We start from the raw sequence: 114,743 nt of genomic DNA, 5'->3' as shown, positions 1-114,743 counted from the left end.
ACTGCGCTGGGCGCCCTAGGAGATTCAAGTGCGGTGTCGGTACTTTGCACCGCATTGCAGGATGAAGCGCCGGGTGTGCGCGGCTCGGCGGCCACTGCGCTGGGCGCCCTAGGAAATTCAAGTGCGGTTTCGGTGCTTTGCGCCGCTTTGCAGGATGAGGCCACGAATGTGCGGGGCTCGGCGGCCACTGCGCTAGGCGCCCTGGGGGATCGAAGTGCGGTGTCGGTGCTTTGTACCGCATTGCAGGATGAAGCGTCGAATGTGCGCGGCTCAGCTGCTACTGCGTTAGGCGCCCTCGGGGACCGAAGTGCGGTGTCGGTGCTTTGCGCCGCGTTGCAAGACGACGCCCTGAATGTCCGCGGCTCAGCGGCGACCGCGCTAGGCGCTTTGGGGGATCGCGGTGCGGTGACAGCCCTTTGTGCGACATTAGCGGATGGCGACGCCGGAGTTCGGGGATCGGCCGCCACTGCGCTAGGCGCGCTGGGAGATCGAAGTGCGGTGTCGGAGCTTTGCGCCGCATTAACGGACGGCGACGCCGGTGTTCGGGGCTCGGCGGCCACTGCGCTGGGCGCCTTGGGTGATCGAAGTGCGGTGTCGGCACTTTGCGCCGTATTAACGGATGGCGACGCCAGTGTTCGGGGCTCGGCGACCACCGCGCTGGGCGCCCTCGGAGATCGAAGTGCGGTGTCGGCACTTTGCTCGGTACTAACGGATGGCGACGCTGGCGTTAGGGGCGCGGCGGCCAAGGCGCTTGGCACGCTCGGAGATCGAAGAGCTCTGCCGCCGCTCTATGTACGACTCGGAGATGATGATGCTCACGTACGGAGCTCGACGTGCTTGGCCCTTGGCGCGTTGGCTGATCGAGGTGCAGTTCAGCCGCTTTGTGCTGCTTTGATGGATAGCGACCCGTTCGTGCGAGGTTCGGCGGCCAGCGCACTTGGCACATTGGGTGATAGCGAAGCCGTCGAGGCGCTGAGCGCGCTTCTCGCTGATTCAGAGGGGCAGGTGAGGCTGTCAGCCGTAAATGCGCTCGGGGTATTGATCAGCCATCAAACAATCGAAGGGGCCATATCGCGGTTGATAGTTGACGCTAAGCATAACTCCGAGTCGTCGGTGCGTACATCGGCAGTCATAACTTTGGCGCGAAACGGGCGCATCGATCTGCCCTTGGTGCGCTATCTGCTGGATCCAGATTTTAAGCGTCGGGACGGACGTCTGCGAGACACAGAGTGGGGCGTTCAGGGGCAAACAGCCGCGGCAGTATTGCACGCGTATGAAAAGTCGGTTCCGGACGGCGAGCAATTGATGATCGTTGCTCGCTTATTGAACGAACCGGACGCGCGGCGCGAGGTGGTGAGCGCTGCGCTCGCGCCCCTCGGCGATCTTCCCGCTCCAGCTCTGAGACGGGCGCTCCCTCATCTCGCAATGTATCTGCCGAATCCGCCGAGTCAGGTAGCCGCTCGCATTAGCCAATTGCAGGACAAGCTCGCAAAATATAAGCAAGCAGAGCGCAGCCTCGCTGAACTCCGCTCCGCCCCAGTGAAAGCTTTGCGGGTCGCATTTCCGCCAACGCCGCGCCCGTGGTTCGAAACGACGACGGAGCCCTTGTACTTAGCAAAAAAGGAGTCATCAACCTTGCCCAGAACCGCGGTGATATTGACGGCGGCCCCGATCGAAGCGAAGGCCGTGTATCAGAGTCTGATGGATCGTGAGGTTCATCTCGGAGAAGCGCGGGTCGCGGGCCATGTGGTCGACGAAGGAATGCTCAATGTCGCCGGAAATTCGTGGCGAGTGGTCTTGGCTCAGCCACTATTGAAGGGGCCACATTCAATGCAGAGCCTCGTGAAGGATGTCCTTTCCGAGTTGCGGCCGGAAATTATTCTGATGGTCGGCATGTGCGGTGGAATTAGGGAAAATCGTGCGACCGAAGGCGCTGTCATCGTCGCCAAGCAGGTGCTGAACTACGAGCCGCAGCGGCTGCGTCAGAATGACAGAACTCTGAATCCTTCAAACTATCGTTGCGATCCGCGCATACTCGGCTGTGTCAATGCGCTGTCTCGGCGGGGAGTTTTGGATCGAATCGGCGGAGACGGCGAGCCTGCGATTGAGGTCTTAACCAAAGACATCGGTTCGGGCGAAAAATTAATCGATGATCTAAATTCGGCAGAGCGGGCAAGTATTGTAGCATTGTCGGGTGACATGGTCGGTGTAGAGCAGGAAGCGCATGGGCTTTATCATCCACTATGGGAGGAGCCGTTGCGGGGGGCTCCGCCACCCTACGCCATGATCAAGGGCATTAGTGACCTTGCAGATGGCAGTATGCTGGAAGACAAACTGGCGCGCCAAACGAGGGCGACGAAACGTGCACTCGCAGTTGCCCTGGCAATCATCCAGAACTTCGAGCCGCCTCTATCGTCCGGCTGAATCTAGTTGCAGATCATATCTGGAATAGCAGTGAACGTATTGCTGCGGCCCGATACCGTCGGGCTGCTAGGTTCTATTCGACGGGCACTTCCCGCATCCCCGCCAAGCACCAACTGCCCGTCGAGCCAGTTTGCCGCATGCCCGCCGCTTGCGCCGTCGGGCAAATCAGATCGATGCTCTCGCCCATCCCGTTTGCGATGAAGAGGGACGTTTCGGCCGATCGTCACGGAGCGTAGCAGCGGGGAGCGGTGGACGTGTCGGGCTCGGGGCTTTCGCGCAAGCGGGCCGGCGAATGAGCCTGGGACGTACGGTCAAGTCGCGTGGTCCTGGCCTCCCGACGCTGAGGTCAAGCCGGTCGATGAAGCGGAGACGCGTCGCGCCGGTGATGGGGGCAAACAAGCCCGGTCCCCAGGGAGATCGCGAAGCAGCCGTTAAAACCAGCGCGCGGGGAAGGCCGGGTCGTCCGGCTGGACTCGTGGTACCTGCCGCCTGCATTTTTTTCTGCAGGCGGGCCACGGGCCTCAGTCGAGGTCCGGTCTTCCCCGCGCCCTCTCATTGTCGAGGGCGATGTCGGCAGCATCACCTGGGCGCGGATGGCGTCGCGGGAGTGCGGTGGGCTGTTCGGAAAAATCGTGGAGTGGATGTGGTGGCGGGAACGGGGGTGGATGCGTCACAGACGCCGGCGCTTCCGGTGCGCATGCGTTGGCGAGATGCCGGGACGACAGCGGAGAACGAGGCGGGTGCGTGCCCATGCCATCAAGCTTGGCGCGCGCTCGACAACTACTTCCTGATCTTCACGCCCTTGGTCGTGAAGCGCTGCGGCCGCTGTTCGGGTCGCACAGGCCGCCGCGTGACGGCAGCCTTTCCCGTCCCCGGCGGCTGATGTGCGGGCACCAGCTGATCCGGGCGCGAGCCGATCAAATCGGCGCGGCCCATGGCGCGCAGCGCGTCCCGCAGCACCGGCCAGTTGTCCGGGTCGTGATAGCGCAGGAACGCCTTGTGCAGCCTGCGCTGCTTGAGGCCCTTGATGGCCTCGACCTTGTCGCTGCCGCCATGACGGACGCCGCGCAGCGGGTTGACGCCGGTGTGGTACATCGCGGTCGCCGTCGCCATCGGCGACGGCAGGAAGGTCTGGACCTGATCGGCGCGGTAGCGGTTCTTCTTCAGCCACAGCGCGAGGTTCATCATGTCCTCATCGCTGGTGCCGGGATGGGCGGCGATGAAATACGGGATCAAATAGTACTTCTTGCCAGCCTGCGCCGCGGCGGCGTCGAACATCTGCTTGAAGCGGTGATAGGTGCCGATGCCCGGCTTCATCATCTTGTCGAGCGGACCACGCTCGGTATGCTCCGGCGCGATCTTCAGGTAGCCGCCGACGTGATGCGTCACGAGCTCCTTGATATAGGCCGGGCTCTCGACCGCGAGGTCGTAGCGCACGCCCGAGGCGACCATCACGCGCTTGACGCCCTTGACCTCGCGGACCTTGCGATAGAGCCGGATGAGATCGTCATGCGAGGTGTTGAGGTTCGGGCAGATCTCCGGGAAGACGCAGGACGGCCGGCGGCACGCGGCCTCGACCTTGGGGTCCTTGCAGGCCATCCGGTACATGTTGGCGGTCGGGCCGCCGATGTCGGAGATCACGCCGGTGAAGCCCGGCGTCTTGTCCCGGATGCGCTCGATCTCCTGCAGGATCGAGCCTTCCGAGCGGCTCTGGATGATGCGGCCCTCATGCTCGGTGATCGAGCAGAAGGTGCAGCCGCCGAAGCAGCCGCGCATGATCGTCACCGAGAACTTGATCATGTCCCACGCCGGGATCTTGGCATCGCCATAGGACGGATGCGGCGCGCGGGCGTAGGGCAGATCGTAGACGCTATCCATCTCCGCCATGGTCAGCGGGATCGGCGGCGGGTTGAGCCAGAGGTCGCGGTCGCCATGACGCTGCACCAGGGGACGTGCATTGCCCGGATTGCTTTCCCGGTGCAGCACGCGCGAGGCGCGCGCATAGGCCTCCTTGTCGGCCTCGACCTGCTCGCAGGACGGCAGCCGGACCACGACACAGCCCTTCTCGCGCGCCGCGCCTTCATCGGCGGAGTCGAGATCGTCGGCGTGCAGTTCGATGTAGGTCTCGGGCACTTTCCGGAACAGCGCGGTGCCGCGCACCGACTGGATGTCCTTCGGCGCTTCGCCGCTGGCGATGCGGTGCGCGACCTCGATCACGGCGCGCTCGGCATTGCCGTAGATCAGGATGTCGGCCTTGGCGTCGGCCAGCACCGAGCGGCGCACCTTGTCGGACCAGTAGTCGTAATGCGCGATGCGGCGCAGCGAGGCCTCGATGCCGCCGAGCACGACCGGCACGTCCTTGAACGCCTCGCGGCAGCGCTGCGCATAGACCAGCGTGCAGCGGTCCGGCCGCCTGCCGCCTTCGCCGTTCGGCGTGTAGGCGTCGTCGCTGCGGATGCGGCGGTCGGCGGTGTAGCGGTTGACCATGGAGTCCATGTTGCCGCCGGTGACGCCGAAGAACACGCGCGGGCGTCCCAGCGCCTTGAACGGCTCGGCCGAATGCCAGTCGGGCTGGGAGATGATGCCGACGCGAAACCCCTGGGCCTCGAGCAGCCGGCCGATGATTGCCATGCCGAACGAGGGATGGTCGACATAGGCGTCGCCGGTCACCAGCACGATGTCGCAGACGTCCCAGCCGAGCGCGTCCATCTCCTTGCGGCTCATCGGCAGGAACGGCGCAGGCTTGAGGTCGGCGCGGTGGCGCGGCCAGGAACTCAACGGGGGGGCGGTGAGGGCGATGTTCATCGCCCACGCATAGAGCCGCGGCGCTGCGAGTTCAACCAAAGCCCCGGTCGCAGACGAGGGCCGGTGGTCAAATTGTCCGGAATGGTTCCCGCGGCTTTGCGCGGCCGACCAGCCGTCTCAGTTGAGGTGATGCGACGCGCCGTTGCGGCGCTTGAGCCAGCCATGGCCGAAATAGGCCAGCAGCGCGGCTGCGGCGAGCATGATCCAGATCGAGGGCATCTTCGAGCGCGGGCTGCCGCCGGCCTCGCCGACCGTGACCGGCCCGGTGCCGGGCTCGGTCATCGATACCAGCCGCAGGCCGGCAGCGTCGGTCGCGCGCCGCATGTCGGCGATGGCGGAATGGGGCAGCGGGTCGGCGGCGAACGGCCGACCAGTCGCCGGCGCGGGCTCGTCGGACGCGGCGAGGTCGCCCGGCGGCGGCTCCATCGCGGATTGCGCGGCGTGGCTGCCGGCGGGCAGCTGGGCGAAGGAGTTCAGGTTCGCCGGCCGATGCGGCTTCGGCCCATGCTGCGCCATCCGGTCCGGCTTCTCGGCCTTGTCCATCTTTTTCGGCGTCATGCTCTGCGGCACCGCGACCCGCACCTGCGGCCGCGAATAGGACGCGGGCTGGGTGACGGCCAGCATGCGGTCGGACCAGGCCATATAGGCCTTGCAGAGATCGTTGCAGTATTGGCCGTTGACCATGTCGGCGGATCCGGCCTGCGCGGCGCCGGGCGCGGCAACACAGATGATCGAGACCAGCGCGGCGGCCGCTCCGAGCCTCGACGATGTCAAAACAGGCAATGCGCTCAACTGGCCGATCATCGCAATTTCCCCCGTCGCGGTTTCACGCCGTTTGAGGAATAACGACAGCCGGTCTGGTCGAGAGTTGGATCAGATCGCGTCAACATCCGGATGAGTTGAGGTCAATTTGCTGATGCGAGGCGTTATCAATAAGCGGCGGGCTTTGCTGTTCGACATCGACGGCACGCTCGCCGATACCGACGCGCTGCACCTGCAGGCCTTCAACGCGGTGTTCGGGCCGTATGGCCATGTGTTCGACCGCGCGCGGGCGGCACGCGAACTGCTCGGCCGATCCAATTTGTCGATCTCCGCCCAATTTCTGCCCGATGAGCCGCCCGAGCGGCGCGCGGCGGTCATGGCGCAGAAGGAGGAGGTGTTTCGCAGCCTCGCCGCCGGCGCGGTGCAGCCGCTGCCGGGCCTGATGGCGTTGCTCGATCGGGCCGCGGCGGCGGCGATTCCGGTGGCGGCCGTCACCAACGCGCCGCGCGCCAATGCCGAGCTGATCCTGCACGGGCTCGGGCTGATGGACCGGTTTCGCGCCGTGATCATCGGCGACGAACTGCCGCACGGCAAGCCGCACCCGCTGCCCTATCTGGAAGGCCTGCGCGCGATCGACGCCGTGCCGGAATGGTCGGTCGCCTTCGAGGATTCCCGCGCCGGCATCGCGGCGGCGACGGCGGCTGGCATCGCCACCGTCGGCATGCGCACCAATCTCGCTCATGACGAGCTGATCGCGGCGGGCGCGGCGCTGACCGCGGCGGCGTTCGATGACGCCGACGTGCTCGATCTGGTGATGGCGCGGCTGGGAGAGCGACTGTGAGCGACGCCGCGGAGCTGACATGTCGCTGACATCAGGCAACAGCTTGCGGTCACCGCGCTTGCGCGATGGTCTCGACCAACGCGGCCGCTCGCTTGGCCGTCACGAGATCAAGGTGAGACGCATGCGCAAGTTGTTGATCGCGGCCGGCCCCTCGGAACAGCCGTTCCGGCTGATGTTGCAGGTCGATGACGAAGGATCAGCATCCAATCAGCGCGGCCGTCGCGGCAGTGGAGCCGGGCGAGCCAAGCGCGGCCGCGCCAAGCGTTCGGCCCGGCCGTTTCGCTGGGCGCAGCCGTCGCGCGCAATGGCCGCCATCCTTCGCGGCTTGCGGGCGACGCTGCTGGCTCTCTCTCCCGTGGAGATCCGGAACGATGTGAGCGTACGGCAGGAGGCCTTGCGGGACACGTCGCCGGTCTTGCCACGGCTTCGCGCCGTCAGCGGCTGCGGAGGAGCGCGCGAGGCCGCCGCCGTGCCGGCCGGCGCGCCCAACGCGGTCTTCTGCGCTGCGGCCACGCCGCGCCATCACGTCCGGTCGATGGAATCGCCGCGCGCCCAGCGCCGGCGGCTGCGGGCGCGCTGATCGCATCACCGCATGGGTGCCCTGCATGCTCCGTCCGTCGCCCCTTGCTTGTCCGCAGCCCGATGCCGTGATTGAAACGGACGGTGCGCGCCAGGCTCGCTGGGCTCGCCTCGCAGGAGGACGGATCGATCATGTTCGTGGCGCGTGTCGTGCCGATCGCCGTCGCCTTTTTCTGCGCGACCGCCGCCCTCGCGGCCGACAAGCCCGGCGAGACCAAAGGCACGGTGCTGGAGCCGTCGCCCGCCAATCTGGCGCTGACGTGGAGCGGGGCCAACCTGGTGTTGCCGGCGACGCTCGCCGGCGGACGGCGCTGGGAGGGCCGCGCGGAGGACGCGCCCGACGTGATCGGGATCGCGCCGCTCGCGATCGTGATGCACGGGTCAAGCGGCGTGGCGCCGGCCGTGAAGGAGTTCCAGGCCTGGCTCGCCGACGAGCTCGGCGTGGCGTCGGTGGCGCCCGACAGCCTCGCGATTCCCGACCGGCTGACCTACACCTCGCCGGTCGACGTCGCGACCTATGAGCGTGTCCACGCCCTGCGGCTGGCCGAGCTCGAGAACGCGCTGAAGGCGTCGCGCGACTGGAGCTGGGTCGACCGGCTGCGGATCGTGCTGGCGGGCACCAGCGAGGGTGCGGTGGCGGTCGGCCGCTACGCCGGCAAGGACGTGGCGGCGCGGCTGATCTATTCGTGGTCGTGCGAGGACAACTACTTCGTCAGCGCGCCCCGGCTCGGCATCGGTCCGAACGAGCCGGTGCTGAACGCGATTTCCGCGCGCGATCCGTATTTCACGGCCGCCAATACCTGGAACAAGGACCGCGCCGTCACCGGCTCCTGCGCCGCCGCGCTCAAGGACGACGCCAAGGCGGAGGTGATGGTGATCGATGCCGACGTCCATACGATCCTGAACCGGCCGGAGGTGCACGAGCGGAGCGCGCGATTCCTGCGCGGCGTGTTGGAGCCATGATCGGCCGGGCGGAGGATTGACGACGTGCTGAGACTGCTCGTGCTCGAAGGCAATTCGCTGGACGGAAGGCGCCGCTGGGCCGAGATCGCAGGTGCCACGCCGTCGGAGAGCTACGCCGACGTGCTCCGCGCGCTCGCGCCAGAGGCGGCGATCGACATCGCCACGCCCGCCGATGCCGATGCGCGCCTGCCGCAGCCGATCGAGGCCTATCAGGGCATCGTCATCACGGGATCGGCGCTCAACATCTATCAGCGCGAGCCGGAATCGCTGCGCCAGATCGAGCTGGTGCGCACGGTCTTCGCGCGGGGCGTGCCGATGTTCGGCTCATGCTGGGGACTTCAGCTCGCCAGCGTTGCGGCCGGCGGCGAGGTGTCGCTCAATCCGGCCGGCCGCGAGGTCGGCTTCGCGCGCAAGATCGCGCTGACGGAGGCGGGCCGCGATCATCCGATGCATGCAGCGCGGGGCGCCGTGTTCGATGCACCGGCGATCCACAGCGACATCGTCACCAGGCTGCCGCCGGATGCGACGGTCACCGCGCGCAATGCAATGAGCGAGGTGCAGGCCGCGGAGATCCGCAGCGGCCGCGGCCGGTTCTGGGGCGTGCAGTATCATCCCGAATTCAGCCTGCAGGACGTCGCCTGGGTGATCCGCCGCATCGGCCGGCCGCTGGTCGAGGAGGGCTTCTTCGCCGATCCGGCGGAGCTCGAGCGCTACGCCGCCGATCTCGCGACCCTGCATCATGACCGCGCCCGGCGCGACATTCTGTGGCGGCTCGGGCTCGACCAGGACGTCGCGAATGACGGGCTGCGGCAGGCCGAGATCAGCAACTGGATCGTCTCGCTCGGGCGGGGCTGAGCGCTCTACCGCATGAACTGAATGATGAGCGGCGCCAGCGCCACGTTCATCAGCCCGACCAGCACCATCACGAGGCCGGCGACCGCGCCTTCCTCGCGGCCGATCTGGTGGGCGCGTGCGGTGCCCGCGCCATGCGCGCCGACCCCGAACAGGGCGCCCTTGGCCAGCGTCGAGCGCAGCGGCAGCCGTGCGAGCACGACGTCGCCGACGGCCGCGCCGATGATGCCGGTGAGCACGACGAACACGGCGGTGAGATCGGGGATGCCGCCGATCTCGCCGGAGACTTCCATCGCAAACGGCGTGCTCATCGAGCGCGGCAGCAGGCTGAGGCGCAACTCGCCGTCGATGCCGAGCACGTAGGCCAGCGCCCAGCTGGTCGCCACCGCGGTGAGGCTGCCCGCGACCATGCCGGCCAGCAGCAGCGGCCAGCGGCGGCGGATCAGAGCCCGCTGCTCGTAGATCGGCACGGCGAAGGCGACGGTGGCCGGCCCGAGCAGCGCCACCAGCCAATGCGTGCCGCGGATGTAATCGCGGTAGGAGACGTTGAGCGCGAGCGCCGCGATCATCAGCAGGGCCGGCGCCACCGCGAGCGGCATCAGCCACCAGCGCGGCCAGCGCCGGTGCACGCGCTTGGCGAGCAGATAGAGCAGGATCGTCGCGAGCGACCAGACCGCCGCCTGGATCAGCGGCTCACGCCACAGCGCGGCGAGGGTCATGACGCTCGGTCCAACGGTAGCAGAGGTCGATTGTGAGCGCGGTCACGCACATCACGGCGGTGGTGCTGACGACGATCAAGGCAAAGATCTTCAGGCCGAGCAGGCCAAACAGCTCACGATGGTCGAGCAGCGCCAGCACCGCCGGCACGAAGAACAGCAGCATCTCCGCCAGCATCCAGTTCGCGCCGCGCTTGATGCTCGCGACCTTCAGTCCGCCGGCCAGGATCAGGACGAGCGCCAGCGCCATGCCGATGATGCCGCCGGGCAATGGCAGGCCAGTCGTCCGGACCAGCGCCTCGCCGACGGCCCAGAACAGGCCGAGCAGACCGATCTGCGCCAGCCGGTTGCGGCGGATCAGGCGATGAACCCCAATGGAAATGCTGCGATGCATCATGCGGTGGCGTCCGAAAAGTGATTGCGCTTGCAATGTATGCCGCATCGCAGCATGTAGAAAGCGAATTGAATGAATGATAATAAGTCGAATATGGAATATTTGGCCTGATTATGGAACTTCGTACCCTCAGGACCTTCGTCGAGGTCGTCCGCCAAGGCGGCTTCTCCCAGGCCGCCAAGGTGGTGTTCGCGACCCAGTCGACCGTGAGCAAGGCCGTCAAGCAGCTCGAGGACGAGCTGGGATTGCCGCTCTTGGACCGGCTCGGCCACAAGAGCCGCATGACCGCCGCCGGCGAGATCGTCTATCGCCGTGCCATTCGTCTGCTGGCGGAGCGCGATGATCTGCAGGCGGAGCTCGCCGAGCTGCGCGGCTTGAAGCGCGGCGTGCTGCGTCTCGGCCTGCCGCCGATCGGATCGAGCACGCTGTTCGCGCCGTTGTTCGCGCTCTACCGCCAGCTCTATCCGGAGATCGAGATCCGGCTGGTCGAGCACGGCAGCGACCGGCTCAGCGAATTGCTGGCTGCAGGCGACATCGATTTCGCCGGCCTGCTGCCGCCGATCGCCGATGAGTTTGCCGCGCAGATCGTGCGCCGCGAGCCGCTGATGGCTCTGGTCGCGGTCGATCATCCGCTGGCCCGCCGCGAGACGATCACGCTCGCGGAGCTGCGCGAGACGCCGTTCGTGCTGTTCGAGGCCGGCTTCGCGCTCAACCGAATCCTTCGCGAGGCGTGCCGCCGCAACGGCTTCGAACCTGTCGTGGCTGCGCGCAGCACCCAGATCGATTTCATCGCCGAGCTCGCCGGCGCCGGTCTCGGCGTCGCCTTCCTGCCGCGCATGATCGCGACCCAGCGCACGCAGGTGCCGATCAGTCTCGTCCTGCTTGATGAGCCCGGCACCGAATGGACATTGGCGATGGCCTGGCGCCGCGGCGCCTATCTGTCGCCTGCGGCTGCGGCGTGGTTGAGGCTGGTACGCGAGCGCGGCGAGGCTTGAGCAATCACTGCGACGATGTCGCTTCAACGGTGAGAGACGTGCGGCAAGGGATCCCAGTCCTACGGCCTGACTCACAGCGCGCGACTCGCAGCGCGGAACCAGCTCTGCTCCGAAGGCGTTTCCGCATGATCCGAAAAGAACGTGACACGTTTTTGCGTGCCTCGAGCTCATTCATTGAACCGGAGGGCAAGGATGTGCCGTTGGATCGCCTATCGCGGAGAAACGACCGCCTTCGAGCATTATGTGACCGAGCCGGAACATTCCCTGGTGACGCAGAGCATCCGCGCGCTGGAATCGACCGCGGGCACCAATGGTGACGGCTTCGGTCTCGGTTGGTACGGCGATCATCCAGAGCCGGGGCTTTATCGCGAGACGCGGCCGGCCTGGTCGGATGAGAATCTCCGCTATCTCAGCCGGCATCTGCGCTCGCATCTGTTCTTCGCTCATGTCCGCGCCGCGACCGGCACGGCGGTCACTCGCCAGAACTGCCATCCCTTCGCCTGCGGCCGCTGGCTGTTCATGCACAACGGCTTCGTCGGCAGCTGGAACAGGCTGCGGCGCAAGGTCGAGGCGCTGATCCCGGACGCGCTGTATCCGTCACGGCTCGGCACGACCGACTCCGAAGCCGTGTTCCTCGCCATTGTCGGTGCCGGCATTGATCCGGACCCGATCGGCGCGACGCGCAAGGTGCTGCGATCACTCTGTGAGCTCGTCAATGAGGATGGTCTGCGTGAGCATCTGCGCTTCACCTCGGCGCTGTCCAACGGCCACGATCTCTATGCGTTTCGCTTCGCCGAGAATGACCGCGCCAATTCGCTGTATTTCCGCGAAGACGGCAATCAGGTGATCGCGGTCTCCGAGCCGTATGACAAGGAGCCTGACTGGATCGAGGTGCCGCCGGACCACGTGCTGGTCGCGCGCGCGGCAAAGCCCGCCGAAATTGTTCCGCTATTCGCCGCAGGGACTGCTGATTTTGCCGCGGAACGCAAGCGATCACAACGGGTTGTCGGAGGTACTTAGAACAGCAGGAACTGAAAGATCCCGCGATGTGCGGCATTTGTGGCGAAATCAGCTTTTCCGGAAGGCCCTCATTGTCCACGCTCGGCCGCATCAACGATGCGATGCAGGCGCGTGGTCCTGATGCGGCCGGCCTCTACGTGCAGGGCGGGCTTGCGCTCGGCCATCGCCGCCTGAGCATTCTCGATCTCTCGGCTGCGGCACAGCAGCCGATGATCGACGCGGCGCTAGGTCTCGGCCTGGCATTCAACGGCTGCATCTACAATTTCCGTGAACTTCGCGACGAGCTGAAGGCGAAGGGCTATCGCTTCTTTTCCGACGGCGACACCGAGGTCATCCTTAAGGCCTACCATGCCTGGGGCAAATCCTGCGTGCAGCGCTTCAAGGGGATGTTCGCCTTTGCGCTGTGGGAACGCGACAGCGGGCGCATTCTGCTGGCGCGCGACCGTCTCGGCATCAAGCCGCTCTACTACACCGATGGTCCTCACGGATTTCGCTTTGCGTCGTCATTGCCGGCGCTGCTGGCGGGCGGCGAGGTCGATACGGCGCTCGATCCGATCGCCTTGCATCACTTCTTCAGCTTCCACGCCGCCGTTCCGGCGCCGCGCACGATATTGCGCGGCGTGAAGAAGCTCGAGCCTGCCACTCTGCTCACGATCGAGCCCGACGGCACGCAGCATCGCGAGCGCTACTGGCATTTCTCGGTCGGCGAGCAGCGTCCGACCGATCGCGCCATGAGCCAGCAGGAGTGGTCGGAGGCGCTGCTCGAGGCGATGACGACAGCGGTCGACCGCCGGCGCGTGGCCGACGTGCCGGTGGGCGTGCTGCTGTCCGGCGGCCTCGATTCGTCGCTGCTGGTCGCGCTGCTGTCGAAGCTCGGACACGAGGACATCCGCACCTTTTCGATCGGGTTCGATGCGGTGGGCGCGCATTCCGGCGACGAGTTTCGCTACTCGGATATCATCGCGCGGACGTTCGGGACCAATCACGAGCAGATCAGGATCGGCGGCGACCGCGCGCTGCAGGCGCTGCCCGGCGCCATTGCTGCCATGTCGGAGCCGATGGTCAGCCATGACGCCGTCGCGTTCTATCTGCTGTCATCTGAGGTCGCCAAGCGCGTCAAGGTGGTGCAGAGCGGACAGGGAGCCGACGAAATATTCGGCGGCTACAGCTGGTATCCGGGCTTCCTCTCGGCTAATGATCCCGTTCAGCAATATCAGAACGCCTATTTCGACTGGACGCATTCCGACCTGCAGCGGCTGCTGGCACCGGAGATGCTTGGCGACGACGTCAGCCTAGCCTTCGTGGAGCGCTTCTTCGTCGACCACGCGGGCGCCTCCGCGATCGACAAGGTTCTGCAGATCGACACCGAGATCATGCTGGTCGACGACCCCGTGAAGCGGGTGGACAACATGACGATGGCGTTCGGGCTGGAAGCGCGGGTACCGTTCCTGGATCACGAGGTCGTCGAGCTGGCCGCGCGCATGCCCGCCGAGCTGAAGGTGAAGAACGGCGGCAAGCACATTCTCAAGGAGGCGGCGCGCCGCTGCGTGCCGGCGGAGGTGATCGACCGCCCCAAGGGATACTTTCCGGTGCCTTCGCTGCGCTATCTGCGCGGCCCGTTTCTCGACTACGTCCGCCACCTGCTCAATGACGAGAAGGCGCGTGCACGCGGTCTCTACCGACGCGATTTCATCGACCACATGTTGCAGCACCCCGAGGCCGAGATGAGCCCGAAGGGACATTCGCGGCTGTGGCAGGCGGCCCTGCTGGAGGCATGGCTGCAGACTCACGGCATTTGACGTCTGACAGGATTGATCACATGGGATTGGATCCACGCATCCTGGAGAAGCTGCGGCTCGGCCTGAGCGATGACGAGCGGCGTCTGGTGATCCGCTCGGCCACCGGCAGCGAGGAGGTCACGGAATATTCGTTCGGCATCGAGGAGGAATACTTTCTCGTCGACGCGCAGACGCGCGATGTCGCGATCCGGACGCCGGACGACCTGTTCGAGGCCGCCAACTGGTCGACCGGCGGACAGGCGATGCGCGAGATGCTGCAGGCCCAGCTCGAGGTCGCCACCAACGTCCATGTCGATGTCGGCGATGCGCGCGAGGAGCTGAAATTCCTGCGGCGCGAGGTTGCCAGCGTGGCGAGCCAGTATGGCCTGACCATCCTGGCCTGCTCCACGCATCCGACCGCGACGTGGCGCAGCTCACTGCCGAGTCCCAAGCCGCGCTACGCGGAGATGATGGAAGACCTGCGGATCGTCGGCCAGCGCAACATGCTGTGCGGCATGCATGTGCATGTGCAGTTGCCGGACCCGGACCTGCGCTTCGCGGTGATGCGGGCGATGCTCCCCTACATCCCGGTGTTCATCGCGCTCTCGGCGTCCTCGCCGTTCTGGAATTCGCGCGAGACGGGCCTGAAGGGCTATCGGCTCGCCGCCTACGACGAGCTGCCGCGCAGCGGTCTGCCCGAGCTGTTCACATCGAAGCAGCAATATGATCGCTATGTGGCGGCGCTGACGAAGTCCGGCGTGATGCCGGACGAGAGCCATGTCTGGTGGGCGATGCGGCCGTCGCTGCGGCATCCGACGCTGGAGCTGCGTGCCCCCGACGTCTGCACCGCGGTCGACGACGCCGTCGCGATTGCCTCGCTCTATCGCGCCTTGGCGCGCCATCTGTACCTGAATCCCGATCTTGCCGAGGCCGTCGGCAACGTCGAGCGTGCGATCGCGGTCGAAAACAAGTGGCGGGCGCAGCGCTATGGCACCGACTGTCTGTTCGTGACCGAGGACGGTCCGGTGACGGGCCAGGAGATCCTGAACCGCATGATCGCGGACGTCGCGCCGCATGCGGAGGCGCTGGGATGTCTCGCCGAGGTCGAGCACTGCCGCATCATCATGCAGTTCGGCAGCTCGGCCGACTATCAGCTGCAGGCCTATCGCGAGTCCGGCGGGCAGTTGTCGGCGGTGACGCGCTGGATCGAGGCCGCCACCGTGTCGCGCGCCGAGCCACCGCGCCGGCAGGCACCGGTCGAGCCAGCCCAATGACGCCGGCCTAGATCGGTTGCCTGATCACACGGCCGTCGCGCGCCACGAGGCGGCCGTCCTTGTAGACCGAGCGGCCCTTTGGCACGGCGACGACGGCCTGCGGAACGTGCTCGGCATCGAGGGTGACAAAGTCGGCCCGCGCGCCAGCGCGCAGGCCGTAATCGGCAAGCCTCAAGACCTTGGCGCCGGCCTCGGTGACGAGGTCGAAGGCCATCCGCAACTCGTCATCGACATAGAACCCGGAGCGGTAGCCGACCATCATGGCGCGGTTCAACAGATCGCCGTCGCCATAGGGCCACCAGGAGTCACGGATGTTGTCGTTGCCGCTGAACACGGTGACGCCGGCCGCGCGCAGCAGCGCCACCGGCGGGAAGGGCCGCGCACCCGGTGCATTGGTCATGATGGCAACGCCAGACGCCGCCAGGACATCGGCAATCTTCTTCAGCGGGTCAGCAGGCAGGTCGCCGAGCGCATAGGCGTGGCTGACCGCGACGTGGCCCTTCATGCCGAGGGCGCGCGTGCGCGCCGCGATCTGCTCCAGCTCGAACAGCCCGAGCATGCCCGGATCGTGCAGATGAATATCGACGTCGACGCCGTGCTTGTGCGCTGTGCCGAACACGACGTCGAGATGCTTTTCGACGTCGCGGTCGAAGCTCGCGGGGTCGAGCCCGCCGACGAGGTCGGCGCCGAGCCGGATGGCCTCGTCGAGCAGCTCGGGCGTGCCCGGGCTCTTGAGGATGCCGCTCTGGGGAAAGGCGACGAGCTGGATCTCGATCAGCTCGCGATACTCCTCGCGCACGCGCAGGATCGTTTCCAGCGATGTCAGGCCGACCGAGCCGTCGACCATGACGTGGCTGCGCATCCGCGTGGTGCCGTGGCCGATGCAGAGATCGAGCTGGTTGCGGGCGCGCACGTCCATCGGCGCGGCCGCGGCCATGTTCTGGGCCTGGAACGTGACGCGCTCATGCACGTCGAAGCCGTTGGTGCAGGGCTTGTGCGGCTTCCAGGCATCGCCGTAGAAGCTGGTGTCGAGATGGATGTGGCCCTCGACGAAGCCGGGCACGACCAGCGCGTCGCCGAGATCGACCACCTCGCGCGCCTCGGGGCGCTCGGTCTCGGCGAGAAGGCCGCTGATGCAGCCGCCGTCGACCGTGATCGTATGGCGCGCGCCGCGGTCGAGCCGCGCATTGATGAACAGCTTGTCGACGGCCATGCCCAAGATCCTTCCCAGCCATCCGCCAGCATCGGAGCCGCGCGAGGGCGGTCCGATGCGCGATGAGACGATATTCTTGGTCAGGAGCGGCCGGAGCCGCAAGCATCTTCAGGCGGCAATCGCCTGCGGCAGTCCGGCGATCCAGTCGCGCGCCAGCGCGATGTCCGCCTGCGACAGCTGGTGCCCCGCCGGCAGCGTCGTATGGGTCACGTCAGCGCCGGCCTCGGTGAGCTCGGTGCACAGCTTCGCCGAATTGCTGGCGGGCACGATCGGATCGGCCAGCCCCGACAGCATCAGCACCGGCTGACGCGTCAGCTTGACCGCCGGCGGCTGGCTCAGTGGCACCATGGCTCGGAACAGCACCGCGCCGGCCAACGCCTCCGGTTGCAACAGCAGCAAGGCAGCGGCGATGTTGGCGCCGTTGGAGTAGCCGACCGCGACCGGCGCTCCGATCCCGTAATGCCGACGCGCCTCGCCGACGAACGCGCCGAGCTCCCGCGCGCGGCGGCGGACGTCGTCCTCGTCGAATATACCTTCCGCCAGGCGGCGGAAGAAGCGCGGCATGCCGTGCTCGAGCACCTGCCCGCGTGGCGAGAGGAGAGCCGCGCCGGGCGAGAGCGTGGCGCCGAGCGGCAAGAGATCGTTCTCGTCGCCGCCGGTGCCGTGCAGGAGCAGCAGCGGCGCTGCGCCGGCCGCGCTTGCGGGCTGGAAGCGGTGGGTGAAGGACAATGTGGCGGTCATGATGCGGCCTCCTCGAGGTTGGGCAGCACGCCCTCGATCTGCTTGCGATGCGATTCGAGGAAAGCGGGCAGCTTCAGGTTTTGTCCGAGCTCGGCGACCGGCTCGTCGACCGCGAAGCCCGGGATGTCGGTCGCGATCTCGAACAGCACGCCGCCCGGCTCGCGGAAGTAGATCGAGCGGAAGTAGTTGCGGTCCTTCTGCTCGGTCGGATGCAGGCCGTGGCGATCGACCAGCCGCTGCGCCATCACGCCCTGTTCGGCGTCGTCGGCGGCGCGGAAGGCGATGTGGTGGACGGAGCCCGCGCCCTGCGCGCCGCGCAGGAAGCCCTTGGCCTCGTAGATGTCGACCACGCTGCCTTGCGCATCGCCCGGCGCCTTGAACCGGATCACCGAGCCTTCGCGGCCCGTCTCGGCAAAGCCGAACACGTCGGTCAGCACGGCTGCGGTCTTCTCGGCGGAGTCGAGCAGCAGCGTGACGCCGTGGAAGCCGCGGATGGCGTGCTCGGCCGGGATGTCGCCGTTGCTGTATCCGGGCTCGTTCTCCGCGCCGGGGATGCCGACCAGCGCGAGCGCCATGCCGTCGGGATCGGTGAACGGCAGCACCGACTCGCCGAAGCGCTTCTCGAGCGCCTCATAGGCGATGCCCTTCTCGGTCAGGCGCTGCGTCCAGTAGCCGAGCGAGCGCTGCGGCACGCGGAACGCGGTCTGGTGGGTCTCGCCGACGCCGCGACGGCCCGGCCGCACGCCGGCCCAGGGGAAGAAGGTCAGGATGGTGCCGGGGCGGCCGGTCTCGTCGCCGTAATAGAAGTGATAGGTGCCGGGATCGTCGAAATTGACCGTCTTCTTGACGAAGCGCAGCCCGAGGTCGCGGGTGTAGAAGCCGAAATTGCGGATCGGGTCGCCGGCGATGGCGGTGACGTGGTGAAGTCCGGGCATGTGAATCTCCTGTCGGTAGGCCCAAAAGGGCCGCTTGAATTCCTGGACGCCATATTGGTCTGCTTTGATTTGGAGACAATCCGTGCTCTTGTGACGTCTCTGTCTACGATCTGGCGACAATGACGGCCCGGAGATCCCATGGACAAGCTGAGCAGCCTGCGGGCCTTCGTGAAGGTGGTCGAGAGCGGCAGCTTCGCCGAAGCCGGCCGGCAGTTGCGGCTGTCGCGCTCGGCGATCTCGAAATATATCGGCGAGCTCGAGCAGAGCCTCGGCGTGCAGCTGATCGTCCGCACCACGCGCCATGCCAGCCCGACCGAGACCGGCCAGCGCTATTTCGAGCGCGCCGTCGCGATCCTCGCCGAGCTCGACGCCGCCGATCAGGCCGTCAGCCAGTCGCAGGCCGCGCCGCGTGGGCTGTTGCGCGTCAATGCGCCGATGTCGTTCGGCACCATGCGGCTCGGGCCGGTCGTGGCCGATTTCATGGCCCGCTATCCCGAGCTGCAGTTGCAGATCGTGCTCAGCGACGACCTGCTCGATCCGGTGCAGGACGGGTTCGACGTGACCTTGCGGATCGCCGAGCTGGAATCGTCGAGCCTGGTGGCGCGGCGGATCATGCCGGTCGAGCGCGTCATCTGCGCCGCGCCGGCCTATCTGGCGCGGCACGGCACGCCAGAGAGCCCGGAGGAGCTCCGCCGCCACACCGCGCTGACCTACGGCTTCCTGCTGACCGGCAATCAGTGGAAGCTCACCGGCAGTGACGGCGACCACTGGATCCAGCCGGCATGGTCGTTGTGCGTCAACAATGCCGAGGTGCTGCGCGATGTCGCCATCAAGGGGCAGGGCGTTGCGCTGATCCCGCGCTTCATCGCGGCGGACGCGCTCGAGAGCGGGGCGCTGACCGCGATCCTCGCCGACTACGCCGCGCCGCCGCTCGCGCTCTATGCGATCTATCCGCCGACGCGGCACCTCTCGGTCAAGGTGCGGCTGTTCATCGACTTCCTGGTTGAGCGCTTCGGCAGGGAGCGCGACGTGACCAGCCCATAGGCTGCAACTGAACGGCAAATCGCCTCGAACCTTTAACCGGGCGCTGATAGGGTTCCGAGCCGGCAGCAGAGAGGAAACGATGCATGGGGCGGCTGAGCACGCATATTCTGGATACGGTCAGGGGCAAGCCCGCGGCCGGTGTCGCGATCGATCTCGATGTCCTCGAACCGGACGGCTCCTGGCGCCGCGTCAAGCAGGTGCGGAGCAATGCGGACGGGCGGACCGATCAGCCGATGCTGGCGGACGATGACTTCGCCACCGGCACCTACATGCTGACCTTCCATATGGGAGCTTATTTCAAGACCCATGGCCTCGCCTTGGGCGACCCGCTGTTTCTCGATCTGATCCCGCTCCGCTTCTCCGTCGCCGATGCCGGCGCGCACTACCATGTGCCGCTGCTGGCGACGCCCTGGAGCTACCAGACCTATCGCGGGAGCTGAGCCGGATGAGTGCTGACGTCTATCCGCGCGACATGGTCGGCTACGGCCGCACGCCGCCGCATCCGCGCTGGCCCGGCGATGCCCGCATCGCGGTGCAGTTCGTGATCAACTACGAGGAGGGCGGCGAGAACAACATCCTCCACGGTGACGCTGCCTCCGAAGCCTTCCTGTCCGAGATCGTGGGCGCCCAGCCGTGGCCGGGCCAGCGCCACATGAACATGGAGTCCATCTACGAGTTCGGCTCGCGCGCCGGCTTCTGGCGGCTGTGGCGGATGTTCACCGCGCGCAAGCTGCCGGTCACGGTATTCGCGATCGCGAGCGCGATGGCGCGCAATCCTGATGCTGTCGCCGCGATGAAGGAAGCCGGCTGGGAGATTGCCTCCCACGGCCTGAAATGGATCGACTACCGCGATGTCCCCGAAGCCGACGAGCGCGCCGATATCGAGCAGGCGATCCGCCTCCATGCCGAGCTGACGGGCGAGCGGCCGCTCGGCTTCTACCAGGGCCGCACGTCGGAGCGCACGCTCGACATCGTCCTCAACCAGCAGGGCTTCGTCTACAGCGCCGATTCCTATGCCGACGAATTGCCGTACTGGATCGCGGGGCCGCACGGCCCGCAACTGATCGTGCCCTATACGCTCGATGCCAACGACATGCGCTTCGCCACCCCGCAGGGCTTCAACTCCGGCGACCAGTTCTTCGCCTATCTGAAGGACAGCTTTGATACGCTCTACGCAGAGGGCGCGGAGAGCCCGCGCATGATGTCGGTCGGACTGCACTGCCGGCTGGTCGGCCGCCCCGGGCGCGCGGCCGCGCTGGCGCGCTTCCTCGACTACATCACGGGTCATGACAAGGTCTGGGTCGCGACCCGGCTGGACATCGCCCGGCACTGGATCCGGACGCATCCGCCGGCTGGCGTATGGCGGCCGTCGCAGATGTCGCGCGTGCTGTTCGTCGAGCGCTATGGCGACATCTTCGAGCACTCCCCGGAGATTGCCGACCGCGCCTATCGTGCCGGCCTGTCCGCCTTCGACGACGCCGCGGACGCGCTGCATACGACGCTCATGAACGTCGTCCGCGCCATGAGCCGCGACGAGAAGCTGAAGCTGATCCGCGCCCATCCGGAGCTCGCCGGCCGCGAGGCGCTGGCGGGTGAGATGACGAACGACTCGATCGGCGAGCAGGGTCGGCTCGGATTCACTTCGCTGTCGCGCGCCGAGTTCGAGCGCGTCGCCGACATCAACCGCCGCTATCGCGACAAGTTCGGCATTCCGCTGATCGTCGCGCTCGCGCTGCACGCCGACCGCCCCTCGGTCATCGCCGAGATGGAACGCCGCATCGGCAACGATATGGATACCGAGATCGCCAACGCGATCGACCAGATCGGCCACATCACGCGGGCGAGATTGGCGAAGAAGTTCGAGCAGGGGTGAGCAGGCGGGCTGGTGTCGTCGCCTGTTAGTTGGTTCGGTGCGCGCGCCTCGCAGCCGGTGGGCTCCCTCTCCCCGTTCTTACGGGGAGAGGGTTGGGGTGAGGGGCAGCCGCACGAGTGGTGTTCGTTGTTGGACCTGTACCCCCTCACCCGGATTGCATCTGGCGATGCAATCCGACCTCTCCCCGCAAGCGGGGCGAGGTTAAGACCGCCGTGAGCTCATTCAAACGAACCAAGCAACACTCTCTCCGCCCGCGCCGCCACGTCCAGCAGCATCCGATCGCGCCCGCGTGCGGCGATCAGTTGCAGGCCGAAGGGCAGGCCCTGCGAATTGGTCCCGCACGGAATCGAGATCGCCGGCACGCCGGCGTGGTTGGCGTAAGGCGTGAACACCGCGTGCGCCCGCGGCATGGCGGGTTTGCCACCAATCTCCGCTGGGCCGAGCTGCGTGAACGGCCAGGCGACGCAGGGCACGGTCGGCGCGAGCAGCACGTCGACCTCGGTGAAGAACGCCGCAAACGCGCGCGCGATCTGCGTGCTCGCTTCCATCGCGCGCGCCACGTCTGCGCCGCTCAGGCCGAGGCCGCGCTCGATCTGTTTGGCGATGTCCGGGTCGAACTGCGTGGGATCGCTGCGAAAGCCTTCGCCGTAGAGTGCGGCCAGCCCGGCGTGCTGCAGCGGCATCACCGCATCTTCGGCAAGCCCTGCCGGCCAGATCGGATTCTTGTCCTCGATTGTCATGCCACTGGCGCGGAGCCGGGCGACGGCCTGCTGCAAGCCGGCACTCACCTCGTGATCGACGGCGACATCCAAGCCGAGCCGCGGCGAGAATGTCACGCGAAGCGGCTTCTCCTGATCGGCCGCGGCCACATCGAACGCATCGGGATCGCGCGGATCGGCACCGGCCATGACCTCGAACGCAAGCCTGGCATCGGCGACATCGGCGGCGATCGGCGCGATCACCGAGATGCGCCAGAACGGCTCGGCAAAGCCAGGCCCATAGGGGATCGCGCCGTAGGACGGCTTGAATCCGACCACGCCGACATGGGCCGGCGGCCGGCGGCTCGAGCCGCCGGCATCGGTGCCGATCGCGAGCGGCACGAGCCCGGCCGCCACCGCCGCAGCCGGCCCGCCGGACGAGCCGCCGGGCGTGAGCTGCTGATCCAGCGGATGGCGGGTCGGCCCGTACAGGAGCGAGGTCGTCACGCCCTTGCAAGCGAATTCGGAGGTCGCGCCGATGCCGACAATGACGGCGCCAGCGCGCCGCACCCGCGCGATGGCGATCGCATCCTCTGGCGCAATGAAATCGGTGAACAGCCGCGAGCCCTGCGTGATGCGCCAACCCTCGACCCAGATGTTGTCCTTGACCACGATCGGCACGCCAGCCAGCGGGAGCTGCTCTCCGACTGCAACACGCGCGTCGACGGCATCGGCCTCAGCGTACGTACGTTCGGGATCGATCGTGACGACGGCGTTGAGGTCGCGCGCCGCGGCAATGCGCGCAAGCGCCTGCTCGGCCGTCTCTCTGGCCGACGCCTGCCGTTCCAGGACAGCGCTTGCGATCTGGGATGCCGTCACGGACATGATGTCTCAGTCCATTGCGTGGCTGGCGCGACGACCGATTTCGCGTCTATCATCGCAGCAAAGACAGGATGAGGTGGGTGATGGCCGGCGGGATCTCGGTTCATGCGGTTGACGTGGCGAACGGGCGCCCCGCGCGTGGCCTGCGCGTCGCGATTTGGCGCCTGACGCCGGATCGCACGCTGCTCGCGGAGGGACAGCTCGGCGCCGACGGCACGCTGCAGGCGCCTGTCGTCAAGGGCGAGGGCGTCACGGCTGGCGAGTATGAGGTGCTGTTCCATGTCGGCGAGTTCTTCGGGGCAAACGCTCAAACGAAATTCCTCACCACTGTGCCGTTTCGCTTCGCGATCGACAAGGTCGAGGAGCATTTTCACCTGCCGCTGAAATTCACGCCCTGGGGCTATTCGATCTTTCGTGGGGCCTAGTGCGTCGCGCGCGGCCGTCCTTCGAGACGCCCGCCTGCGGCGGGCTCCTCAGGATGAGGGCTGATTTCGCGGCGAGATATTCACCCTCTCCATGAACACACGGCTCATAGTTCACGTGTAGCTCCAGCTTCGGCGCCGGACTCTCTTCTCGCTTCCCGATCTCTGGTCTTTTGATGCAACCTCCGCAACGCTGCGCGATGCAGTGCCCTCGCCCCTTGTGGGAGAGGGCATCGCCGGCTGATCCTCAGGCTCGGTCGGGTGAGGGGTCCTCTCCGCGAGCGCAACTCGTTGAGACAGACCCCTCACCCGACCGAGATCGTTGCGCTATTGTACATGCCCTCTCCCATAAGGGGCGAGGGCGCAGTCACGGCCGTCCCGCCCGCGGCAAGGTCGATCGGTTTCTCGCTTCTCCATGAGGTTGCTCTCCATGAACACGCTGACAGCATGTTCATGGTCCTCTGTGCAGCGGCCGCTCCGCCGCTTGACCCTCATGGTAAGGAGCGCCGCCTCGCGGCGCGTCTCGATCCATGAGGCCCCCGACCTCGCGCCACTAACCCGTCAGCCGCTTCGACAGTCCCGTCGTCCTCTCCATGATCGCCATCAGCGCGATCGTGGCGATGATCAGCACGCTCGACAGTGCAGCGATGGTGACGTCGAGCTTGCCTTCGAGGTCCTGCCACATCCGGATCGGCAGCATGTCGGTGGCGGCATCGCGCAGGAACAGCGACACCGGCACGTTGTCGAACGACGACATGAAGGCGATGAACGCGCCGGAGATGATGCCGGGGCGGATCAGCGGCAGCACGATGCGGCGGAACGTGTAGAGCCTGCTGGCACCGAGGATCGCCGAGCTTTCCAGCAAGGTCGGCTCGAGCTGGGCCAGGGCGGCGACGGTGTTGCGGACGACGTAGGGCACGCAGACGATGGTGTGGCCGATGACGAGTGTCAGCAGCGACACCGGCAGGCCGACCAGCGAGAAGAACATCAGCGCCGCAAGCCCGAAGGCGAGCGCGGGCAGCACCAGCGGCGACATGAACAAGGAGTCCAGGAGCTTTGCGGTCAGCGTCTTGGAGCGCGAGATCGCCAGCGCCGCGGCGACCCCGAGCACGATCGAGAGCCCGGTCGACCACAGCGCGACGACGACGCTGTTGCGCGCGGCGAATTGCAGTTGCCAGGCGTTCCACAATTCGACGTACCAGCGCGTCGAATAACCGGGCGGCGGGAATTTCAGCGAGAAGCCGGACGTGAAGGAGACGATGACCACGACCAGCGACGGCGAGACGATCAGGATCAGCGCCATGATGGCAATGACCGTCATCACGATCTGGAAGCTCAGCGCTTCCAAGTTTTTTCGCCGCCTGCTCATCGCGCCTCTCCATAGCCGCGGGCGCGCCGCCCGAGCATCGAGAACAGCGCGACGATGGCGAGCACCGCGAACAGGAAGATGATCGAGATCGCCGCCGCGAACGGCCAGTTCTGCAGGGTCGAAGCCTGCTGGTACAGATACATCGGCATGAACAGCATCTGGCCGCCGCCAACCAGCGACTGGGTGATGAAGGCGGTGATCGCCGCAGCATAGGTCAATGTGCAGCCGGCGATGATGCCGGGCATCGACAGCGGCAGCATCACCTTGAGGAAGGTGCGCCAGCTGCCGGCGCCGAGCGAGGCCGAGGCGTCGGAGAGGTTGGGATCGATGCGGCCGATCGCCGTGATCAGGGGCAGCACCATCAGCGGCATCTGCACCTGCGCAAGCGCGGCGATGAGCCCGCCTTGCGTGTAGATCATGCGCAGCGGCGTGCCGATCAACCCGAGTGATTGCAGAACGGAGTTGATGATGCCCTGCCGTCCCAGAATGACGATCCAGGCGAAGGTCCTGACCACGACGCTGGTGAGCAGCGGCAGCAGCACGATCATGATGATCAAGGTCTGCAGCCGGCTGCCGGAGCGCTGGTACAGCCAGGCGATGGGATAGCCGAGCACGAGGCAGGCGAGCGTCACCTCGGCGCCGAGCAGCAAGGTCGAGCCGAGCACGGCGAGGCTGAAGGGGTCGGTCAGGAACTTGATGTACTGGCCGAGCCCCCACACCGTCGCCGCGGTGTCGTTGTGCAGCGAGAGAAAAAGAAGTTGCGCCAGCGGCAGCACGAAGAAGATGGCGAATGCCAGGCTCAGGGGCAGCGCAAGCCCCAGGCTGAAGCTGGTCACGTCTCCAGGCGCTGCCGTCGCGCTCTTCATCGCGTCAGATCTTGATGTCGCGGTTGAACTTCTCGATCCAGGACGCGCGCTGCTCGTTGATCTTCTTCCAGTCCTGGAACACGAACTTCTTCTTCAGCTCCGCGGTGTCCTTGGCCAGCACCTTGGCGATCTCGCCGGTCATCGCGACCTTGGTGTTGGTCGGCACGATCAGGTAGGGCGGGTTCATCAGCGCCGTCTGCACCTCCGGCGACAGCGCCGCCTCGATCAGCTTGAAGGCGAGCTCCTTGTTCGGCGAGTTCTTGACGATGTGGATGGTGGTCTTGAAGGCGATGGCGCCTTCCTTCGGCGCCACGAACTCGACCGGCACGCCGCGCGCTTTGAGGATCTGGATGGCGTTGAAATTGCCGGGCGAGATGTCGATCTGGCCCTGCTGGAACAGGGTCGCCAGCGCGCCCGGATTGGCGGCGACGGCGGCGAGGTTCGGCTTCAGCTCCTCCAGCGCCTTGAAGCCCTCATCGACATTGGCCTCCGAGCCGCCGCGCATGCGCGCGATCTCGACCAGCCAGCCGGTGCCGAGCGTGGAGTTCAGATTGGTGATGCCGACCTTGCCCTTGAATTCGGGCTTCCACAGATCGGCCCACGACGTCGGCGGCGTCTTCACCGTCTCGGGATTGTAGGTGAGGCCGACGACCTGGAAGAACGGCGCCGGGCCCATGGCGTCCTGCGCTTCGGGAATCAGGTCCTTGAAATAGGTGCTCTTGTCGGCCGGGTAGGGCTCGACGAGATCCTGTCCGATCGCGACCAGCGCCGGACCGGGATCGTGCAGCATGACGTCGATCGGCGGATTGGCCTTGGCGGCGTTGACCTTGGCGATCTGGTCGACCGACAGCATCGGATCGAGCACGATCGCGGCATCAGCGTTGGCCTTGCGGAAGGCAGGGACGAGCACGGCTTTATGTGCTTCTTCCCAGCTTCCGGTGAAGGTCGCGAACACCAGCGGTCGCGCCTGCGCGAGGCTGAGACCGGGGAAGGCGTGCATGGCTCCCAGCGTCAACGCGCTGGTCAGGAGCCGGCGGCGGTCAAGCATCATGTTTCACTCCGATGTGTCGGTTGGTTCATTGGGGGAAGACGGTGGCGAGGCCCGGCGCGAGCGGCGCGACGCGCACCGGCGAGCCCGCCTCGCGCAGCGGCGTGCCGCCGGTGCGGGCCTGCGAAATCTTGATGCTCGATCCGTCCTTGGCCTTGATCTCATGGACGACGGTCGCGCCGAGCGGCAGCGCCATGCCGATCTCGCCGGCAAAGCCGGTGGCGTCGCCGACGAAGGTGAGATGCTCGGGACGCAGGCAGACGGTGACCTTGTCTGAGGCACGGACCGGATGCGGCGCGCGGGCGATGATCTCGCCGCCGGCCTCAAGCGCCACCTTGACGCCGTCAGCATCGGTCGCCAGCACTACGCCGTTCATCCTGTTTGCGGTGCCGACGAAGGTATTCACGAACAGCGTCTGCGGCTGATCGTAGATGTCGCTAGGCGTGCCGAACTGTTCGAGATGGCCATGGCTGAGCACCGCGACGCGATCGGCCATCGACAGCGCCTCCTCCTGGTCGTGGGTCACGATCAGCGTGGTCGTGCCGGCCATGCGCTGCAGCCGCTTGACCTCGATCTGCATGTCCAGCCGCAGATTCTTGTCGAGCGCGGCGAACGGCTCATCGAGCAGCAGGATCGACGGCTTGATCGCGAGCGCGCGCGCCAGCGCCACGCGCTGCTGCTGGCCGCCGGACAATTGTCGCGGCAGCCGCTCGCCGAACGGGCCGAGCTGCACCATGTCGAGCAGCCGCTGCGCCTCCTTGTTGCGCGTCGCCTTGTCAACGCCGCGCGCGGCGAGGCCGTAGCCGACATTCTCGGTGATCGAGAGATGCGGAAACAGCGCGTAGTTCTGGAACACGATGCCGACCGCGCGGCGATTGGGCGGCAGCGCGTCGACGACGTCGTTGCCGATGATGACGCGCCCCTCGCTCTGGCCGATGAAGCCGGCGATGATGCGCAAAAGCGTGGTCTTGCCGCAGCCCGAGGGCCCGAGCAGGGCAATGATCTCGCCGCCTTTCACGTCGAGATTGATGTCGGAGACGGCGATCGTTCCGCTGGCGAAGCGGTGCGTGATCCGATCCAGAACGAGCGACTTGGCGTCCGATACGCTGGCCATGGGCTTCCTGCTCTATTCGTTTGAAAAAGCAAGAAGCGTGCCGCCTTTTCAGGCAGCGGCGGCGGCTTGTGTACAGAAGTGGAAGTGGGGGTAGGGGAGTAGGACGAGTTTCGCCCCGAGCGCCAGCTAACAAGATTGGCTCGGCCCACCTATCCGTCGCGATGCTCCAGCCGCGCGGCCAGCGCCTCGGGCAAGCCCGTCGTCGGCTTCGCGGCCGGGCGGCGGAAGGTGCCGGCGGTGGCTTTGCGCATCTTCAAGGCGAGCAGTGCCTCGGCCTGCTTCACCGCCGCGATCACCTGGTCGACCACCGGCACCGGAATGCGATGCGCGACGCGCGCGGCAAGGCCCGACAGCGGCGCGCCGGCAAAGATCAGCACGTCGGCGTCGTTCTCCTCGACCGCGCGCAGCGCCAACTCGACCAGCAGCTCTTCCTTCTCGTGCTGCACGTCGGAGATCTGCTTGAAGCTGCCGTCGAGCATGCGGATGCCGGCGCAGCGCTCCATCAGCCCGTGCATGCGCACGCACTCCTCGTACCAGGGGCCGAGCGCCTGCGCGAAAGTGACGATGGCAAAGCGCCGACCGGCCATGCAGGCCGTCAGCATGGCCGCTTCCGCAAGCCCGATCACCGGCACGTCGAACAGCTCGCGGGCCGCGAACAGGCCGGGATCGCCGAACGCGGCGATGATCGCGGCATCGAACGTGCCGTTGCGTTCCGCCAGCATCTCAAGCGCCCCCGCGCCGCCGATCTGCGCTTCGGCGCGGGTGGCGATATAGGGTACGCCGCGCGGCGCGGTGCAGGGGATCAGCGTCGTGCCCGGCGCGGCGGCGTCGCGGCCGACCTGCAGCATCAGCTCGGTGATGTCGGTGCGGATGTTGGGATTGAGCAGCAGGATGTTCATGGCGCCTCGCGAGGGAATATCCGAGCTTGCCCGAGGGATTGCTGCGTTGTCCAGAGCGGTCGGCTCTAAGGCGCGCCTTCGACCACGATGCCTATCAGCGTGGCAAGCAGCGACAGGATCGCACCGATGCTGAGCAGCCGCCGCAGCTTCAGGAACCAGGCCCGCGAGTCGTCGCCGCCGAAGCTGTACTCATCGGAGACCAGCGCCGTCAGCAGCGCGGCTGTGAGCAGCACCAGAGCGGGCAGCGGCGGCAGCAGCAGCGCGACCCAGCCGAGCAAAGACGGTGTCACCCCCCAGCTGATGCGCGGCCAGCCGGCCAGGGCCGGCGTCTGCACGGCGACGCCCCAATGGATCGCGCCGAGAAAGCTCACGATGACCGCGCCATAGCCGATCTGCGCGCGCAGCGCGGCCTGCCGGATCGGATCGTCACCTGCGATCACCAATGCCGCGAGGCTCGCGAATGGAATCAGCCCGGCAAGGCCGAGAATGCGCATCGGAGCGGGGACGCCGGACATCATGATGCTAGCCTCCTCGGCTCCTGGGCATCGCAGCGGCCGTCCGGCCGCGGTCGGATCGGCAGCGGTCCGAGCAGTATTTCAGCTCGTCCCAATCGCGTGCCCATTTGCGCCGCCACGCAAATGGGCGGCCGCACGCAGCGCATAGTTTGGTCGGCAAGTCCGCCTTGCGCCGCATCTTCGGCATGGCGTCACCACGAGACGGGCGTGCCGCGCCGGGCCAGGGCCGCTTTTGCCGCCGCCGTGCCGGAACGGGTCGCGATCCGTTCGCCCATCATGTTCGTCCTCGCCGACCGGTGCGCGGCGCCGGCTCCGGCCGACACCGTCCACACTAAAGAACGATCGGCGAGCAACGACGGATCAGTGGCCCGTGGTCGCGGCTCAGGCTTTGGTCACATGCACGGCGGGTGTCGCACCGCCGTTCCACTTGCCGTCGATCGCGCGCTCGATCTGGGCTGCGAGCTGCAGCAGCAGGCCGTCGTCGGCCTGCTTGCCGATCGCCTGGATGCCGAGCGGCAGGCCGTGCTCGTTGGTCGCGAGCGGCAGCGAGATCGCGGGGATGCCGCAGAGATTGGCGAGCGGCGTGAACGCGAAGTTGCGCCACAGGTTCTCGAACCAGTCGAGCACGGACGGATTGTCGCTGATGGTCAGATATTCGGTGGTGCCGATCTTCGGCGTCGGCAGCGCGGTGATCGGGGTCAGGATGATGTCCCAGTCCTCGAAGAAGGCACCGAAGGCGCGCGACGTCGTGTTGAACACCGCCTGCATCGCCGCGCGCTCGGCGAAGCTCGTATCGCGACCCGCTTCCCAGATGCGGATGTTGATCGGCTCGATCAGCTCGGCCGGCGGCCGCTCGAGCTTGCGCTGCGCCAGCAGGTTGTTGATGACGATCGCGAAGTTGGAGATGTAGCAGGTCGTCTGCGCGGCGAACGCGGCGCGATAATCGACGTCCGGCAGCGCGTAGCCGACGTGATGGCCGAGGCCTTCCAGGAACTTGCCGACACGCGCCAGCTCTGAAGCGATATGCGGCGTAGCGCGATAGTCGCCCCATTGATGCGACAGCGCGATCCTGAGCTTGCCCGGATCGCGCTTGATCAGCTCGACATACGGCTCCGGCGTGGTCCAGTACGGCATGAACTCGCCGGGCGCGCCGCCGCGGCAATGGTCGACGAACGCCGCGGTGTCGCGCACGCTACGCGACTGGCAGCCCTGGATCGAGACCAGCCCGGTGAGATCCGACAGATGCGGCGCGATCGAGAACACGCCGCGCGAGACCTTCAGCCCGATATTGCCGTTGACGCCGGCGGGAATCCGGATCGAGCCGCCGCCATCGGTCGCATGCGCGATCGGCACCACGCCGGCGGCGACCATCGCCGCGCTGCCGGCCGAGGAGCCGCAGGTCGTGTAGTCGGTATTCCACGGATTGCGCGTGACGTAGACGGCGGGGTTCTCCGCCGAGCTGCAGACACCGAACTCCGGCGTCGTGGTGCGCCCCATCAGGTTGAGGCCGGCCTTGCGCATCTTCGCCGTCAGGTGCGTGTCGGCGGCGGCGCGGTTGCCGCGCATGTAGAGCGAGCCCTGCTCCTGCAGCCGCCCGGCCATGGTCGGTCCGAGATCCTTCATCAGGAACGGCAGGCCGGCGAAGGCGCCGTCGGCATTGGCGCCCGCCTTGATGGGATCTTCGACGGCGTCGGCAAAGACCTCGACCACGCCCGACAGCGCGGGATCGACCTTGGCAATGCCTTCAGCCGCCTGCCGCGCCAGCTCCGCCGCCGTCAGTTCGCCATTGCGAACGCGCGCCGCCAGCGCCATGCCATCATGCCGGGCCCACTCGTCCCAGCTCATCGCCAACGTCATCTGTCTTCCGATCTTTCGCGCGGCGCATCGCGTGTTCGATGAGTTCGCGCCTTGCATGTTCCGCGACGCGAACCTTAGTTTGCGAAGGCGGCGAGTCAATCAAGCACGCTGCATGCCGCCAATACGGCGCGCTCATGCGCCGCGGCTTACCGGTGATTGCGGGGTGCCAAGCGCGTTCCGGAAATCGGCACTCGGGCGCTCCTTCGGCCGGACGCGCGCATTGCACGCATGGGTCTCCCAAGCGCCGTGTTCGCCCGCGCGTTCCTTGACTCCTTAGGCTTGCGATGCCGTTCCCGGTTCCTCTTGTTACATTGTTGCTGATCGACAACCGCGCCGGCCGCGTGCTATCCGCTGGCCGAACAGGGGGCGCGGTGCGCAGCATTGGCAAACGAGACATCACGAGCCGTCCGCGCATGCTGCGCCGGACCGTGGCTGCCTGCCTGATGCTCGCCTATGTTCTCGCCGGCGCGCTGCACGGCGCCTGTGACATCGACGTCGCCCATCCCTTCGCCGGCAAGCCGGAGATCGCGTCGCTGCTCGACCGGGCGGGCCACACCGATCAGCGCGGCGTCGCCGACCATCATTGCCATGGCTGCTTCTCGGTGGCCGTGCCGCAGCCGCAGTTTGCCGCCGTCCCGGCCGAGGTCGTGGCCGCGACCGGCTGGGCCGTTCCCCTGCTCAGTGCAGGCATCCTTCCCGAGTCCGAGTCTCCGCCGCCAAGACACCTGAGCTGACGCAACGTGCCGGACGGCCGACGCCGTCCATCCTTGCCCGTCCAGACAGGTTCATCTCATGCCATTCCCCGGGATGGCTGCGCGCGCCATCGGCGCCGCAGCCCTGCTCGCTCTGTCCGTGCACGCGTCAGCGGCGCAGACGCTGACCCTCCGCGCGGCGCTGACGCGCGCGCTCGCCGCCAATCCGCGGCTGTCCGCCGCCGACCGCGACATCGGCATCGCCTCCGGCCAGCGGCTGCAGGCCGGCGCGCTGCTCAATCCCGAGCTGTCCTACGAGCAGGACAATTCGCTTGGCTCGGGTCAATATCGCGGCACGCGGTCGGCCGAGACCACCTTGCAGATCAGCCAGGCGTTCGAATGGTTCGGCAAGCGTGACGCGCGCATCGCCGCCGGCCAGGCCGGCGTACGGGTCGCCGAGATCCAGCGCCAGGCGGTGCGGCTGGAAGTGCTGTCGGAGACCGCGATCGCCTTCGTGACGGTGCTCGCCACGCAGCGGCGCATCCAGATCCTCGACGATCAGGTCGCAGCGCTCGATCGCCTGACGCCGCTGCTGCGCCGTCGCGTCGAGGCCGGCGCGTCGTCGCCGGCGGAGACCGGCCGCGCCGAGGTCGCCTCGGCGCTGGTGCGGGCCGATCGCGAGCGCGTCAAGGCGACGCTGGCGAGCGCGCGCCGCGAGCTCGCCGTGCTGATCGGCGATGGCTCGGCGAAGCTGCCGGCCGTCACCGGCCGGTTCGACGCGACCGGCCAGCCGCCATCATTCCAGAGCGTGGTCGCGGCCATCGATGCCAATCCGCAGCTCGTCCGCTGGACCGCGGTCTACGCCCAGCGCAATGCCGAGCTGCTGCTGGCCCGGCTCAAGCCCTATCCCGACGTCCGTGTCGGCGCCGGCTGGCGGCACTTCAACGACACCCAGGATGATGCCGTCAGGCTCAGCGTCTCCGTGCCCATCCCGGTGTTCGACCAGAACCAGGGCAACATCCTCTCGGCGCAGGAAAGCGTCGCCAAGACCGAGGCCGAGCGCAAGGCCAACCGCAACGCGCTGCTGGTGATCGCCGGCCGCGCCTACGACTCGCTGCAAGGCTCGCTGCGGGAATTGTCGGTGTTGCGCGAGATCGCGATCCCGAAGGCGCAGGAGGCCGCCGACGAGATCGCGCAGGGCTACAGCGCCGGCCGCTTCTCCCTGCTCGAAGTGCTGGACGCGCAGGCGAGCGTGGCGCAGGCGCGGCTGCGCGAGCAGGAGGCGCTGCAGAACATCCATGTCGCCGTGGCGACGATCGAAGGCCTGGTCGGCCGTCCCTTCACCCTGGCACGGGAGAGCGCGCGATGAGACCGTTCACCATCATCCTGATTGCCGTCCTCGCTGCCGCGGCTGGCGCCGGCGCATCGCGCCTGCTGCTCGAGGCGGAGCCGCATGCCGACGCAACGGTCGGCCATGCCGATCATGCCGAGAAGGCGGCGCCGAAGGATCATGTCGAGCAGGACGAACATGGCGCCGACCGCATCCGCATCAGCGACGTGAAGCTCGCCGCCGCCGGCGTCGCGCTCGCCGAAGCGGGACCAGCGACCTTGTCCGATACGCTGTCGTTCAACGGCGTGCTGCGCGCCAACCAGGAAGCATTGGTGCAGGTGACGCCGCGCTTTCCCGGCATCGTCCGTGCCATCAGGAAGCGCATCGGCGACACCGTCGCCAAGGACGAGCTGCTCGCCGCGATCGAGAGCAATCAGAGCCTGACGGCGTATGACCTCAAGGCCCCGATCGGCGGCACCATCATCGACCGCCAGATCTCGCTCGGCGAATACGCCTCCGAGCAGAAGCCGGCCTTCGTGGTCGCCGATCTCTCCACGATCTGGGTCGACCTGTCGATCTACCGCCAGGATCTCCGGCGCGTCCGCCTCGACGACGAGGTGCTGATCGACCCCGATGACGGCCGCGGCGCGATCCGCGGCCACGTCTCCTACATCGCGCCGGTCGGCGCCAGCGAAACGCAGACCGCGCTCGCCCGCGTCGTGCTGGCCAATCCCGACGGCCGGCTGCGTCCGGGCCTGTTCGTCACCGCGCAGCTGGTTCTCGCCAAGCGCAGCGTCGCCGTGGCGGTCCGCGCCAGCGCGATCCAGACCCTGGAGAACAAGACCGTCGTGTTCGTGCGCGAGGAGGGCGACAAGATCGAGGCGCGCCCGGTGGTCACCGGCGAATCCGACCCGACCCATGTCGAGATCCGCGACGGCCTCGCCGCCGGTGAACACTACGTCGCCGAGAACAGTTTTGTGGTGAAAGCGGAGATGGGCAAGGGGGAGGCCGAGCATGATTGACGCGCTCCTCGCCTTCGCCGTGCGCCAGCGCTGGCTGGTGCTGCTCGTCGCGCTCGCCGCGGCCGGCTTCGGCGCCTGGAATTTCACCCGGCTGCCGATCGACGCCGTGCCAGATATCACCAACGTGCAGGTGCAGATCAACACCAAGGCGCCCGGCTACTCGCCGCTCGAGACCGAGCAGCGCATCACCTTCCCGGTCGAGACCGCGATGGGCGGCCTGCCGAAGTTGGACTACACCCGCTCGCTGTCGCGCTATGGGCTGAGCCAGGTCACCGTCGTGTTCCAGGACGGCACCGACATCTATTTCGCCCGCCAACTCGTCAACGAGCGCATCCAGCAGATCAAGGATCAACTGCCGCCGGGCGTCGAGGTGGCGATGGGACCGCTCTCGACCGGGCTCGGCGAGATCTTCATGTATGCGGTCGAAGCCAGGCCCGGCGCCAAGACGCCTGACGGCGCGGACTACTCGCCGACCGATCTGCGCACCATTCAGGACTGGATCATCCGGCCACAGCTGCGCGGCGTGCCGGGCGTGATCGAGGTCAACACCATCGGCGGCTTCGAGCGCCAGTTCCACGTGCTGCCCGATCCCGGCCGCCTGATGGCCTACAAGATCAGCTTCCGCGACGTCATCGCCGCGCTGGCGTCCAACAACGCCAATGTCGGCGCCGGCTATATCGAGCGCAATGGCGAGCAATATCTGGTGCGTGCGCCGGGCCAGGTCGGCAGCGCCGCCGAGCTCAAGGACATCGTGATCGGCGCCCGCGGCGGCACGCCGGTGCGCATCGGCGACGTCGCCGAGGTCAGCGAAGGGCGCGACCTGCGCACGGGCGCCGCGACGCTCAACGGCGAGGAGACGATCCTGGGTACGGCGATGCTCCTGATCGGCGAGAACAGCCGCGCCGTGGCGCGTCGCGTCGCGGCCCGGCTTGACGACATCGCCAAATCGCTGCCCGAGGGCGTGGTCACGCGCACGCTCTACGACCGCACCCATCTGGTCGAAGCGACGATCCGCACCGTGGAGAAGAACCTGCTCGAAGGCGCCGCGCTGGTCGTCGTGGTGCTGTTCCTGCTGCTCGGCAACATCCGGGCCGCGCTGGTCACCGCCTGCATCATCCCGCTGTCGATGGCGATGACCATCACCGGCATGGTCGAGAGCAAGGTCAGCGCCAACCTGATGAGTCTTGGCGCGATCGATTTCGGCATCATCGTCGATGGCGCCGTCATCATCGTCGAGAACTGCCTGCGGCTGCTGGCCCAGGCGCAGCATCGCAAGGGCGGACTGCTCACGACCGCCGAGCGGTTGCAGACCATCGTCAGCGGCGCGCGCGAGGTGATCGGCCCGAGCCTGTTCGGCACCGGCATCATCGCCGTGGTCTATCTGCCGGTGCTGACGCTGACCGGCGTCGAGGGCAAGATGTTCACGCCGATGGCGCTGACGGTGCTGATGGCGCTCGGCGCCGCCGTGCTGTTCTCCATCACCTTCGTGCCGGCAGCGGTCGCGATCTTCGTCACCGGCAAGGTCTCCGAACAGGAGAATTTCGTCATGCGCGGCGCGCGGCGGATCTACGCGCCGCTGCTGCGCGGCGTGATCGCGCACCGCCTGATGGTCGCGGCCATAGCCGTGGTGATCGTCGCGGCGAGCGGCTTTGCCGCGACGCGCATGGGCGGCGAGTTCATCCCGAGCCTCGACGAGGGCGATGTCGCGCTCGCGGCGTTGCGCATCCCGGGAACGAGCCTGACCCTCTCGGTCGACCTGCAGAAGGCGCTGGAGGCGCGGCTGCGGCTGATACCCGAAGTGAAGGACGCCTTCACCCGCATCGGCACGGCGGAGGTGGCGACCGATCCAATGGCGCCGTCGCAGGGCGACGGCTACATCATGCTGAAGCCGCGCCAGGAATGGCCCGACCCGGCGAAGCCGAAGGCGCAGCTCGTCGCCGAGATCGAGGCGGCGGCCGACGAGATCCCCGGCAGCAACTACGAGATTTCGCAGCCGATCCAGTTGCGTTTCAACGAGCTGATCTCCGGCGTGCGCAGCGACGTCGGCATCAAGATCTTCGGCGACGACCTCGACATCCTGCAGGGTGCCGCGCGCCAGGTCGAAGCCGCGATCCGCGGCGTCAATGGCGCCACCGACGTCAAGACCGAGCAGGTCGCGGGCCTGCCGATCCTGACCGTCAGGATCGACCGTCAGGCGCTGTCGCGTTACGGCCTCAGCGTGGCCGAGGTGCAGAGCGTGGTGGAGATCGCGATCGGCGGCAAGGCCGCTGGGAAGCTGTTCGACGGCGACCGCCGCTTCGACATCGTCGTCCGGCTCCCCGAGCGTCTGCGCGGCAATCTCGATGCGATCCGCGCGATCCCGATTCCGCTGCCGGCGGGTGAGGAGGCGAATGCCGCGCCGCTGCGCACCGCGTTCTCCTCGGTCACACAGCCGCGCTATGTGCCGCTGTCGTCGGTGGCCGCGGTCGCCTCGGCGCCGGGGCCGAACCAGGTCAGTCGCGAGAACGGCAAGCGGCGGATCGTCGTGTCAGCCAATGTTCGCGCCCGCGACCTCGGCTCGTTCGTGACCGACGCGCAGGCCGCGGTCGCCGAGAAGGTCAAGCTGCCGCCGGGCTATTGGATCGGCTGGGGCGGCCAGTTCGAGCAACTGGTGTCGGCGACCAAGCGTCTCACGATCGTGGTGCCGATCGCGCTGGCGCTGGTGTTCCTGCTGCTGTTCATGAGCATGGGCTCGTTTGCCGACGCCGCGCTGGTGTTCTCCGGCGTGCCATTGGCGCTGACCGGCGGCATCGCCGCGCTGCTGCTGCGCGGCCTGCCGCTGTCGATCTCGGCCGGCGTCGGATTCATCGCGCTGTCCGGCGTCGCCGTGCTCAACGGCCTGGTCATCATCGCCTTCATCGAGCGGCTACGCCGGGAGGGACGCTCCGTCCGCGCGGCGGTGGAGGAGGGCGCGCTGGCGCGATTGCGGCCGGTGCTGATGACGGCGCTCGTCGCCTCGCTCGGCTTCGTGCCGATGGCGATCGCGACCGGCGCCGGCGCCGAGGTCCAGCGCCCGCTCGCCACCGTCGTCATCGGCGGCATCATCTCGTCGACGATGCTGACGCTGCTGGTGCTGCCGGCGCTCTACGTGCTGTTCAGACGCGAGGCGCGGAGCGTGTAGGCGGAAGCGGCATGCAGCTCGCGACTTCGTCGCTGCATGCCGCGCGCGCTGGCGTCGAGACCTAGTTGAACGCCATCGGCGCCGCGCTGGCCATCCAGCCGTCGGTCCGTGCATTGCGGGCGAACCGCTGATATCTCGGCGCACGGGCTTCGCGCGTGACACGCGCCGCTGCGCCGAACATCGTGGAACCGCCAGTCGGGTTCACGATCGTGTAGCCGGCAATCGAGCGCGGATGCTCGCGGGTGACGTGACCGCCGGAATTGCCGTCATGCACATACCAGATGTTGCCCGCAACCTGCTGCTGCAGGATCATGACGTGGCCGGAGCGGACCGCAGCCATGCCCGGTGCGGGAGCCGCGCGTGGAAAGCGACGCCAGTTGGATGCGAGATTCAACTCGGGAATGACCCGGCCGAACGTATAGAGCGACGCTTCGCAGCCGCAGAAGGCATGCGGGCATCCCGACGGCCGGCCACCGACAACGCGGCCCTCGCCGGGGATCGAGGCCATGGCGTCCATGACGGAGTGATGGTGACGGTACGAGTAGTGATGATGATGATGGTGACGAGGACGCGCCTCGGCTTGAACGACGCGCCTCGGCTTGAACGGAGAGAGCCAGCAATGCGGCGACGACAATAACAACGCGGTACATTTGGAGGACTCCTGTACGCTGTGAAATCCCCCTGCCGCGCGCCAATCAACCTCTAAACATGTCCTCAAAGTGACCGAATCCCCTGTGAGCCATGCATTTGCGCGACAGCGCTGTCCGGTCATCCCGGTTCCAATTCATCAGGAGTGATTGACTCTCGATGTCGAGGATGACTCACAAACAGTCGAATGTTCCGCGTGGGAAGACCATGCTACCTACTAACAATGCGGCGACCGAGGCGGGCCTTCAGTCGTCCTGATAGCTGCAAAGATGCAGTCAGCATAAGTAACATCCTCCACGCGTGTGGCGCTCTTGGACATTCCAGCGCACTCATAGGAGATCGTCATGACCACGTTCCGCGGCAGTTGCCTGTGCGGCCGCGTCGGCTTCGAGGTCGAGGGGCCGTTCGACAAATTCCTCAATTGCCATTGCTCGCGCTGTCGCAAGGCCAGCGGCACGGCGCACTCCTGTGAGGTCGTCGTCAAGGCGGCGGCGCTGCGCTGGCTGCGCGGCGAGGCGAGCGTCACGCGGTTCGACCTGCCGCAGGCGCGCAGCTTCGCCACGGCCTTCTGCAGCACGTGCGGCAGCCCTATGCCGCATCTGACGCGCAGCGGCCACGAGGCGATCATTCCTGCCGGCGGCTTCGATGAGCCGCTCGGCGCCGTACCCGATCGCCACGTGCACTGGGCGTCACGTGCCGACTGGTACGTCGATGGTGGTGGGCTGCATGTCGACGACTGACTCGATCGAGAATGCCGCCCGTCGGGCGACTCATGTCGTTGGGCTGTGATGAACAGGCCTGTTCCTGCTCCTGATCTGCTCGATCGCCGCTGCGTCTGGAGACTGATTTCCTGAGCAGGTTCAGGCCGATTTGGGCTGTCCAGTCCCGGCAGAAAAAATATCCTGCTTGGCGGTTTCGGAAAATCATGATTGTTTGTCGCTGTCCCGCCTCATCGACGAGGGGCGTATCGCGGTCGTCACGACACGTGGAGGCGGGATGTGATGGGCGGGCCGGTTTGCAGCGTGGTCATTCGCGCGGACGAACAACATCGGCTCGCACGGTCAAGTCGCGTGGTCCTGATACTCCGATGCCAGTATCAAGCCTGCGTTGGCGCCAATGGCGCCGCGTGGGTGACGGTGACCAAAAAGCCCGGCGCACCGGGGAGAACGCGAAGCAGCCGTAAAGCCATCGCGCAGGGAGGGCCGGATCATCCGGCTGGACCTGTGGTACCTGCCGCCTGCATTTTTTGAGCAGGCGGGCCACGGGCCTCAGTCGAGGTCCGGCCTTCCCTGCACCCTTTCGTTTGAAGAGGGTGAGACCACTGTATCACTCGGACGCCTGGGGCGCCGCGAGGCCATGGACGCACATCCCCATATGCCGCTCAAAATTGTTGATCACGACGCGCCACTGGCTCAGTGCCGACCCTCCCCCTCCAGGGCAGGGCTATCGCATATGGAGATACAGGGCCATCGCGATGAACGATTCTGCAGGTTAGTTACTCCGTCATGCCCGCCTTGCCCGGGCATCCACGTCGTTCTCAGCATGATGACCGACGTGGATGGCCGGGACAAGCCCGGCCATGACGACGCGGAGAGAGGTAAGCGCAAAACCTCGATCGCCATATGTGATAGCCCTGCCCTCCGAGGGAGAGCGGCACCGAACTCGCGGCTCAGCTTTGGAAAGCGACGGGTGCGGACCCACAGGGCCGTTTTGAGGTGTCAGCCATGTCTCCGAACGCCTTCACGGCAGTTGTCAGCGCCATGCTCGGCGGCGACAAGGGCGGAGAGGCGATGCCGGAGTCGCCCCCGTTCGCCATTGACCGCCCGACCGTTTGGCCTATCTCTTCAACACCGCAAAGAAACGGAACTGGACCCTCCTGATGACCGCACATGTCAGCAACTTCGATGCCGCCATCGATCCCGTGAAGCTCGACCGCCTGGCCGAGGTCGCGGTGAAGGTCGGCTTGCAGCTTCGGCCCGGTCAGGATCTGCTGCTGACCGCGCCGTCGGTGGCGCTGCCGCTGGTGCGCAAGGTCGCCGAGCACGCCTACAAGGCCGGCGCGGGGATCGTGACGTCGTTCTTCTCCGACGAGGAGCTGACCTTGGCGCGCTATCGTTTCGGCCATGACAACAGCTTCGATCGCGCCGCCGACTGGCTCTATCAGGGCATGGCCAAGGCGTTCTCGGAGAACACCGCGCGGCTCGCCATCGTCGGCGACAATCCGATGCTGCTGTCCGGCCAGGATCCGGCCAAGGTGGCGCGCGCCAGCAAGGCCAACTCCAAGGCCTATCAGCCGGCGCTGGAGAAGATCACGAATTTCGAGACCAACTGGAACATCATCGCCTATCCGAGCCTCTCCTGGGCCAAGCTGGTCTTCCCGGATGTCCCGGAAGAGGTCGCGGTGGCGAAGCTCGCGGACGCGATCTTCGCGGCGTCGCGCGTCGATCGCGAGGATGCGGTGTCGGCCTGGGAGCGCCACAACGCGGTGCTGCGCGAGCGCACCGAATGGCTCAACGGCCAGCGCTTCAGTGCGCTGCATTACACCGGACCCGGCGTGGACCTGACGATCGGTCTCGCCGACGGCCATGAATGGGAGGGCGGCGCCTCGACCGCCAAGAACGGCATCACCTGCAATGCCAACATCCCGACCGAGGAAGTGTTCACGACGCCGCATTGCCGTCGCGTGTCGGGTCACGTCGTCAGCTCCAAGCCGCTGTCCTATCAGGGCACGCTGATCGACAACATCCAGGTGAAGTTCGAGGAGGGCCGCATCGTCGAGGCCAAGGCCTCGAAGGGCGAGGAAGTGCTGAACAAGGTGCTCGACACCGACGAGGGCGCGCGTCGGCTCGGCGAAGTCGCGCTGGTGCCGCACTCCTCGCCGATCTCCAAGAGCGGCCTGTTGTTCTACAACACGCTGTTCGACGAGAACGCCGCCTCGCACATCGCGCTCGGCCAGTGCTACTCGAAGTGCTTCGTCAACGGAACGTCGCTGTCGCCGCAGCAGATCGCCGCCCAGGGCGGCAACCAGAGCCTGATCCACATCGACTGGATGATCGGCGCGGCCGACACCGACATCGACGGCCTCCATGAAGACGGCCGCCGCGTGCCGGTGTTCCGCAAGGGCGAGTGGGCTTGAAGGACGAGTGGGCCTGACGCATGACGGGCCGGCGCCACGCGTGCACCGGCCCGAAGCGGGCCGCGAGCGATGCTCGCGGCGGGGTCGTCGTCGGTCGAACGGTCCTACTGCTTGGCGCTGCCGGTGGTGGCCTGCACGTCGATCGTGATCCGTTCCGACATGACCGGCTTGTTGTGCGGGATATGGCTCCAGTCGCCGAGCACGAGCTGCAAGGTGTGCTTGCCCGGCGTGAGATTGACCGAGGCTTCGGTCTGGCCCTTCCCGAAATGCACGTGGCCGGCATCGACCGGGATCGCCTCGTTGAGCGCATCGCCCTCGAGCGCGGGCGCGTCGATCAGCAGATGGTGGTGGCCGGTGTTGGGAGCCTCGGTGCCGGACGGCGCGACGCCCATGCCGGACAGGCCGAAGCGGATCAGCACCGGCGAGGAGACGGTGTCGCCGTCCTTGAGGTTGATGAAGTAGGCCTTGGCATTCTCGGGGGCGGGCGTTTCGCCCGCCATGACGACGCCGGTGGTTGCAAGGGTGGCGGCAGACAGCGTGAGGGCGAAGGCGAGGCTCAGTCGGCGCATCCTGGGAAATCCTTATCTCTGCGAAGGCGGCAAATCTCTAAAGGTGACGGCACAACTCAGGATGGGCAGGGCGACCGGAGGGGCGCCTGTCCGCATCTTGCAGTGCGGCTAAACAGTAGATCAGCAGGTTTGGCGAGGCCGCGAACAAATTGCGGCGTTCGCGTGAAGTTTATAGCGCTGGCGTGGTTGTGATGCGACGGCTGGTCGCGGCGATTGGTTCAAATTTTAACGACTGCGGAAAGCAGCCATTAGGTGCAACCGGCTACGGTCGCAGGCTCATGCCGGCGTTCGCCCGGTCATTTCAGTCCCATGCATTTGAGGTCCACGATGTCGCCGTCCTTGATCGAAACCGCCAATCTCACCGTCGACCTGGCGCCCGCTCCGATCGAGCCGTCCTGGATCATCGAGGGCAATCCGACCGCGACCTCCTGCACCATCGCGCGCAGCAGCGATGGCCTCGGCTCGACCATCGTCTGGCATTGCACCGAGGGCAAGTTCAATTGGTACTACGATTTCGACGAGACCATCCTGATCCTCGAAGGCGCGATCACGCTGGAGAGCGATGGGCTCCCGGCGAAGCGCTACGGGCCGGGCGACGTGATCTTCTTCCGCGACGGCGCGCATGCCAAATGGCATGTCGAGGGCCACGTCAAGAAGCTCGCCTTCTGCCTGAAGACGCAGCCCTATGTGCTCGGCCTCGCGGTGCGCGTGATCAACAAGCTCAAGCGCATGTTCCTGACGCCGGAAGGCCGCCGCGGCACCAGCCTCGCGGGCGCCTAGACGCCGTCGAGAATGATCACCGTCGGCGTCGAGGGCAGCAGCTCGCGCGACATCTTCAACGTCCGCTCGCCGCGCCGGTCGATCTCGAACTGCTGGCCGATCTTGCGCATGAACTCGTCGAGCGGCGTCGCGAAGCGGTGCATCGGCAGCACCACCGAGGCGCGCAGGCGCTTGGTGATCTCGGAGATGCCGTCGAGCGACATCGTGTAGGTGCCGTCGATCGGCACCATCACCACGTCGAGCCGGCCGATCGCGGCGAAATGCGTCTCGTCCAGCTTGACGTGCAGATGGCCGAGATGGCCGATGCACAGGCCGGCAACCTCGAAGATGAAGATCGAGTTGCCGTCCTTGATCATGTCGGCGCCGATCGAATCGCTGAAATAGCGCCGGATGTCGGTGGTGATGTTGCGGATCAGCACGTCGCCGATCCGCTCGTAGATCTGGGCCGGCTTGCCGTCGTCGCCCCAGCCATGCAGCACGTGCGGGATGCGCGGATCGGGCGCCAGCGTGTAGTGCGTCGAATGCGCCCGGTTCATGGTGATGACGTCGGGCAGCCGCCCGACCTGATAGGCGCCGCTGTAGTCGGTCGCGATGCGGATGCCCATCGGCGTGTCGATGAAGTAGGTCGAGTGGCCGGCATAGGTGATCGTCACCTCATTGCCGGCAGCCGCCGTCCGGCGCAGGCTGACCGGCATGGCGCGCGGCGGGTTGCCGGCCATCGCCAGGCACTCGCTGGTGCGCGGCCCCGATTGCGCCACCGCGGGCGATGCGAATGCGACCAGGACGGCAAGCAGCGAGACCAGCGAGCGCAGCATGGCAGTTCCCCTTCAACAGCGCGTGCGAGTGTAGCGAGGAATTGCGATCAGAACTATCCTCGGCGCAACGCTCGGCTTGAGAGCGCGGCGCGATGCGGGAGGATGGCATGACGGATCAGGTGTTGCAGCCGCTGCGCGAGATCGACGCAGGCGTGCTCCGCATTGCCTATTTCGAGGGCGGGCCGGCCGACGGTCCCGTCGTCATCCTGCTGCACGGCTATCCCTACGATATCCACGCCTATGTCGAGGTCGCGCCGCGGCTCGCGGCACAAGGCTGCCGCGTCGTCGTGCCCTATCTGCGCGGCTATGGACCCACTCGTTTCCGCGACGCATCGACGCCGCGCTCGGGCCAGCAGGCCGCGGTCGGCGCCGACCTGATCGCGCTGATGGATGCGCTGGCGATCCCGCGCGCGGTGTTCGCCGGCTATGATTGGGGTGGCCGCGCGGCTTGCGTCGGCGCGGCGCTGTGGCCCGAGCGCTGCACGGGCCTGGTCTCCGTGAACGGCTATCTGATCCAGGACATCGCGCGGGCGCTGGAGCCGGCGCCGGTGCCGCGCGAGTTCGCGTTCTGGTATCAATGGTACTTCCAGACCGAGCGCGGACGGGCCGGGCTCGCGGCCCACCGCGCCGAAATTGCACGGCTGCTGTGGCAGCAATGGTCACCGCACTGGCGCTTCGACGATGCGACCTTCGCGCGCGCGGCGGAGGCGTTCGACAATCCCGATCACGTCGATGTCGTGATCCACAGCTATCGGCATCGCTACGGGCTGGCCGAGGGGGACCCGCGCTATCAGGACATCGAGCAGCGGCTGGCGAGCCTGCCTGTCATCGCGGTGCCCACGATCACGCTCGATGGCGACGCCGACGGCGTGATCCCGGCGACGGACGGCCAGGCGCATGCTGCGAAGTTCAGCAACCGGATCGGCCATCGCGTGATCCCTCGGGCCGGCCACAATTTGCCGCAGGAAGAGCCGGCGGCGTTCGCCGCCGCCGTGATGGAGGTGCTGCGCTGAACGCTTCAGGTCCGTGCCGGGCTCAGCTTCCAGGCCGCGAGCAAGAGGCCCGCGGTCATCAGGCCGCAGACGATCGCAGCCTCGGGCAGCGCGAGCGCCAGCGCCGCGGTCGCCGCCCAGCCGATCGAGGAGAAGGCCTCGGCAAAGGTCGCCAGCCGCGACGAGGTCTGGCGGCGCCGGAACTGGCTGCGCCGCGCCTGGATCCGGAACCAGAGCTGGATGGCCGTGGAGGAGACGGTCGCAACCAGCACGGCCACCGCTGTGACCACCGCCTGCGCCGGCGCGACCCAGCCGAGCGCGAGCACGAGAGGCGCAAAGATCATCGCGATCGTGATCAGCACGACCTCGACCTTGGCGCGCACGATGCGCGTCCCCGGCAGCGGCGCCGTCGCCACCAGTTCGGGCGCGTCCTCGCCGGAGATGGTGAGCCAAGCGAGGCCGCCCGCGAGCTGGCCCGCCGCCATCACGACGACCGGCGTGATCAGGAACACCGCCTGCGAGCTGTCGGAGTAGCTGCGCCACAGCAGCAGCGCCGGAGGCACCAGATAGAGCAGTTGCATCAGCGTCTGCGAGATCAGCCAGGGATCGCGCCGCAGCAGCATGAACTCCTTGCGCCGCAGCGCCTGCTGCCGCGAGCCGCCGCGAAACGACCTGACGCGTGCGCCGGCGCGGCTGGAGACGCCCTGGGCCGCGGCGCTGATCGCGGTGTCGGCGAAACGCGGCGAGAACATGATCATGACGACGCCGAGCAGCAGCAGTCCGGTGGCCAGCAGAATCAGCAGCGCCTGGCCGTCGCCGAGCGCCGCTCGGGCCGGCAGCCAGACAAGACTGTCGGGATCGGGCGCGATGGCGGCCGCGGCATCCGAGGTGAGGACGGCGAAGCGCGACAGCGTGCCATAGGAGACGATCGCAGCGATCTGCAGCACGATGACGAAGCCGGCGCCGATCACGGCCGCCAGGATCTGGGCGACCAGCCGCGTTCGCGCCGGGCCGATCAGGCGGAACAGGACGATCGTGATGGCGATGGCGATAGCCGCCGCCGACAGGCCGACGGCTGCGACCACGACGAACGCCGCGAGCCAGCGCGCGCCACCCTCGATCAGCAGCACGTCGACGAAGGGGGTCGCGAGCAGCAGCGCCATGCTGGTCACGGAGAGCGCGATCGCCGCGATCCGGACGGAGAAGATCTCGGCCAGCCGCACCGGCGACGACATGATGAGATCGAGGTCGGCTCGGGCGTAGAACACGCGGGTGACGGATTCGATCGCCTGCGACAGCATCAAGGCCCAGGACAGCATGATGGTCGCGGTGATGACGATCAGCGCGGTCTTGTCGAGCGGCGGCGCGAGATCGGCGTAGCGGCCGACCACGACCCAGGCCGGCAGATGCATGAGGGCGCCGAACAGCACGAGACCGATGATGGCGGCCCGCGTGCGGCGCCGCCGGCCGGCCGTGATCATGCCGAGCCATTCCCGCCAGGCGAGCCGGAGCTCGTGACGGGCGAACCAGGCGAGCGTCGCCGCCCGCGTCATGCCGCGGACTCGACGTCGACCAGCGCGATGAACAGCTCCTCCAGGCTGGTGTCGGTGCGCCCGTTCTGCTGGCGGAGCTCGGCGAGCGTGCCCTCGGCGACGACGCGTCCGGCGGCGATGACGCCAATCCGGTCGGCCATGCGCTCGGCGACTTCGAGAATGTGCGTGGTCATGATCACCGTGCCGCCGCGGCGGACGCGCTCGGCCAGCAGGCCCTTGACGTGCCGCGCCGACACCGCGTCCAGGCCGGTCAGCGGCTCGTCCAGGATGATCAGCCGCGGGTCGTGGATCAGCGCGCCGGCGAGCGCCACCTTCTGGCGCATACCCTTGGAAAAGCCTTCGCAGCGCTCGTGCAGATGCGGCTCCAGCCCGAGCGAGACCAGAAGCTCGGTTGCCGCCTCACCTGATCTCGCGGGATCGATGCCCCACAGTCCGGCGACGAATTCGAGATATTCGAGCGGCGTGAGCTTGTCGTAGATCATGGGCTCGTCGGAGACCCAGGCCATCACCTGCTTGGCCGCGATCGGGTCGCGCAGCGCGTCGATGCCGAAGATCTCGATCCGCCCGGCATCCGGCCGCAGCAGGCCCGCGACCATGCGCAGCGTGGTCGTCTTGCCGGCGCCGTTCGGGCCGACCAGTGCGTAGAACTCACCCGAGCGCACCACGAGGTCGAGTGCATCGACCGCCGGCCGATCGAAACATTTCGTCAGTCCTCGCACGGCGAGGGCGGGGCTGCCTGGGATCATGACGGCACTATCGCCTCGTTGGGGTGGCGTCTGCAATGTGGATGCAACTCGTTGCGGCGTGGTGAACGGACCAGCGGTGATGACCGGTTCCGCGCTGCCGCCGTGGTCCTGCGCCATTGGGCAGCTGTACCGATGCGGGCGATGGTCAATGGTTCACGGAACCCGCGCTTTCAGGCGACAGCACCCGGGCCTCTGCCATCAGCGGCAAGGCCTGATACCGGGAGATGCCGGTCTCGTCGATCACGAACAGCGGCCGTACCTGCCGCGCATCGCTGTCCTGGATCATCGCCATGCGCTGATTGTCGAGCATCAGCCAATGTCCGTCGAGGCGCGCCGCCGCGACGGCATGATCCTCGCCCCGAACGGCATCGTGCAGGATCACGATCCGCAGATCGTCGGCGGCAATGCCGGCCATCTGAAGCGCGACGAACTTGGCGATCGCGTAGTCCTCACAGTCGCCGGCCCGGTGCTCGAACGTCACAAGAGGAGAGGCCCAGACATCCATCTGGCCATATTGAGCGAGGTCGCTGGCGGGGCGGATGGCCAGGTTGATCGCGCGATTGATCTGGCCGAGCCGTGCCCGCCCCTCGCGGAGACGGCCCTGATCGATGATCGTGAGCAGGCTGAGGGCGGCAGGGGAAACGCAGCGTTCGCGGTCGCCATCGCACAGCGCAAGCTGCACGCGCTCGTCATCGAGCTTGCGCGCGAGCGCCACCCACTTGTCGCGCAACGCGCCGGCGTCGAGGATGACCCGCGGCAGGGCGAAAGGCTCCGCATCCTCGATGGCTGCGAGCCCCAGTGGGCGCACGGCAGGACCGGCGCTCGCCGGACTGCCGAGCCATATGGCGGCGCTGGCGGCCGCGGCCGCCAGCAATGCGCGCATCAGCGCGAGAAAATTCATGTGACGCCCCGTGCCCGGATCTCGGTCGGCGCGATGCAGCGCCTGACGGAACCGGATGCTTGTTGGCGGTCAGCATGGATGTGGAGGCTTGGCCTCTGCTTAAAACCGGCACGCGGGCGATCAAATCGCAGGATTTACGCTGAACGTTGTGTTGCTCCGATGCGACAAATCCTAGCGAAAGCTGAGCGATGGTCGCGAAGGTCGGAAGGGTTCGCGGTGAAGTTGTGCTTTGAACTCAGCCGCCGCTCCCGCCAAATTGATGCAATTCGTCGATTCTTGTTCTCCCACCCACAGTCCTGCACTTGAAATCCGTTGTCAGGGGTAAGCCGGTGCGGATGTCGATGTCGGCAAAGGTATTGGCTGGTCTATGAATACTTGGAATTACTTCTATTTTCTGGAGAGACGTGAATTTTGACTTGGCCGGTTCCGCCCGGAGCCAGCTGTAAAGAGGGCAGAAACTCGCCAACATCGTAGCGATCCCGCGGAAGCCGCCGTTTTTGGCCACCTGAAGCACAAGCTGAAGGTGGTTCCGCCAGACACTTGCCAGTGATATGCACGCCTTGAACACTCATTCTTATGTATTCATTAACCATAGTCGGTGGCCCCGTGAATTACGCTGGCAATTCTGACGCCGCGCTTTTCTCCGACGGCCGGGGCGCCTCCTCGCACGGTCACGTGCGGCTGGAGGCGCCGCACGCCCATGCGCCGACGGACGCGATCGTCGTTCCGGACGCGCATTTTCTGTTCAACGCCGATTTCAAGCGGTCCGGCCTCGACCTGATCCTCTCGTCCGATGGGCGCGAGATGGTGCTGCCGGACTATTTCAAGGGCGAGAAACGGGCGCCCCTGGCGTCACCCGATGGTGCGCATCTAACCGGCGACCTCGTCAATGCGCTCTCCGGCGCGGTGCAGGTCAGCCAGGCCGGGGCGGCTGCGAGCGTGAGCAAGGTCATCGGCCATGTGACCAAGCTGCAGGGCACCGCGACGGTCATCCGCAACGGCGTTTCGATTCTCCTGCACAACGGCGACAACGTCGAGAAGGGCGACGTCGTCCAGTCCGGATCGGATTCGACGCTCGGCATCACCTTCATCGACGGCACCGTGTTCGGCCTGTCGTCCAATGCGCGGATGGTGCTGAATGAGATGGTGTACGACCCCAACGGGTCGAACAATTCCTCGCTGATCAGCCTCGTCGCCGGCACGATCTCGTTCGTGGCCGGCGAGACCGCCAAGCACGGCGACATGAAGGTCGACACGCCCGTGGCGACCATGGGCATTCGCGGCACGGCGGTGCTGGTCGAGATCGATTTCACAGTGCCGGGGCAGGGCAGTCTGCCCGATGCCAAGTTCCAGGTGCTGGTCGAGCCGGACGGCCACACCGGCTCCTACGTCCTGTTCGACAAGACGACGCTGCAGCCGATCGCTGTGGTGAATCAGGCCGGACAGCAGATCCAGATCAGCAACGGAATCGTGAATCAGAGCGCTGTCCCGCTCACGCCGGACATCCAGAAGCTCATCAACGACGTCTTCTCGATCAAGTTCACCGACAACACCAATCCGAAGTCGAACACCCACTTCACCGATATCGGGGTGCCGCAGACGCTGACGCCGCTGACCTTGCCCAACGGCACCAGCGCAACGCCGGTGGTTCGCGTGGTCGACGACTCCGGCCCGACGACCGGGACTGGCCAGACCGGCGAGCAGCCGTCGCACATCCCAGGTCCGCCGGACGTCAGGATTCTCGATGCTGGCGGCCGGCTGACGACGGCCTTCGGATTGATGGAGCGTGCCGGTCAGACCGGGAACGGCACCGATCTCGACACCGTTCTCAGCCGCATCAATTTCGTCGACATCAACGGCATCGACCGGCCGACGGTGTCGGTGAGCTTCAAGTCCTATGCCTACAAGAGCGCGCAGCAGACTGATGTCACGGGCTCGTTGAACGCCCTGCAACTGCAGGACGTCATGGCGACGGCCGTGAAGATCGCGGTCACGCCCGATCCGAACAACAAGAACTATGGCACGGCGACGCTGACCTATAGCGTTCCCGACAACTACTTCGACTTTCTCGCGGCAGGCGAGACGCTCACGCTGACCTACCTCGTACGCGTCGACAACAATTTCGCGCCGTCCAATGAATTCACCGTGGTGCCGATCACGATCACGGTGACGGGCACCAATGACAAGCCCGAGATCGTCGCAACCGTGCAGACGATCGCGTTCGAGGGCGGCACCAGCGTGCCCGGCGGGCCGCTGACCTCGGACGATCCGACCTCGGGCACGCTGACCTTCAAGGATGTCGACCTCACCGACAGCCATACCGTCTCGGCCAAGCTGACCGGCGCGGTTCTGGAAGGCGGCGGCAGCATTCCGCCGGCCCCACTGGCGCTGTTCGAACAGGCGCTGACGGCATCACTGGCCTCCGACAGCACCGGGAGCGGCACCGGCAAGATCAATTGGAGCTTCGCCAACCTGCCGGTCTATGTCGCGGATTTCATCCCCGCAGGCCAGACGCTGACGCTCACCTACACGGTGACCGTGACGGACTCGCAAGGCGCGACATCGACGCAGACGGTCACGGTCACGATCACCGGCACCGACGATCCGGCGGTGGTCTGGATTGCCACGACGCAGCCTGGCGAGAGCAGCGGCGGGCAGGTTCATCTGTGGAGCGACGGCGCGAACTGGGCAACCGGTCTGGCTCCGACCGCCGATGATGACGTCATCATCATCACCGATCAGCTGCACGGCCTGACGCCGGCCTTCCCGGTGAGGATCGATGACGGCGCCTACGCCTCCGCCAAATCGGTCACGCTGAATGACTTTGGCGGCGGCGCCGTCCCCGAACTCGACAATCACGGCTTGCTGACGATCGGCGGCGCGCTGACGGCCAAGGCCGACTCTCGCATCGTTAACTTCTCGGGCGCCACGATTACGGTGAATGGTTCGGCGCAGATGCTGGACCAGAGCGAGCTGCACAATGCCGGCGCTGTGGTGCTGGATGGCGGCGGCGTATTCGGGGCTGCGGCCAGCATCATCAACACCGGGACGGTCGAGCTGTCGGCTGGCACGCTGACCGTGCATGGCAACGTCGCGAATGCCGATCAGGACAGCTCCGGCTTGATCAGGGTCGACCTGGGCGCCACCCTGACACTCGACGGCGGCAGCATCGACGGCGGCACCATCCTGATCGATGGCGTGCCGATCGTTCAGAATATCGGCACGCTGGACGAAGGTGGGCAGACGCCACCGCAAGCCAACGGCCTGCTCGCCCTGAAAGACGGGGCCGAGATCAGCAATGGCGAACTGACCAATTTCGGCACGATCGATGTGTCTGGTGCCGGAAATGCCATCTCGAATGAGATCGTCACGAACGCCGGCGTGATCGACATCAAGCCGGATGGCGCGCTCGCGCTCGACGACGACACCAGCGTCGACAATACCGACGGTACGATCACGGTCGAAGACGGCGCGACGCTGACCCTCTCGCAGGCGCGCATCAGCGGCGGCACGCTGACCAATGAGTCCGGTGGAACCGTCGCCCTGACCGGCGCAGCCGCGCTGATCGGCGGCACGCTCGACAATTCCGGCATCGTCGCCGTGTCCGGCAGCGGCAATACGTTCGAAGACGAGACGATCACGAATGCGAGCGCCGCCGCGATCACTATTGCGGTGAGCAGCGCGTTGTCTCTGTCCGGCACGAGCATCGCCGGTGGCGCTATCAGCAACGACGGGACGGTCTCCGTCGATGGCGGCAGCACGATCGACGGCAGCGCCGTCGCGGGCGGCGCGCTATTGATCGGCGAGACCGGTCCGCTCGCGGAGATGACGGCCATCCTCACCGTCCAGGGTGGCGCGTCGTTGACCGGCGTCGACGTCACGATCGGCGACGGGTCGAGGCTCGAGGTCGCCGCAGAGGAGAGCGCCACCCTGGTCGGCGTCACCGTCGACAATTTCGGCACGGTCCAGGTGGACGAAGCCGCGCTGCTGCTGATCGAGCACAGCACGATCACCGGCGGCGATCTCATCAACCACGGCATCGTGCATGTCGAGACCGAGGCGGCGACCACCTTCGACAATGTCACCATCGATAACACCAATGGTCAGATCATCATCGATGAGGATGGTACGGTCCCGGTGGAATCGACCCTGGTGCTCGATGGGAGCACGACTCTCACCGGCGGCACGTTGGAAATCCGGATCGCCGGCACGCTGGAGATCGCCGGCCATGACGTGGTGACCTTGGCGGGCATGGAGGTCGCCAACGTCGGCAAAATGACCGTCGATCTCGGCGCGATCCTCGATCTCGCCGGCACCACGGTGAGCGGTGATGGCAAGCTCTATATCTATGGGGCGATCACGGCGAGCGGCACGAGTGGACTCAGCGGAACGATCTACAACGACGGCACGATCGAGATCACGGCCGGGACGTTCGAGATCAACGGCGATGTCACCGGCTCGGGACTGATCAAGGTCGATGCCGGCGCGACGCTGACCGTCGATGGTCACGTCGATCAGGTCGTCGACTTCAGCAGCAAAGGGAGCAGCGAGATTGTCATCGACGACGCCAGCTTCTCTGCCAAACTCGCCGGCCTCGGAGCAGACGACAAGATCGATCTGCAGACAATCAAATGGAGTGACGCGACGACGGCGTCCTATGATGCTGACACGGGCGTGCTCACCGTCATCGACGGCGAAGGGCACAGCATCGCTCTGACCCTCGTCGGCGATTTCAGCGACTTGCATTTCGCCGGCAGCAAAGACGCCAATGGCGGGACGTTGATCACGGTGACGGCCAAGGACGACGTGCCGGTGGTTACAGATCCCGGCAAGCCGGGTGCGTTGACCGAAACGGGGGCTCAGACGGGCTCGTCTGATCTGCAAAGCGTCACCGGGACCATTCATTTCAGCGACGTTGACCTTACCGATCGCCCGACAGCGTCGATCCTGCCTCATGCGCAGAGCGTGACATGGGTCGCGGCCGATGGGCACACCGACTTGTCCAGCCAGCTCACGCCGGAGCAGATCGCCGCGTTCGAGCAGGCGCTGCAACTGAGCCAGGGCGGCAATGCCAACAATGGCAAGGTCGGCTGGACCTATGCCATCGCCGACGGCAAGCTCGATTTTCTTGGCGCCGGGCAGACCATCAAGGTCACCACCACGGTGACGCTCGACGATCATCATGAAGGCGGGACCGCGACGTCGACGATCGTCGTCACCATCACGGGCGCCAACGATCTGCCGGTCGTGACGAGCGATGCGCAGGCGGCCGTCATCGCGGAGCGCACGGCCAAGTCAGGATCGGACCTGCCCGACACCGCGAGCGGCACCATCACTTTCACGGACGCTGATATCACCGACACGCATGTCCTGAAGGTGATCGGCGACGTCGCGACCTCGGGTAACGACGGCGGCCTGCCGTCGGACATGTCCGTGCTCAAGAGCTGGCTGTCGCTCGGCGCGCTCACCGAATCCGGCAAGGGTGCGGGGTCGCAGGCCTGGAGCTTCGCTGCCGGCGACAAGGCGTTCGACTACCTCGGCGTCGGCCAGCATGTGACGCTGACCTACATGGTTGCCATCGATGACGGCCATGGCGGCGTGGCCGAGGTGCCCGTCACCATCACCGTCAATGGTGCCGAGGATGCGCCCGTCATCACCGGTGAGACGAACCCGCCGGTCCAGACTGTCATCTTGGCAGAGCAGGCGAGGGTGCTGGCGAGCTCCGCCAAAACGAATACGGAGGGCATGCCCACCGAGACGTTCGATCACGTGTCGGAAGGCGCGATCTCCGACAATGGACGCGGCCACGGCAGCTTCTACAGCCAGGCGCTGCACGCGACGTTCACGGCCTCCGGCAATGCGGGAATCGTGCACGGCTCGTCGCCGGTATCCGCGGCGCCCTACATGGTCGACGGGGCGGACAAGACCAACTATCTCAGCATCGGCAGCCAAGCCCAGGAGACGATCACCTTCGACAGCGTCAAGAACAGCTTCGGGCTGTATTGGGGGTCGGTCGACAGCTACAACAGCATCTCGTTCTACAACGGCAACAAGCTGGTGGCGTCCTACTCGGGCAGCGACGTCGCGCCGCTGCTCGCCAATGGCGGGCAGGCGTCGCTGGCCTCGAACGGCTATGTCGAGTTTCTCGGGCTGTCGCCGTTCAACAAGGTGGTGCTCGCCAGCAGCCAGAATGCGTTCGAGCTCGACAACGTCTCGGCGGGCACCATCGCCGATCAGCCGGTGAAATTGGCGAGCGACATGTCCGGCACCTTGACGGTGCTCGACAAGGATGTCGGCGACACGCTGACCGCTTCGGTGCACGACAATGGCGTGATCAAATACAATGGCTCTCTCAGCCTGCCCTCGAATGCCCATGTCCAGGCGCTGGCCGATGCCCACGCGATCACCTTCGACAGCGCGACATCCGATGGCGGTGCCGATGTCCTGCACTGGACGTATCATCCGGCCGACGTGAACCTGGATTTCCTCAATCCCGGCGACACGCTGACCGTGACCTATCAGGCGGAGGTCAGCGACGGCCACGGCGGCACTGCGAGCAAGGCACTGACCGTCACGTTGGCCGGCAACAGCGCCTCGACGATCAACGGCACCGATCAGAACGACGATTTCGTCAATGTCGGCGGCGGTGTCACGATCTTCGGCAAGGGCGGTAACGACACCTTCGTCTTCAATCCGCATTTCGGCAGCGCCACGATCGGCGATTTCGATCTCAACAAGGACATCGTCGAGCTCGATCATTCGCTGTTCGCCAGCGTGGACGCGATGGTGGCCGCCGCGCAGTCGGCTAACAACGGCCACGACACCGTCATCACCGATGCGGCGCATGATACGCTCACGCTCAAGGGCGTGACGCTGGATCAATTCAAGGCGCATCACGACGGCTTTCACCTGGTCTGAGTCCGCGGCGTTCGGGCTGCAGGCCACGGTGTGATATCGGTTGCTGCATGAAGCGATTGAGAGCAGTTCCCCGGTGGTTTGCACGCAGGTTTGGCTATGCGCGCCTGATCTGCCTGCTGCTGCTGGTCGCGTTCGCGGCGCTGCGCGTCGCTGATCCGGCCCTGGTGCAGGAGTTGCGTCTTCGCACCTTCGATAATTTCCAGGCGCTCAGTCCGCGGCCCAAGACGGTTCGCCCGGTCACCATTGTCGACATCGACGAGAAGAGCCTCGCTGATCCCAAGCTCGGCCAGTGGCCATGGCCGCGGACGCGCATCGCCGAGATCATCGAGAAACTGACCCAGCTCGGCGCCCTTGTCATCGCCTTCGACGTCGTGTTTGCCGAGCCCGACCGGCTCAATCCGGCTATCGCGGCGGATACCTTCCCCGGTCTGGATGAGGTGACACGTGAGAAGCTGAAGGCGTTGCCGTCAAACGATCAGGTGTTCGCCGAGACCTTGCGAAGATCGCGCATCGTGCTCGGTGAGACGGCCAGCCTCGAGAAGCGCACCGATCTGGACAAGACACTGCCCGTGACCGGCTTTGCGATGCTGGGTGACCCGATCCCGTTCATGGAGCCGTTTCCTGGGCTGCTGCGCAACGTGCCGGTGATCGAGCATGCGGCGGCGGGGCGTGGCCTGTTCACGATCCCGCCCGAGCGCGACGGCATCATCCGCCGGGTGCCGATGATCATGCGGGCACAGGACGTCACGATGCTGGCGCTGAGCTTCGAGATGCTGCGGGTTCTGACTGCCACGGACACGGTGTTCGTCAAGGCTGAGGAGGGCGGCATCACCAGCCTTGGCCTGCGTGGGTTTCAGATTCCGACCGACGGCAACGGCAAGATCTGGGTGCACTACGCCAATCATGATCCATCCATCTATGTCTCTGCCATCGACGTGCTCGAGGGCCGCGTGTCACCGGAGAAGATTGCGCGGAAGCTGATCCTGATCGGCCCGTCCGCCATCGGGTTGAACGACATCAAGACCACTCCGGTGTACTCGGCCATGCCGGGCGTCGAGGTACACGCCCAGGTGCTGGAGTCGGTGCTGACAGGCTCAATTCTGACACGGCCTTATTGGGGCGTTGTGGTCGAGTTCCTTGGGGCCGTCCTGCTCGGTTTTCTCGTCATTGTGTTCGCGCCGCAGCTCGGCGCCATCACCCTGGTGATGGTTGGGGGACTGTTCGCGAGCGCGCTGCTCGGCCTCTCCTGGTACTTCTACACCCAGCACCGGCTGATGATCGACTTCACCTATCCGATGCTGTCGACAACCGCGGTCTACCTGACGCTGATCTTCGCCAATTTCGTCCGCGAGCAGGAGCAGCGCCGGCAGATGCGCTCCGTGTTCGGGCAATATCTATCGCCCGTTCTGGTCGAGCAGTTGGCGGACTCGCCGCCCAAGCTCGGCGGCGAGGAGCGCGAGATCACGGTCATGTTCTCGGACGTGCGCGGTTTCACCACGATCTCGGAGAGCTACAAGCACGATCCGCAAGGCTTGACCCAGCTCATGAACCGGTTCCTGACGCCGCTCACCGACGCCATCATCGCCCGCAAGGGCTATGTCGACAAATATATGGGCGACGCCATCATGGCGTTCTGGAACGCGCCGCTCGCCGACAAGGACCATCAGATCAACGCCTGCGAAGCCGCGCTCGACATGCTCGACCGGATCGACCGGGTGAACGGCGAGCGCGAGCAGGAGGCCGCGCATGGCGGCCACGTCTACATTCCGCTCAAGGTCGGCATCGGCCTCAACACCGGCATCGGCGTGGTCGGCAACATGGGCTCCGATCTGAAGTTCAACTATTCGGCGCTCGGCGACAGCGTCAACCTCGCCTCCCGCCTCGAAGGACAATCCAAGGAATACGGCTTCCCGATCATCGTCGGCTCGGCGACGGCCATGGCAGTCAAGGACAGGCTCGCCATCCTCGAGCTCGACTTCATCATGGTGAAGGGCAAGACCGAGCCGGAGGTGATCTATGCCATCACCGGCCGCGAGGACGTGATGCATTCCGAGCGCTTCCAGCTGCTGCGCAACCTCACCATCGAGATGCTGGCCGCCTATCGCAACTGCGACTGGGACGAGGCGCTGGCTGCAATCGAACGAGGGCGGAGGAAGGACGAGGCGAAGGAGCTGGCTAAGCTCTACGATCTCTACGAGGCGCGCATCCGCCACTATCGGGTCGATCCGCCGCCCGAGGATTGGAACGGCGCCTACGCGCTGTTGACGAAGTAGCAATCCGTCGAAGGATGGACCCGGCCGCGCTGACGGGCATGGCGCGGCGACGATGGTAATCAATTGCAGATCACATAGGCCGAATAGGGCGGGCAACGCGTGCTGCGTTTCTCCGTGCCGGGAGCGTGGCGGGCGGGACGCGACGGCGGAAGGCTCCGTTTGATACGCGGTGGCTTGCCTCCCTCGTGCGCCAGCGGCGATGGCGCGACGACGTTGCCAGGCTTCGTGGAGGATGTCTGCGCGTCCACCACCGCGATGTTGCCGGCAAGCGCGAGCGTGACGACAACGAGTTTGACTGAACGAAAGCGCCTCCGGCGCTGCAGGATCGGCACGGCGTCGGCGCGATCCAGCAGATGTCGAGCGCTTGGCGTTTGTTGCGCGGCTGCAACAGCGGGATAGGAAAGATTCGGGAGCATGTGCGTCGGATTGTACTCGTTATAGACGTGCAATACCATAATGAACCACTTAAGGTGGTAAAATGCTGCAAATGGGGGGCATTGATGCAGTCTTTCGAGGATACAAGTGCGGCTGCTCCAATGAAGGAGAAACCGGCATGGGGGCCAGTCAAGCGTTTCGCTCCGCCATATCGTTTCACTCGGCCACACTGGGGCAGCCTCATCGCGGCGGCAGCGTGTGTGCTTGGGGCCAGCGGGGTGTCCGCTGCGGATCTTCCGGTCAAGGCGCCGCCGGCGCCGGTTTCGCTGTGGGAGTTCGAGGTCGGCGCTCGCTATTTCTACAGTTCGGGCCGTACCCGTTACACGCTGGGTGATCCTTTCGTCGCAGGCCAGATCAATTCCCAGCTGACCTACAAGAATCTCAACAGCCATGCCGGCGAAGGCTTCGCCAGGGTCGATCACAATGTCGGCTTCTTCGCCAAGGGCTTTGCTGGCGGCGGAAACATCTTCAGCGGCACGCTCAACGACGAAGACTATCCGCCGGCAGTCATTCCATACTCAAACACGGTCAGCGACGTGAACAGCGGCAGGCTGTGGTACGGCACGATCGACGCCGGCTACAATTTCTGGAGAGGGCCTGCGTTCAAGGTCGGCGCCTTCATCGGCTACAACCATTTCTATGAGACCGTTAACGCGTACGGATGTACTCAGGTCGCGACCAACCCGTTCATCTGTGGTCTCGCTCCGGTTGCCGGAGGCGTGCTGGTGCTCAGCAAGACCGAGAACTGGGACTCGCTTCGTGTGGGGTTGAACGGCGTCTTCCATCTGGGTCAGAACTGGAACGTCACCCTCGATGGCGCCGTTCTGCCCTATGTCCGGCTGAGCGGATTCGATAATCATTGGCTGCGGCCCGACATCAATCCGCTTCCGCAATCCGGAAACGGCTGGGGCTATCAGCTCGAAGGTATCGTGTCTTACGACGTGACGAGAAACTTCAGCGTCGGTCTCGGGGGGCGCTATTGGTACGCTCGGACGACATCCGGGACCACGCAATTCCCGGGCGTCCCGGGATCGCCCACGACATTCAGCTACGAGCGGTACGGCGGCTTTCTCCAAGCATCATACAAATTTGACTCGGGCGCGTTCGTCGTCGGCAAATGACATATTGGCTGTTGTGCTGAAGAAGAAGCCCGGCAGACGGCCGGGCTTCTTTGCGAGTGCGACGGCAACCGGCGCCGAACCGCTACTCCACGCCGATCGTGGTCAGGTCCTGGAACCAGTGCTGGGCCTGCACGAACTTCTTCACTTTGGGCGACAGCGCGTGCGGGTTGGTGTCGTGCACGACCCACACCAGCGCGGCATCGTCGACGACCAGCGCATGCGCCTGTGCGATCAGCTCGTCCTGCTTCGCCGGATCGAAGGTCTGCTTCGCCTCGCTGATCAGCGCATCGACCTTCGGGTTCTTGTAGCCGCCCCAGTTGACGCCCGTGGGCGCGATCTGGTCGGAGGCGAAGAAGCGCACGATCGCGTAGAGCGGATCGGAGGTCACATAGGCGATGTTGTTGGCGGTGATGCCGGCGTTCATCTCGTCGGCGGCGCCCTTGCGCCAATGCGTGTACAGCGTCTCCAGCTCGACGACCTTGAAGTCGATGTCGATGCCGATCTCCTTGAAGCTCTGCTGCAGATATTCGTTCATCGGCAGCGACAGCATCTGGCCCGTGCCGCCCTGTGCGATGATGAAGGTCGTCTTCAGCGGCTTGTCCTTGGAGTAGCCGGCATCCTCGACCAGCTTCTTTGCTGCGGCGAGATCATATTTCAGGTCGAAGGTGGGCTTGCCGAACCACGGGCTCGACGGGTCGACCTGGCCCTTGGCGGGCTTCGCCAGGCCGTTCATCAGACCGACCACCTCGTCGCGATTGATCGCGAGGTTGAGCGCCTTGCGCAGCCGGATGTCGGTCCAGGGCGATCCCGGCAGAACGCTGAGATGATAGTTCCAGACGTGCGGCGTGACGTTGTCGACCAGCTTCATGCCGGCGGCCTTGAGCTGCGGCACGGCGTCGGGCGCCGGCGTCTCGATCAGATCGACTTGGCCGGCGAGCAGCGCGTTGGTGCGCGTCAGCGCCTCCGGCATCGGTACCAGCACGAGCTTGTCCGTCTTCGGGATGCGGTCCTTGTTCCAATATTCGGAATTCTTCGAAAGCTCCGCGAGCTCCCGCGGTACCAGCTTGGTCAGCTTGAACGGACCGGTGCCCGAGGGCTGGCTGGCGAACTTGTCCCAGTCCTTGCCGAGCTTCTCGTATTGCGCCGGGCTCGAAATCAGGAACCACAGCATCTGATAGGGGAAGAACGAGTCGACCGTCTTGGTCGTGATCTCGATCGTGGAGTCGTCGATCTTGGCGTAGCTCGCCACCGACGGAAGCCGCGTCTTCACCTGCGCGCTCTGCCGCTTGTCGAACTGGGGTGCCTTATCGTTGAGCACCTTGTCCAGATTCCAGATCACCGCGTCGGCATTGAAGTCGCTGCCGTCGTGGAACTTGACGCCCTTGCGCAGGGTGAAGCGCCACTTCGTCTTGTCGGCGTCGTCGACCTTCCATTCGCTGGCGAGGCCCGGAACGAGCCTGCCCGGTTTGTCGGCGACGCTCATGTCCCAGGCCACTAGCGGATCATAGATCGTGTAGCCGGTAAACTGATAGGCGCCGGCGCCGCGATCGGGCTGGCCCGTCGTCAGCGGAATGTCCGCCATCGAGATGCCGTAACGCAGGACAGTTTCGGCGCGCGCGGCAACCATGGAGAGGCCGAGGGCAAGCGCCGTGGCGAGCAGGGACAATCTAGTACGCATCAGGATGAAGCTCCGTGGGGACCCGGATCAAATTCGATGCCAAAATCCTGCAATCCGGGTGCCAAAGCTCAAAACGGATCATTTGAGTACAAACGTTGTGACCTCGCGTCGCAGGGCGACGGTCCGGCGCAGCGCTGGCATAGCCGTTGCATAACGCTGCACAGAATTTAGCCAGCTGATCGGAGATAAGATCGTGCTCTCGCGTATTGCGACTTCAATCGACAAACATGCAGCCGTTGCGGCCGCGATGATGACGACCGTAGCGGTCCTCGCGCTACCGGCAACGGCCGGCGCGGAATCGGTGCTGCGCATCGGCATGACTGCGGCAGACATTCCGCGGACGCTCGGCCAGCCCGATCAGGGCTTCGAGGGCAACCGTTTCACCGGCCTCACGATGTACGACGCGCTGACGATGTGGGATCTGTCGTCGGCGGACAAGCCGAGCGTCGTCATTCCCGGCCTCGCCAGCGAGTGGAAGGTCGACGAGTCCGACAAGACCAAGTGGACGTTCAAGCTGCGTCCCGGCGTCACCTTCCATGACGGCGCGCCGTTCAATGCCGACGCCGTGGTGTGGAACGTCGAGAAGGTGCTGAAGCAGGACGCGCCGCAGTTCGATCCGAGCCAGGTCGGCGTCACCGCCTCGCGCATGCCGACGCTGGCGTCGGCGCGCAAGATCGACGATCTCACCGTCGAGCTCACGACCAAGGAGCCGGACAGCTTCCTGCCGATCAATCTCACCAATCTGTTCATGGCGAGCCCGACGAAGTGGCAGAAGCTCTATGAGTCCGCGACCGGCGCCGACGACAAGGCGAAGTCGCAAGCCGCCTGGGCCGCCTTCGCCAAGGACGCCTCAGGCACCGGTCCGTGGAAGATGGCGAAGTTCACGCCACGCGAGCGGCTGGAGCTCGTCAGGAACGAGGCCTACTGGGACAAGGCACGCATTCCCAAGTCCGACAAGATGATCCTGCTGCCGATGCCGGAGGCGAACGCGCGCACCGCGGCGCTGCTGTCCGGCCAGGTCGACTGGGTCGAGGCGCCGGCGCCTGATGCGCTGCCCGAGATCAAGCAGCGCGGCTTCAAGCTCTACGCCAATGAGCAGCCGCATGTCTGGCCGTGGCAGTTCTCGCGCATCGAAGGCTCGCCGTGGAACGACATCCGCGTCCGCAAGGCCGCCAATCTCTGCGTCGATCGCGAGGGTCTGCGCGACGGGCTGCTTGCCGGCCTGATGGTGCCGGCGACCGGCACGTTCGAGAAGGGCCATCCCTGGCGCGGCAACGTCACCTTCGAGATCAAATACGACAAGGCGGCCGCGCAGAAGCTGATGCAGGAGGCGGGCTTCGGGCCGAACAAGAAGCTCGAGGTCAAGATCCAGACCTCGGCGTCGGGCTCGGGCCAGATGCAGCCGCTGCCGATGAACGAATACCTGCAGCAGGCGCTGGCGGAGTGCTATTTCGACGTCAAGCTCGACGTCATCGAGTGGAATACGCTGTTCACCAACTGGCGGCGCGGCGCTAAGGATCCGTCCGCCAACGGCGCCAACGCCACCAACGTGACCTATGCTGCGATGGATCCGTTCTTCGCGCTGGTGCGCTTCCTGCAGTCGTCGATGGCGCCTCCCGTCTCCAACAATTGGGGCTTCATCAACAATCCGAAGTTTGATGAGCTGGTGAAGAAGGCGCGCCAGACCTTCGATCCCACCGAGCGTGACAAGGCTCTGGCGGAGCTGCATGCGGCTTCGGTCGATGACGCCGCGTTCCTCTACGTGGCGCATGACGTCGGTCCGCGCGCGATGAGCCCGAAGGTGAAAGGCGTGGTGCAGCCGAAGAGCTGGTTCATCGACTTCTCGCCGATCTCGGTGGAGCCGTAAGCATCCACCATCTACACTTCATCATGGCCGGGCTTGACCCGGCCATCCATGCTTGACCCGCGGAGGGAGCGGTGTGGATGCCCGGGCCTTCGCCGCGCCGAAGCGGCTTCGGCCGCGCAGGCGGGTCAAGCCCGGGCATGACGATCGATAGACTTTCAGTAAGGTGACTCGTGCTTTCTTATGCTGCCAGGCGGATGGTCTATGCGATCCCGATCATCATCGGCGTAGCGCTGGTCTGCTTCATGCTCGTTCACATCACGCCCGGTGATCCGCTCGTCGCGGTGCTGCCGGCCGACGCGTCGCAGGAGCTCGCGCAGCAGCTGCGCGTCGCCTACGGCTTCGACAAGCCGCTGCCGGTGCAGTTCGGGCTGTGGCTGTGGCGCGCCGTCAATGGCGATCTCGGCAGCTCGATCGCGACCGGCCGGCCCGTGCTCGCCGAGGTGCTGCGCGCGGTGTCCAACACCGTGACCCTGGCGATCGCAGCGGCCATCATCGGCTTCTCGCTCGGCCTGTTTTTCGGCCTCGTCGCTGGCTATTTCCGCGACAGCTGGATCGACAAGGTCGCGACCTCGATCGCGATCGCCGGCGTGTCGGTGCCGCATTACTGGCTCGGCATGGTCTTGGTCATCATCTTCTCGGTCGAGTTGAACTGGCTGCCCGCGGTTGGCGCCGGTCCGTCCGGCTCGGGCGCATGGTCGTGGGACTGGGCCCATATCCGCTTCCTGGTCCTGCCCGCGATCACAACATCGGTGATTCCGATGGGCATCATCACCCGCACCGTGCGCGCGCTGACCGGCGACATCCTCAGCCAGGATTTCGTCGAGGCGTTGCGCGCGAAGGGCCTGCGCGAAACCCAGGTGTTCCGCCATGTGCTGAAGAACGCCGCGCCGACCGCGCTGGCGGTCATGGGCCTGCAGCTCGGCTACATGCTGGGCGGCTCGATCCTGATCGAGACGGTGTTCTCTTGGCCCGGCTCGGGCCTGCTGTTGAACTCGGCGATCTTCCAGCGTGACCTTCCGCTCTTGCAGGGCACGATCCTGGTGCTGGCGATGTTCTTCGTCATCCTCAATCTCGTGGTCGACATCGCGCAGGCCGCGATCGATCCGCGCATCAAGCGAGGCTAACGATGAGCGTCAGTCCCCCCGGCGCCATCGACGACGCCTCGCTGCAGGCCGCGCCGGTCGCGAACGCACGCGGCTATTGGGCGACCGTCGGTCGCCGGATCGTCCGCGACAAGGTCAGCATGGTCTGCGTCGCGATCCTGCTGCTGATCTTTCTCTCGGCGCTATCAGCGCCCTATCTGCATCTCGCTGATCCCTATCAGGGCTCGATGATCCGGCGCCTGCGCCACATCGGCACGCCGAACTATCCGCTCGGCACCGACGAGCTGGGACGCGACATGCTGGCGCGGCTGATCTATGGCGGCCGGCTGTCGCTGCTGATCGGCATCTCGCCGGTCATTCTCGCGTTCGGCATCGGCACCATGCTGGGCCTCGTCGCCGGCTATGTCGGCGGCTGGGTCAACACCGCGATCATGCGCACCATCGATGTGTTCTACGCGTTCCCCTCGGTGCTGCTGGCGATCGCGATCTCCGGCGCACTCGGCGCCGGCATCACCAACTCCATCGTCTCCTTGACCATCGTGTTCGTGCCGCAGATCACCCGCGTCGCCGAGAGCGTCACCACGGGCGTGCGAAACCGCGACTTTGTCGAGGCTGCGCGGGCCTCCGGCGCGAATGCCTTCACGATCATGCGCGCGCATATGCTCGGCAATGTGCTCGGGCCGATCTTCGTCTACGCGACCGGCCTGATCTCGGTGTCGATGATCCTCGCCGCCGGTCTCTCCTTCCTCGGCCTCGGTACCAAGCCGCCGGAGCCGGAATGGGGCCTGATGCTGAACACCTTGCGTACCGCGATCTACGTCAACCCCTGGGTGGCGGCGCTGCCCGGCGTGATGATCTTCGCGGTCTCGATCTGCTTCAATCTGCTGAGCGACGGCCTGCGCAGTGCGATGGATATCCGGAGCTGATGGGCATGGCCATTTTAAACAACGGTCGAACGGCATCGGCAGTGCACCTCTCCCCGCCTGCGGGGAGAGGTCGGATCGCATCGCAAGATGCGATCCGGGTGAGGGGGTACAGGTCTCACCACATACACTTCCCGTGCGGCTGCCCCTCACCCCAACCCTCTCCCCGTAAGAACGGGGAGAGGGAGCGCAGCGGCATCTGCCGCACCTACCTGGGTCTATCGCTATGAGTGAAGCAACAGCTGTCATGGGTCTTGCCCCGATCGAGGATCTCGGCGGCAAGGCGCAGCCATTGCTGCGCGTTGATGGGCTCACGAAGCACTTCCCGGTGCGCGGTGGCCTGTTCGGCGCGCGCAAGACGGTGCGCGCGGTCGATGATGTCTCGTTCGCGATCGGCAAGGGCGAGACGGTCGGCATCGTCGGCGAGTCCGGCTGTGGCAAGTCGACGACGGCGCGGCTCCTGATGCATCTGATGGACCGCGATGCCGGCGAGATCATCTTCGACGGCCGGCAGGTCGGCCAAGAGATGTCCCTGCGCGAGCTGCGCCGCGGCATGCAGATGGTGTTCCAGGACTCCTATGCTTCGCTCAATCCGCGACTGACGATCGAGGAGTCGATCGCGTTCGGGCCGAAGGTGCACGGCATGGCGGATGGCGCGGCGCGCGCGCTTGCCCGCGATCTGCTCGGCAAGGTCGGGCTGCGGCCCGAAACCTTCGCCAACCGCTATCCGCACGAGATCTCCGGCGGCCAGCGCCAGCGTGTCAACATCGCGCGCGCGCTGGCTCTCTCGCCACGGCTCGTCATCCTCGACGAGGCGGTGTCGGCGCTCGACAAGTCGGTCGAGGCGCAGGTGCTGAACCTGCTGATGGACTTGAAACGCGAGTTCGGCTTGACCTATCTGTTCATCAGCCACGACCTCAACGTCATCAACTACATCTCCGACCGCGTGCTGGTGATGTATCTCGGCGAGGTCGTCGAGCTCGGCCCGGTCGAGCAGGTCTGGGCCAAGCCGGCGCATCCCTATACACGGGCGCTGCTGGCGGCGATGCCGTCCTCCGATCCCGACAGGCGCACGGAGGTGCCGCCGCTGTCCGGGGATCCGCCCAATCCGATCGATCCGCCCGCCGGCTGCCGCTTCCACACCCGCTGTCCATTTGCCGAGGCGCCATGCGCGAATGTCGCGCCAAGGTTGACGGAGCTGGATACAATGGGCCATCAGGCCGCCTGCCACATGGCGATCCCCGGCTCGGGACACAGCCGGGCGCCGGCCGCCTGACGAGCGGACACCAGCAGCGAGAAGCGTCAATGACCAGACCCACGCCCCAGCAAGTCCAAGCCATCGCGGAGGCCTCCGGCCTGCCCGTCGACAAGGAGGTTGCGACCCGGATCGCCGACTCGATCGGACCGGCCTTCGACAACTTCGCGGCCGTTGCCGGCACCCTGCCGTTCGACCTGGAGCCGGCGAGCTACGTCGTGGCGCAGACGCTGAAGGTGGGCCGATGAGCACCGAACCTGCCTTGATGACCCTGATGGACGTCGCGAAGGCGATCGCGGACAGGAAGCTCTCTTCGGTCGAGGTGACGCGCTCCTGTCTGCATCGCATTGCGCAGTGGCAGCCGAAGCTGAACGCCTTCATGGCGATCGAGTCCGAGCCGGCGCTGAAGGCCGCCGCCGAGGCCGATGCCGCGCTTGCCAAGGACGGCCCCAAGGGGCCGCTGCACGGCGTTCCGCTCGCGCACAAGGACATGTATTACGAGGCCGGCCACATCTCGACCTGCGGCTCGCTGATCCGGCGCGACTTCGTCGCAACGACGACCTCGACCGCGCTGCAGCGGCTGAAGGATGCCGGTTCGATCCGGCTCGGCACCTTGCAGATGGCCGAATTCGCCTACGGCCCGACCGGGCACAACGCGCATTACGGTCCGGTGCACAATCCCTGGAAGCTCGGCTACGTCACCGGCGGCTCGTCGTCCGGCTCCGGCTCGGCGGTCGGCGCGCGCCTGACCTTCGCGGCGCTCGGCTCCGACACCGGCGGCTCGATCCGCATGCCCGCGAATTTCTGCGGCGTCACCGGCCTGAAGGTGACCTGGGGCCGCGTCAGCCGCGCCGGTGCGATGCCGCTGTCGCAATCGCTCGACACGGTCGGGCCGCTGGCGCAGACGGCGGAGGATTGTGCGCTGATTCTCGGGCTGATGGCTGGTCCCGATCCCGAGGATCCCACCGCCAGCGCGGCGCCCGTGTCGGACTATGTCGCCGCCACCCAGGCCTCGATCAAGGGTCTCAGGATCGGCGTGCCCAAGGCGTTCTATGTCGACGACCTCGATCCTGAGGTGGCGCGCTGTCTCGATGCGACGATCGCGGTGCTGAAGACCGAGGGCGCCGATGTGGTTCAGGTCGAGCTGCCGGATCAGCGCCAGCTCACCGCAGCCTGCCAGCTCGTGCTCGCGGTCGAAGCGGCGGCCTTCCATCAGCGCTGGATGATCGAGCGTCCGCAGGACTATGGCCCGCAGGTGCTGATGCGGCTGCAGAACGCTCTGGCCGTCTCCGGCGTCGCCTATCTCGAAGCGTTGCGCTGGCGCGGTGCGGCCCTGGCGGCGCATGTCGCGGCAACCTCCGGCGTCGATGCCGTGATCGCGCCGGTGTCGCCGCTGGTGACGCCGTCGATCGCCGACAGCGATGTCGGCGGCGCGCCCGGCGCGGAAGCCGTGATCCAGCGCATCACCCGCTTCACGCGCCCGGTGAACTATCTCGGCCTGCCGTCGCTGGCGATCCCGACCGGCTTCACGTCGACGGGACTTCCGGTCGGCATGCAATTGATCGGCCGCTCCTTCGATGAAGCCACCATCCTGACCATCGGCGCCGCGTTCCAGCGCGCGACGGATTTCCACGCCAGGGTGCCGACGCTGCCATGAAGCGTAGCGCTCGCTCCTCACATTCGGTGTCGTCCCGGCCAAGCCTGACGTCGCGCAGCGACGGCAGGCGCAGAGCCGGGATCCATAGCCACCGGCCGTCGTTTTGCGATGGCTCGGAGTGGCGATGGTGCCGCAATTGTGGATCGGGAGTATGGGTCCCGGGTCGGCGCGCGACGGCGCGTTGCGCCGCCGTGCTTGCCCGGGACGACACCGAGTTTGTCAGGATCAGATTGCCATGACCAACCTCGTCGAGATCGACAATCTCACCATCCGCTTCACCGGCGAGCGCACGGTGCATGCGGTGAACGATGTCAGCCTGTCGCTCGGCGATGGCGAGGTGCTCGGGCTGCTCGGCGAGTCCGGCTCGGGCAAGAGCGTAACGATGCGGGCGCTGATGCGGTTGTTGCCGAAGAAGCGCACCCAGATCGCAGGCCACGTCAAGGTGCTGGGGCGGGACGTGCTGGCGATGAGCGATGACGAGCTGTCGCAGTTTCGCGGCCGCTCGGTGTCGATGATCTTCCAGGAGCCGGGGCTGGCGCTCGATCCGGTCTATACGATCGGCCGGCAGATCGCCGAGACCGTGATGCGCCACGAGGGCAAGAGCTACGTGGAAGCCTCCGCGCGGGCGCTGGAGATGCTCGACGTCGTCCGCATTCCCTCGGCCAAGCGGCGGCTGGAGTCCTACCCGCACGAGATGTCCGGCGGCATGCGGCAGCGCGCGATGATCGCGCTGGCGCTGGCGTGCCGGCCGAAGGTGCTGCTCGCCGACGAGCCCACCACCGCGCTCGACGCCACTGTTCAGATCCAGATCCTGCTGCTGCTGCGCGAGCTGCAGCGCGAGTTCGGCATGTCCGTCATCTTCGTCACCCACGACATCGGCGTCGCCATCGAGATCTGCGACCGCGTTGCCGTGATGTATGCCGGAGAGATCGTGGAGCAGGGCAGCTTGCGCGATATCGTCCGCCAGCCCGTGCACCCCTATGCCCGGGGCCTGCTGGCTTCGACCATTCACGGCGCAAAACGCGGCGAGCGGCTGCAGACCATCCCGGGCACGCCGCCCTCGCTCGACCAGGCGCCGCGGAGCTGCTCGTTCGCACCGCGCTGCGGCCTGGCGCAGCCGCGCTGCGCGGAGGCGCCACCGCCGAACGTCGCGCTCGGCCCGCAGCGGCTGGCGCGCTGCATCCTCGCGGAAGCTTCGGCAAGTGTGGCGGCGACGTAACGGTCGGCCCGAAACGCTCCATTCCCAGCCAGGAACTGCGCATCGCGTGTCGAAGCGTCGCGGCCGCCTCGCTAAGATGCCGTGGCGCGGCCTCGATCGGCCGCGCCGGTTGAGGACATGCCATGCACGTATCGAACGAAGGTATCTTGGTCATCCTATTCGTCGGTCTGATCGCCGGCTGGCTGGCCGGCAAGATCGTCCGCGGCACGGGTTTCGGCCTGATCGGCGACATCGTGATCGGCGTGCTCGGCGCCCTGGTCGCGAGCCTGATCTTCCCGCGGCTCGGAATCCGGATCGGGACCGGCCTCGTCTCAGAAATCGTCTATTCCGCGCTCGGCGCCATCATTCTCCTGCTGGTGGTGCGGCTGGTGCGGACCGGCGGGCGGCTCTAGGGCTCGCGATCCTGCGCGGCTGAACGTTTGCACCGGGCTATGCGACATACCCGAACACATCACTAATTTACGCTAAAGTGAGCATCGTTGGACGCTCACCGCGGGAATCAGTATATTTCGCCTTGTTTACCGCCAGTTTGTGCCTTTGATCGGCGGTCATGCAGCTCATTTGATCAATTGAAGAGATGGTGGTGATGGCGGCCGCACCTCACGTGAGGCAATCCGAGCTCAGCGATGCCTTGCGCGGTTGCCGCAGCGCCTTCATCGGCGTCGGGGTGATGAGCTGCATCATCAACCTGCTGTATCTCACCGGCTCGATCTTCATGCTCGAGGTCTACGACCGGGTGCTGCCGAGCCGGTCCGTGCCGACGCTGATCGGCCTCATCATCATCGCCGCCGGGCTGTACGCCGCCCAGGGCGCGCTCGACATGATCCGCAGCCGCATTCTCGGCCGGATCGGCACCGCGCTCGACGAGAGCCTGAACGCGCGGGTGTTCGACACCGTGGTGCGGTTGCCGCTGTCGGCGGGCGGCCGCAACGAGGGCCTGCAGCCGCTGCGCGACCTCGACAACATCAGGAGCTTCCTCGGCAGCCAGGGGCCGGGTGCCTTCTTCGACCTGCCGTGGCTGCCGCTGTATCTGGCGATCTGTTTCGCCTTCCACGTCATGCTCGGCGTCACCGCGCTTGCAGGGGCCATCATCCTCGTCACCTTGACGCTGATCACCGAATTCCTCACCCGCTCGCCGGCCAAGGAGGCGATGGGGCTCGCCGCGCGCCGCAACGATCTGGTCACCGCAAGCCGCCGCAACGCCGAGGTCCTGGTCGCGATGGGCATGACCGGGCGCATGCTGTCGCGCTGGAGCGAAACCAACGAGAAATATCTCGCCGGCAACCAGCGCGCCAGCGATGTCGCCGGCGGCCTCGGCGCCATCGCCAAGGTGCTGCGCATGATGCTGCAATCGGCGGTGCTCGCGGTCGGCGCCTATCTCGTGATCCACCAGGAGGCGACCGCCGGCATCATCATCGCCGGCTCGATCCTGAGCGCGCGGGCGCTGGCGCCGGTCGATCTCGCGATCGCGCATTGGAAGAGCTTCGTGGCGGCGCGCCAGAGCTGGCGCCGTCTCAGCCATCTGTTGCAGACGATGCCGCAGCGATCGGCGCCGACCCTGCTGCAGCCGCCGGTCGGCAAGCTCTCGGTCGAGGCCATCTCGATCGTCGCTCCGGGGGATCAGAAAGCGATCGTGCAGGACGTCAGCTTCGCGCTGTCGGCCGGCAACGGCCTCGGCATCATCGGTCCGAGCGCGTCGGGCAAGTCCTCTCTGGTCCGCGCGCTCGTCGGTGTCTGGCGTCCGGTGCGCGGCCATGTCCGGCTGGACGGCGCCGCGCTCGACCAATGGTCGACGGATGAGCTTGGCCGCCATGTCGGCTATCTGCCGCAGGACGTCGAGCTGTTCGCCGGCACCGTGGCGCAGAACATCTGCCGCTTCGACCCGAATGCCTCGGCCGACGGCATCATCGCCGCCGCCAAGGAGGCCGGCGTGCATGACATGATCATCAAGATGCGCGAGGGCTACGACACAGAGATCGGCGAGCAGGGCGCGGCGCTCTCCGCAGGGCAGGCGCAGCGTGTGGCGCTGGCGCGTGCGCTCTATGGCAACCCGTTCCTGATCGTGCTCGACGAGCCCAACTCCAATCTCGACACCGAGGGCGACGAGGCGCTGTCGCGCGCCGTGCGCTCGGCGCGGGCGCGCGGCGCCATCGTCGTCGTCGTCGCGCACCGGCCGATCGGCATCGAGGCGGTCGATCAGGTGCTGGTGATGAAGGACGGCCGGGCCCAGGCGTTCGGTCCGAAGGAGACGGTGCTGGCGCAGGTGCTGCAGCCGCGTGCGCCGTCGCCGATCAAGATCGTCTCGGAAGCCGGGGTGGCGAAGCCATGAGCAGTCAGGTCATTGCCGGTCCACTTCCTGGCGGCCGCAAGACGGAAAGTGTGCGCGAGTCGATCCGCCGCCACCTGCTGATCGGCATGGGCGTCGTCGTCGCGGTCGCCGGCGGGTTCGGCGGCTGGGCGGCAACGCAGCAGATCTCCGGCGCGCTGATCGCGCCCGGCCAGATCGTGGTCGAATCCAACGTCAAGAAGGTGCAGCATCCGACCGGCGGCGTGGTCGGCGAGCTCCGGGCGCGCGACGGCGACGTCGTCAAGTCCGGCGACATCGTTGTCAGGCTCGACGACACCGTGACCAAGGCAAGTCTCGCCATCGTCACCAAGAATCTCGATGCGCTGCAGGCCCGCGCCGCGCGGCTGGAGGCCGAGCAGCGCGGCTGGGCCAAGATCCTGTTTCCGCCGCAGCTGCTGCAGCGCATGAGCGATCCCGAGGTCAAGAGCCTGACGGCGAGCGAGACCAAGCTGTTCGAGGTCCGCGTCAACGGCCGCATCGGCCAGAAGGCGCAGCTGCGCGAGCGGGTCACCCAGCTGAACGAGGAGATCGAGGGGCTCTCGGCGCAGGTCAGTGCCAAGGACCAGGAGATCGCGCTGGTGCAGAAGGAGCTCGACGGCGTGCGCCAGCTCTATGAGCAGCATCTGGTGCAGCTGTCGCGCCTGACCACCTTGGAGCGCGACGCCGCCCGGCTCAACGGCGAGCGTGCGCAGTTCATCGCGGCGCGGGCGCAGGCCAAGGGCAAGATCAGCGAGACCGAGCTGCAGATCATCCAGGTCGATAAGGACATGGTCAGCGAGGTGTCCAAGGATCTGCGCGAGACCACCGACAAGATCGGCGAGTTCGTCGAGCGCAAGGTGACCGCCGAGGACCAGCTCCGCCGCGTCGACATCCGCGCGCCGCAGGACGGCATGGTGCTGCAGTCCAGCGTCCACACCGTCGGCGGCGTCATTACCGCCGGCGATACCATCATGCTGATCGTGCCGCAGAGCGACGATCTCCAGGTCGAGGCCAAGGTCAACCCGCAGGACATCGACAAGCTGCAGGTCGGCCAGAAGACCTTGCTGCGGCTGTCCGCGTTCAACCAGCGCACGACGCCGGAGCTGAACGGCGTCGTCAGCCGCGTCTCGCCCGACGTCACCACCGACCAGCGCACCGGCCAGAGCTACTACACCATCCGCGTGTCGATGCCGCCGGAGGAGATCGCACGGCTCGGCGACGTCAAGCTGATCCCGGGCATGCCGGTGGAAGCCTTCGTCCAGACCGGCGACCGCACCGTGATCTCCTACCTTATGAAGCCACTGCACGACCAGCTGATGCGCGCGTTCCGGGAGAAGTGAGATCGTCGGCCGGTCGCTGAGTGGCCACTGGCGGCGCCCCAATTTCGGTGTCATCCCCGCGAATGCGTGGATCCATAGCCACAGGCGGAAGTCGGTTTGCGCAGCCGGCGCAACACGCAGCCTGCCCCAAGACAGATCACGCGCTATGGGTCCCGGGTCGGCGCCCGCCGCCGCTTCGCGTCGCCGGGCTTGCCCGGGACGACAGCGGAGGCTATTCGCCGAGCTTCTCCAGCAACAACTCCAGCGCGCTCTTCGCGAACAAACGCATATTGGCGAAGCGGTCGTTGCTGCCGCTTTCCAGTGTCACCACCGCCGACGCTGGCCCGGCCACGGCAAAACACGCATGGCCCGCCGCATCACCGTAGCGATTGCCGGCAGGACCCGCGGCGCCGGTCTCCGACACTCCCCAATCAGTGGCAAAGCGCGTCCTGATCTGCCGCGCCAGCAGCTCCGCATACGGCTCGGACGCCGAGCGGATCCCTTTCATCGCGTCGTCCGGAATGTCCATCAGCACCCGACGCGCGTCGCGGGTATAGACCACGGCGCCGCCGAGGAAATAGGCCGAGGCGCCGGGCACCGCGAGCAGCGACGCCGCGATCAGGCCGCCGGCGGAGGATTCCGCCACCGCGATCGTCTGCTTGCGTGCGACCAGCCGCGCGCCGACCTGACCGGCGATGGCAATCAGTTCATCCATGGCAAACCTCACTCCGGCTCCCGCCGCACCGTCAAAAAAATGGGCGGCATCCGATGATGCCGCCCGCGACGTGGACAGACAACCCGATCAGGCGGTCACGGGCTCGCGCGCCGCGACCGCCTGGCGGCCGCCGCGATAGACCGTCATCGCCGCGATGATGCCGAGCACGGCGGCGCACATCAGCCAGTAGCCGGGCGAGGCCTTGTCGCCGGTCTTGTTGATGAGCCAGGTCGAGACTGCCGGCGTCGCGGTGCCGAACAGCCCAGCGGCCAGCGCAAAGGCGATCGAGAAGCAGGTGGTGCGGACATGCGCAGGCACGATCTCGACCAGGCAGCCCAGCATGGTGCCGCTATAGACGCCGAAATAGAACGAGAACAGCATTTCGACAGTGAGCAGCTTGCCGAAGCTCGGCGCCGCCGCGAGCCAGTGCAACGCCGGGTAGGCGGTGAGGAATGCCAGCGCCGCGATGGTCACGAGCACCGGCTTGCGTCCGATCCGATCCGACACCGCGCCGCCGACCGGATTCCAGAGAAAGTTGGTCACGGCGACCAGCAAAGTGACGAGCAGTGAATCCGACGCCGACAGCTTCAGCTGCTTGCCGAAGCCGGGACCGTAGACGGTGATGAAGTAGAACATCGTCGTGGTCAGCACGGCGATCATCATGCCGAGGATCACGATGCGCCAGTTCTCCAGCGCCGAGGCGAACACTTCGCGCGCGGTCGGGTGCTTCTTCATCGCGAGGAAGGCCGGCGTCTCCTCCAGCGTGCGGCGCAGGAAGAAGATCAGCGGAATGATCAGGCAGCCGATGAAGAAGGGAATGCGCCAGCCCCAGGCGGCCACGATGTCCGCCGGCATGGCCTGGTTGAGCACGTAGCCGATAACCGACGCGACGAAGATCGCGACCTGCTGGCTGGACGACTGGAACGAGGTGTAGAGGCCGCGATTGCCGGGCGTGGAGATCTCGGACAGATAGACCGACACGCCGCCGAGCTCGACACCGGCCGAGAAGCCCTGCAACAGCCGGCCGAGCAGCACGATGATCGGGGCCGCGATGCCGATCGTCGCATAGGTCGGGCAGAATGCGATGACGATCGTGCCGATCGCCATGATGCCGAGCGTCACGATCAGGCCCTGGCGTCGGCCGATCTTGTCGACATAGGCGCCGAGCACGATAGCGCCGACCGGTCGCATCAGGGCGCCGAGCCAGAACACGCCATAGGCATTGAGCAGCGATGCAGTCTCGTTCTCCGATGGGAAGAACGCCTTGGCGATGATCGGCGCGTAGAAGCCGAACAGGAAGAAGTCGAACTGCTCGAGGAAATTGCCGCTGGTGGCGCGCAGGATCGCGCCGATGCGCGAATGGATCGTGGCCGGCTGCGGGATTGACGTTGAGGACACGCGGGGAGACTCCTACCGTCGAGAGGCTCGTGCGGAGGATTCCTACGCCGGCCGAGGGGAAAGGTGCGACAATCTGCCACGCCAGGCCCTGGCGGCCAATAGTTTTGCGCCTTAGGAGCCCTAGGCCTGAACAGAATTGGCCGCGGCCGACTTCTGCTGCACTGCACCCTTCAGCCATTGCCGGAACGCCTTCAGCTTCGGCGGATCGGTCCGGCCCTCCGGCGTCACCAGATAGAAGCCGGCATCGCTCGGCAGGGTCATCTTGAACGGCACCACCAGCCGGCCCTTGGCGATGTCGTCCTGGACGTAGGCCGTCCGCCCGATCGCAACGCCGAGCCCGTCGATCGCGGCCTGGACGGTCATCAGCGACAGGTCGAAGCTCAGCCGGCCCTGCCTCGACATCTCGACCGGCAGACCCGCCGCGGTCAGCCAGAGCCGCCAATCGTCGTCATAACCTCCGCTGGCCTGCAGCAGCGTGTGATGCGCGAGGTCCTCCGGACAGCGCAGCGGCTTGTCGCCCTGCAGCAGCGCCGGACTGCAGACCGGAAACAGCTCGTCGGCCATCAGCCATTCCGCCCGCACGCCCGGCCAGTGGCCGCGGCCATAGCGGATCGCGGCGTCGACGTCGTCCTTGCGAAAATCGACCAGGCCGGTCGAGGTCGTGATGCGCACGTCGATGCCGGGATGGGCCTCCTGAAAGGCCGTCAGCCGCGGCAGTAGCCATTTCGCCGCCAGCGAGGCGATGGTCGAGACCGTCAGCACCTTGGCGTTGTCCTTGCGAACCAGCCGTTCCGTTGCCAGCCGGAGATCGTCGAATGCGGCGCGCACGAGCGGAAGATAGTCGCGGGCCTGTGGCGTCAGCGCGAGACTGCGGTTCTGGCGGACGAACAGGCGGATGCCGAGCTCGTCTTCCAAGCGCTTGATCTGATGGCTGATGGCGGTCTGCGTCACGTTCAGCTCGGAGGCCGCGCGGGTGAAGCTCAGATGCCGCGCCGCAGCCTCGAACGCCCGCAATCCATTCAGCGACGGTAGCCGGGCCATTCGCGGCCTCCCGGTTCATGATGTTATTTCATCCGAAACGGTAGTAAATGTCGTTTGTGGATGAAGCGCAAGCGCTCGATATTGCAGCCTGAAGGAATTTTCAGGAGGCTTTCATGTCCGTCTACGTCTCCTCGTCAATGACGAAACATCATGGCCCGGGGTTCTGGTCCGGCGTCGTGGAGCTGCTTGCGGCCTGGCGCTTCCGCTACCGGACCCGGCACGAGCTCGCGCAGTGGTCGGAGCGCGACCTGCACGATCTCGGCCTGTCCCGCAGCGATATCGCCGCCGAGATCGATAAGCCTTTCTGGCGGGGTTGATCCCCCTCACTCATCCCGCCGCGCCGGCGCCGCTCCGCAAAGGAGGGCGCCGGCAAGCTTCCCCGTTGGAGCCGCGCATGCCGACGCCCGCCATTGCCGATCTCGCTGCCGGCTCCAACACCATTCACACGCGGCGCGGTGAGGAGGTGCGCCTGCGCTTCGTCACACCTGACGACGCCGAGGCGCTGCAGAGCTATGTCCGGTCCTTGAGCCAACGCTCGCGCCACAAGCGTTTCCTCGGCGCGCTCAACGAGCTGCCAAAGGCGGTGCTCGAGGATTTCGTCGCGCTCGGCCGCAACGACCGGTACAGCCTGATCGCGACGATGGACCATGACGGCGTCGAAGGCATCGTGGCCGAGGCGCGCTATGCGCTGGACCGCGCCACTGGTCGCGTCGAGTTCGGCCTCTCGGTGCTCGACCGCTGGCACGGCCACGGCATCGGCCCGGCCCTGATCGCAAATCTCGAGCGGCGCGCCCGCGCGCTCGGCGGCGCCACGCTGTCAGGCGACGCGCTGCGTACCAACGACGTGATGATCGCGCTCGCCCGCAAGGCCGGTTTCACGATCCAGCCGCATGCGGATGACTGGACGCTGGTGAGGTTCGAGAAGGGGCTGAGCGGCGTGGTGGCGGATTCACCGAGTGCAGATTTTCAACTTATCAGTCGCGGGCTGCAAGCCGTGATGTTCGACAACAAATAGCGGTCGTCATGTCCCGCGAAGGCGGGGCATCCCGTACGCCGCGGCGTTACAGTGTCATCGGCTATCAGTTGCGATTGCTAAATCGCTCGATCCAGCCGGGCGATGACAGTCGTTGTGAGGCGCCGACCTATCCACGTCATTGCGAGCGAAGCGAAGCAATCCAGAGTCCTTGCTCGGCCCTGGATTGCTTCGCTTCGCTCGCAATGACGAGGTGAGAGAGCGGTGCTCGAAACAGCTACAGCTCCGAGCGACATCAGCTCTCAAAACGTCTCGACCCATGGCCGCAGCTCCATCTCCCAGCTCCAGGCGCTGCGCGGCTGCTGCAGCACGCTCCAATAACTCGCGGCGATGGCATCCGGATCGAGCATCGAATTCGGTCGCTCCGCCGGCTCCTGGCGTTCCGCGCTCCTGATCGCGCCGTCGATGACGAAATGCGCGACGTGGATGCCCTGCGGCGACAATTCGCGCGCCATGCTCTGGGCTAGGCCGCGCAGCGCGAACTTGCCCATCGCGAACGGCGCCGACTGGGCGTAGCCCTTCACGCTGGCGGAGGCGCCGGTGAACAGGATGGCGCCGTGCTTGTTCGGCAGCATGCGCTGTGCCGCCTGCTGCGCCACCAGGAAGCCGCCGAAGGCGCTGATGGCAATCGACTGCTGCACGTCGGCCGGCACGAGATCGGTGAGCGCTCCGCGCGCCCGCGCGCTGGCGTTGTAGACCACGAGATCGGGCGCGCCGATCTCGCGCTCGACGATGCCGAACAGCCGCTCGACCTCCTCCGGATTGGTCGCATCGCAGGGGTAGGCGCGGGCGCCGGTTTCGTTGCAGAGCGCTCCGAGCTTCTCGATCTTGCGGGCGGCCAGCGCCACGCGGATCTTCTCGCGCGCGAACAGCCGCGCCAGCGAGGCCGAGAGCCCTTCGCCGGCACCGACGATGAGGGCGATCTTGTAGGCAGGGATGTCCATGGGCATGTCCTTGAGCCAGAGCGTCCGCAGACATCAAGCTAGTGCACCGGCGGCCGACTTCCTACGGCTCGTCCCCACATTTTTGCTGCGCGTCCTCAGGTGGGACGCGGCTGCAATCCGGCGAGGCAGCCGATCTCCTCCAGCACGACATCGAGCCGGCTGCGATCGTGCAGGAAGGCATATTTGCCGCGGAGCATCGCCAGCGAGCGCGCGTGATATTTCTGCGGCTTCTGCATCCACGTGAAGTCGCCGAACTGGACGCGAAAGGCATCGCGTCTCTCGGCCAGCGCCTGTTCATTGGCGAGCGTCCACGGCATGAACAGCGCGCCGACCTGGCGGGTCAGGATCGGCATCAGGGTCAGCGACAGTTCCGGCCACAGCTCGAACTCGCCTTCGGCGCGCGGCCACAGCATGCGGTGGATCCAGGCCAGCACGTGCGGCGCGCGGCCCTCGATCAAAGCGCCTGCGGTCGGATCGGTCCACAGCTCGTAGAACTGGGCCCACAGTCCGAAATCGCCATAGGCCGGACGCCGGCCGAACAGATACGGCCTGACCGAGAGATGCCGTTCGAGCAGGTCGAGCATTTCGGCAAACCCCTGCTCAATCTGCGGCGCGTTGATCTCGTTCGAGCCGACGTACCACAGCCGCTCGACCATGCGCGCGCGGATCTTCTCGGCCAGTTCGCCGACCTCGATCTCGTCCGCCTTGGGGGCGCGGATGCGGGCGATGCGCCCGGCTGAGGCGCGCTGGTCGAGATCGCGGGCCCAGCGATAGTGGAACATCCACTTGTTGCCCCACTCGTCGCCGAACTCCTCGATCAGGGCCGAGATGAAGCTCGTCAGCGCGTCGCCTGGATGAATCGTCGGCTGCGGAAAGTCGAGCTCGAGCGCATCGATGATCGGCGTCGAATCCTGCATCGGCACCTCGTCGGGAGCGACCACCAGCGGAATGATCGGCATCTTGGCGTGCCGCGCGAACTCGGTCTCGCTTTCCGCGTTGCGCAATATCCAGTGATGCGGAATGCCCTTGTAACGCAGATACGATCGCACCTTGACCGAATAGGGCGACATCTCCGCCCCGAAGATGCGATAAACCTCCGTCGGCTGATTGGTCATGGATCTGCTCCCGGTTCGGCGCACGCCGCTGCCTGTTGTGTATCCGATCAGGCGCAACCTGTCGAAGAGTCCATCAGAGACTTGCGGAAACGAACGAGGGCTTAACGATCATGCATCAGTTCCTGAAGCGCGATGACGTGATGACCGGCGGCGCGAGGCCGGAGCTGCTGGCGCCCGATACCACCGGGCTGAACTTCTATCGCGCCGACCCCGCGCTCGCCGATCTCTTGCGCATCCATCTGCCCGAGGCGCTGTTTCGGCACCTCGTGCCGCATCTCGACCGCCTCGGCGAGCTCGCCGGCTCCTATCTCGACGAATGCGCCCGCCTGGCTGACCGCCATGGCCCTGTGCTGCACCAGCGCGACCGCTTCGGCCGCGACGTGCAGTGGGTCGAGTACCATCCGGCCTATCGCGAGCTCGAGCGCGCCGCCTTTGGCGAGTTCGGCATCCACGCGATGTCGATCCGCAAGGGCATTCTCGGCTGGCCGACCAGATATCCGGTCACGGCCAAGCACGCCTTCACCTTCCTGTTCAACCAGGCGGAGTTCGGTCTGGGCTGTCCGATCAACGTCACCGACGGCTGCGCCAAGCTGCTGGCGAGCTTCGGCAGCGACGGGCTCAAGGCCAAGTACCTCGATGGCCTGACCCAGACCGACATGAGAAAGCTGACCCAGGGTGGCCAGTTCATGACCGAGAAGGAAGGCGGCTCCGATGTCGGCACGTTGACGACGGTCGCCGTGCCGGAGGGCGACCATTGGCGCCTGCATGGCGAGAAATGGTTCTGCTCCAATGCCGACGCGAAAGTGGTGATGCTGCTGGCGCGGCCACAAGGTGCCGAAGCGGGAACGCGCGGCGTCGGCCTGTTCCTGATGCCGCGCTTCCTCGATGACGGCAGTCAGAACCACTATCGGATCGTGCGCCTGAAGGACAAGCTCGGAACGCGCTCGATGGCCTCGGGCGAGATCAAGCTGGAGGGCGCCGTCGCCTATGCGGTCGGGAGGCTCGATCGCGGCTTCGTGCAGATGGCCGAGATGGTCAACTCGTCGCGTCTCTCCAACGGCGTCAAGTCGACGGCGCTGATGCGGCGGGCCTGGCACGACGCGATCACGGTCGCGCGCAACCGCGTGGTGTTCGGAAAACGCATCGTCGACCTGCCGCTCGGGCGGCGACAACTGCTGAAGATCCTGCTCGCGACCGAGCAGGCGCTGTCGCTGAGCTTCCTTACCGCCGACGCGCTCGACCGTGCCGAGGCCGGCAGCCAGGATGCCGCGGCGATGCTGCGCATTCTGACGCCGACATTGAAATTCCGTGCCACGCGCGACGCGCGCAAGGTCTGCGGCGATGCGTTGGAGATGCGCGGCGGGATCGGCTATGTCGAGGAGTTCGTCACCGCGCGGCTGCTGCGCGACGCCCATCTCGGCTCGATCTGGGAGGGCACCGGCAACATCGTCGCGCTCGATGCGTTGAAGCGCGCCGTGGGCCGGCACGGTGCGGAGGCCGCGCTGGCCGCCGACCTGCATGCGCGGCTCGACGACAGTGCCGCCGTGCCGCAGGCCTGGCGCGATCAGCTGCATCGACTCGTGGATCGGGCCGTGGGCTTTGCGCGCGAGATCGCGGGACGCGCCGACAAGGAGTCGGAAGCGCGCCGCGCCACCAGCCTGCTGTATCACACGGCCAGCGCGGTCTCGCTGACCTGGGAAAGCGCGCGCATCCACGCGATGCGCGGCGACGCACGGCGGTTGCTATTGGCGAAGCTCGTCGTCGATCATCGTCTGACGCCGTCCGATCCGTTCCGGCTCGCGGAAAACGAAACGGACGACGCGATGGCGACGTTGCTGCTCGGCGATCGCGTCGCAGGCATGGACGAGGTTGGCGAACTGATTTCGGCGGCGTAGTCTTGTGGAATGTCACGAAGATGGATCGCGAGCTCATGGCTTCTGCTTTGTGCGAGTGATGAGCGAACAGGCTGGGGGTACAGGTCCAATCATTTGCACCACCCGTGCGGCTGCCCCTCACCCCAACCCTCTCCCCGTGAAGAACGGGGAGAGGGAGCGCAGCGGCTACGTCGAAATAGCCGGATAACAACTCACAATAAACGAAACAGGGAGAACGCCAATGAAAGCCGCCGTGCTGATGGAGGCCAACAAGCCGCTCGTCATCGAGGACGTCAGCGTGCCCAAGCCGGGGCCGCGGGAAGTGCTGATCCGCACGGCGGTGGCGGGGCTCTGCCATTCCGATCTGCATTTCATCGAGGGCCTGTATCCGCATCCGCTGCCCGCGGTGCTGGGCCATGAATCCGCTGGGATCGTCGAGCAGGTCGGCGCCGATGTCACCTATGTGAAGCCGGGTGATCATGTCGTCACCTGCCTCTCGGTGTTCTGCGGCACCTGCGACAACTGCACGACGGGCCGTCCGGTGCTGTGCACCGACACCACGGTGAAGATGCCGCCAGGCGCCTCCAACCGGCTGTCATGGGCGAGAGCTGAGAAGCTGCATCAGTTCCTCAACCTGTCGTCCTTTGCCGAACAGATGCTGGTGCACGAGAATGCGATCGTGAAGATCCGCAACGATATGCCGCTCGAGCTCGCCGCGCTGATCGGCTGCGGCGTCATCACCGGCTATGGCGCCGTCGTCAACACGGCGCGGGTGCAGGCCGGCGAGACGGTGGCCGTGATCGGCTGCGGCGGCGTCGGCATGGCTGCGATCAACGGCGCCGAGATCGCGGGTGCCGGTCGCATCATCGCCATCGACACCAATCCGGCCAAGCTGCAGCTCGCGACGAAACTGGGCGCGACCGACATCATCAATCCCACTGAGGGTGACGTCGTGGCCCAGGTGCGCGAGCTCACCAAGGGTGGCGTGCACCACGCCTTCGAGGTGCTCGGGCGCAAGGAGACCGCCGAGCAGGCCTTCGCGATGCTGGCGCCGGGGGGCACCGCGACCATCGTCGGCATGATCCCGTTCGGGCAGAAGATCGAGCTGCACGGCTTCGACTTCCTGCGCGAGCGCCGCATCCAAGGCTCTTCGATGGGCTCCAACCACTTCCGCGTCGATATGCCCCGCCTCGTCGAGTTCTATCTGCGCGGCAAGCTGCACCTGGAAGACTGGATCTCCGCCAAGCTGAAGCTGTCGGAGATCAACGAGGGCTTCGCCAACATGAAAGCCGGCAAGACGCTGCGCAGCGTGATCATGTTCGATGCATGAGGGGCACGGTCGAGTGTGAGGAAGTTGATGGGGTTTGGCGGGTCTGCCTATTCGTTACCCGTCATGCCCGGGCTTGACCGGGGCATCCAGCCTCTGGAAGATGGATGGCCGGGTCAAGCCCGGCCATGACGATGTAGGACGGCGGAATTTGGTGAGGCGTTGTTGAAGAAGTCGAAGCACTAACTAATTCGCGAACCGTGGCGGCGGAACGAAGCCGCCGAACTCGCGCTCGATCAGGTCGGCGAGCTTGAGCGGCGTGCGGTCTTCGAGGAATGGGCCGACGATCTGCACGCCCACCGGCAAGCCGTTGGCGAGGCCGAGCGGGATCGCGGTCGCCGGCAGTCCGGGCAAGGTGGCGATGCCCGGCCAAGCGAGCTGATCGGCGTAGCAATGCTCGACGCCGTCGATGCTGATGCGGCGCTGCTCCTGGTCGGGCGAATGATCGTGCGGATAGGCCGGAGTCGGCATGATCGGGCAGATCACGGCGTCGAACTGCTCGAACAGCGTTCGCCATTGCGCGCGCAGCCGCGCCCGCGCCCCGCCGGCCTGAACCCAGTCGCGATGGCTGAGCGCGATGCCGCGCAGTCGCTCGGCCGCGAGGCTCGCCGCCTCCTTCGGCAATTGCGCGGCCGCCTGGCTGGCGCCGGCGTGGACCTCCGCCGGCATGGTGGCGCCGATGAAGCCGAGCAGCAGGCGCATGTAGAGCCGGCTCGATGCGGCGAAGTCCGGCAGCAGCGGGCTCTCTGTCGCGACGTTGACGCCGGCCCGTGCCAGGTCGGCCGTCAGCCGCTCGATCGCGCCGCGCACGGCGCTGTCGGTCGGCAGCAGCGGATCGCTCGCGACCACCAGCACGCGGAAATCCTGCGGGCGACCGTGACGCGCCGGCGGCAGGTCGAGGCGATACGCCTTGCCGGCCTCGAGCGGGTCGGGGCCTGCGATCACATCGAGCAGCAGCGACAGATCGGCGGCCGAACGGGCCATCGGGCCGACGACGGCGAGGTCGGCCTCGCCGGGCAGCGGCTGAAATGGCGGCGGCGTGTGGCCGCGCGAGGCCACCAGGCCGTAGCTCGGCTTGTGCGCGGTGACGCCGCAGTGAAACGCGGGGACCCGCAGCGAGCCGCCGATATCGGACCCGAGCGACAGCGAGCCGTAGCCGGCGGCCAGGGCCGCGGCCGATCCGCCTGACGAACCGCCTGGCGTGCGGCCGAGATCGTAGGGATTGTTGGTGATGCCGTAGATGTCGTTGTAGCTCTGCCAGTCGCCGAGCCCGAGCGGCACGTTGGTCTTGCCGAGCACGATGCCGCCGGCATCCTTCACGCGCGTCACCGTCAGCGCATCCTCGGCCGCGATGAAATCCCTGTGCTGCGGAAAACCCCAGGTCGTCGGCAGGCCGGCGACGTTGTAGGATTCCTTCACCGTGAGCGGAAGGCCGAGCAAAGGCCGCCGTTCGCCGCGCGCCAGCGCCGCGTCGGCGACGTCAGCGGCAGCGAGCGCGCGCTCGAAATCGCGCACGCAGACGGCGTTGATCTCGGAGTCATGACGTTCGATGCGATCGATGGCGAGCCTGGTCAGCTCCACCGACGAGATCTGACGGTCTGCCAATGCCTTCGCCGTGTCGACGGCGGTTGCGAACGTCCATTGCGGTGCGGCCAATGTCGATCCTCCCGGTGCGATGTTTGCCGGGAGTCTAACCGATGCGGATGGCGATCACTTGACCAAAATTGCGGACTATCCTCTAGCCCGGCAGCATCCGCTGCATGACGCGGTCGCGATAGATGAAGACGTGCGCGATTGCGGCGGCGACGTGAGCGACGATCAGGATCAGCAGCAGCCATTCGGATGCCTGGTGCAGCCCGTCGATGGCGCGGTTACCGGCCGGGTTGCGCGCCGCCAGCATCGGCAACGGAAGCAGGTAGAAGAACGACACGCTCCAGCCGCGGAAGGAGGCGAACAGCCAGCCGGTGATGGTGCTCGCCATCACCATCACATAGAGCATCCAGTGCACGACCTCCGAGCTCAGCCGCTGCCAGGGCGGCAGCGAACTCTCCGGCGCGACCGGATGGGTGAGCCGCCAGACGAAGCGCACGGCGATCAATGCCAGAATGGTGAGGCCGAACGAAATGTGCAGGATCATCGGCGCGCCGGGGGGCGTGTTGGCATGCAGGTCCGGCATCAGCCAGCCGATCGGATACTGGATGGCGAGCAGCGCCACCACCAGCCAGTGCAGGATCTTCGCGGGCGTGCCGTAATGCAAGCGTGGCGTCATGACGATTTTCCGTTGTGATCGGTCCGGCGCCATCAGCCTCGCGGCTGGACGTTTTGCAAGACGCCGGGGTGCGGAGGCTAGGCCGCTCCTATGAGAATTCCGACGCCGAGCACGATGATGCCGCCGAGCACGATCTGGAACACCGCCTGCAGGAACGGCGTGTCCATGTAGCGCGCGCGGATATAGGCGATCGCCCACAGCTCGAAGAACACCACGAGGCTCGCGATCGCGGTCGCGATCCAGAACGCGTTGGTCCAGGAGTCCGGGACGAGATAGGGCATCGTGTGCCCCAGTCCGCCGAGCGTCGTCATCGCGCCGCAGACGGCGCCGCGCAGCCACGGCGAGCCGCGTCCCGTCAGTGAGCCGTCGTCGGACAGCGCCTCGGCAAAGCCCATGCTGATGCCGGCGCCGATCGAGGCGGCAAGGCCGACCAGGAAGGTCTGGAAGTTCTGATGCGTGGCGAAGGCGGCGGCGAACAGCGGCGCCAAGGTCGACACCGAGCCGTCCATCAGGCCGGCGAGACCGGGCTGGACATATTGCAGCACGAACACGCGCCGCCGCGTCTCATCCTCCTTGTGCCGGACGTCCGGACTGAGGATCTTGTCGGTCAGTTTCGCCGCAACCTTCTCGTGGCCCTTCTCGGCCTCGGCGAGATCGCCGAGCAGCCGGCGCACGCCGACATCCTTGGCCTGCTCGGCGGCCTTGGCGTAGAAGCGCTCGGCCTCGAACTCCATCGTGCCGACCTCGCGGCGGATGGCGTCGAGCGACAGGTTCTTGGTCAGCCAGATCGGCCGGCGCTGCAGGAAGCCCTTGACGTTCTCGCGCCGGATCGGCGGCAGGTTCTTGCCGAAGCGCTCCTCATAGAGCTCGAGCAGCATGTGGCGGTGGCCCTTCTCCTCCTCGGCCATCTGCTCGAACAGCTTGGCCGAATCCGGATAACGTTCCGCCAGATCCTCCGCGAAGCTCATATAGATGCGGCCGTCTTCCTCTTCGGCCGAGATCGCGATTGCCAGGATCTCGCGCTCGGTGAGGTCGGCGAAGTTCTTCATTCCAAGGTCCCCGGATCTCTCGCTCTCAACATTCGGCTGTTTAGAACGTTTCTAAAGTCTATATGGACTTGCCGCATCGCGGTCAAACTCCGGCCGCCGAGTGGTCGCGAACGCTTTCGTGACCCCGCATTCAAGCTCCAGTCATGGAACTGCGAGGATAGTCCGTCGTTCGCGTTCCGCTCAGCCACCTAAGGAGTTCCAATGGACAGCGTCAAATACCGGCTCAACGATCCTGGATTGGCGCCGCGCCGCACCCGGATGGATATTCCGGGCTGGGCAGGCGAACGCCAACCACGCGCGAATGGCTCGCATGAGCAGGTCTGGCATTGCGTACCATTCTCGGAAGGTGCGCAATATGGCATCGAGCTGTTTTATCCCTACGACTTCGAGCTGCAGGTCACCACGCGCGACGGCAAGCTCGAACTGTCCGGCGACTGGGGCGAGCCGCCGAGCCCGAGCTTGCAATGGCCGCCATTCCGCAATTTCGGCGATGCCTTCTACACCTACCAGATCCTGCTCGATCTCAAGGTGCCCAAGGGCTTCGCGATCCGGACCGAGCCGCATCCGCGCTTTTACACCGATCGCAGCGATACCTGCCCGATCGCGGTGCCGGCGCTGGTGCGCAATTTCTGGCCCATGCTGTTCTTCTGCGTCTTCAAGGCGCCTGCGGAAGGGCGGACGCATATCTTCCGTCCGGGCGAGCCGTTCGCGCAGGTGATCGTGATTCCGGAGGAGGCGAACTTCACGGTGGAGCCGATGAGCCCGGACGAGGCAGCCGAGCGCGAGCTGCAGTCACGCCGCATCCACGCCAGCCGGCCCGTGCTCGCCAAGGAGACCGAATGGGTGTCGAGCACCGACACCGTGTTCGACGGCACTTATCGCCATCTGCATCGCGCGGCAAAGGACAAGGCGCGCAAGGCCTGACCCTTCCGTCGTCCTCAAACGAAAGAGCGCCGACCTCACGGTCGGCGCCCCCCGAGCTGTCACCTCTCAACGATCAATAGCGATCGTAGTACCAGTGGTGATGGTGATGATGGTGGTGGTGATGGTAGTACCGGCGCGGCACCACATAGACCCGGGGGCCGTAGCCGTACCCATAGCCGGGGCCGTAGCCATAGCCGCGCCAGTAACCATGGTGGTGATGGTGATGATGATGGTGGTGATGGTACCACTGCGCGAGCTCCACCTTCGGCTCGGCCGCCGGCGGTCCCTGCTCGTCGAGCGCCTGCAGCACCCTGGCGGCATCGGGGATCGGCTCGAGCAGGTCGGCGTAGGAATTGGCCTTCAGGACATCGGTCGGGGCCGGAGCCGCCGACGCCTGCACCGTGCCGAGCGCGCCGACAGCGGCGACGGCGCCCAACAAGCCTGCGATCTTCTTATCCATAAATCATCTCCTGATGCGCATTGCCCGGATGCGGAAACGTCAACCCCGAATGTTCGTTCCTCGATTCGCCTAATACGTCGGAACGGCGTCCGAAATCAGGCTGTCGATCTGTTCAGGAACGTTAACAGGAGCTCATGGACTCGTTCATGTTGCTCCTGCTGCACCCAATGACCGGCGCGATCGATCAGCTCGCACAGCATCATGTTGGTGCACACTCGGGATTGCATCGATTCGAACACGCCGGGCCGTTGGTAGATGCCCCAGTCTTGCAGGCCGGAGATGAATGCAGACGGAACGTCGATGGTGCGATCCGACCACGTCTGCAATTCCGCTTCGAACAGGCCTGACGTGCCGCAGCGATACCATTGCAGCGCGCCCTGGAAGCCGGTCCGTTCATATTCGGCGGTATAGACCGCGAGCTCGCTGTCAGGCAGCCAGCGATTGGCCGCGATCGCCGCCGCGTCAGGCATCTCCTCGGCGGCGGTCTCGGCCATCGTCTTGCCGAGGTCCATTACGTAGTAGGTCGGCAGCTTGGCGAGCTCGGTCGCGTCCCAGGCCTGCAGGGGGTAAGGGACGTTGCCTGCCCAGTCCGCACTCTTGTGATGATAATAGGCGCGCAGGAAATCATGTAGCCCCTGCGGCGCGCGATGCATGTCCGTACTGGCCTGCCGCGTCGCGTAGTACCATTGATAGTGCTTGCGCGGCCGCGGCAGCGCCGCCAGTTCGCGATGCACCGGATCCGATTGCGGCGCGAGGGGCTGGCTGGCGATGTCGAACGGCGCTGCGGGTGGCCCGGGAAACGGTGCGCTCATCATCACGACCGACCGGAAGACATCGGGGCGGATCACAGCGCACCACGCCGCGACGGGGCTGCCGAAGTCGTGGCCGATGACGGAAGCGACATGGCGATGGCCGAAGGCATAGACCACGCCGAGCGCATCACGGACCAGATTGGTGAATCGAAACGGCGCGAGATCACCGTCATAGTCCGCGCTCCAACCCGTGGTGCGGCCATAGCCGCGCTGGTCCGGCGCCAGCACGTGATAGCCGGCCGCCGCCAGCGCCGGCATCACCTTGCGCCAGCTATAGGCGAGCTCGGGAAAGCCGTGCAGCAGCAGCACGCAGGGACGGCCGGGCGTCTCGAACCCGGCTTCCAGCACATGCATGCGCAGGCCGTTGATGCCGTCGACGAAGCGCGAGCGGATGGTGGGCGGAAGGGGGAGCGGGGGAAGAGACTGAGACACGTCGTGTACTCTCCTCGCGTCGTCCCGGCGAACGCCGGGATCCACAACCACAGGACAATGTGGTGAGGCTGACTGGCAGCTCCAGCCTTTGCAAAACTCAAGACGGTGACTATGGGTCCCGGCTCAAGGCCGGGACGACACCGTTGGTGGGCTAAGCCGCGCCCTTCTTCGGCCAATAGCGCTCGCGCAGATGCCGCTTGACCAGCTTGCCCGTCGGTGTGCGCGGCAGCTCCGGCTCGAAGTCGATCGAGCGCGGGCATTTGATCGGTGACAGATGCTGGCGGCAGAACAGCATCAATTGCTGCTCGAGCTCCTTGCCGGCGCGCGCCATGTCGTGGGGCTGCACCACCGCCTTGACCTCCTCTCCCATCTCCTCGTTCGGCACGCCGAACACGGCGACATCGGCGACGTCGGGATGCGTGATGAGGACGTCCTCGGTCTCCTGCGGGTAGATGTTCACGCCGCCGGAGATGATCATGTAGGACTTGCGGTCGGTCAGATAGAGAAAGCCGTCGGCATCGAGATAGCCGACGTCGCCGAGCGTCGACCAGCCCTTGTCGTTGTAGGCGCGCTTCGTCTTCTCCGGATCGTTGTGATAGGAGAACACCGGCGCGTCGGCGAAATACACCGTGCCGATCTCGCCGGTCGGCATCTCCTGATCATCTTCGCCGAGGATCTTGATCTTGCCGACCACGGCACGCCCGACGCTGCCGCGATGCTCCAGCCACTGCTTCGAGGTGCAGACGGTGACGCCGTTGCCTTCCGAACCGGCGTAGTACTCGATGAGGATCGGGCCCCACCACTCGATCATCCTGGCCTTGACGTCGACCGGGCAGGGCGCGGCGGCATGGATGGCGCCCTTGAGCGTGGAGACGTCATAACTCTTGCGGACGTCCTCCGGCAGCTTCAGCATGCGCACGAACATCGTCGGCACCAGCTGCGACTGCGTGATCTTGTACTTCTCGACGAGCCTCAGGAACTCCTCGGCGTCGAAATGCTCCATGATGATGGAGGTACCGCCGAGCACCGAGACCATCATGTTGAAGCGCAAGGGAGCTGCATGATAGAGCGGCGCCGGCGACAGGTAGATGCTCTCGGCATTCATGCCGCACATGTCGGCGCAGAGCACGCGCAGGAACTGGTTGGGCTGATCGATCGGATTGCCTTCGAAATCCTTCTTGATGCCCTTGGGACGCCCCGTGGTGCCCGACGAATACAGCATGTCGTAACCGGCGACCTGGTCGGGGATCGGCGTCTTGGGCTGGGCGCCGGCCTCCTTGTCCCAGGAGCGGAAGCCCGGCTCGGGCTCGTCGACCATGAAGAACAGCGGACCATCCTTCTCCGTCGCGAGATCGCGCACCTGCTCGGCGCATTTCGGCGAGGTGATGAAGACCTTGGCGCCGCAATCCCTGATGATGTAGGCGATCTCGTCCTTGGTGAGATAGCGGCTGATCGCGGTGTAGTACAAGCCGGAGCGCTGCGCGGCCCAGGCGATCTCCATGAAGGCGAGCCGGTTCTCCATCAGGAAGGCGACGTGATCGCCGGCCTTCAGGCCGAGCGCGCGGAACAACTGCGCGCCCTGGTTCGAGAGCTCGTCGAGCTCGCGATAGGTGACGGCCTTGCCGGTGCCGGCCATCTGATAGGCGATCTTGTCCGGATGGTTCTTGGCGTGAATGGAGGGGTGGGTCATGACGGGCTCACCGCTAAATTAGGAAAATGGTGTCGTCCCGGCCTTGAGCCGGGACCCATAACCACAGGGGCGTGTGGTGAGAGCGAGCTGTGGCTCCAGCTCGCCCGACATTCAATTCGGTGGCTATGGGTCCCGGCGTTCGCCGGGACGACACCGTTATTGGGGCGCGACTTACAGCCGCTCGACGATCGTCACATTCGCCATGCCGCCGCCTTCGCACATGGTCTGCAGGCCGTAGCGCTTGTTGCGCTGCTTCAGCGCATGCAGCAGCGTGGTCATCAGCTTGGTGCCGGAGCCGCCGAGCGGATGGCCGAGCGCGATCGCGCCGCCATTGACGTTGAGCCGGCTGGGATCGGCGCCAGTGGTCTTCAGCCACGCGGTCGGCACGGAAGCGAATGCCTCGTTGACCTCGTAGAGGTCGATGTCGTCGATCGACATGCCGGCCTTCTGCAGCGCGCGCTGCGTGGCCGGCAGCGGCGCCTCCAGCATGATCACGGGATCGCCGCCCATCATCGTCATGTGGTGGACACGGGCGATTGGCTTGACGCCGAGCGACTTCAGGCCGCGCTCGTTGACGACCATCACGCCCGAGGCGCCGTCGCAGATCTGGCTCGCGGTCGCCGCGCTGAGCTTGCCGTTCTCGGCGATCAGCTTGACGCCCTTGATGCCGTCGAGGGTGACATCGAAGCGGATGCCTTCGTCGATGTGATGGGTGTCGGTCGAGCCGTCGGCCCTGACGATCTCGAGCGGGATGATCTCGTCCTTAAAGTGGCCTGCCTGCGTGGCGGCAATCGCGCGCTGATGGCTGTTATAGGCGTATTCGTCGAGCTCATCCTTGGAGAGACCGTACTTCTCCGCCATCATTTCCGCGCCGGTGAACTGGCTGAACTGGATGTTCGGATAGCGGCTCTCGATGCCAGGGCTCTTGTAGTGTCCGAAGCCGTTCTTCGCCGGAAGCGTGGAGGAGAGACCCATCGGCACCCGGGTCATCGACTCCACGCCGGCGGCGATCACGACATCCATCGCGCCCGACATCACTGCCTGCGCGGCGAAATGCAGCGCCTGCTGCGACGAGCCGCACTGCCGGTCGATCGAAGTGCCAGGCACGCTCTCCGGCAGCTTCGAGGCCATCACCGCATTGCGCGCGATGTTGTTCGACTGCTCGCCAGTCTGCATCACGCAGCCCATGATCACGTCCTCGACCTGGTCCGGCGCCGCGCCGGAGCGCTCGACCAGCGCGTCCAGCACCTTCGCAGCGAGGTCGGCCGGATGCCAGCCGGCCAGGCGGCCTCCCTTGCGGCCGCCGGCCGTGCGTGCAGCCGCGACGATGTAGGCTTCCGCCATGACGTGTCCTCCCTAGACTTGGTGTTCGTGATTGGCTGCGATTTAAATGCGCGATTGAGCCTTAGTCAATCGATCAATTAACTCTTGAGATCAACTCCGGCTTCGGCTTATCTGCCCCGATCAAGCGCGAGACATGTCTTGGGACCCCAGCTTCAGAACAGTGTGCCGGAGAAACTTCCCGCGGGGCGGAATGCGACAGCAGAGAAGCTGCTGGACGCCGCCAGCGAGCTGATGATCGCGAGGTCCTCGATCGAGATCTCGCTGAGCGACATCGCGCAGAAGTCCGGGGCAAACGCTGCGCTGGTCAAATACCATTTCGGCAACAAGGACGGCCTGCTGCTGGCGCTGCTCGCCCGTGACGCCGCGACCGAGGTCGCCAATCTCGAATATCTGCTGGCGCAGCCGCTGCCGCCGACGGCCAAGCTGAAGCTGCACATCAGCGGCATCATCCGCGCCTATCACCGGTTTCCCTACATGAACCGGCTGATCCATTATCTGCTGCACGAGAGCAGCGCCGAAGCGGCCGACGAGGTGTCGAAGTTCTTCGTGGCCCCGCTGCTCGATTTCCATCACAGGCTGATCGAGCAGGGCGTCGCCGAGGGCGACTTCCGCGCCGTCGACCCGGTGCTGTTCTACACCAGCCTGATCGGCGCCTGCGATCATTTGTTCTTCGGCCGCCACGCCATGTCGCGCGCGATCGGCGTCGGCCCCGTCACCGATGACGTATGCCGCCAGTACATCGCCCATATGGAGGCGCTGATCTGCGGCGGCATATTGAAACGCGCGAATGGCGAATAGGGAGTAGCGAATAGGGGGATGCCCTACCTTCCCTGTTCGCTACTCCCTACTCGCCATTCGCCAACAACAAACAAACGGAGGAAACGCACCATGCAACTCAACAACGTTGCCGTTCTGATCACCGGCGGTGGCTCGGGCCTCGGCGCCGCCACGGCGCGCGCCATGGCCGCCAAGGGCGCGAAGATCGCCGTGCTCGACCAGAGCAAGGAGAACGCGGAGAAGGTGGCGGCCGAGCTCAACGGCGTCGCCATTCATGCCGACGTCACCGACGAGGAGCAGGTCAAGGCCGGCATCGCCAAGGCCGAGGCCGCCCACGGCATCGCGCGCGTGCTGGTCAACTGCGCCGGCATCGGCGGCTCGCAGCGCATCGTTGGCAAGGACGGCGTCTATCCGCTCGCCAAGTTCGCGCGCATCATCAACGTCAACCTGATCGGCACCTTCAACGTGCTGCGCCTGTTCGCCGAGCGCCTCGTCACCGCCGAGCCGATCGGCGAGGAGCGCGGCGTCGCCATCAACACCGCCAGCGTCGCGGCCTATGAAGGCCAGATCGGCCAGATCGCCTATTCGGCGTCGAAGGGTGGTGTCGTCGGCCTGACCCTGCCTGCCGCGCGCGATCTCGCCAGCCAGAAGATCCGCGTCAACACCATCGCGCCCGGCCTGTTCCTGACACCGCTGCTGATGGGCCTGAACGAAGAGGCCCGCAAGAGCCTGGGCGCCCAGGTGCCGCATCCGGCCCGGCTCGGCGACGCCTCCGAGTACGGCAACCTCGCCGTCCACATCGTCGAGAACCCGATGCTGAACGGCGAGACCATCCGCCTCGACGGCGCCATCCGCATGGCCCCGCGCTAGGCGGCATTCTCCGCTGTCGTCCCGGCCTTGAGCCGGGACCCATACTCCGCGGCGTCTGTGAGAGGCACTCTGGCAGACGCCGCGCTCTAACCAATCAGGCCGGTGGCTATGGATCCCGGCGTTCGCCGGGATGACACTGAGGCTGGAGCGCGCGCCATGTCCCAACCGCTGCTGATCGAGCACGACAATGGTGTCGACCGGGTGACGCTCAATCGTCCGGAGAGCCTGAACGCGCTCGATCCGGCGTTGATCGATGCGCTCAACAGCTATTTCGAAGGCCTGCAGCGCAATCGCACCACGCGGGTCGTCGTGCTCGGGGGCGCCGGCAAGAATTTCTGCGCCGGGCTGGATCTGAAGGCCGCGATGCAGCGGCGCGGCGGCGCCAATGAGCCGCCGGGTGTCACCGAATCCCTGGACTCGCAGCGGCGCATCGCCGACATCGTGATGCTGATGCGGCGCTGTCCGCAGCCGATCATCGCACTGGTGCAGGGCGCAGCCGCCGGCGGCGGCTTCGCGCTGGCGCTCGCCGCCGACATCCGCATCGCCGCGCGCTCGGCGCGGATGAACTGCGCCTTCATCAAGCTCGGCCTGGGGGGCTGCGACATCGGCACCAGCTACTTCCTGCCGCGCCTCGTTGGCGTCTCCGTCGCCTCCGAGCTGATCCTCACCGGCCGCTTCATCGGCGCCGAACGTGCGCTAATGGTGGGTCTGGTGTCGGAGATCGTCGAGGAGGACATGCTCGACAACGCGGCGGCGCCGTTCGTCGACGCGATGATGACGGCATCGCCGGTCGGTCTCCGGCTGTCGAAGGAATGTCTCAACATGAGCGTCGATGCGTCGTCGATCGAAGCGGTCATCGCGATGGAGGATCGCAACCAGGTGCTGTGCAGCCGCTCGGAGGATTTCAAGGAGGGCATTACAGCCTTCCTCGAGAAGCGAAAGCCGGTCTATACCAACCGCTAGATATCAAGATCCGCAAAGGACGATATTTCGGGAGACGCAAAATGGACGGGACGGCAGCGAAGGTGTTGGAGAAACCGGCATTCCGCAAGGTCAATTGGCTGGCGCGCGACATCGATGTCATCAGACGGAGTGACGGCACCGTCGTCATCAAGTCGCGCATTCCGCTGCAGGCCTATGAGCCGCACTTGGCGGCGCCGCTCGCCCGCTGGGCCAAGGAGGCGCCGACGCGGACCTGGCTCGCGCAACGCAGCGGGGCCGAGCGGCAATGGCGGAAGCTGTCCTATGCCGAGGCCAAGCGCACGGTCGATGGGCTGACGCAGGGCCTGCTCAATTTGAATCTGGACGGGCGTCCCGTCGCGATCCTCTCCGGCAATTCGATCGAGCATGCGCTGATGACGTTCGCGGCCATGCAGGCACGGTCGCCGGCGGCGCCAGTGTCCCCGGCCTACTCATTGATGAGTCACGATCACCTCAAGCTCAAATATCTGTTCAGCCTCGTGAAGCCGGGCGTGGTCATGGTGCAGGACGGCCCGACCTTCGAGAAGGCGCTGAAAGCGCTCGATCTCGACGGCGTCACCGTCGTTCATGTCGGGCGTCCGTGCGAGGGCGTTGCGAGCATCAGCTTCGCTGATCTTGCAGCGATGCCGGTCACAGGCGCGGTCGACGCGTCGATTGCGCAGATCACACCGGACACGGTCGGCAAGCTGCTGTTCACCTCCGGCTCCACCGGAATGCCCAAGGCCGTCATCAACACCCAGCGCATGATGTGCGCCAATGCGGCGATGATGATGCAGACGCGGCCGCGCGGGCCGGAGGCGCCGATCTCCACGGTGCTCGACTGGATGCCCTGGAATCACACCATGGGCGGCAACGCGCTGTTCAATCCGCTGCTGATCGAGGGCGGCACGCTGTACATCGACGACGGCCGGCCGATGCCCGGCATGTTCGACGAAACCATCCGTAACCTACGCGAGGTGTCGCCGACCTATTATGCCAACGTGCCCGCCGGCTATGCGGCGCTGGCGGCGGCGATGGAGAAGGACGACGCGCTGTGCCGCTCGTTCTTCAAGGATCTGGGCATCATGGCCTATGGCGGCGCGCGGCTGCCGGACGATCTCTACGAGCGGATGCAGGCGCTGGCGGTGAAGACCACAGGCGAGCGCATCGTGTTCTACACCGGCTGGGGCTCGACCGAGACCGCGCCGACCTCGACCGGCACCTATTGGAACACCGAGCGCGTCGGGCTGATTGGGCTGCCATTCCCCGGCGTCGAGCTGAAGATGGTCCCGGTCGGCGACAAATACGAGCTGCGCCTGCGCGGCATCAACGTGATGCCTGGCTATTTCGGTCAGCCCGAGCTGACGAGGAAGGCGTTCGACGAGGAGGGATTCTACTGCATCGGCGATGCCGGCGTATTCGTTGATCCCAAGGATCCGGCGCAAGGCATCATCTTCGCCGGCCGCGTCGTCGAGGATTTCAAGCTCACGACCGGCACCTTCGTCCATGTCGGCTCGCTGCGGACCGATGCGATCGCGGCCGCAACGCCGGCGATCCACGATGCACTGGTGACCGGGCAGGACCGCGAACATGTCGGTCTCCTGGCCTGGCCCAATCTGCACGCCTGCCGCCAGTTGGTCGGCGATCCCAATGCGACGTTCGAGGATGTGGTGAAGCATCCCGCGGTCATCGACTGCGTCCGCCGCGGCCTTCAGGCGCACAACAAGGACTGCGAAGGCGCGAGTAGCCGGCGGATCGCCCGTGTCATGCTGATGGTCGAGCCGCCCTCGATCGACGGCCATGAGCTGACCGACAAGGGCTACATCAACCAGCGCGCCGGTCTCGAACGCCGCGCCGCTCTGGTGGAGCGGCTCTACGCTGATACGCCCGACAGCGACGTGATCGTGCTGTGATGGGGCCTGTCTCTTCCCACTCGTCATTCCGGGATGCGTGCGCAGCACGCATGCCCGGAATCCATAACCCCGGTCGGGCATATGGATTCCGGGCTCGCGCTCCGCGCGCCCCGGAATGACGGCGAGTTTTAGATCCGACTTCCAAGGCGAGTGACACCCATGAACTTCGATTTCTCCGACGACCAGAAACAGCTACGCGACCAGGCGCGGAAATTCCTTGCCGAGAAGTGTCCGCCCAAGGCGGTGCGTGTCGTGCTCGACGGCAAGGAGCCGTATGACCGCGCGCTGTGGAAAGGCTTTGCCGAGATGGGCTTCCTCGGCGTCGCCATTCCCGAGGAGTATGGCGGTGCGGGCGCCGGCCATCTCGAGCTCTGCGTGATCGCCGAGGAGGTCGGCCGCGCGCTGGCGCCGGTGCCGTTCTCATCGACCGTGTATCTTGCCGCGGAGGCGCTGATGCTGGCCGGCAGCGATGCGCAGAAGCAGGCCTGGCTGCCGAAGATCGCGAGCGGCGAGACGATCGGCGCCTTGGCGCTGTTCGAGGGCACCGGCAATCCGTCGCCGAAGGCGATCAGGCTCGAGGCTGCCAACGGCGTGCTCAACGGCACCAAGAAGCCCGTCGCCGACGGCGCCATCGCCGATCTCGTCATCGTTGCCGCGCGCACCGGCTCGACCGGCCGCGACAGCGACATCTCGCTGTTCCTGGTCGACACCAAGGCGGGCGGCGTCGAAGCCAAGGCGCTGACCAATCTCGATCCGACGCGCGGCCAGGCCGAGCTCACCTTCAAGAACTGCAAGGCGGAGCCGCTCGGCGCCGCCGGCGAGGGCTGGAGCATCATCACCCAGGTGCTCGACCGCGCCGCGGTGCTGACGGCGTTCGAGCAGGTCGGCGGCTCCGACCGCGCGCTGGAGATGGGCCGCGACTACGCGCTCGATCGCATCGCCTTTGGCCGTCCGATCGGCTCGTTCCAGGCGGTCAAGCACATGCTGGCCGACATGTATGTGTCTGCGACCCTGGCGCGCTCGAATTCCTACTACGGCGCGTGGGCGCTCTCGACCAACGCCCCGGAGCTGCCTGAAGCCGCGGCCTCGGCGCGCATCAGCGCGACGCAGGCGTTCCAGCACTGCGCCAAGAACAACATCCAGGTCCATGGCGGCATGGGCTTCACCTGGGAGTTCGACTGCCACATGTACTACCGCCGCGCCAATGCGCTCGCGCTCGGCCTCGGCAGCCTGTCCTATTGGGAGGACCAGCTGATCGACCGCATGCGCAAGCGCAATGCGGCGTGAGGCTCAGGACAACGATCCGCAGGGTGGGCAAAGCGACTTGTCCGACGAAGCCCAAAGGGCGAAGGCGGAAGCGTGCCCACCGTCGGTGGCGCGGGTTTGAATCGGTGGGCACGGCGCGTTGCGCCTTTGCCCACCCTACGAGATGAGAGGCTTGCCGATGAACTTCGATGACACTCCGCAGGAGGCGGCGTTTCGCAGCCAGGCGCGGGCCTGGATCGCCGCCAATGCGCCGAAGCAGTATGAAGACGAACTGCGCGCGACCTCGCTCGGCCGCGTCGCGCTGAAGGACGCCAACATCCTCGACGTCGCCAAGGCGTGGCAGAAGAAGAAGGCTGATGCCGGCTGGGCGTGTCTGCACTGGCCGAAGGAGTATGGCGGCCGCGGCGCCTCGCCGATCGAGCGCGTGATCTGGCAGCAGGAGGAGGGGCCTTACGGCAAGCTCTCCGGCCTTTTCATCATCGGCCACGGCATGTGCGGGCCGACCATGATGGCCTACGCGTCGGAGGAGCATAAGCGGCAGTATCTGCCGCCGCTGGCCTCCGGCGAGAAGGTCTGGTGCCAGCTGTTCTCCGAGCCGGCCGGCGGCTCCGACGTCGCCGGCCTGCGTACCCGCGCCGAAAAGCGCGGCGACGATTGGGTGATCAACGGCCAGAAGATCTGGACCTCGGGGGCGCATTATTCCGACTACGGCATCCTGCTGACGCGCACCGATCCGACCGTGCCGAAGCACAAGGGCCTGACGATGTTCTTCCTGGACATGAAGAGCCCGGGCGTCGAGGTGCGTCCCATCAAGCAGGCCAGCGGGCACTCGGATTTCAACGAGGTCTATTTCACCGACGTCGTGATTCCGGACTCGCAGCGGCTCGGCGCCGTCGATGACGGCTGGAACGTCGCGCTCACCACCTTGATGAACGAGCGCATGTCGATCGGCGCCGGCGTCGCCACCGGCTTCCCGGAGCTGTTCGACTTCTGCTCCAACCTGATGCTGGACGATCGTCCCGCGATCGAGGACCGCAACGTGCGCTCCAAGCTCGCGAGCTGGGCGGTGAAGGCGAGCGGGCTGAAATACACCAGCATGCGCGCCATCTCGGCGCTGTCGAAGGGCGAGCGGCCGGGACCTGAGAACTCGATCGGTAAGCTGGTCGCCGGACCGATGATCCAGGACGTCGCAGCCTACGCGCTCGACCTGCAGGGTGCGGCCGGCGTGCTCAGCGGTCCCGAGGCCGAGCTTGCGGGCAAATTCCAGGCGATGCTGCTGCGCGCGCCCGGCACCCGTGTCGAAGGTGGCACCGACGAGATCATGCGCAACATCATCGCCGAGCGCGTGCTCGGCCTGCCCGGCGACATCCGTGTCGACAAGGACGTGCCGTTCAACCAGGTGCCGACCAAGGGACGTGCCTAACAAGCGGAGTCGTAGGGCGGGTTAGCGCAGCGTAACCCGCCCTTGGCTCGTGCAATGCTGATCAAAGCGGCGGGTTACGCCTTCGGCTAACCCGCCCTACGCATACGAAGCGAGGTTAGACCATGAACTTCGACGACACCCCTGAAGAAGCCGCCTTTCGCGACACCGCGCGCGCCTGGATCGCGGCCAACGCGCCGAAGGAGCTCGAGGGCGAGCTGGCGAGCTCCTCGCTCGGCCGCATCAGGCTCAAGCACGCCGATATCGTCGAGGTCGGCAAGGCCTGGCAGAAGAAGAAGTCCGATGCCGGCTGGGCCTGCCTGCACTGGCCGAAAGCGTATGGCGGCCGCGGTGCTACGCCGATCGAGCGCGTGATCTGGCAGCAGGAGGAGGGCGTCTATGGCAAGCTGACGCAGCCGTTCCAGATCGGCGAGGGCATGTGCGGCCCGACCGTGATGGCCTATGGCAGCGAGGAGCATAAGCGGCGCTATCTGCCCAAGCTCGCCTCGGGCGAGGAGATCTGGTGCCAGCTGTTCTCCGAGCCCGCCGGCGGCTCGGATGTCGCGGGCCTGCGCACCCGCGCCGAGAAGCGCGGCGACGACTGGGTCATCAACGGCCAGAAGATCTGGACATCGGGTGCGCATTACTCGGACTACGGCCTGCTGATCACGCGCACTGATCCCACCGTGCCGAAGCACAAGGGTCTCACCATGTTCTTCCTGGACATGAAGAGCCCGGGCGTCGAGGTCCGTCCGATCAAGCAGGCCAACGGAATGCAGGAGTTCAACGAGGTCTATTTCACCGACGTGGTGATCCCGGACAGCCAGCGGCTCGGCGCGGTCGGCGACGGCTGGAACGTGTCGCTGACGACCTTGATGAACGAGCGCATGTCGATCGGCGCGCGGCTCGCCACCGGCTTCCCCGAGATGTTCGAGTTCTGCGCGAACCTGATGACCGACAACGGGCTCGCCATCGACGATCGCGCCACGCGCTCGAAGCTGGCGTCGTGGGCGGTCAAGGCAAGCGGGCTGAAATACACGAGCTACCGCGCGATATCGGCGCTGTCCAAGGGCGAGCGGCCGGGACCTGAGAATTCCATCGGCAAGCTGGTCGCCGGCGTCATGCTGCAGGATATCGCGACCTACGCGATGGATCTCGAAGGCGGCGCCGGCGTGCTGACCGGCGCGGACGAGGCGGTGACGCAGGGCCAGTTTCAGCAGATCCTGCTGACCTCGCCCTCGATGCGCATCGCCGGCGGCACCGACGAGATCCTGCGCAACATCATCGCCGAGCGCGTGCTCGGCCTGCCCGGTGACATCCGGGTCGACAAGGACGTGCCGTTCAACAAGGTGCCGACCAAGGGACGTAGCTAACCCTCATGCTGAGGAGCTGCGCAGCAGCGTCTTGAAGGATGAGGCCGATATCCGGGCCTCATGGTTCGAGACGGCGCTGCGCGCCTCATCATGAAGGGACGTTTCTCCGTTGTAGTGAGAACCATAAATGAAAGCTGACGCCGCAGCCGCACAGGCCACTCCCATCACCGTTCTCGAAGAGCTGATGGCCGCGCGCTTCTCCTGTCGCAGGTTCCTGCCCGAGCCCGTGCCGCGCGCCACCATCGAGCGCATCCTGGAGGCGGCGCAGAAAACCGCGTCGTGGTGCAACAGCCAGCCGTGGCGTGTCGAGATCACCTCCGGTGTGGCGACCGAGGCGTTCCGGAAGGTGATGTATGCGGCGGCCTCCAGCGGCAAGGCGGCGTCAGGCGACTTTCCCTTCCCGCGCGAATACACCGGTGTCTATCTCGAACGGCGGCGCGAGAGCGGTTTCCAGCTCTACAACGCGCTCGACATCCCGCGCGGCGACAAGGCGGGCTATGCCCGGCAGGCGCTGGAGAACTACAATTTCTTCGGCGCGCCGCATGTGGCGATCATCCACAGCGACGAGGCGCTCGGCACCTATGGCGCGATCGATTGCGGCGGCTACGTCACGAGCTTCATGCTGGCGGCGCAGGCGCTCGGCATCGCCACCGTGCCGCAGGCGGCGCTCGCGTTCCATTCCGACGTGGTGCGGCAGCACTTCGGGCTCGGCGCCGACCGCAAGGTGGTCTGCGGCATCTCGTTCGGCCATCCCGATCTCGGTGACAAGGCCAACTCCTACCGCACCCGCCGCGCCACGGTCGCGGAGACCGTCCGCTTTCACGACAAATAACTTCCCGTCCGTGGGGTCGCGCGCGCCTATTGTTTGCCGGTGGAGTTCCGTTATCCGGGACTCCGGAGGAGGGCGAGACGACCCGCGAGTCCATTTTTGTAAACCGAGTTTGCTGAACAAGGAGCAGCTCGGGCGGCGGCGCCATGATTTTGCCGAGGTGTCGTCCGAGTTCGGCAAGCGCGTTTCGGCAACGATGCGCGCGCTCTCCTGTCCGGCCTTCACATCGAAAGCCGCCCTGAAATCAACAGTTTGTGTCTGTGATGCGCCAACCGAGACGCGTTGCTACGGGGACCAGACGTGTTGCGAGAGTCGGTGCAGGAGCGCTAATGGCTGCTGTTTGTCGAATTGGGCGCGCACTTTTCCTTCAGCTCGTGGGCTTCAAGCAATGATATTGACAAAATTCTCTCTAACATTTTGAGTTGCATCGCCCGAGCGTCAACGATGCAAAATTGCAGACGCTCGATGATCTTCTCGATTGAAGGTTCAGTCACGGCTCGAAACCTGAAGTGTCAGCGATGGATTCCATGAACACGCCGTCCAACCTTTATGCCCTCGAGGTGGATGAGGCGACGCTCCTTGGTCACCGCCTCTTGAAGGCCTTCCATAAGCTCAGGCTGAAGCGGCACCGGGAACAGCTCATTGCGCTGGCTGAGCGGCTGGTGGAAGATGAAGAAAGATATCCGGCAGGGCCTGGCGGCTGACGTCTTCGAGCCCTTGCCACGTCAGCGTCGGCCGCGTCAGGCCGATCTGCTCGCAGAGTGACTTCCATGTCGTTTCATCGCAGTCGACGAGCACGGCCATCACCGACATCCCGTCCATCATGTGAGGTACGCCGAGCGGCCGCGCCTTCCAGCCGCACTTCTCGAACCGCGGCAGCCACCAGGTTTCGAGCACGATCGAAAAGCCGGTCAACCCGATCGAGATGCCGTATTCCATGATTGCAGTGAGCAGCAGCATGTCGATCCGCGGGCCGGCATGCTCGCCGCGGCGCTCCGGGATCACGAAGATGCGCGACAGTTCGTAGACGTCGGGGCGCTGGATCGGGCCGCGCAGATTCAGATACGGGAAGATGTCGCTCATCAGCGTCGGCAACAGCGTCGGCACCGCGCGCATCGAGCCGATCAACTGGCCCTTGTCGATGCAGAACAGATAGACCGAATCCTCGGTGTCGAACTGATCGATCTCGCGCCCGTCCGGACGATCGAGCGCCATCCACTTGCGCTGCTTGACGTAGATCTCGTGGCGCAGACGGTAATATGAATCGAAATATTTCTCGTACAGAGCGCGATTATCTTTTCGAACGACATGAATCTCAGGCATCGAAACCCCCGGTCGTCTGAATCAAATTGGGGTTTGCAGATTGCCGATGCGCTCGAATTGATCCAGTGGGAGAAACGCCAGATCAGATCGAGATCTCGCCGTTGACAAGAGCGGTCGCAACCGTCGCCGTCTTGTTCTTGGTTGCTAGCTTGCGCTGTGCCTCTTCCAGATGCCACCTGACGTTGCGTTCGGAGACGCCGAGGATGCGTGCCGTCTCCCACGCGGTCTTGCCGCGCGCCGCCCAGCTCAGCACTTCGGCCTCGATCCGCGACAGGCGTCGGCCCTGGTTGCTCGCGGCGGAGCGCGCCAATGCGCGAAGCCTGCTGTGCGTGAAGATGCTGATCAGGTGCAGCGCGCCCCGCGCATCGGGAGCGAGATTCGGATTTTCGCCTGCAAGGCTGACGGCGCCCACGGCATCGTCGTAGTGGATGGGGACGCAGAAGCCTTCGTTCAATCGGAAGTCCTTCGCGCGCATCATCACCTCATGCGCGCCGGGCTCGTCCTCGCGGTCATAGGGAGCCTCCGACCACGCGAATGGATTCAATGTCGAGATGCAGTGTCGCGGAATCGGATCGCAGCGGTGAAACTGCTCGCGCGCATACATGTCGAACCATTCCCGCGGCCAGCCGTTGGCGAGAATGGTTTGCTGCAGCGATTGGCCCGAGGTCGGCACGCCGGCCATGATGTAGGCGTGAAAGCCCAGGTCGCTGATCATCTTCTCGAACTGGGAGAGCACGCTCGCGCTGGTCTTCGACGCTTCGATCGCATCGACGTACTCCAGAGCTCGTCGTCCCCAATACGCGTCCATCACTTGCATGTGAAAGTCTCCGCCCGTGGTTCAAGCTAGCCACGGACAAAAGGCTGTCAACCGCAAATTGGAGATTTAGGTCGATAGTTCGTTGAGCGTGTGTCGGGGCACCGGCTGGATACAGACATTTGCATGCAAAATTTATGAGTTCGGAGCGCGGCTGCGCTCAGAATTTCGGGGTTCTTTTCTCTGCAAACGATTTCATGCCTTCCTGGATTTCGGCGCCGCGCATGCTGTCCTGATGCCTGCGGCGCGCCGCCGCATCGTCGAGGGCTCCGCGCGCGAAATCGTTGATGGCGCGCTTCATGCCGCGCATGGCCTGGGGGGCGTTGCCGGCCAGGACCGTCGCCAGCCGGTCGACCTCCGCATCGAGCGCATCGGCCGTCACCATGCCGGTGAGATAGCCGATGCGCAGCATCTCGGCCGCGCCGATCTTCTCCGCCGTCAGGAACAGACGCTTGGCATTGTCGATACCAAGGCGGGACACGTAGCGCTTGATGCCGTTGGGGTAATAGTGCAGCCCGAGCCGCGCCGCCGGCATGAACATCTCGCTGGTATCGACTCCGATCCGGAAATCGCAGGCCAGCGCCAGATCGGTCGAGCCGCCATAGACCCCGCCGTTGAGCCGGCAGATCGTCGGCAAAGCGAGGTCCTCAAGCCGGTCGACGACCTCCTCGAATGCCGGGCTGGAAGCCTCGGCCTTATCCGCCGGCGTTGCGCCGATGGCGCCAAGGTCGAAGCCGGCGCTGAACGCCCGCCCGGTGCCGGTCAAGACCAGCACGCGCAAGGCGGCGTTGGCCTCGACCCGGTCGAACAGCGCCAGCAGCTCGGCGAGGTCCTCCGGCTGGAGCCGGTTGAGATGGCGCGGACGATTGAGCCGAATGGTGGCGCGGGCGCCGTCGATGGTGAGGAGCGGCATGCTCGGCGCGTCATCGGCCTGGGTGGTCCGTCCGGTCGTCATGTCCTGTTCTCCATGGTTCGGCGCCTCGCCTCGGCAGCGATGCTCTGCGCCAGATCGGGGTGGCGTGCCATCAGCACGCGGAAATCGACGAGGTCGAGGACCAGCAGCTTCGACAGCCCTGTCGTGCTGATGTCGGCCGAGCGCAGGTTGTTCCCGAGCAAGGCCATCTCGCCGAAGAACGCGCCCTCGCCGAGCCGGACCTTCTTGCCGGGAAGGTCGACCTCGACCTCGCCGGAGGCGATGAAATACATGCAGTCGCCCGGCTCGCCCTTGCGGATCACGGCGGCGCGGGGCGGCAGGTCGATGGTGCGCAGCATCTGCGTGACGTCGGCAATGGTGGAGGGCCCGAGGCTGGCGAAGAACGGTACCTTGCTGACTGATTCCCAGGTCTTGAGAAAGTTGTCGCGCCGGGTTTCCGCGGCGAAGCCGGTCGCCAGGATGCCGGTCCATAGGCCGAACACGCCGAGGCCGGAGATCATCACCGTGGCGGCGACCACCCGCCCGAGCGGCGTGACCGGCACCACGTCGCCATAGCCCGTGGTGGTGAGGGTCACGACCGCCCACCACAGCGCGGACGGGATGGTGCCGAAGGTGGCCGGCTGCTCGTCATGTTCGAGCGCGTATTCGGCGACCGATCCGACAAACAGCACCACCAGGAACAGCACCAGCACCGACAGCAGCGGACGCGCTTCCAACACCAGCACCCGGCGGAGCCGGCGCAGGCCAGGCACGCCGGGGATCACCTTGAGCACCCAGATGACCGCCAGCAGCCACGCCGTGCGTGCCTCCATGCCCGAGACCAGCGCGGTCGGCACGGCGAGAGCGGAGATCGTGTCCAGCAGTCCCCGGCCCGACATGAGGTAGGCGGCGACGCGATGCGCCCGGGCCGCCTGCTGAACCCGAACCGCCCATTCGACGACGAAAAAGACAAGGCATCCGCACAGCAGGGCGATGATCCAGCGCCGTCCGGCCTCGTAGGCCGGGTCCATCGTCAACAGCACCATGGCGCTCATGCCGAGCGCCACGGCCGCAAAGGCCGCCTTGGTCATGTTGCGGCCGGCCAGCGCGGTGACGAATGCCGCCAGGGCAGGGTGCTGCGGTTTGGTCATTGCTGGCGGGCGTCGGTCGCTGATCTCAGAGCCGCAGGAGATCGCGGCGGCGGCAAGGTGCCCCGATCGGGGGAATCCCGTCAACGATGCGGGCCGGTCGGTTGCGCGGGTGCCTCCGGCAGGTCCAAGCCGTCCTACTTCGAGCGGGAATTTTTGAGTGTCGGCTCAAATACCGGTTCAAACGTCGTCTGTTCGCCGTATATCAGAGGTCGGCATGGACACGCTAAATTAGGCAAAAGGAGGCCGGAACCGAGCGTCCGCCCTCCTGCGTCCCAAGAGTCTGGTTGATCCCAATGGATACCTCACACCTGGTCGAACATGCGGGCGCCGCCGGCAGCCTCTTCGCCTCGATCTTCGTGGTCGCCACGCTGTCGATGCGGACCATGATTCCGCTGCGGGTTTTCGCCATCCTCACCAACATCGTCCTGATCGCGACCGCGGTGCCGATGCACAACTATCCGGTCCTGATCCTGCACGGGGTGCTGCTGCCGCTCAACAGTTACCGGCTCCACCAGATGCTGCAACTGGTCCGCGACGTGAAGCAGTCGGTCAACAGCGACCTCTCCATGGAATGGCTGAAGCCGTTCATGACCGAGCGCAAATGCGGTCCCGGCGAGGTGCTGTTCTACAAGGACGAGAAGGCCGACAGCATGTACTACATCGTCAGCGGCCGCTTCCGCCTGGTCGAATCCGGCATCGAGCTGCCGGTGGGCGCGATCGTCGGCGAGTTCGGCATGATTTCCCCGTCCAATACGCGCACGCAGACCTTGGAATGCGTCGAGGGCGGGCTGATCCTGTCGGTGTCCTACGACCAGGTCGAGCAGCTCTACGTCCAGAACCCCGCCTTCGCCTTCTACTTCCTGCGCCTCGCCAGCGCCCGGCTGTTCCAGAACATCGAAACGCTCGAGCGGCGGCTGGCGCAACAGACCACCGCGCCGGCGCCCGTCGCCAAGCCGGCGTGATCCGGGGAGCCTGAAGCCCAGTGGAAAGCGTCCGGTCCTCGCTGCGATATCTGTTCGCCGACGTCATCGGCGACGACGATGGCGAGCCGCCTTTTCTGCCTCAGGGCCTGCCTGACGCCGCCGTGCCGACGGTGAGCGATGGCATCCATCTGCTGATGGAGTATCAGGGCGCGAGCTATGCGCAGCTCTACGTCGACCGCATCAAGCGATTCGTGCGCAGATCGAACGTCGATGCCGGCATGCTGTCTCAGATCGCGCAGCTGCTGGCCGCCCGCATGGCCTACGAGGATCCGATCCGGATCGCCCAGCTCAGATTGATCAGCCTCGACATGGGGCAGCGCCCGGGGGGACGCGAGAGCGATGACGTGCGGCGGTTTCGCCTCGACGAACTGATCGGTGCGCTGCCGCAGGCCGTGGCGGAATCGTTGCTGGCAGCCTTCGAGCAGGTCGGCTGGCTGGGCCGGCGCCGGGTCAAGGTCCGCTTCTCGGTTCGATCGCCGCTCGCCATTCGCCGTCTCAAGCTGATGGCCGGCCTGCGGCGCTGGCGGCTGCAGTCGGTGCGCTATGGCGAGGAGCGCGCCTGGGCCGAACGGTGGCTGCACATGATCGCGCGTGCGCTGGACAAGCAGCCTGCGGCGGCGTCCGCCGTGATCGGCACGGCGACCATGATCCAGGGGCAGGGCGACGGCTACCGGCAGGGTCTCGCCGATTGGCATGCCATCATCGATGGCCTGGCCAAGCCCACCTTCGATGGCGTGCTGCCGATCTCGGATCTCGCCTCCGCCATCGCCGAGGCGCGCGCCGTTGCGCTGGCAGAGCCGGGACAGGGCGCGCTGAAGCGGGCCATCGCGCAGATCCGGGCGAGGGCGCTGTCAGCACCGAAGACCGACGCCGCTGAATGAAACGCCGCGACTGCGGCCGGTTCGCAGATGCACGGTGGCGGGTAACCTTACCCCCCGCGGAATTGCCGGGAAGGGTAGCAGGGCGCGATTTGAGGTTCCCTTTCGCGTGCAATTCGCTACCGGAGATGTCATAAGCGTCGCATACGCGTCGAATTGGCCGGGTATTCTCATCAGATTGCGCTGAACGCCTCCAGTTCCCCGTGCGTCCAAGGGTTGGTTCCCAGGGTTGGTTCCAAGGGTTAGTCGTAGCGAGAGCGTCAGCTTTGTCTTTTCCTTCTTTGTCGTCGCAGGTTCCGGTTGGTGCGCTGGTCGGCTGGATGCTGCTGCTGACCTTCAAGCACATCATTGGCGACTTCGTTCTGCAGAACGCCTGGATGGCCTATGGCAAGGACCAACGGAAGGGCTGGGCGCTGCCGCTGTTGGTGCACTGCCTGATCCATCTCGCCGTCGCCATGGTTCTGATCCTGATCGTCGCGCCGAGATTCTGGTTCGTCGCCGTGATCGACTTCGCCATTCACATCACCATCGATCGCATCAAGGGCATCTGCTCGTCGCGGTTCGGCATGAACACCGAGCACCGATGGTTCTGGACCCTGATCGGCGTCGATCAGGCGCTGCATCACCTCACCGGATTCGGGCTCTCGATCTTCATGGCCGCGAACGGCTGAGTCCGGTCGCGGTGCGTCGCGGCGAAGCTGCGCCGACGGCGGCAGCCCCGTGTCAAGCCGGGGGTGGGACGACCGTTCGGTTTGGTTAACCGGACGTTAGCGATTCGCGCCGCATCGTCGCGCCATGGCAATCAAACAGATGCTTCAAAGTCGCGATGCGTTCGACAGCGATTCGTGCCCGGTCGGCGACGAGCTTCTCGGCGAGCTCTACCGTGCCGACGCCAACGGGCTGCCCGCGCTGGTCGAGAGCGTCTCCGCCGATGTGAGGGCCATGCTGGCGCTGTTCTGTTACAGGCGCACGCATCTTCACCCGCTGGCGCTTGCGATTGCATCCACCTGCAGCGAGCAGGACCTGTCGCAGTTCGGCGGCCGGGTCGGATCGGCGCTGTATGCGCAGTCCCGCGGCGGTCGGGCGGGTCCGGCCAGCGCGACCTCGAGCCGCAAGCCGATCTCGCTGTCGACCAAGCCGCTCTCGGTGATGAAGCCGTTCGAGGACGATCTCGACGACAGCCCCGAGCCGGTCACGGCCTGACTCCCCGTCTTCCTAGCCTTTGGCTCAGGCGAGCACCGGCAGCCCGAACTTGCGCCGGGCCATCGCGCATTCGGCGTCACCCGGCATGCAGATGCGGCACACCTCAGGGCGGATCGCGTAGATCCGGCACGCGACGGCGCGCGCGATCTCGCCATCGAGCGCGCAGCAGCGGTCGCCGTCGCAGCGCATGCCCGACAGCCGCTCGTTGACCAGCTCGGCCGGGATCAGGTCGAGGGCTTCATCCTCCTCGATCGTGAAGCGCGGCCAGTTCGACGAATAGGCGCAGCACGCGCCGCAGCTCTGACAGGGGCTGCTGTCAGTCTCGCCAGACACCGGTTCAGACATCCTTGGGAACCTCCCACACCAGGCTGCGCCGCCATTTGGCGCGCAGCGCCTCGCGCCTTTCAGGATATTTGTCGTCGAGATAATCCGCCTCGACGACACGGTCGGTCCTGAAGCTGCGGAAGTCGCGACGCAGCTCGCACCAGGCGGCGAGGATGCGCACCGCGTCATGATAGCCGATCGCGATCGGCCAGATCACGCGCTCGCTGTCGCGGCCCTGCTCGTCGCGATAGCGTAAGCGGATCTTGCGTCCCTCGTGGATCTGCGAGCGCGTGCGTGACATGTCGATGCGGTCCGGCTCGCGCATCCACGGCCGCGGCGCGCGGCTCGCCGGCTCCAGTACGAATGGCCTTAAGCGCTCCGGCACGGTGTCGGCGATCTTGGCCATCAGGTCTTCCGCCGCGCGCGCCAGCACCGGGTCGGCGTTGACCGCGACCCATTGCGCGCCAAGCACCGCCGCCTCGATCTCGTCCGGCGTCAGCATCAAGGGCGGCAGATCGAAACCCTTCTCCAGGATATAGCCCATGCCGGCCTCGCCGCGGATCGGCACGCGCTGCCCGATCAGGGTGGCGATGTCGCGATAGATCGTGCGCTTCGAGGTCTCGAGCTCGGCCGCGATCGCATCCGCCGTCAATGGGCGGCGCGTGCGTCTCAGCACCTGGATGATCTGGAACAGCCGGTCGGCGCGTCTCATGGTGTGTCCTGCGAGCGGCGAGCACCCCCGCCGATGCTGACAGGATGCTGGCAGCAGCCTGTCCTTATACCGGGCCAACAACGAGATTGAAGGGGTGATGTCGATGATGATGTTTTATGGCCTTGGCCTGGCCACCACGCTACTGCCGCTGCTGACACCATGGTGGCAGCAGCACGTTCGTAGCGTCCGGCGTCTGCTCAGGAAGTCGGGAGTGCTGTCATGATCACATTGTTCGGTTTGGGCGCGGGCTTCGGCCTGCCGGAGATCAGCCCCTTCGTCACCAAGACGGAGGTGCAATTGAAGATGGCGGGCCTCGACTATCGGAAGCAGCGGGCGATGCCGCCGGCGTCGCCGAAGGGGCAACTGCCCTTCATCGACGATGGCGGCGAGCTGATTGCCGATTCGACCTTCATCCGTGCCCACATCGAGCGCAAATACGGCTTCGACTTCGATTCCGGACTCGACGTGCGCGCGCGGGCGCAGGCCTGGGGGTTCGAGCGCATGATCGAGCATCATCTGTATTTCGCGCTGGTCGGGGCGCGCTGGGTCGATCCGGTCAACTTCGCCAAGGGGCCGGCGCATTTCTTCGACGGCGTGCCGGCCGACAAGCGCGAGAAGCTGCGCGAGGACGCGCAGTTTCGTGTCGCCGAGAACTATCTGATCTCCGGGCTCGGCCGGCACGCGCCGGACGAGGACGTCGATCTCGCCGCGCGCTCGCTGCGCGCGCTGTCGGTGCAGCTCGGCGACCGGCCTTATCTGATGGGTGATCGTCCATGCGGCACCGACGCGACCGCGTTCGCCGTCATCGCCGGCATTCTCACGCCGTTCTTCGACTCCGAGCTCCGCCGCAGGACCGAAAGCTTCGGCAATCTCGTCGCCTATGCCGAGCGCATGATGGCGCAGCACTACCCCGAGTTCGAATGGGGCAGGGCGGCGGAGGCCGCCTGAACAGGCCTCTCAGGAGCAGCGCCATTCCGGGGCAAGGCCGCAGGCCTTGCGCCCGGAATCTCGCTATCGTCATGCATTCATGAGACCGAGGCGGAGGACGCACCGGCGCCCTTCAACTTCGCCAGCTCGGCCTCGAGCTCCGCGATGCGCGCATCGCGCACGGCCAGCGCTTCCGCGACGTCGGCCGCGTCGAACTTCTGCGGGATGTGCTGCGGGCAGTTGGTGTCCCAGGCGCTGATCGTGAACAGCATTACCTGCTCGGGCCGCGCCTTGTAGCCTCTCGGAATCAGCGAGGCCGTCAGCGCGGCATCATCCTCGACCACCCGCGCCGTCCCCCAGATCTTCACCCGGCGGCGATGCGCGTAGTCCATGATGAAGATGTAGGCGTGCGGGTTCTCCGACAGATTGCCCTGGGTGATGTATTGCCGGTTGCCGCTGAAGTCGGCGAACGCCAGCGTGCGGCTGTCGAGCACCTTGAGAAAGCCCTTCGGTCCGCCGCGATGCTGGATATAGGGCTGGCCGTCGGCCGAGGCGGTGGCGAGATAGAAGCTCGTGGCTTCGGCGAGGCGGCCGGCGAGATCGGCGTCGACCTCGTGGCGAAAGCCGCGGCTCTGCTCCACATGCGCGTAGCTCTCGCGCGACCCCTTGCGCGCCTGGATCGCCTTGACGGCTGGTGAGAACATGACGTCGCCGGGTGCCTGGATGGTTGGCTGGGTCATCGCAATGACTCCTTGTCGCTGCGGCCGTGACTGCCGCCGTGAAGGCAATATGGTCCCAATCCCCCAGGGAAATAATCTGACCAGTTGACATTGGATCGTTGCAGATGTTGCAATAATCCCATGGACCGCATCGATGCCATGCAGGCGTTCGTCACCGTCGCCGAGCTGAACGGCTTCGCACCGGCGGCGCGCCGGCTCAAGCTGTCACCATCGGCGGTCACCCGTTTGGTCGCCGCGCTCGAAGCGCATCTTGGCGTCCGCCTGCTGCAGCGGACGACGCGCTCGGTGACGCTGACCGATTCCGGACGACGCTATCTGGAACGCGCTAGCCGCATCCTGGCCGATCTGGCGGAGGCGGAGCGCGCCGCGGAGAGCGAGCGCCTACAGCCGGTGGGGCGGCTGGTGGTCTCGGCGCCGGTCGGCTTCGGCCGGCTCCATGTCGGTCCGGTCATGGCCGCGTATCTGAGCCGCTATGCCGAGGTCGCGGCCGAGCTGCGCCTCGAGGACCGCCAGATCAATCTGGTGGAGGACGGCGTCGACTGCGCCGTTCGGATCGGCCATCTCGGCGATTCGTCGCTCGTGGCCCGCCAGGTCGGCAGCATGCGCCGGATCGTGGTCGGGGCTCCCGCCTACTTCAAAGGCCAAGGCGAGCCGCGGACACCCGATGCGCTGGCGAAGCACCAGACCATCCAATTCGGCCCGGCCGACGAATGGCGCTTCGTCAAGGAGGGCAGGGAACTGCGGATTGCGGTCAGCCCGCGGCTCGTTACCAACAATGCCGACGCCGCGATCCAATATGCGGAGGCGGGCGGCGGCGTGACACGGGTGATGGCCTATCAGGCCGCCGACGCGCTGCGTGGCGGCCGCCTCAAGCGGGTGCTGGCGAAATACGAGCCGCCGCCACTTCCCATCCACATCGTGTTCCCGAGCTCCCGGCTCCTATCAGCCAAGGTCCGCGCCTTCATCGACCTGATCGCGACGACCTGCGACTGGCGCTTCGGCTGACGACGTCACTCCTTCTTCGGCACGACGCGAAACGTTGCGTTCGCCCGCGCGATCACGGCGTCGTCGGCCAGCACCAGGCTCTGCACGAAGCAGACGGTGCGTCCGCTCTTGATGACGTCGCTCTCGACGCTGAGCCACTGCCCGATCCCGGCGCTGCCGATGTAGTCGACTGCGAGGTTGATCGTCACCAACGACGCCTCCCAGCCCAGCGTCTGGGCGCAGCTATAGCCCATCGCATTGTCGGCCAGCGATGCGATCAGGCCGCCATGGATCAGCCCGCGCGAATTGGTGTGCGGCACGGCGAGCCGCAGGCCGAGGATGACGGCCTTGTCGGTTCTCCTGGCGTAGAGCGGCTCCCAGGGATCGGTGAACGGGCTCTTGCGGAAATGCGGCTCGAAGCCGGCGGGAATGCTGCTCACGCGTGTCTCGATCGTTGCTGGCGATGTCCGCAGTCAACGACGTCTCCGCGCGTTTTGCACCGCCTACAAAGTTTCAAACGTGTTTTGCGCCGATGTTTGAAACGGTGCGCGCCGACGCCGGCGGAGATGGCGCACGATGCCGCAGGGCCGCTCGACCCCTCGTGGCAATTTCGCGGTGTGCCGACGCAGCCGTGCAATTTCGGGTGCACTCAAGATGCTTAACGTGTTAATGAATTGGTCGCGCGGCTGCAACTTTCGTCTGCCAGGCTTGCGCTGGCTGGCGCGATAGGGGCAGGCTCGCGCGTGCCGCGACGGCGGGTCTGCCGTCACGCTTGCAATGATGGTTATATGCTATAACAATGAAGCAAAGGGCCCTCGAAGGCCCATGATGGAAGGAGAGGATCCCGATGAGGAAGACGCTTCTGGCGTTGGCGCTGGCTGCCGGTGTGACCACCCCCGCGCTCGCGCAGGACAAGACGTTCGAGCTGAAGATTTCGCACTGGGTGCCCGCCAGCCATCCGCTGCAGAAGGCGCTGGAGGATTGGGCCGCATCGGTCGAAAAGGCCTCGGGCGGCACCATCAAGGGCAAGGTGTTCCCGGCCCAGCAGCTCGGCAAGGCGTTCGACCATTACGACATGGCGCGCGACGGCATCGCCGATGTCACCTATGTGAATCCCGGCTATCAGCCCGGCCGTTTCCCGATCATCGGTGCCGGCGAGCTGCCGTTCCTGGTCTCCGACGCCAAGGGCGGCTCGGAAGGTCTGGACGCGTGGTACCGAAAATATGCCGAGAAGGAGATGAAGGACGTCAAGTATTGCCTCGCCTTCGTCCACACGCCCTCGGCTTTCCACACCCGCACCAAGAAGGTCGTCGTGCCCGAGGACGTCAAGGGCATGAAGATCCGCCCGGCGGATGCGACGATCGCCAATTTCGTCACCCTGCTCGGCGGCACCAATGTGCAGTCGTCGGCGCCGGAAGTGCGCGACATCATCGAGCGCGGTGTCGCTGACGGCGTCACCTTTCCGGCGGGCTCGCTGGTGCTGTTCGGAGTCGACAAGGTCACGAAGTACCACATGGACGCGCCGTTCTACGTGACGACCTTCGTGTTCGTCATGAACAAGGACAAGTACAACCAGATGTCGGCGATGCAGAAGAAGGCGATCGACGACAATTGCAACACGGAGACCGCCGGCAAGGTCGGCGAGCCCTGGGGCAAGTTCGAGGACGCCGGCGTCGACAAGATCAAGGCCGAGTCCGGCCAGGAGGTCTACAAGCTGACGCCGGAGCAGACCGCTTTGTGGAAGAAGGCCTCCGAGCCGCTGTTCAAGACCTGGGCCGACGGCGTCAAGAAGACCGGCGTCGATGCCGACGCCGCCATGACCGAGCTGAAGGCCTCGCTCGCCAAGTACAACGCGCTGGCGCAGTAGCGCTCTTTACATCGCGCTGTTGCGCAGCAGACGGTGCGCTCCCTCTCCCCGTTCTGACGGAGAGAGGGTCGGGGTGAGGGGCAGCCGCACGGGTGGTGCGAGCCGTTAGACCTGTACCCCCTCACCCCAACCCTCTCCCCGCCTTAGCGAAGCTTCGCTTCGCCCTGGCGGGGCGAGGGGGCCCACCGCCTGCTGCGCGGCAGCGCGCGCTCCAATCTTCAAGCCTACGACCAGATTTCAAACGGGGACGCCATGCAGCGCGCCTACATGGACCGGATCATCGATGCGATCGAATGGATCGCGGCGTTCTTCGTCGGCATCGTCGCGCTCGACATCTTCCTGTCGGTGCTGCTCCGCAACACGCTGAACTATTCGATCCCCGATTCCTTCGACATCGGGCGCATGCTGCTCGGCATCCTGATCTTCTGGGGCATCGCTGCGACATCCTATCGCGGCACCCACATCACCGTGGATCTGATCTGGGGCAATGTCGGCCCGCGCTATCAGCGCTGGATCGACATCTTCGCAACGCTGGTGCTGCTGTTCGTCGTCACGGTGCAGACCTGGACCCTGTTCGACAAGGTGCGCGGCACCTATGAGGACAACGTCCTCACCTTCGATCTGCACATGCCGACCTGGCCGTTCTTCGCAATCGCCTGGATCGGCGACGTTTCGGCGGTGCTCCTGATCGCCATCCGGACCTATCGCCTGATCTTCCACCCCGAGGAGATTCATGACCCTCACGTCAAGCCCACGGAGTAGTGCCGCATGAGCACGGATGCGGTTGCCGTCATCGGCTTCGTTGCGCTGTTTGCGCTGATGCTGCTGCGCGTGCCCGTCGGCATGGCGATGGGACTCGTCGGCGTGTCCGGCTTCGCCTATCTCGTCAACGGCACGGCGGCGTTGAAGCTGGTCGGCCAGACCTCGATGCGCACGGTCACGGACTACACGTTCGGCGTGATCCCGATGTTCCTGCTGATGGGAACGTTCGTCTCCAACTCCGGCATGAGCCGCGAGCTGTTCCGCGCCGCCAACGGCTTCGTCGGCCATCTGCGTGGCGGGCTCGGCATCGCCACCGTCGCCGCCTGCGGCGGCTTCGCCGCGATCTGCGGCTCGTCGGTGGCGACCGCCGCGACGTTCTCGGCGGTGGCCTATCCCGAGATGCGCCGCTTCGGCTATCCGCAATCCTTCGCCACTGGCGTCATCGCCGCGGGCGGCACGCTCGGCGCGATGCTGCCGCCGTCGACCGTGCTCGCCGTCTACGGCATCATCACCGAGCAGGACATCGGCAAGCTGTTCATCGCCGGCATCATCCCCGGCCTGTTGGCGATGACCATGTACATGATCACCATCACGGTGATCGGCCGTGTCAGGCCGGATTTTCTCCCGAAGGGCGAGGCGCCGCCGTGGCGCGAGCGCATCGCGGGCCTGAAAGGCATCTGGGCGCCGGTGCTGCTGTTCCTGTTCGTGATCGGCGGTCTCTATGGTCTGCCGTTCCTGCCGCGCTTCACGCCGACGGAAGCCGGCGGCGTCGGCGCCACCGGCGCGTTCCTGATCGGCGTGTTCACCGGCCGGCTCGACAAGGACAAGATCCTGGCTTCGCTGCTGCAGGCCACGCGCACCGCGGCCGCGGTGTTCACCGTGCTGATCGGCGCGCTGATCTTCGGCTACTTCCTGACGGTGACGCAGACGCCGCAGAAGGTGACGGAGTTCCTCACCGGCCTCGGCCTCGGCCCCTACGGCGTGCTGGCGCTGATCATGGTGATGTATCTCGTGCTCGGCTGCCTGATGGATGCGATGGCGATGATCATCCTGACCGTGCCGATCATCTTCCCGGTCATCTCCCATCTCGGCTTCGATCCGATCTGGTTCGGCGTCATCATCGTGATGACCGTCGAGCTCGGCCTGATCCATCCGCCGGTCGGCATGAACGTCTTCGTTATCAAGAGCGTGGTGAAGGACGTGTCGTTCTCGACGATCTTCAAGGGCGTGCTGCCCTTCGTCGTCACCGACCTGATCCGCCTGGTGATCCTGATCGCCTTCCCGCTGCTGGCCACCTGGCTGCCGCAACAGATGATGGCCCGCTGATGACGACCCCGATCCTCGAGACCCGCTACGTCTTCACCCTCACCGTGATGATCGGCGACGTCACCAGTGCCGGCGAGACCGGCATCGGCGTGCGCCGGATCATCCCGATCCATGGCGGCGAGGTGAAGGGGCCGGGCCTGAACGGCGAGGGCGTCAGCGGCCGGATCTGCAACTTCGGCGCCGACTTCCAGGTCATCCGTCCCAACGAGCTGATCGACCTCGAAGCGAAATACGCCTTCGAGACCGACGACGGCGCCACCATCTACGTCGAGAACCGCGGCATCCGCTTCGGGCCGGTCGACCTGTTGCAGAAGCTCAAGCGCGGCGAGCCGGTCGATCCCAAGCTGATCTACTTCCGCACCCACCCGCGGTTCGAGACCGGCCACGACAGATATCGCTGGCTGATGGAGTACGTCTTCGTCGGCTCGGCGGCCCGGCACGCCGACCGCGTCATCATCGACGTGCACGTGGTGCTGTAGGCTGCACGGCCTGCGTAGTGCGATCGCATCAGGCGGCCTGAGTTTGGCGGTAGCCTGTCTCCACGTCGTCATGGCCGGGCTTGTCCCGGCCATCCACGTCCTCCGGCTGCGGAGAACGACGTGGATGCCCGGGACAAGCCCACGGCTGTCCGGTTCAGACAGACTGGACATGGTGCATGGCGTGGATTCTTCTGCGGTCTTGAGC

The 114,743-nt window shown here is 65.9% G+C and carries 101 protein-coding genes; 57 read left to right on the top strand and 44 right to left on the bottom strand.

Annotated features, from left to right (window positions below; translation table 11 throughout):
* Window positions 1-6 precede the first annotated feature (6 nt).
* Window positions 7-2,424 carry a HEAT repeat domain-containing protein gene (locus QW845_RS30785; RefSeq protein ID WP_315805273.1) on the top strand — a complete coding sequence of 806 codons (2,418 nt, stop codon included), beginning with the start codon at window positions 7-9 and terminating at the stop codon, window positions 2,422-2,424.
* A gap of 780 nt (window positions 2,425-3,204) precedes the next feature.
* On the opposite strand, the gene QW845_RS30780 is transcribed toward QW845_RS30785, so the two are convergent.
* Both QW845_RS30780 and QW845_RS30775 read right to left on the bottom strand, forming a co-directional pair.
* Window positions 3,205-5,229, bottom strand: a complete 2,025-nt coding sequence (locus QW845_RS30780; RefSeq protein WP_315805266.1) for a YgiQ family radical SAM protein — start codon at window positions 5,227-5,229, stop codon at window positions 3,205-3,207.
* Between the two features lie 117 nt (window positions 5,230-5,346).
* Window positions 5,347-6,033, bottom strand: a complete 687-nt coding sequence (locus QW845_RS30775; protein ID WP_315805265.1) for a hypothetical protein — start codon at window positions 6,031-6,033, stop codon at window positions 5,347-5,349.
* Between the two features lie 106 nt (window positions 6,034-6,139).
* Here QW845_RS30775 and QW845_RS30770 point away from each other — a divergent pair, with 106 nt between their 5' ends.
* The 4 genes from QW845_RS30770 to QW845_RS30755 all read left to right on the top strand — a co-directional run bounded on the left by QW845_RS30770 (window position 6,140) and on the right by QW845_RS30755 (window position 9,229).
* On the top strand, window positions 6,140-6,832 hold the full coding sequence (locus QW845_RS30770; protein ID WP_315805264.1) for an HAD-IA family hydrolase: 693 nt from the start codon (window positions 6,140-6,142) through the stop codon (window positions 6,830-6,832).
* A 121-nt stretch (window positions 6,833-6,953) separates the two neighbouring features.
* Window positions 6,954-7,412, top strand: a complete 459-nt coding sequence (locus QW845_RS30765; RefSeq protein WP_315805263.1) for a hypothetical protein — start codon at window positions 6,954-6,956, stop codon at window positions 7,410-7,412.
* A gap of 131 nt (window positions 7,413-7,543) precedes the next feature.
* Entirely contained in the window at window positions 7,544-8,374 is an 831-nt protein-coding gene (locus QW845_RS30760) for a hypothetical protein (RefSeq protein WP_315805272.1), read from the top strand.
* 24 nt (window positions 8,375-8,398) lie between these two features.
* Window positions 8,399-9,229: a type 1 glutamine amidotransferase gene (locus QW845_RS30755; RefSeq protein WP_315805262.1), complete on the top strand. Its 831-nt coding sequence runs from the start codon at window positions 8,399-8,401 to the stop codon at window positions 9,227-9,229.
* A gap of 5 nt (window positions 9,230-9,234) precedes the next feature.
* Here QW845_RS30755 and QW845_RS30750 read toward each other — a convergent pair whose 3' ends face one another.
* Window positions 9,235-9,945, bottom strand: coding sequence for an LrgB family protein (locus tag QW845_RS30750; protein WP_315805261.1), 711 nt, complete (start codon window positions 9,943-9,945; stop codon window positions 9,235-9,237).
* A complete protein-coding gene (locus QW845_RS30745) occupies window positions 9,920-10,339 on the bottom strand; it encodes a CidA/LrgA family protein (RefSeq protein ID WP_315805260.1) in 420 nt (139 codons plus the stop codon). Before QW845_RS30745 ends, QW845_RS30750 begins: the two co-directional genes overlap by 26 nt.
* A 110-nt stretch (window positions 10,340-10,449) precedes the next feature.
* On the opposite strand from QW845_RS30745, the gene QW845_RS30740 reads away from it, so the two are divergent.
* The 4 genes from QW845_RS30740 (at window position 10,450) to QW845_RS30725 (ending at window position 15,403) form a co-directional block, all read left to right on the top strand.
* Window positions 10,450-11,331 carry a LysR family transcriptional regulator gene (locus tag QW845_RS30740; RefSeq protein WP_315805259.1) on the top strand — a complete coding sequence of 294 codons (882 nt, stop codon included), beginning with the start codon at window positions 10,450-10,452 and terminating at the stop codon, window positions 11,329-11,331.
* 192 nt (window positions 11,332-11,523) lie between these two features.
* A complete protein-coding gene (locus QW845_RS30735; protein WP_315805258.1) occupies window positions 11,524-12,351 on the top strand; it encodes a class II glutamine amidotransferase in 828 nt (275 codons plus the stop codon).
* 26 nt (window positions 12,352-12,377) lie between these two features.
* Complete coding sequence (locus tag QW845_RS30730; protein ID WP_315805257.1) at window positions 12,378-14,150, top strand: N-acetylglutaminylglutamine amidotransferase; 1,773 nt, start codon at window positions 12,378-12,380, stop codon at window positions 14,148-14,150.
* Between the two features lie 20 nt (window positions 14,151-14,170).
* Entirely contained in the window at window positions 14,171-15,403 is a 1,233-nt protein-coding gene (locus QW845_RS30725; protein ID WP_315805256.1) for a carboxylate-amine ligase, read from the top strand.
* A 7-nt stretch (window positions 15,404-15,410) separates the two neighbouring features.
* Here the strand turns inward: QW845_RS30725 and QW845_RS30720 are convergent, their stop codons facing one another.
* The 3 genes from QW845_RS30720 to QW845_RS30710 all read right to left on the bottom strand — a co-directional run bounded on the left by QW845_RS30720 (window position 15,411) and on the right by QW845_RS30710 (window position 18,292).
* The gene (locus QW845_RS30720; RefSeq protein ID WP_315805255.1) at window positions 15,411-16,616 is read right to left on the bottom strand and encodes an amidohydrolase family protein; all 1,206 of its coding nucleotides are present in this window, start codon (window positions 16,614-16,616) and stop codon (window positions 15,411-15,413) included.
* Between the two features lie 108 nt (window positions 16,617-16,724).
* Entirely contained in the window at window positions 16,725-17,357 is a 633-nt protein-coding gene (locus QW845_RS30715; RefSeq protein ID WP_315805254.1) for an alpha/beta hydrolase, read from the bottom strand.
* Window positions 17,354-18,292 carry a ring-cleaving dioxygenase gene (locus tag QW845_RS30710; RefSeq protein ID WP_315805253.1) on the bottom strand — a complete coding sequence of 313 codons (939 nt, stop codon included), beginning with the start codon at window positions 18,290-18,292 and terminating at the stop codon, window positions 17,354-17,356. The genes QW845_RS30715 and QW845_RS30710 overlap by 4 nt, the downstream gene beginning before the upstream one ends.
* 138 nt (window positions 18,293-18,430) lie before the next feature.
* On the opposite strand from QW845_RS30710, the gene QW845_RS30705 reads away from it, so the two are divergent.
* The 3 genes from QW845_RS30705 to puuE all read left to right on the top strand — a co-directional run bounded on the left by QW845_RS30705 (window position 18,431) and on the right by puuE (window position 21,209).
* A complete protein-coding gene (locus tag QW845_RS30705; RefSeq protein WP_315805252.1) occupies window positions 18,431-19,336 on the top strand; it encodes a LysR family transcriptional regulator in 906 nt (301 codons plus the stop codon).
* An 83-nt stretch (window positions 19,337-19,419) separates the two neighbouring features.
* Window positions 19,420-19,776 (top strand): hydroxyisourate hydrolase, encoded by a 357-nt coding sequence (gene uraH / locus QW845_RS30700; RefSeq protein WP_315805251.1) that lies wholly within the window; start codon window positions 19,420-19,422, stop codon window positions 19,774-19,776.
* A gap of 5 nt (window positions 19,777-19,781) precedes the next feature.
* Entirely contained in the window at window positions 19,782-21,209 is a 1,428-nt protein-coding gene (gene puuE / locus QW845_RS30695; RefSeq protein WP_315805250.1) for an allantoinase PuuE, read from the top strand.
* Between the two features lie 218 nt (window positions 21,210-21,427).
* Here the strand turns inward: puuE and QW845_RS30690 are convergent, their stop codons facing one another.
* Window positions 21,428-22,792: an amidase gene (locus tag QW845_RS30690; RefSeq protein ID WP_315805249.1), complete on the bottom strand. Its 1,365-nt coding sequence runs from the start codon at window positions 22,790-22,792 to the stop codon at window positions 21,428-21,430.
* Window positions 22,793-22,872: 80 nt separating this feature from the next.
* On the opposite strand from QW845_RS30690, the gene uraH (QW845_RS30685) reads away from it, so the two are divergent.
* On the top strand, window positions 22,873-23,214 hold the full coding sequence (gene uraH, locus QW845_RS30685; RefSeq protein WP_315805248.1) for a hydroxyisourate hydrolase: 342 nt from the start codon (window positions 22,873-22,875) through the stop codon (window positions 23,212-23,214).
* Window positions 23,215-23,764: 550 nt separating this feature from the next.
* Here uraH (QW845_RS30685) and QW845_RS30680 read toward each other — a convergent pair.
* The 8 genes from QW845_RS30680 to QW845_RS30645 form a co-directional block, all read right to left on the bottom strand.
* Window positions 23,765-24,580, bottom strand: coding sequence for an ABC transporter permease (locus tag QW845_RS30680; RefSeq protein WP_315805247.1), 816 nt, complete (start codon window positions 24,578-24,580; stop codon window positions 23,765-23,767).
* Window positions 24,577-25,446 (bottom strand): ABC transporter permease, encoded by an 870-nt coding sequence (locus QW845_RS30675; RefSeq protein WP_315805246.1) that lies wholly within the window; start codon window positions 25,444-25,446, stop codon window positions 24,577-24,579. Before QW845_RS30675 ends, QW845_RS30680 begins: the two co-directional genes overlap by 4 nt.
* Before the next feature lie 4 nt (window positions 25,447-25,450).
* Window positions 25,451-26,497: an ABC transporter substrate-binding protein gene (locus QW845_RS30670; protein WP_315805245.1), complete on the bottom strand. Its 1,047-nt coding sequence runs from the start codon at window positions 26,495-26,497 to the stop codon at window positions 25,451-25,453.
* Between the two features lie 25 nt (window positions 26,498-26,522).
* Entirely contained in the window at window positions 26,523-27,608 is a 1,086-nt protein-coding gene (locus tag QW845_RS30665; RefSeq protein ID WP_315805244.1) for an ABC transporter ATP-binding protein, read from the bottom strand.
* A 149-nt stretch (window positions 27,609-27,757) separates the two neighbouring features.
* Entirely contained in the window at window positions 27,758-28,507 is a 750-nt protein-coding gene (locus QW845_RS30660; protein WP_315805243.1) for an aspartate/glutamate racemase family protein, read from the bottom strand.
* Window positions 28,508-28,572: 65 nt separating this feature from the next.
* Window positions 28,573-29,025, bottom strand: coding sequence for a DUF3429 domain-containing protein (locus QW845_RS30655; protein ID WP_315805242.1), 453 nt, complete (start codon window positions 29,023-29,025; stop codon window positions 28,573-28,575).
* A gap of 4 nt (window positions 29,026-29,029) precedes the next feature.
* Entirely contained in the window at window positions 29,030-29,209 is a 180-nt protein-coding gene (locus QW845_RS30650; RefSeq protein ID WP_315805241.1) for a DUF2256 domain-containing protein, read from the bottom strand.
* A 194-nt stretch (window positions 29,210-29,403) separates the two neighbouring features.
* The gene (locus tag QW845_RS30645) at window positions 29,404-30,879 is read right to left on the bottom strand and encodes an amidase (protein ID WP_315805240.1); all 1,476 of its coding nucleotides are present in this window, start codon (window positions 30,877-30,879) and stop codon (window positions 29,404-29,406) included.
* A 314-nt stretch (window positions 30,880-31,193) separates the two neighbouring features.
* Between QW845_RS30645 and QW845_RS30640 the strand changes: the two genes are divergently transcribed.
* Genes QW845_RS30640 through QW845_RS30625 form a run of 4 tightly spaced genes read left to right on the top strand, consistent with a single transcriptional unit; the run spans window position 31,194 to window position 37,083 of the window.
* Window positions 31,194-31,613 (top strand): hypothetical protein, encoded by a 420-nt coding sequence (locus QW845_RS30640; protein ID WP_315805239.1) that lies wholly within the window; start codon window positions 31,194-31,196, stop codon window positions 31,611-31,613.
* A gap of 58 nt (window positions 31,614-31,671) precedes the next feature.
* Complete coding sequence (gene ihpA / locus QW845_RS30635) at window positions 31,672-32,940, top strand: divalent metal ion exporter subunit IhpA (protein ID WP_315805238.1); 1,269 nt, start codon at window positions 31,672-31,674, stop codon at window positions 32,938-32,940.
* Window positions 32,937-33,923, top strand: a complete 987-nt coding sequence (gene ihpB / locus QW845_RS30630) for a divalent metal ion exporter adaptor subunit IhpB (RefSeq protein WP_315805237.1) — start codon at window positions 32,937-32,939, stop codon at window positions 33,921-33,923. The genes ihpA and ihpB overlap by 4 nt, the downstream gene beginning before the upstream one ends.
* Window positions 33,916-37,083 (top strand): CusA/CzcA family heavy metal efflux RND transporter, encoded by a 3,168-nt coding sequence (locus tag QW845_RS30625; protein WP_315805236.1) that lies wholly within the window; start codon window positions 33,916-33,918, stop codon window positions 37,081-37,083. The genes ihpB and QW845_RS30625 overlap by 8 nt, the downstream gene beginning before the upstream one ends.
* 61 nt (window positions 37,084-37,144) lie before the next feature.
* Here QW845_RS30625 and QW845_RS30620 read toward each other — a convergent pair whose 3' ends face one another.
* Window positions 37,145-37,600, bottom strand: a complete 456-nt coding sequence (locus QW845_RS30620; RefSeq protein WP_315805235.1) for a hypothetical protein — start codon at window positions 37,598-37,600, stop codon at window positions 37,145-37,147.
* 475 nt (window positions 37,601-38,075) lie between these two features.
* Between QW845_RS30620 and QW845_RS30615 the strand changes: the two genes are divergently transcribed.
* A complete protein-coding gene (locus QW845_RS30615) occupies window positions 38,076-38,471 on the top strand; it encodes a GFA family protein (protein ID WP_315805234.1) in 396 nt (131 codons plus the stop codon).
* A gap of 1,139 nt (window positions 38,472-39,610) precedes the next feature.
* The gene (locus QW845_RS30610) at window positions 39,611-40,867 is read left to right on the top strand and encodes an aminopeptidase (protein ID WP_315805233.1); all 1,257 of its coding nucleotides are present in this window, start codon (window positions 39,611-39,613) and stop codon (window positions 40,865-40,867) included.
* 104 nt (window positions 40,868-40,971) lie between these two features.
* On the opposite strand, the gene QW845_RS30605 is transcribed toward QW845_RS30610, so the two are convergent.
* Entirely contained in the window at window positions 40,972-41,436 is a 465-nt protein-coding gene (locus QW845_RS30605) for a DUF4399 domain-containing protein (protein ID WP_315805232.1), read from the bottom strand.
* 327 nt (window positions 41,437-41,763) lie between these two features.
* Between QW845_RS30605 and QW845_RS30600 the strand changes: the two genes are divergently transcribed.
* Complete coding sequence (locus QW845_RS30600; protein WP_315805231.1) at window positions 41,764-42,216, top strand: cupin domain-containing protein; 453 nt, start codon at window positions 41,764-41,766, stop codon at window positions 42,214-42,216.
* On the opposite strand, the gene QW845_RS30595 is transcribed toward QW845_RS30600, so the two are convergent.
* Window positions 42,213-43,031, bottom strand: coding sequence for an MBL fold metallo-hydrolase (locus tag QW845_RS30595; protein WP_315805230.1), 819 nt, complete (start codon window positions 43,029-43,031; stop codon window positions 42,213-42,215). The two genes, QW845_RS30600 and QW845_RS30595, sit on opposite strands and share 4 nt — an antisense overlap.
* Before the next feature lie 107 nt (window positions 43,032-43,138).
* Between QW845_RS30595 and QW845_RS30590 the strand changes: the two genes are divergently transcribed.
* Window positions 43,139-44,044: an alpha/beta hydrolase gene (locus QW845_RS30590; protein ID WP_315805229.1), complete on the top strand. Its 906-nt coding sequence runs from the start codon at window positions 43,139-43,141 to the stop codon at window positions 44,042-44,044.
* Between the two features lie 5 nt (window positions 44,045-44,049).
* Here the strand turns inward: QW845_RS30590 and QW845_RS30585 are convergent, their stop codons facing one another.
* The 3 genes from QW845_RS30585 to QW845_RS30575 form a co-directional block, all read right to left on the bottom strand.
* Entirely contained in the window at window positions 44,050-45,576 is a 1,527-nt protein-coding gene (locus tag QW845_RS30585; RefSeq protein ID WP_315805228.1) for a permease, read from the bottom strand.
* Window positions 45,573-46,322: an ABC transporter ATP-binding protein gene (locus QW845_RS30580; RefSeq protein ID WP_315805227.1), complete on the bottom strand. Its 750-nt coding sequence runs from the start codon at window positions 46,320-46,322 to the stop codon at window positions 45,573-45,575. Before QW845_RS30580 ends, QW845_RS30585 begins: the two co-directional genes overlap by 4 nt.
* Before the next feature lie 145 nt (window positions 46,323-46,467).
* Window positions 46,468-47,223: a transglutaminase-like cysteine peptidase gene (locus QW845_RS30575; protein ID WP_409997985.1), complete on the bottom strand. Its 756-nt coding sequence runs from the start codon at window positions 47,221-47,223 to the stop codon at window positions 46,468-46,470.
* Between the two features lie 606 nt (window positions 47,224-47,829).
* Here QW845_RS30575 and QW845_RS30570 point away from each other — a divergent pair.
* Together QW845_RS30570 and QW845_RS30565 are read left to right on the top strand one after the other, a co-directional pair.
* Complete coding sequence (locus tag QW845_RS30570; protein WP_315805226.1) at window positions 47,830-54,141, top strand: VCBS domain-containing protein; 6,312 nt, start codon at window positions 47,830-47,832, stop codon at window positions 54,139-54,141.
* Between the two features lie 47 nt (window positions 54,142-54,188).
* The gene (locus QW845_RS30565; RefSeq protein WP_315805225.1) at window positions 54,189-56,414 is read left to right on the top strand and encodes an adenylate/guanylate cyclase domain-containing protein; all 2,226 of its coding nucleotides are present in this window, start codon (window positions 54,189-54,191) and stop codon (window positions 56,412-56,414) included.
* Window positions 56,415-56,473: 59 nt separating this feature from the next.
* Here the strand turns inward: QW845_RS30565 and QW845_RS30560 are convergent, their stop codons facing one another.
* Window positions 56,474-56,869: a hypothetical protein gene (locus QW845_RS30560; protein WP_315805224.1), complete on the bottom strand. Its 396-nt coding sequence runs from the start codon at window positions 56,867-56,869 to the stop codon at window positions 56,474-56,476.
* An 81-nt stretch (window positions 56,870-56,950) separates the two neighbouring features.
* Between QW845_RS30560 and QW845_RS30555 the strand changes: the two genes are divergently transcribed.
* On the top strand, window positions 56,951-57,970 hold the full coding sequence (locus tag QW845_RS30555) for a hypothetical protein (protein WP_315805223.1): 1,020 nt from the start codon (window positions 56,951-56,953) through the stop codon (window positions 57,968-57,970).
* An 82-nt stretch (window positions 57,971-58,052) separates the two neighbouring features.
* Here the strand turns inward: QW845_RS30555 and QW845_RS30550 are convergent, their stop codons facing one another.
* Window positions 58,053-59,648 carry an ABC transporter substrate-binding protein gene (locus QW845_RS30550; protein WP_315805222.1) on the bottom strand — a complete coding sequence of 532 codons (1,596 nt, stop codon included), beginning with the start codon at window positions 59,646-59,648 and terminating at the stop codon, window positions 58,053-58,055.
* Between the two features lie 247 nt (window positions 59,649-59,895).
* Between QW845_RS30550 and QW845_RS30545 the strand changes: the two genes are divergently transcribed.
* From QW845_RS30545 to QW845_RS30500, 10 genes are all read left to right on the top strand, one after another.
* On the top strand, window positions 59,896-61,515 hold the full coding sequence (locus tag QW845_RS30545; RefSeq protein ID WP_315805221.1) for an ABC transporter substrate-binding protein: 1,620 nt from the start codon (window positions 59,896-59,898) through the stop codon (window positions 61,513-61,515).
* A gap of 170 nt (window positions 61,516-61,685) precedes the next feature.
* Entirely contained in the window at window positions 61,686-62,639 is a 954-nt protein-coding gene (locus QW845_RS30540; RefSeq protein WP_315805220.1) for an ABC transporter permease, read from the top strand.
* A gap of 2 nt (window positions 62,640-62,641) precedes the next feature.
* Window positions 62,642-63,544: an ABC transporter permease gene (locus QW845_RS30535; RefSeq protein ID WP_315805219.1), complete on the top strand. Its 903-nt coding sequence runs from the start codon at window positions 62,642-62,644 to the stop codon at window positions 63,542-63,544.
* A 223-nt stretch (window positions 63,545-63,767) separates the two neighbouring features.
* A complete protein-coding gene (locus tag QW845_RS30530; RefSeq protein WP_315805218.1) occupies window positions 63,768-64,817 on the top strand; it encodes an oligopeptide/dipeptide ABC transporter ATP-binding protein in 1,050 nt (349 codons plus the stop codon).
* A gap of 29 nt (window positions 64,818-64,846) precedes the next feature.
* Window positions 64,847-65,044, top strand: coding sequence for a hypothetical protein (locus tag QW845_RS30525; protein ID WP_315805217.1), 198 nt, complete (start codon window positions 64,847-64,849; stop codon window positions 65,042-65,044).
* Window positions 65,041-66,453, top strand: a complete 1,413-nt coding sequence (locus QW845_RS30520) for an amidase (RefSeq protein WP_315805216.1) — start codon at window positions 65,041-65,043, stop codon at window positions 66,451-66,453. Before QW845_RS30525 ends, QW845_RS30520 begins: the two co-directional genes overlap by 4 nt.
* A 235-nt stretch (window positions 66,454-66,688) precedes the next feature.
* Window positions 66,689-67,672 carry an ABC transporter ATP-binding protein gene (locus tag QW845_RS30515; protein WP_315805215.1) on the top strand — a complete coding sequence of 328 codons (984 nt, stop codon included), beginning with the start codon at window positions 66,689-66,691 and terminating at the stop codon, window positions 67,670-67,672.
* 122 nt (window positions 67,673-67,794) lie between these two features.
* Window positions 67,795-68,064 carry a GlsB/YeaQ/YmgE family stress response membrane protein gene (locus QW845_RS30510; RefSeq protein ID WP_315805214.1) on the top strand — a complete coding sequence of 90 codons (270 nt, stop codon included), beginning with the start codon at window positions 67,795-67,797 and terminating at the stop codon, window positions 68,062-68,064.
* A 194-nt stretch (window positions 68,065-68,258) separates the two neighbouring features.
* On the top strand, window positions 68,259-70,001 hold the full coding sequence (locus QW845_RS30505) for a type I secretion system permease/ATPase (protein ID WP_315805213.1): 1,743 nt from the start codon (window positions 68,259-68,261) through the stop codon (window positions 69,999-70,001).
* Entirely contained in the window at window positions 69,998-71,338 is a 1,341-nt protein-coding gene (locus tag QW845_RS30500; RefSeq protein WP_315805212.1) for an HlyD family type I secretion periplasmic adaptor subunit, read from the top strand. The genes QW845_RS30505 and QW845_RS30500 overlap by 4 nt, the downstream gene beginning before the upstream one ends.
* 211 nt (window positions 71,339-71,549) lie before the next feature.
* On the opposite strand, the gene QW845_RS30495 is transcribed toward QW845_RS30500, so the two are convergent.
* The 3 genes from QW845_RS30495 to QW845_RS30485 all read right to left on the bottom strand — a co-directional run bounded on the left by QW845_RS30495 (window position 71,550) and on the right by QW845_RS30485 (window position 74,471).
* Window positions 71,550-72,032 carry a CinA family protein gene (locus QW845_RS30495; RefSeq protein WP_315805211.1) on the bottom strand — a complete coding sequence of 161 codons (483 nt, stop codon included), beginning with the start codon at window positions 72,030-72,032 and terminating at the stop codon, window positions 71,550-71,552.
* An 87-nt stretch (window positions 72,033-72,119) separates the two neighbouring features.
* Window positions 72,120-73,430, bottom strand: a complete 1,311-nt coding sequence (locus QW845_RS30490) for an MFS transporter (RefSeq protein ID WP_315805210.1) — start codon at window positions 73,428-73,430, stop codon at window positions 72,120-72,122.
* Window positions 73,431-73,550: 120 nt separating this feature from the next.
* Window positions 73,551-74,471, bottom strand: coding sequence for a transcriptional regulator GcvA (locus tag QW845_RS30485; protein WP_315805209.1), 921 nt, complete (start codon window positions 74,469-74,471; stop codon window positions 73,551-73,553).
* A gap of 113 nt (window positions 74,472-74,584) precedes the next feature.
* Between QW845_RS30485 and QW845_RS30480 the strand changes: the two genes are divergently transcribed.
* Together QW845_RS30480 and QW845_RS30475 are read left to right on the top strand one after the other, a co-directional pair.
* Entirely contained in the window at window positions 74,585-74,788 is a 204-nt protein-coding gene (locus tag QW845_RS30480; protein ID WP_315805208.1) for a DUF1127 domain-containing protein, read from the top strand.
* Between the two features lie 77 nt (window positions 74,789-74,865).
* Complete coding sequence (locus QW845_RS30475) at window positions 74,866-75,486, top strand: GNAT family N-acetyltransferase (RefSeq protein ID WP_315805207.1); 621 nt, start codon at window positions 74,866-74,868, stop codon at window positions 75,484-75,486.
* 260 nt (window positions 75,487-75,746) lie between these two features.
* Here the strand turns inward: QW845_RS30475 and QW845_RS30470 are convergent, their stop codons facing one another.
* Complete coding sequence (locus QW845_RS30470) at window positions 75,747-76,448, bottom strand: SDR family NAD(P)-dependent oxidoreductase (protein WP_315805206.1); 702 nt, start codon at window positions 76,446-76,448, stop codon at window positions 75,747-75,749.
* 95 nt (window positions 76,449-76,543) lie between these two features.
* Window positions 76,544-77,563 (bottom strand): glutathione S-transferase family protein, encoded by a 1,020-nt coding sequence (locus tag QW845_RS30465; RefSeq protein ID WP_315805205.1) that lies wholly within the window; start codon window positions 77,561-77,563, stop codon window positions 76,544-76,546.
* A 110-nt stretch (window positions 77,564-77,673) separates the two neighbouring features.
* Between QW845_RS30465 and QW845_RS30460 the strand changes: the two genes are divergently transcribed.
* Window positions 77,674-79,458, top strand: a complete 1,785-nt coding sequence (locus QW845_RS30460) for an acyl-CoA dehydrogenase family protein (RefSeq protein ID WP_315805204.1) — start codon at window positions 77,674-77,676, stop codon at window positions 79,456-79,458.
* Window positions 79,459-79,678: 220 nt separating this feature from the next.
* Window positions 79,679-80,767, top strand: coding sequence for a Zn-dependent alcohol dehydrogenase (locus tag QW845_RS30455; protein ID WP_315805203.1), 1,089 nt, complete (start codon window positions 79,679-79,681; stop codon window positions 80,765-80,767).
* A 183-nt stretch (window positions 80,768-80,950) separates the two neighbouring features.
* On the opposite strand, the gene QW845_RS30450 is transcribed toward QW845_RS30455, so the two are convergent.
* The 3 genes from QW845_RS30450 to mbfA form a co-directional block, all read right to left on the bottom strand.
* A complete protein-coding gene (locus tag QW845_RS30450) occupies window positions 80,951-82,420 on the bottom strand; it encodes an amidase (protein WP_315805202.1) in 1,470 nt (489 codons plus the stop codon).
* Window positions 82,421-82,502: 82 nt separating this feature from the next.
* A complete protein-coding gene (locus QW845_RS30445; protein ID WP_315805201.1) occupies window positions 82,503-83,033 on the bottom strand; it encodes a cytochrome b in 531 nt (176 codons plus the stop codon).
* A 77-nt stretch (window positions 83,034-83,110) separates the two neighbouring features.
* Complete coding sequence (gene mbfA / locus QW845_RS30440; protein WP_315805200.1) at window positions 83,111-84,082, bottom strand: iron exporter MbfA; 972 nt, start codon at window positions 84,080-84,082, stop codon at window positions 83,111-83,113.
* A gap of 201 nt (window positions 84,083-84,283) precedes the next feature.
* On the opposite strand from mbfA, the gene QW845_RS30435 reads away from it, so the two are divergent.
* The gene (locus QW845_RS30435; RefSeq protein WP_315805199.1) at window positions 84,284-85,006 is read left to right on the top strand and encodes a hypothetical protein; all 723 of its coding nucleotides are present in this window, start codon (window positions 84,284-84,286) and stop codon (window positions 85,004-85,006) included.
* Between the two features lie 73 nt (window positions 85,007-85,079).
* On the opposite strand, the gene QW845_RS30430 is transcribed toward QW845_RS30435, so the two are convergent.
* From QW845_RS30430 to QW845_RS30415, 4 genes are all read right to left on the bottom strand, one after another.
* Complete coding sequence (locus QW845_RS30430) at window positions 85,080-85,466, bottom strand: hypothetical protein (protein WP_315805198.1); 387 nt, start codon at window positions 85,464-85,466, stop codon at window positions 85,080-85,082.
* A gap of 95 nt (window positions 85,467-85,561) precedes the next feature.
* On the bottom strand, window positions 85,562-86,632 hold the full coding sequence (locus QW845_RS30425) for an alpha/beta hydrolase (protein WP_315805270.1): 1,071 nt from the start codon (window positions 86,630-86,632) through the stop codon (window positions 85,562-85,564).
* A 229-nt stretch (window positions 86,633-86,861) separates the two neighbouring features.
* The gene (locus QW845_RS30420; protein WP_315805197.1) at window positions 86,862-88,400 is read right to left on the bottom strand and encodes an acyl-CoA synthetase; all 1,539 of its coding nucleotides are present in this window, start codon (window positions 88,398-88,400) and stop codon (window positions 86,862-86,864) included.
* Window positions 88,401-88,571: 171 nt separating this feature from the next.
* Window positions 88,572-89,744: an acetyl-CoA C-acetyltransferase gene (locus QW845_RS30415; RefSeq protein ID WP_315805196.1), complete on the bottom strand. Its 1,173-nt coding sequence runs from the start codon at window positions 89,742-89,744 to the stop codon at window positions 88,572-88,574.
* Window positions 89,745-89,882: 138 nt separating this feature from the next.
* Between QW845_RS30415 and QW845_RS30410 the strand changes: the two genes are divergently transcribed.
* The 8 genes from QW845_RS30410 to QW845_RS30375 all read left to right on the top strand — a co-directional run bounded on the left by QW845_RS30410 (window position 89,883) and on the right by QW845_RS30375 (window position 99,155).
* Entirely contained in the window at window positions 89,883-90,542 is a 660-nt protein-coding gene (locus tag QW845_RS30410) for a TetR family transcriptional regulator (RefSeq protein ID WP_315805195.1), read from the top strand.
* A 90-nt stretch (window positions 90,543-90,632) separates the two neighbouring features.
* A complete protein-coding gene (locus tag QW845_RS30405; RefSeq protein WP_315805194.1) occupies window positions 90,633-91,391 on the top strand; it encodes an SDR family NAD(P)-dependent oxidoreductase in 759 nt (252 codons plus the stop codon).
* A 156-nt stretch (window positions 91,392-91,547) separates the two neighbouring features.
* The gene (locus tag QW845_RS30400) at window positions 91,548-92,354 is read left to right on the top strand and encodes an enoyl-CoA hydratase/isomerase family protein (RefSeq protein ID WP_315805193.1); all 807 of its coding nucleotides are present in this window, start codon (window positions 91,548-91,550) and stop codon (window positions 92,352-92,354) included.
* A 41-nt stretch (window positions 92,355-92,395) separates the two neighbouring features.
* The gene (locus tag QW845_RS30395; RefSeq protein WP_315805192.1) at window positions 92,396-94,264 is read left to right on the top strand and encodes an AMP-binding protein; all 1,869 of its coding nucleotides are present in this window, start codon (window positions 92,396-92,398) and stop codon (window positions 94,262-94,264) included.
* 159 nt (window positions 94,265-94,423) lie between these two features.
* Window positions 94,424-95,551 (top strand): acyl-CoA dehydrogenase family protein, encoded by a 1,128-nt coding sequence (locus QW845_RS30390; protein WP_315805191.1) that lies wholly within the window; start codon window positions 94,424-94,426, stop codon window positions 95,549-95,551.
* A gap of 157 nt (window positions 95,552-95,708) precedes the next feature.
* Window positions 95,709-96,953 carry an acyl-CoA dehydrogenase gene (locus QW845_RS30385; protein ID WP_315805190.1) on the top strand — a complete coding sequence of 415 codons (1,245 nt, stop codon included), beginning with the start codon at window positions 95,709-95,711 and terminating at the stop codon, window positions 96,951-96,953.
* A 122-nt stretch (window positions 96,954-97,075) separates the two neighbouring features.
* On the top strand, window positions 97,076-98,323 hold the full coding sequence (locus QW845_RS30380; RefSeq protein ID WP_315805189.1) for an acyl-CoA dehydrogenase: 1,248 nt from the start codon (window positions 97,076-97,078) through the stop codon (window positions 98,321-98,323).
* Between the two features lie 184 nt (window positions 98,324-98,507).
* Window positions 98,508-99,155, top strand: coding sequence for a nitroreductase (locus QW845_RS30375; protein ID WP_315805269.1), 648 nt, complete (start codon window positions 98,508-98,510; stop codon window positions 99,153-99,155).
* 636 nt (window positions 99,156-99,791) lie between these two features.
* Here the strand turns inward: QW845_RS30375 and QW845_RS30370 are convergent.
* The 4 genes from QW845_RS30370 to QW845_RS30355 form a co-directional block, all read right to left on the bottom strand.
* Window positions 99,792-100,475 carry an acyl-homoserine-lactone synthase gene (locus QW845_RS30370; RefSeq protein ID WP_315805188.1) on the bottom strand — a complete coding sequence of 228 codons (684 nt, stop codon included), beginning with the start codon at window positions 100,473-100,475 and terminating at the stop codon, window positions 99,792-99,794.
* A gap of 82 nt (window positions 100,476-100,557) precedes the next feature.
* On the bottom strand, window positions 100,558-101,292 hold the full coding sequence (locus QW845_RS30365; protein ID WP_315805187.1) for a LuxR family transcriptional regulator: 735 nt from the start codon (window positions 101,290-101,292) through the stop codon (window positions 100,558-100,560).
* Between the two features lie 157 nt (window positions 101,293-101,449).
* The gene (locus tag QW845_RS30360) at window positions 101,450-102,244 is read right to left on the bottom strand and encodes an enoyl-CoA hydratase/isomerase family protein (protein ID WP_315805186.1); all 795 of its coding nucleotides are present in this window, start codon (window positions 102,242-102,244) and stop codon (window positions 101,450-101,452) included.
* Entirely contained in the window at window positions 102,241-103,353 is a 1,113-nt protein-coding gene (locus QW845_RS30355) for an ion transporter (protein ID WP_315805185.1), read from the bottom strand. The genes QW845_RS30360 and QW845_RS30355 overlap by 4 nt, the downstream gene beginning before the upstream one ends.
* Before the next feature lie 293 nt (window positions 103,354-103,646).
* Between QW845_RS30355 and QW845_RS30350 the strand changes: the two genes are divergently transcribed.
* The 4 genes from QW845_RS30350 to QW845_RS30335 all read left to right on the top strand — a co-directional run bounded on the left by QW845_RS30350 (window position 103,647) and on the right by QW845_RS30335 (window position 106,417).
* Window positions 103,647-104,315: a cyclic nucleotide-binding domain-containing protein gene (locus QW845_RS30350; protein WP_315713745.1), complete on the top strand. Its 669-nt coding sequence runs from the start codon at window positions 103,647-103,649 to the stop codon at window positions 104,313-104,315.
* 20 nt (window positions 104,316-104,335) lie between these two features.
* Window positions 104,336-105,217, top strand: coding sequence for a DUF6537 domain-containing protein (locus QW845_RS30345; RefSeq protein WP_315805184.1), 882 nt, complete (start codon window positions 104,336-104,338; stop codon window positions 105,215-105,217).
* A gap of 317 nt (window positions 105,218-105,534) precedes the next feature.
* Window positions 105,535-105,885, top strand: a complete 351-nt coding sequence (locus tag QW845_RS30340; protein WP_315805268.1) for a DUF3307 domain-containing protein — start codon at window positions 105,535-105,537, stop codon at window positions 105,883-105,885.
* 139 nt (window positions 105,886-106,024) lie between these two features.
* On the top strand, window positions 106,025-106,417 hold the full coding sequence (locus QW845_RS30335; RefSeq protein ID WP_315805267.1) for a hypothetical protein: 393 nt from the start codon (window positions 106,025-106,027) through the stop codon (window positions 106,415-106,417).
* Window positions 106,418-106,441: 24 nt separating this feature from the next.
* Here QW845_RS30335 and QW845_RS30330 read toward each other — a convergent pair whose 3' ends face one another.
* Window positions 106,442-106,762, bottom strand: coding sequence for a YkgJ family cysteine cluster protein (locus QW845_RS30330; protein ID WP_315805183.1), 321 nt, complete (start codon window positions 106,760-106,762; stop codon window positions 106,442-106,444).
* Complete coding sequence (locus tag QW845_RS30325) at window positions 106,755-107,453, bottom strand: YafY family protein (RefSeq protein ID WP_315713748.1); 699 nt, start codon at window positions 107,451-107,453, stop codon at window positions 106,755-106,757. Before QW845_RS30325 ends, QW845_RS30330 begins: the two co-directional genes overlap by 8 nt.
* A gap of 219 nt (window positions 107,454-107,672) precedes the next feature.
* Here QW845_RS30325 and QW845_RS30320 point away from each other — a divergent pair, with 219 nt between their 5' ends.
* Entirely contained in the window at window positions 107,673-108,401 is a 729-nt protein-coding gene (locus tag QW845_RS30320) for a glutathione S-transferase family protein (RefSeq protein WP_315805182.1), read from the top strand.
* A gap of 77 nt (window positions 108,402-108,478) precedes the next feature.
* Here the strand turns inward: QW845_RS30320 and QW845_RS30315 are convergent, their stop codons facing one another.
* Entirely contained in the window at window positions 108,479-109,120 is a 642-nt protein-coding gene (locus QW845_RS30315; protein WP_315805181.1) for a pyridoxamine 5'-phosphate oxidase family protein, read from the bottom strand.
* A 120-nt stretch (window positions 109,121-109,240) separates the two neighbouring features.
* Here QW845_RS30315 and QW845_RS30310 point away from each other — a divergent pair, with 120 nt between their 5' ends.
* A complete protein-coding gene (locus tag QW845_RS30310) occupies window positions 109,241-110,125 on the top strand; it encodes a LysR family transcriptional regulator (RefSeq protein WP_315805180.1) in 885 nt (294 codons plus the stop codon).
* Window positions 110,126-110,130: 5 nt separating this feature from the next.
* Here the strand turns inward: QW845_RS30310 and QW845_RS30305 are convergent, their stop codons facing one another.
* Window positions 110,131-110,544, bottom strand: coding sequence for a PaaI family thioesterase (locus QW845_RS30305; protein WP_315805179.1), 414 nt, complete (start codon window positions 110,542-110,544; stop codon window positions 110,131-110,133).
* A 407-nt stretch (window positions 110,545-110,951) separates the two neighbouring features.
* Between QW845_RS30305 and QW845_RS30300 the strand changes: the two genes are divergently transcribed.
* From QW845_RS30300 to QW845_RS30285, 4 genes are all read left to right on the top strand, one after another.
* Entirely contained in the window at window positions 110,952-111,971 is a 1,020-nt protein-coding gene (locus QW845_RS30300; protein ID WP_315805178.1) for a TRAP transporter substrate-binding protein, read from the top strand.
* A gap of 252 nt (window positions 111,972-112,223) precedes the next feature.
* Window positions 112,224-112,733 (top strand): TRAP transporter small permease, encoded by a 510-nt coding sequence (locus QW845_RS30295; RefSeq protein WP_315805177.1) that lies wholly within the window; start codon window positions 112,224-112,226, stop codon window positions 112,731-112,733.
* A 6-nt stretch (window positions 112,734-112,739) separates the two neighbouring features.
* A complete protein-coding gene (locus QW845_RS30290) occupies window positions 112,740-114,059 on the top strand; it encodes a TRAP transporter permease (protein WP_315805176.1) in 1,320 nt (439 codons plus the stop codon).
* A complete protein-coding gene (locus tag QW845_RS30285; RefSeq protein WP_315805175.1) occupies window positions 114,059-114,538 on the top strand; it encodes a DUF3237 domain-containing protein in 480 nt (159 codons plus the stop codon). The genes QW845_RS30290 and QW845_RS30285 overlap by 1 nt, the downstream gene beginning before the upstream one ends.
* Window positions 114,539-114,743 lie beyond the last annotated feature (205 nt).

This window comes from Bradyrhizobium sp. SZCCHNS3002 (assembly GCF_032377435.1).
Taxonomy (GTDB): Bacteria; Pseudomonadota; Alphaproteobacteria; order Rhizobiales; family Xanthobacteraceae; genus Bradyrhizobium.
The sequence above is the reverse complement of the archived record's forward strand: the minus strand, read 5'-3'. Positions and strand labels throughout refer to the sequence as shown.

Coding starts and splice junctions, on each gene's coding strand:
- QW845_RS30350 (WP_315713745.1), top strand. CDS start 103,647: ATGGATACCTCACACCTGGTCGAACATGCGGGCGCCGCCGGCAGCCTC.
- QW845_RS30405 (WP_315805194.1), top strand. CDS start 90,633: ATGCAACTCAACAACGTTGCCGTTCTGATCACCGGCGGTGGCTCGGGC.
- QW845_RS30545 (WP_315805221.1), top strand. CDS start 59,896: ATGATGACGACCGTAGCGGTCCTCGCGCTACCGGCAACGGCCGGCGCG.
- QW845_RS30315 (WP_315805181.1), bottom strand. CDS start 109,120: ATGACCCAGCCAACCATCCAGGCACCCGGCGACGTCATGTTCTCACCA.
- QW845_RS30580 (WP_315805227.1), bottom strand. CDS start 46,322: ATGATCCCAGGCAGCCCCGCCCTCGCCGTGCGAGGACTGACGAAATGT.
- QW845_RS30605 (WP_315805232.1), bottom strand. CDS start 41,436: ATGCGCCGACTGAGCCTCGCCTTCGCCCTCACGCTGTCTGCCGCCACC.
- QW845_RS30465 (WP_315805205.1), bottom strand. CDS start 77,563: ATGACCAATCAGCCGACGGAGGTTTATCGCATCTTCGGGGCGGAGATG.
- QW845_RS30535 (WP_315805219.1), top strand. CDS start 62,642: ATGAGCGTCAGTCCCCCCGGCGCCATCGACGACGCCTCGCTGCAGGCC.
- uraH (WP_315805248.1), top strand. CDS start 22,873: ATGGCCGGCGGGATCTCGGTTCATGCGGTTGACGTGGCGAACGGGCGC.
- QW845_RS30715 (WP_315805254.1), bottom strand. CDS start 17,357: ATGACCGCCACATTGTCCTTCACCCACCGCTTCCAGCCCGCAAGCGCG.
- QW845_RS30360 (WP_315805186.1), bottom strand. CDS start 102,244: ATGACGACCGGACGGACCACCCAGGCCGATGACGCGCCGAGCATGCCG.
- QW845_RS30625 (WP_315805236.1), top strand. CDS start 33,916: ATGATTGACGCGCTCCTCGCCTTCGCCGTGCGCCAGCGCTGGCTGGTG.
- QW845_RS30365 (WP_315805187.1), bottom strand. CDS start 101,292: ATGCAAGTGATGGACGCGTATTGGGGACGACGAGCTCTGGAGTACGTC.
- ihpB (WP_315805237.1), top strand. CDS start 32,937: ATGAGACCGTTCACCATCATCCTGATTGCCGTCCTCGCTGCCGCGGCT.
- QW845_RS30420 (WP_315805197.1), bottom strand. CDS start 88,400: ATGACCCACCCCTCCATTCACGCCAAGAACCATCCGGACAAGATCGCC.
- QW845_RS30655 (WP_315805242.1), bottom strand. CDS start 29,025: ATGATGTCCGGCGTCCCCGCTCCGATGCGCATTCTCGGCCTTGCCGGG.
- QW845_RS30745 (WP_315805260.1), bottom strand. CDS start 10,339: ATGATGCATCGCAGCATTTCCATTGGGGTTCATCGCCTGATCCGCCGC.
- QW845_RS30285 (WP_315805175.1), top strand. CDS start 114,059: ATGACGACCCCGATCCTCGAGACCCGCTACGTCTTCACCCTCACCGTG.
- QW845_RS30705 (WP_315805252.1), top strand. CDS start 18,431: ATGGACAAGCTGAGCAGCCTGCGGGCCTTCGTGAAGGTGGTCGAGAGC.
- QW845_RS30500 (WP_315805212.1), top strand. CDS start 69,998: ATGAGCAGTCAGGTCATTGCCGGTCCACTTCCTGGCGGCCGCAAGACG.
- QW845_RS30615 (WP_315805234.1), top strand. CDS start 38,076: ATGACCACGTTCCGCGGCAGTTGCCTGTGCGGCCGCGTCGGCTTCGAG.
- QW845_RS30725 (WP_315805256.1), top strand. CDS start 14,171: ATGGGATTGGATCCACGCATCCTGGAGAAGCTGCGGCTCGGCCTGAGC.
- QW845_RS30670 (WP_315805245.1), bottom strand. CDS start 26,497: ATGATGCTTGACCGCCGCCGGCTCCTGACCAGCGCGTTGACGCTGGGA.
- QW845_RS30765 (WP_315805263.1), top strand. CDS start 6,954: ATGCGCAAGTTGTTGATCGCGGCCGGCCCCTCGGAACAGCCGTTCCGG.
- QW845_RS30710 (WP_315805253.1), bottom strand. CDS start 18,292: ATGCCCGGACTTCACCACGTCACCGCCATCGCCGGCGACCCGATCCGC.
- QW845_RS30550 (WP_315805222.1), bottom strand. CDS start 59,648: ATGCGTACTAGATTGTCCCTGCTCGCCACGGCGCTTGCCCTCGGCCTC.
- QW845_RS30375 (WP_315805269.1), top strand. CDS start 98,508: ATGGCCGCGCGCTTCTCCTGTCGCAGGTTCCTGCCCGAGCCCGTGCCG.
- QW845_RS30610 (WP_315805233.1), top strand. CDS start 39,611: ATGACCGCACATGTCAGCAACTTCGATGCCGCCATCGATCCCGTGAAG.
- ihpA (WP_315805238.1), top strand. CDS start 31,672: ATGCCATTCCCCGGGATGGCTGCGCGCGCCATCGGCGCCGCAGCCCTG.
- QW845_RS30300 (WP_315805178.1), top strand. CDS start 110,952: ATGAGGAAGACGCTTCTGGCGTTGGCGCTGGCTGCCGGTGTGACCACC.
- QW845_RS30555 (WP_315805223.1), top strand. CDS start 56,951: ATGAAGGAGAAACCGGCATGGGGGCCAGTCAAGCGTTTCGCTCCGCCA.
- QW845_RS30470 (WP_315805206.1), bottom strand. CDS start 76,448: ATGGACATCCCTGCCTACAAGATCGCCCTCATCGTCGGTGCCGGCGAA.
- QW845_RS30740 (WP_315805259.1), top strand. CDS start 10,450: ATGGAACTTCGTACCCTCAGGACCTTCGTCGAGGTCGTCCGCCAAGGC.
- QW845_RS30385 (WP_315805190.1), top strand. CDS start 95,709: ATGAACTTCGATGACACTCCGCAGGAGGCGGCGTTTCGCAGCCAGGCG.
- QW845_RS30560 (WP_315805224.1), bottom strand. CDS start 56,869: ATGGTATTGCACGTCTATAACGAGTACAATCCGACGCACATGCTCCCG.
- QW845_RS30660 (WP_315805243.1), bottom strand. CDS start 28,507: ATGAACATCCTGCTGCTCAATCCCAACATCCGCACCGACATCACCGAG.
- QW845_RS30720 (WP_315805255.1), bottom strand. CDS start 16,616: ATGGCCGTCGACAAGCTGTTCATCAATGCGCGGCTCGACCGCGGCGCG.
- QW845_RS30510 (WP_315805214.1), top strand. CDS start 67,795: ATGCACGTATCGAACGAAGGTATCTTGGTCATCCTATTCGTCGGTCTG.
- QW845_RS30585 (WP_315805228.1), bottom strand. CDS start 45,576: ATGACGCGGGCGGCGACGCTCGCCTGGTTCGCCCGTCACGAGCTCCGG.
- QW845_RS30460 (WP_315805204.1), top strand. CDS start 77,674: ATGCATCAGTTCCTGAAGCGCGATGACGTGATGACCGGCGGCGCGAGG.
- QW845_RS30590 (WP_315805229.1), top strand. CDS start 43,139: ATGACGGATCAGGTGTTGCAGCCGCTGCGCGAGATCGACGCAGGCGTG.
- puuE (WP_315805250.1), top strand. CDS start 19,782: ATGAGTGCTGACGTCTATCCGCGCGACATGGTCGGCTACGGCCGCACG.
- QW845_RS30295 (WP_315805177.1), top strand. CDS start 112,224: ATGCAGCGCGCCTACATGGACCGGATCATCGATGCGATCGAATGGATC.
- QW845_RS30760 (WP_315805272.1), top strand. CDS start 7,544: ATGTTCGTGGCGCGTGTCGTGCCGATCGCCGTCGCCTTTTTCTGCGCG.
- QW845_RS30600 (WP_315805231.1), top strand. CDS start 41,764: ATGTCGCCGTCCTTGATCGAAACCGCCAATCTCACCGTCGACCTGGCG.
- QW845_RS30505 (WP_315805213.1), top strand. CDS start 68,259: ATGGCGGCCGCACCTCACGTGAGGCAATCCGAGCTCAGCGATGCCTTG.
- QW845_RS30645 (WP_315805240.1), bottom strand. CDS start 30,879: ATGACGTTGGCGATGAGCTGGGACGAGTGGGCCCGGCATGATGGCATG.
- QW845_RS30515 (WP_315805215.1), top strand. CDS start 66,689: ATGACCAACCTCGTCGAGATCGACAATCTCACCATCCGCTTCACCGGC.
- QW845_RS30595 (WP_315805230.1), bottom strand. CDS start 43,031: ATGCTGCGCTCGCTGGTCTCGCTGCTTGCCGTCCTGGTCGCATTCGCA.
- QW845_RS30495 (WP_315805211.1), bottom strand. CDS start 72,032: ATGGATGAACTGATTGCCATCGCCGGTCAGGTCGGCGCGCGGCTGGTC.
- QW845_RS30530 (WP_315805218.1), top strand. CDS start 63,768: ATGAGTGAAGCAACAGCTGTCATGGGTCTTGCCCCGATCGAGGATCTC.
- QW845_RS30525 (WP_315805217.1), top strand. CDS start 64,847: ATGACCAGACCCACGCCCCAGCAAGTCCAAGCCATCGCGGAGGCCTCC.
- QW845_RS30680 (WP_315805247.1), bottom strand. CDS start 24,580: ATGAGCAGGCGGCGAAAAAACTTGGAAGCGCTGAGCTTCCAGATCGTG.
- QW845_RS30400 (WP_315805193.1), top strand. CDS start 91,548: ATGTCCCAACCGCTGCTGATCGAGCACGACAATGGTGTCGACCGGGTG.
- QW845_RS30565 (WP_315805225.1), top strand. CDS start 54,189: ATGAAGCGATTGAGAGCAGTTCCCCGGTGGTTTGCACGCAGGTTTGGC.
- QW845_RS30320 (WP_315805182.1), top strand. CDS start 107,673: ATGATCACATTGTTCGGTTTGGGCGCGGGCTTCGGCCTGCCGGAGATC.
- QW845_RS30370 (WP_315805188.1), bottom strand. CDS start 100,475: ATGCCTGAGATTCATGTCGTTCGAAAAGATAATCGCGCTCTGTACGAG.
- QW845_RS30355 (WP_315805185.1), bottom strand. CDS start 103,353: ATGACCAAACCGCAGCACCCTGCCCTGGCGGCATTCGTCACCGCGCTG.
- QW845_RS30780 (WP_315805266.1), bottom strand. CDS start 5,229: ATGAACATCGCCCTCACCGCCCCCCCGTTGAGTTCCTGGCCGCGCCAC.
- QW845_RS30485 (WP_315805209.1), bottom strand. CDS start 74,471: ATGGCCCGGCTACCGTCGCTGAATGGATTGCGGGCGTTCGAGGCTGCG.
- mbfA (WP_315805200.1), bottom strand. CDS start 84,082: ATGAAGAACTTCGCCGACCTCACCGAGCGCGAGATCCTGGCAATCGCG.
- QW845_RS30730 (WP_315805257.1), top strand. CDS start 12,378: ATGTGCGGCATTTGTGGCGAAATCAGCTTTTCCGGAAGGCCCTCATTG.
- QW845_RS30475 (WP_315805207.1), top strand. CDS start 74,866: ATGCCGACGCCCGCCATTGCCGATCTCGCTGCCGGCTCCAACACCATT.
- QW845_RS30390 (WP_315805191.1), top strand. CDS start 94,424: ATGAACTTCGATTTCTCCGACGACCAGAAACAGCTACGCGACCAGGCG.
- QW845_RS30750 (WP_315805261.1), bottom strand. CDS start 9,945: ATGACCCTCGCCGCGCTGTGGCGTGAGCCGCTGATCCAGGCGGCGGTC.
- QW845_RS30665 (WP_315805244.1), bottom strand. CDS start 27,608: ATGGCCAGCGTATCGGACGCCAAGTCGCTCGTTCTGGATCGGATCACG.
- QW845_RS30650 (WP_315805241.1), bottom strand. CDS start 29,209: ATGCCGAAGATGCGGCGCAAGGCGGACTTGCCGACCAAACTATGCGCT.
- QW845_RS30290 (WP_315805176.1), top strand. CDS start 112,740: ATGAGCACGGATGCGGTTGCCGTCATCGGCTTCGTTGCGCTGTTTGCG.
- uraH (WP_315805251.1), top strand. CDS start 19,420: ATGGGGCGGCTGAGCACGCATATTCTGGATACGGTCAGGGGCAAGCCC.
- QW845_RS30425 (WP_315805270.1), bottom strand. CDS start 86,632: ATGCATGTGCTGGAAGCCGGGTTCGAGACGCCCGGCCGTCCCTGCGTG.
- QW845_RS30435 (WP_315805199.1), top strand. CDS start 84,284: ATGGACAGCGTCAAATACCGGCTCAACGATCCTGGATTGGCGCCGCGC.
- QW845_RS30395 (WP_315805192.1), top strand. CDS start 92,396: ATGGACGGGACGGCAGCGAAGGTGTTGGAGAAACCGGCATTCCGCAAG.
- QW845_RS30575 (WP_409997985.1), bottom strand. CDS start 47,223: ATGAATTTTCTCGCGCTGATGCGCGCATTGCTGGCGGCCGCGGCCGCC.
- QW845_RS30340 (WP_315805268.1), top strand. CDS start 105,535: ATGCTGCTGCTGACCTTCAAGCACATCATTGGCGACTTCGTTCTGCAG.
- QW845_RS30520 (WP_315805216.1), top strand. CDS start 65,041: ATGAGCACCGAACCTGCCTTGATGACCCTGATGGACGTCGCGAAGGCG.
- QW845_RS30330 (WP_315805183.1), bottom strand. CDS start 106,762: ATGTCTGAACCGGTGTCTGGCGAGACTGACAGCAGCCCCTGTCAGAGC.
- QW845_RS30335 (WP_315805267.1), top strand. CDS start 106,025: ATGCTTCAAAGTCGCGATGCGTTCGACAGCGATTCGTGCCCGGTCGGC.
- QW845_RS30430 (WP_315805198.1), bottom strand. CDS start 85,466: ATGGATAAGAAGATCGCAGGCTTGTTGGGCGCCGTCGCCGCTGTCGGC.
- QW845_RS30310 (WP_315805180.1), top strand. CDS start 109,241: ATGGACCGCATCGATGCCATGCAGGCGTTCGTCACCGTCGCCGAGCTG.
- QW845_RS30775 (WP_315805265.1), bottom strand. CDS start 6,033: ATGATCGGCCAGTTGAGCGCATTGCCTGTTTTGACATCGTCGAGGCTC.
- QW845_RS30620 (WP_315805235.1), bottom strand. CDS start 37,600: ATGGACGCCATGGCCTCGATCCCCGGCGAGGGCCGCGTTGTCGGTGGC.
- QW845_RS30455 (WP_315805203.1), top strand. CDS start 79,679: ATGAAAGCCGCCGTGCTGATGGAGGCCAACAAGCCGCTCGTCATCGAG.
- QW845_RS30690 (WP_315805249.1), bottom strand. CDS start 22,792: ATGTCCGTGACGGCATCCCAGATCGCAAGCGCTGTCCTGGAACGGCAG.
- QW845_RS30480 (WP_315805208.1), top strand. CDS start 74,585: ATGTCCGTCTACGTCTCCTCGTCAATGACGAAACATCATGGCCCGGGG.
- QW845_RS30735 (WP_315805258.1), top strand. CDS start 11,524: ATGTGCCGTTGGATCGCCTATCGCGGAGAAACGACCGCCTTCGAGCAT.
- QW845_RS30445 (WP_315805201.1), bottom strand. CDS start 83,033: ATGACGCCACGCTTGCATTACGGCACGCCCGCGAAGATCCTGCACTGG.
- QW845_RS30380 (WP_315805189.1), top strand. CDS start 97,076: ATGAACTTCGACGACACCCCTGAAGAAGCCGCCTTTCGCGACACCGCG.
- QW845_RS30325 (WP_315713748.1), bottom strand. CDS start 107,453: ATGAGACGCGCCGACCGGCTGTTCCAGATCATCCAGGTGCTGAGACGC.
- QW845_RS30675 (WP_315805246.1), bottom strand. CDS start 25,446: ATGAAGAGCGCGACGGCAGCGCCTGGAGACGTGACCAGCTTCAGCCTG.
- QW845_RS30415 (WP_315805196.1), bottom strand. CDS start 89,744: ATGGCGGAAGCCTACATCGTCGCGGCTGCACGCACGGCCGGCGGCCGC.